The sequence below is a fragment of the Bradyrhizobium sp. SSBR45G genome (genome assembly GCF_030159255.1).
Taxonomy (GTDB): domain Bacteria; phylum Pseudomonadota; class Alphaproteobacteria; order Rhizobiales; family Xanthobacteraceae; genus Bradyrhizobium.
Genome location: NZ_BSCT01000017.1, coordinates 1 through 115,343 on the forward strand (window position 1 = coordinate 1; position 115,343 = coordinate 115,343).

The window sequence follows — 115,343 nt, forward strand, 5'->3', positions numbered from 1 at the left end:
CACTTTCATCGAGAATCGCCATCGAAAGATTCACAGCCTCGTAGGGTGGGCAAAGGCGTACACCCGTGTTGCCGCTAGCTCCTATCGCAATCGACGCGCCGTGCCCACCATCTCGATTGCGCGGGCGGATGGGCGGTGGGCACGCGCCGCCTTCGGCGCCGCTTTGCCCACCCTACGATTCCGAGGCCAGCCGCGCCGCCGCCAGCTTCACGCACGTCTCGAACGCCGTCAGATCGTGCCAGACATCGGCCGGCCGCTCGCGCGGGAGGACCAGCGGGACACCGTGCAGGTCGAGCGCGTGGATCATCATCAGATTGTCGGGCAGGCCGAAATCCTCGACCGTCAGGCCCTCGGCATCGACGAGGCGTCCATCCAGCTCTGTCACCGTTGTGAAGCGCCGGGCGCGATCGGCATAGAGCGCCGGATCGTTGCAATAGCCGAGGCACAGCTTGCCTGATCCGGCCATGTAGCCGAGCTCATAGACGGTGCCGGCATCGGCGCCAGGGCCGCGGAACGGCGTGAGATTGGCGATGATGGCACCAGCGTCGTCCATCATCGCCTCGTTGCCGTGGAAGATCTGGCGCGAGGCGTCGGAGGCGGCGAGATGGACGCTGTTGTCGAGCGGGTAGAGGCCAATGATGCCGTGGCGGTCGCAAATCGCGACCTTCCGCCGGCCGACCTCGATAGCGTCCGGCAGGAACACGTCGGGACCTGCCAGATAGATCTTCATGGATCACCCGCGAGGGCTCGCAAGCCCGCCTCAGGCGAGCTTGACCACCTCGGCGGTGTAGTCCTTGCCGAGCGCCTCGAACACCTTGCGGACGATGCCCTTGGCGTCGAGGCCGGCGCGAGCGTACATCGCCGCCGGCGTGTCGTGGTCCTGGAACTCGTCGGGCAGCACCATCGAGCGCATCTTCAGGCCGCCGTCGAGCATGCCCTGGTCGGCCAGGTACTGCATCACGTGCGAGCCGAAGCCGCCGATGGAGCCTTCCTCGATCGTGATCAGGATGTCGTGCTCGCGCGCCAGCTTCATCACCAACTCCTCGTCGAGCGGCTTCATGAAGCGCGCATCGGCGATCGAGGCGGAGAGGCCGTGAGCGGCGAGCTCATCGGCCGCCTTCTCGCATTCGGCGAGACGGGTGCCGAACGAGAGCAGGGCGACCTGCTTGCCCTGGCGGATCATGCGGCCCTTGCCGATCGGCAAGGGAACGCCGACTTCCGGCATCTCGACGCCGCGGCCTTCACCGCGCGGATAGCGCACCGCGCTGGGCTTGTCGTTGATCGCAACCTGGGTCGCAACCATGTGCACGAGCTCGGCCTCGTCGGAGGCCGCCATGATCACCATGTTCGGCAGGCAGCCGAGATAGGCGTTGTCGAACGAGCCGGCATGGGTGGCGCCGTCGGCGCCGACCAGGCCGGCGCGGTCGATCGCGAAGCGCACCGGCAGCGACTGGATCGCGACGTCATGCACGATCTGATCGTAGCCGCGCTGCAGGAAGGTCGAATAGATCGCGCAGAACGGCTTGTAACCTTCGCTGGCGAGGCCGGCGGCGAAGGTCACCGCATGCTGCTCGGCGATGCCGACATCGAAGGTGCGCTTCGGGAACGCCTTGGCGAAGATGTCGATGCCGGTGCCCGAGGGCATCGCGGCGGTGATGCCGACGATCTTGTCGTCCTTCTCGGCTTCCTTGACCAGGCTCTGGCCGAACACGTTCTGATAGGCCGGCGCATTTGGCTTGGACTTGGCCTGGGTGCCGGTGGCGATGTCGAACTTGGCCACCGCGTGATACTTGTCGGCCGCCGCTTCCGCCGGCGAGTAGCCCTTGCCCTTCTGGGTCACGACGTGGACCAGGATCGGGCCGGTCTCCATGTCGCGAACGTTCTTCAGGACGGGGAGCAGATGGTCGAGGTTGTGGCCGTCGATCGGGCCGACGTAATAGAAGCCGAGCTCCTCGAACAGCGTACCGCCGTCCATCATGAAGCCGCGGGAATATTCCTCGACGCGGCTGGCGCGGTTGGCAATGACCTTCGGCAGATGCTGGCCGAGCTGCTTGGCGGCATCGCGCAGGGTCCGGTAGGTTTTGCCCGAGTACAGGCGCGACAGATAGGCCGACATCGCGCCGACCGGAGGCGCAATCGACATGTCGTTGTCGTTGAGGATCACGATCAGGCGCGAGTTCATCGCGCCGGCATTGTTCATGGCCTCATAGGCCATGCCGGCGGACATCGCGCCGTCGCCGATCACCGCGATCACATTGTTCTTGCCGCCGGAGAGGTCGCGGGCCACGGCCATGCCGAGGCCGGCGGAGATCGAGGTGGAGGAGTGGGCGGCGCCGAACGGATCGTAGTCGCTCTCGGTGCGCTTGGTGAACCCGGAGAGGCCGCCGCCGGTGCGCAGTGTGCGGATGCGGTCGCGGCGACCGGTGAGGATCTTGTGCGGATAGGCCTGATGGCCGACGTCCCAGATCAGGCGGTCGCGCGGGGTGTCGAACACGTAATGGATGGCCGTGGTCAGCTCGACCACACCCAGACCCGCGCCGAAATGACCGCCGGTCACCGAGACCGCATCGATGGTCTCCTGGCGCAGTTCGTCGGCGACCTGCCGGACCTGCTCGACCTTCAGCCGGCGCAGATCTTCCGGAGTCTTGATGGTGTCGAGAAGCGGCGTTTTACTAAATGTGGTCACGGTGACATTCCAATTTTGCAGGTCGGGTTCAAGGGCCGACGTCTGAGAGGTTCATCGTAACGGGCGGCGAAACCTGGAGCCTTGAAGGTCACATCCGCGCGGATCGAAGCCGCAGTCCGGAACCTAGCCGGGTTTTGGATCGATCTATGTGATGTAAGTCACTCTTGGTGGCCTTGCCGTCCTCGTTAGTCGCCCAAGATCGCCAAGTCGTTCAGCGCAGTCAGTTTTACCAGCTTTTGCAAGCGCTTAGTTCCATCCTCATGAGACGGATGAGCACTTCCAAAAACCCGCAGTTCCGAGCAGCTTTACACCAAAGCGCGTCTTAAAGCCAACCCGGCGCAAGATGGCAAGCCCGTAGCGGGTACCATCACGCCAAACACTCAACCTCGGCGGCGGGCTCAAGGTTCCAGGGAGCTGCTCAAATCGGCGGCATCAGCAGACCCGGAATTAACCGGAGAGGTCAGCGCGGTCCAGGCCTTTTCCGGCAATGCAGACGTGCTCGCGCCGGCCATTGTGCGAGACGAGCCATGCGTTCGGGGAGGGGGATCGCTCTGTCGACGATCATGAAGATGTCATAGGCGTGCGACCTTTCGTTGGCCGTCGCGACCTGGAAATAAGACGCCCGAAGACTCTTCGGCAACACGCCCTGGAGTGATCCGCCGCACCAGCGTCGCGAGGAGGACTGGCACGATGGGAGCTCGCGGCACGTGCCGCTGCCGCGATGCGGTGCGCCGCGATCGGAGCAAACCGCAGGACGCTCATCACGTCATCTGCGTGCCGCGTAGCCGCTGCCGTCGGCCGCGGGCGCACGTGAGATGCGCAAGGCAAAGGGACGACGAGGCCGTTCTGGACGTGCAGGCGCGGGCCGAGCTCTCAGTCTGTTTCGATAAACAGCGTTAATGAACTCGCCGTCGTGACCCGCATGCCCGAGGGGATCGGTCAGGATTCCCGCCTGGGGTGCGGCGATGGCAGCCCTCGCGAGACGCCGATAACCATTGCATCGATTTTCGGCTGGATTGCACGATTGACAGGCGTCAGACAGGCCGCCGTGCTGCGCCGGACTCCGGCCAGGGCGGAGCGAAAATAAATCGCCGATGTTGCGCGAAAGCCGAGAAGGGGCGGTCCTGAGCTTCGCAGCCGCCCTCTTTGAGGGCGCCAGTTGCGACAGGCTCTCAGGATCAGCACCAATTGACTGATATTGGAGCTCCTGATGCCAGACAGGGGGATCCAACGCGCGTCGCTGGAGGATGCATCGCATCACCGAGGGCGGCCAGGCCAGACGGCTCTGTCAGCCAGCGCGAACTTCGCGGCTCGGCGACAGGCTACTGCACGTCGAGGGGGACGGTCCCGGTCGCCCGGCCGCTGGCGTCGGCGGTGATCTTCTCGACCCGGGCCTCGGCATGGCGCAGCAGCTCCTCGCAGCGCCGCTTCAGCGCCTCGCCGCGCTCATAGATCGCCACCGACTCCTCGAGCGGCACCTTGCCATCCTCGAGCCGCTTCACGATCGTCTCCAATTCCTCGATCGCGCGCTCGAAGGACAGCTTCTTGACGTCGGCTACGGTGTTGTCCGCCATACGGGTTCCCTGCAGATCACTCAACTCCGGGGCCGTGCTTTTACACCCCGCTCATGGCCCTGTCAGGCCCCGCGGGGATGGATCGGCCAGAACCTGGGGATTACGCCCCGGTCAGTGCCGCGACGTGGGCCGAAACAGATTCTTTAAGTCCCTGAAGGTCATAGCCGCCTTCCAGGACTGACACGACGCGGCCGCCGGCGGTTTTTTCGGCCAGTTCCATCAGTTTTCGCGTCACCCAGCCGAAGTCTTCGGCGCGCAGGTTCAGCGACGCCAGCGGGTCGCGGTAGTGGGCGTCGAACCCGGCGGAGATGATCACGAGCTCCGGGCTGAACTTGGTCAGCTGCGGCAGGATCAGGTTCTCGAACGCCGAGCGGAACTCCAGGCTGCCGTCCTCGGAGGCGAGCGGCGCGTTGACGATGGTGTCGTGCTCGCCGCGCTCACCGCGCGCGCCGGTGCCCGGGAATAGCGGCATCTGATGGGTCGAGCAGTACATCACGCTCTTGTCGGCCCAGAAGATGTCCTGGGTGCCGTTGCCGTGATGGACGTCGAAATCGATGATGGCCGCGCGCTCGATGCCGAAGGTGCGCTGGGCGTAGCGGGCGGCGATCGCGACATTGTCGAAGAAGCAGAAGCCCATCGGCTTGGCGATCTCGGCATGGTGCCCCGGCGGGCGCACCGCGACGAAGGCGTTCTTGTGCCGGCCGGACATCACGGCTTCGGTGGCCGCCACCGCGCCGCCGACGCCGCGCATCACGGCTTCCCAGGTGCCGGGCGACATCGAGGTGTCGCCATCGAGATAGACGATGCCGGAGGTCGGCGCCATCTGGCGCAGCTCGGTGACGTAGTGCTCGTTGTGGCAGAGCAGGGCCAGCTCGATGTCCGCCTCCGGGGCCTCGTCGCGTGTGAGCAGGGCGAAGCGTTCCTCGGTCAGGGCCTCCTCGACGGCCCGCAGGCGGTCGGCGCGCTCGGGATGTCCGGACGGCGTGGCGTGATCGAGGCAGGCTTCATGAGAGAGATACAGCGTCGACATCAGGGCTCTGCCACTCGCGCGTTGCGGGAGTGCTCAATCTATGCGCTGAACGCAGCCTCGGAAAGAGCCCTGACGGCGATATGACCGGTTTCCCAGCGCCCTTTGCCCCGATGTCACTTCGCCTTGTTGACGATGCGGCCGCGCGGCGGCGGGCTCAGCGGGCTGTTGGCCTTGAGGTAGGCGAACAGCGCCTCGTCGTCATAGGGGCCGACGATCGGATCGCGGCCGCTCTTGAATGTGGTGAAGCCGTCGCCGCCGAGCGCGAGATAGTTGTTGAGGGTGACGCGATAGGAAGCGGCCGGATCGATGGCCTTGCCGTCGAGCGACATCGAGGCCGCATCGATGCGGGCGCCCGCGGGCTGCCTGGCATCGAACGCATAGCTGAATCCGCGCGAGATCTGCAGGATGCGCGGCCGCGCCGGATCGAGCCATTGCTGCTCCAGTGCCGCCTTGATCTCGGCGCCCGTCAAGGTGACCGTCACCAGCTGGTTGCGGAATGGCTGGCTCGCGAACACGTCGCCATAGCTCACCGCGCCGTCGTCGCGGCGGGCGAGATCGGTGCGGATGCCGCCGGGATTGGTCATCGCGACAGCAGCGCCGCCCTTGGCCGGCGCTGATGTTGCCGCGAGCTGGGCGTCGGCGATGACATCGCCGAGCACGCTCTCGCCGGAGGCATCTGGAAGCCGCGACAGCACCTGCGTGATCACGCCGGCGGGCCGGTTGGCGATCGGCGCGGCGAGCTTCTCATAGGCCTCGATCAGCGCCGTCTGCGCCGCATCCTTCGGCAGCGTGGTGTCGACGACGATGTTGGTTGCTGCAGCGCTGATCACGCCGCGTGTCGTGCGGTCGAGCTTGACGTCGATGGCGGTGACCAGCGTGCCGAACTTGTCGGCCGAGGTGACGAGACGCTTGTCGATGGTGCAGACATAGGCCTGGTGCGTGTGTCCGGAGATGATGATGTCGACCGCGCTGTCGAGCTCCTTGACGATGTCCACGATCGGGCCCGAGAGGCCGGGACATTCGTTCATGCCGCCCGACGGCCAGCCGCCCTCGTGGATCAGCACCACGATCGCCTGCACGCCCTTGGCCTTCAGCTCCGGGATCAGCGCGTTGATGCTCTCGGCCTCGTTGCGGAAATCGAGCCCGGCCGCGCTTGCCGGCGAGATGATGCCCGCCGTCCCTTTCAGCGTCAGGCCGATGAAAGCGACCGGAATGTCCTCGAAGGTGCGGATTTCGTAAGGAGGAAAAACCGTCTTGTCGGTGCCCGCGAGAAAGGTCGATGCGGCGAGATAGTGAAACCCGGCACCGGTGAACGGCTGCGGCCCGCGGCAGCCGTCGGTCGGATGGCAGCCGCCATTCTGCATGCGCAAGAGCTCGTCCTTGCCCTCGTCGAACTCGTGATTGCCGACCGCCGACAGCGCGAGACCCATCCGCGACATCGATTCGATGGTCGGCTCGTCATGGAACATCGCCGACAGGAACGGGCTCGCGCCGATCAGGTCGCCCGCGGCGACGAAGATCGTGTTGGGCTGGCCGTCGGACAACAGCTTGATCAGGCTCGCCATCTGCGCGGCGCCGCCGGCCGGCACCACGCTGCTCCTGGTCGGGTCGTTCGGATCGGCCACACGGATGCCCGTCGGCGGCGGCTTCAGATTGCCGTGGAAGTCGTTGATGGCGAGGATGCGCAACGACACCGGTTCGTCCTCGGCATGGACGGGCAGGCCGGCGAGACTCGCAGCCGTGAGACCGGCGACGAGGCAGGCGATGGCGACGCGATGGAAACGGCTCATGGCTGGGTCACGTGTGATGCAGGACGTCACGGCGAAGCACGGATTGCCTCGTCGCGGTCACGATGACATAAGACGAATTCATAACAACAATAACGGGAATCGGGAGGTCGTGATGAAAAGAATGATGCTGTTCGCTGCCACGCTGACGCTTGCGGCCGGCTCCGCTGCGGCGCAATCGCTGCCGGACTTCATGAAGCAGATGATCGCGGCCTGGAATACCCCTACCGAGCCGTTCAAGGTGATCGACAACGTCTATTATGTCGGCACCAACGGGCTCGCCTCGTATCTGATCACGACGCCGCAGGGCCACATCCTGATCGACACCGTGATGCCGGAATCGACCGCACAGATCGAGACCAGTATCGGCAAGCTCGGCTTCAAGGTCGCCGACATCAAATACATCATCAACACCCACGCCCATATCGACCACACCGGCGGGCTCGCGCAGATCAAGCAGGAGACCGGCGCGCAGATGGTCGCCGGCGCCAGGGACGTGCCGCTGCTCGAAGGCGGCTTCTATCCGGGCCGCGAGGAGGAGACGCACCTGAACTTTCCGCCGGTGAAGGTCGACCGCGCGGTGCGCGAGGGCGATACCGTCACGCTCGGCGGCGTCACGTTGACGGCGCATGAGACGCCCGGTCATTCGCCGGGCTGCACCAGCTGGACCACCAGCGTGAAGGACGGCGAGGCGACGCGCAGCGCGATCTTCTTCTGCAGCGCCACCGTGGCGCTCAACCAGCTGGTCGGACGGCCGACCTATCCGGGCATCGTCGACGATTACAAGAAGACCTATGCCTGGGCCAAGACCGTGCATCCGGACATCCTGCTGGCGCCGCATCCGGAGATGTACGACATGGCCGGCAAGCGCGCGAAGATCGCCGACGGCGCGCCGAACCCGTTCGTGCAGCCGGGCGAGTTCAACGCCTATCTCGACAAGCTCGAGGCGCTGTTCAACGAAGGCCTCGCCAAGCAGACCGCCGCGTTGCAATCGGGCAAATGAAGCGGGCGCGCTAGGCTGGATCGGCCGCCAGCCGGTCCAGCGTGAAGCCGGAGAGATCGACGCGCGGCGTCTCGCCCAGCGCCATCGCCGCGAGCGCCTCGCCGACCGCCGGCGAATGCTTGAAGCCGTGGCCGGAGCAGGGCGAGGCATAGATCACGTTCGCATCGCCCGGATCACGGTCGATGATGAAGCGTCCGCCGGGCGCATTGGTGTAGAGGCAGACCGCGCTGCGCAGGCAGGTCGGCCCGAGATCCGGCATGAACGGCCGGACGTAGGTCTCGTAGGTCGCTTCGATCTCCTCCGCGGTGACCTCGCGCGCCACGGCATCCGGATCGGTCTCGCCGGTCAGTACCTCATTGGCGATCTTGACGCCGTTTGCAGGCGAGCCGAGCCAGGGGAAGCCGTAGATGTCGGACGCCGCGCGCTCGCGCCCGGTGACGTCCCAGATGAAGACCGGGTTGCCGGGACCGAGGCGCTCGGGACTGGACAGGATCTCGAACCAGTACAGCACCTGGCGGGTGACGCGCACACGCCGGCGCAGCGGCGCGATCAGCTCGGTGATCCAGGGCCCGGTGGTGACGATCAACGTCGTGGCCGTGGCGGTTGCGCCGTCGTCCATGGTGACGGTGTGCTCGCCGCCTGCGCGACGGAACGACGTCACGCGCCGGCCGGTCAGCAACGTGGCGCCGTGCCGCGCGGCGGCCGCGAGCTCGGTGCGCACGCAGTCCTCGACCATCAGGTAGCCGCCCTCACGATCGAGGAAGGCGCGATCGCCGGGCGCGGTCGCGAACGCCGGATAATCTCTCCGCAGCCGCTCCGATGAGATCGCCTCGCCGTCGACGCCGTGCAGGCGGGCGGCGGTCTCGATGTTGGCGAAGAACTGCGCGCTGCTGACGCCATGAACCTCGCCGCCGTCGCGGGCCGGAATGAACAGGCAGCCGCATTGTTCGAACAGATGCGCGCCGGTCTCGCGCTCCAAGTCACGCCACAGCAGATGCGAGCGCTGTGCCAGCGGCGTGTAGTCGACGCCTTCGCCGATCGCCGCGCGTGTGATGCGGGTCTCGCCATGGGTGGAGCCGAAGATATGCGGCGGCTGGAAGCGGTCGATGCCGAGCACGCGCTGGCCGGCCCTGGCGAGATGCAGCACCGCGGCGCTGCCGACCGCGCCGCAGCCGATCACGATCGCATCAAACTGCGGCATGCGCACGTCCCGCTCCGGAGCGGCTGCCCGTCATTTCTTCTTCTTGCGCGACAGGAATGCCTTGAACGCCGTGATCGCCTCCTCCGAGGTCATGCGCTCGGCGAACAGATAGGCCTCCTGGTCGATCCGGCGGGTCAGCTCGTCCGGCGCGTTGCGGATCAGCTTGCGGCCGATCGCGACCGCCTCGGCCGGCAGCCGGCAGATGTCGCGCGCCACCTTGTGCGCCTCGACTTCGGTATGGCCGGGCGCCACCACGGTGTTGACGAAGCCGGCGATCTGCGCGTCCGCTGCCGTCATGGTGCGGCCCATCACCAGCATCGCAAACGCCCGCTGATAGCCCATGGTCTGCGGCATCAGCAGACTCGAGGCCCCCTCCGGCACCAGGCCGAGATGGATGAAGGGCGTCGCGAAGGTCGCCGTCGTCGAGGCCAGCACGTAGTCGCAGTGGAACAGCATCGTGGTGCCGATGCCGATGGCGACGCCGTCGACCGCGGCGATGATCGGCTTGACGTTGTGCGCCAGCGAATACAGGAACTTGGTCGCGGCCGAGGTGCGCACGGCATCGTTTCCGGCGCTGCTCGCATGCAGGAAATCCTCAAGGTCGTTGCCGGCGGTGAACACGCCGGAGCCGCCGGTGATGATGATGCATCGCACCAGCGGATTGTTCTGCGCGGTGTCGATCGCGTCGCTCATGCCGAGATACATGGCTTGCGTGATCGCGTTCTTCTTCTCCGGACGCCTGAGCTTGATCGTCCGCGTCTCGCCCTCGTCGGTGACGATCAGATGCTCGGTCATAGGCCCCTCATGCGTGTGCGCCGGCCGCCGCGATGCTGCCGGTCCTCGTCGAGTCGCTGGCGTCGGCGTCAGCCTACATCATCCGCCGACCGCGCCAAAGGCTGAAGCGATGATCGTGCGGCGAGGCGCACGTGTGGTCGCGGGCGGCTGCGCGCAGTGGTTTACGATTGGTTTGCGACGGCATCGCGGCTAAATCTGTCGGCACGCCCAGCTGCGGTTCACCTGGAAGCTCGATCCCATGACGAAATTCTTTGCCGTGCTGCTGTCGCTGCTGCTGTGCAGCACCCTCATTGGCGGCGCCGAAGCCGCCGCCACCGATCGCGCGCTGCTGTCGCAGTTCTGTGCGCCCAAGGCGATTGCCGGGGCGACCTGCAAAGAGGCCAAATCCTATCCCGAGGCCGAGGGGCGTCGCTGCAACGTCACCCTCCAGCCGCACCGGCAGCAGGGGCGCTTCCTGGCCGGCGCCAAGCCGCTGCTGCTCGTGAGCTATGGCAGCGACTGCGAGGCGCATGTCAACAATTTCGGCGGCGTGGTCGCGTTCGAGCAGGTCGGCGGCAGCGCCAAGTTCCTCGGCTTCCTGCCGGGCATGGGGGTGAACGATTGCGTCATCGCCGCGAAGGACGGTGCGCAGGATGTGCTCGTCTGTCTCACCGGCGGCATGTTTCAGGGCGTCGTTGAAAGCGGCATCGCGCGGGTCCGCTTTCCCAGCGGCAGCGGCGGCTCCTTCAACATGTCCTACGATTTCCTGCTGCAGGCCGAGGACACCACGGGCGCCTACACGTCCTACGTCGTCACCTGCTCGGAGCAGTTCAAATATTTCGGACTGTCGAAGCTCGCTTTGGGTCCGAGGCCTGGTACCGTCATTGCAAAGGTCGACTACGCCGACCGCGCGACGATCGAAAAAGCCTGTGCCAAGGACTTTCCAATTCCGAAGGACGCCGAGGATCATAAGCTCTCGGAAGGCGAAGCCTACGTTCCCGCTCCCAACGCCAAGCGCGGCAGCGTTCTCATCGACATATCGACCCGCACAGTGACATTGCGCTGAGCCCGCGTCGGCTCCCTCAGCGCGCCCCGTCCGGGCGCGGCGGCGTGGCGGGAGCACGCGGCGCGCCCGCCGGTGCCTGCGGCCGCACGGCCTCGCGCCGCAGCGCCTGCTCGAGCACCGCGAGCCGCGTCGCCATGCGCGTCAGCTCGTCATGCATGGAGCCTTGCACCGCAGTCACCGCATGCTGCACCTCGCGCAGCGCGTCGCGCTGCGTCTCGGCCTTCAGCACCCTGAACTCGGCCTCGATCGAGGTCAGGCGGCTGTTCACCGCCCTGATCGCCTCGGCGATCTCCTTCTGGCCGTCCTGCAGTGCGCGGACGTGATCGACCAGCCGCAGATGATCGGTCAGCTCCTCGACCGTCTTGCCGATATTGCTGCGGCCCCACATCCTACTTCACCGACCTCAGCAGGTTCCTGATCGTCGCCAGATGATCTTCCGGCGTTCCGAGCCGTGCCGAGATCGCGCTCATCAGATCCTTGCGCAACTCCGACAACTCGTCCTCAGGCGTGATCCGTTCGATCGGCTCGTCCTGCAACGGCATCCGCCGCGGCTCGACCTCGACATGTCGCGGCTCGAATTGGCGCGGCTCAACTTGGCGCGGCTCAAGGTCGAAATAGGGCGGCCGCTCATAAACGGGGATGTGCGGAGCCTGACGCGATCGGGTCACCCGCCCCAGGCTCGGGAATCGCGACGGCTCTTTCCGCGGCGGCCGCTCGATCTGGTCGATCAGCGCCGCGAGCGCGACGTCCATGTTGCTGTCGTCGGGCTCCTCCTCGACGACATGATAGGACAGCTTCCGTTGTGTTGCCCCAATTGCGTGCGAGGATGTCGCGAGTGCCGATGCGTGGTCGCGGAGTCGCTCGATGACCCGGCGGACTCGCTCGCCGAGACCTGGCTTCTCCCTGGCCGGTGTTCGCATCAACATGTCACTCTCCAGCACAACAGCTTAGGCGAGCAGGGAAATCCTTAGCAAGAGGCAGTTGCTCGGCGGCCACAGGATGTCTGGCGGTAACCGGAGCGGATCGTGCCGCGCACCACGCTGATCACGCGCGCAGTGTGCATCAACGTGCATAACGATTCGCTCGCTCCAGGCGGATCAAGACGACGGATCTTCGCAAGGCTGGTGGCAAGCGAATTGCGCGTCAGCGCTCGGCTGCCGGGTTCCGTCGCGCTGCCAGTGCAGGCGGCCGGGCAGCAGCCGCTGTGTGATGTCAGTTGTCGCGTCGAAGTCATGCGGATCGTCCTCATCGCTGCAGACCTTGTCGAGTCTCGGGGCCGAAGCGTCCGCGATGGTTGGCGTTGCGGCCGCTGAAGATCGCGACCGGCCTGGTGCGCCGCGCCGGCGATGGCTTCGCGAAGCTGCGCTGCATCTTCTCGGGCGCGCGCAGCTTCGAGCGGGTCATGGCGATGACACCCGACAGCGATCGGCGGGACGCGCCCGAGAGCGATTACCGTGCGCGTCATGCATTGGTTCCTCCGTGGACGCTAGGAACAACCATGGGGGCGGCCCGTTCGGGACTCATCGCAATATTTCAACCTCCCGACTCCCGAGGCCTCCCCATGTATCACCACGTCAAGAAGCTGATGTTCACCGTCCGTGTCGACGAGCCGGATCCGCGCTTCGGCAACATGCTGCTGGAGCAGTTCGGTGGCGCCAATGGCGAGCTCGCCGCCGCCATGCAGTACTCGATCCAGGGTCTCAATTGCGAGGATCCCGATCGCAAGGATCTGCTGATGGACATCGGCACCGAGGAGCTCAGCCATCTCGAGGTCGTCGGCACGCTGGCGCGACTGCATCTGAAGCCGTCGAAGTTCGATCGCGAGGCCGCCGAGGCCGATCCGTTGATCGCGATCGCCGGTGGCGGCGGCGTGAACCTGTTCAACTCGCAGGGCAATGCCTGGACCGCCGACTATCTGAAGATCACCGGCGAGCTCGATGTCGACCTGCGCAGCAACATCGCCGCCGAGGCGCGCGCCAAGATCGTCTATGAGCGGCTGATCAATTTCACCGACGATGCCGGCACCAAGGACGCGCTGCAGTTCCTGATGACGCGCGAGATCACCCACATGAAGGCGTTCGCGCTGGCGCTGGAGAGCATGGGCAAGCCGGCCTTCAGCATCGGCCGCCTCGCGCCGACGCCGGGCCTCGTCGATCAGTTCTTCAACGATTCCACCGGCTCTGGCGATCATGGCGAGATCGACACCCGTGGCCCCTGGAACGAGGGCGGCGACTGGGTGTTCACGGAATCGCCCGCGATCCAGGCCGGCGAGCCCGGCGCGGCCTCGGCGATCGTGACCGAAAGCTCGCCGCCGGCCGACGAATCCGGCTTGAGCGATCTGCTCATGGACGAGCTGCGCGACATCCTGCACGCCGAGAAGCAGCTCACCAAGGCGCTGCCGGCCATGGCGGAGGCTGCGCGCTTCGATCAGCTGCGTGAACTGTTCGAGCAGCATCTGATGGAGACGGAGCAGCAGATCGAGCGCATCAACGAGTGTTTCGGCCTGCTCGGCAAGACCCCGCGTGCTAAGCCCTGCAAGGGCATGATGGGCCTGGTCGAGGAGGGGCAGGAGATCATGACCCAGAGCGAGGACAAGGAGGATGCCGCCGCCGACCTCGCACTGATCGGCGCCGCGCAGCGGGTCGAGCACTACGAGATCTCCGGCTACACCACCGCGCGCAACCTCGCCCAGCAGCTCCGCCACAGCGCCGTCGTCGCGCTGCTGTCGAAGTCGCTGGCCGAGGAGGAGAACGCCGACCAGCTCCTCAACCAGGTCGCTCGCTCGCTGATGTCGGTCGCCAAGATGCCGGCCGCGATCGAGCAGGCGTGAGGGGACGTAATCGTAGGGCGGATTAGCGCAGCGTAATCCGCCATCGTCCCACCCCAGATGGCGGGTTACGCCTTCGGCTAACCCGCCCTACGAGTCTCAAACTCTCTCCCAGTCGTCATTCCGGGGCATTCGCGCGCAAACGGTGCAGCCGTTTGACGCAGCGCGAATGAGCCCGGAATCCATCACCACAGGCCTCGGTTTGAGGCGAGCACGCGCCACTTCCCGGTAGCGCCTCATCACCATCGTGAGTATGGATTCCGGGTTCGCCCTGCGGGCGCCCCGGAATGACGGTGGAGGGAGCGATGGCAACAACGAGCAAGCCAATATGGCTGCCGGCTCACTCCGTATAGCTGTGCGACCGCTCTGCCCGGCGGAAGTGAACCGGCGACAGGCAGCGCCGGGCCCGGCTGATCTGGGCGTCGGTGGCACCGCGGCTGCGCGCATACATTTCGGCGACTTCTGCCGTGTACTTCTCCACGTAGTAGCGAACCTCCGAGCAGGAGATCCGGTCGCCCTGGTTCGGCTCGCCTGCTGCCTGCAGCTCCGAGCCCATCGCCAGCACCAGCAGTCCCGCGCCAATCACGCCCCGCAACATCGCCGTCCTCCCCCTTGTCGCAGCTGTCTGCCAACAGGGCAGACTCGGGCCGGCGGCGCAAATTAACAATGCTGCTGTCCACGACATCTAGCGCGAGCTGTTGCTTCGCGGCGTCACTGCTGGGTTCGCCGACGGCGCGGCGGGCGCGATGCCAAGGCCGCAGTGACGCAATGCCAGTTCCTGAAGCGGAACCGCGACGAGCTATGCGAGCACGTTGTCAACGTCGCGCTGAGCCGAAAGGATTGTCGCTCGGCTTTCGCGCGCCAGCCGTCGGAGGACGCCTCACTCCGTCATGCCTTGCTTGCCGCGCTGGCGCTTGCGCTGCTGCTCGCTGCGGTGCTGGTCGTGCCTTGCGCGTTGTAGGTCTGCGCGCCCTGGCTGCTGCCGTCCGAGGCGGCGGCGGTCTTGGTGACTTCGGTCGAGCCGTCGGAATAGGTGATGGTCGTGGTGGTGACGCCGTCGAGCGTGATCGAGACCTCGCTGACCACGGTCTTGCTGGACGATGCGCCGCCGCCGGAGGAACTGTCCGACGTGCTGCCGGCCGAGCTCGTGGCCGACGACGATGATGTCGCCGAGGTGGAGGAGGTGGCCGTGGTGGCCTGGGACGACGTGGTCGCGATGGGCGTCGTAACGGAACTGATCGACATGGGACTCTCGCATCAGGAAAGGGCAGGTGCCGCACGGGAGCGCGGCTCGCTTCTTCAACGCAGCTTCCGCGCGAAGCTGGCGCGACGAGTTGCGTCTGAATATGTCCGGATGCTGCGATCTACACGCGAGGCGGAATCCAAGACCACGCGCGGCAGTGATCAAGCGAGGGCCCGCCACGTCGCGCTCGCGCCTCATTCCCATCGCGGCAGTCCGGGCTCGCATGGGACGCCGACAGCTGCGCTGGCGTTCTGCGCGCCCGGGAATGACGGCGGAGAGCGGGGAGGGCGATTGCCAAGCGCCGGCGCCGCGCTCTAATCTCCCGTGCGTATGACCGTCACGCTCTCGCCCCAGCAAGCATCATTCGTCGCGGAAACCGGTGCGCTGCACATCAAGGCCGCGCTCGATGCATCCGCCTTGAGCGACCTCTTCGACGCGCTGTCCGGCCACGCACCGGAGCAGGCCGGCACCCGGTTGCACGGTCTTGCGCCGCTCAGGCCGTTCCTCGCCCATGACGGTCCGGTCGGTCGCGCCGCTGCCGCGGTCCTCGGCAACGCCGCGCGTCCGGTGCGCGCCGTCTATTTCGACAAGACCGCGCAAGCCAACTGGGCCGTGCCCTGGCATCAGGACCGCACCATCGTCGTCCGCGACGCATCGCGGTCACCGGCTTCGGTCCCTGGACCATCAAGGGCGGCCTGCAGCACGTCGCGCCGCCCTGCGAGGTGCTCGCGCGCATGGTGACCCTGCGCGTACATCTCGACGCGGTGCCCGGCGGCAACGCGCCGCTGCTGATCGCCCCCGGCTCGCATCGCCTCGGCCGCATCGCGGAAGCCGACGTTCCGGCTGTCGTCGCGCGCTGCGGGACCGCGGTCTGCTGCGCCGAGCCGGGCGACATCTGGCTCTATGCCACCCCGATCCTGCACGCCTCCGAGCCATCCGTACACCCCGGCCATCGCCGGGTGCTGCAGGTCGATTTTGCCGCGGATGAGCTGCCGGGCGGGCTGGCGTGGTTGGGGGTGTGAGGCCGGCATGGAGACAGCGAGCGGGCTGCGATGAGACGAATGTGTGCAGCGCTGCTCGGTGTGATCGCGGCGGCGTTGCTGGCCGGCTGTCGGACGACGGAGCAGGCCGAATTTCTTGGCCATAGCCGGAGCGGCAGGGCCGAGTTGCTCGCGAGCTATCCGCGCGAGCAGAAGTGGCGCATGTTCAAACTGATCCTGGCAAGCCTGGCGACGACGGACAACGATCTCGACTATCGCGACGCGCTGCAGGTCTTCGCGGAGATGGAGCGCAGTGGCACGTATCGCGTCTGCGCCGACGGCTCGGTTCTTGCGAAGATGGCGGGCTACCGCGACAGGATCAGAGATGCCGGCTGGCGTGAGGTCTATGGCGACATGCTGCGAGACATGTGCCGGGCCAAACCGGCGGGGCGGAGTGGAGCGGCGCAATCCGACGTCGACGAACGAGAGTTCAGCGGGTCAGGCTGATGCTGACCCGCTCTACGCTTCGTCAATGGATCAGTGGTCGCCGGCCTACTTGCCGAGGATCTTCTCGGCCGCCGTCACGATGCTGACCGTCGGATGCTCGGCGCAGTACGTGCCGAACTTCTTGGCGTTGGCGACGAACTCCTCGGTGTCGAACAGCGCTTCGTCCTGATCGCCCTTGTACCAGCCGTCCAGCCAGATCAGCACCATCTTGATGGTGTCGTCGCCGCTGTCGACGAACTGCTTGCAGCTCATGGTGGAGAGATCGAGCACGACGGCGGAGGCCGGCGCAGACGACAGCATCAGGGTAGCGCCGAACAGCGCGGCAATGATCGACTTCATAGTCTTTCTCCGAATGGATGTGATGAAAACAATGAACTATGCAGAGCGTTACGAAATCCTTCGCGCGCCGACAGACCGTGTCGGACCCGCAACGGTAGAACTGGCCGGATCGCGTGCAGATGTCAAGGACGGGGAGAGGCTATCCCATGCTGGTCATCACGCTTGCCCGGCGTCACGACGGGACCGCATCGGCGGGCGGGAATTGCCTGTCGGGCAAATCACGTAAATCCGAAAATACTTGTCAATGGCTTCCGAAAAACATAAATCGCTTTTCGCCGTCCCCAAATCAGCAGTATGGTCCGCGCATCCCGTTGCGCGGTAGGGGACGGTTCGCGGTCGTCACGGACGTTGGCAGCGGGATGCGGTGGACGCGGGCGGGCGGCGTGCTGTGAGCACGGACGAGCGCTCCGTTCGCGGACGGTGAAGGCGTGTGGTTCCGATACTCCGACGCTAGTATCAACGTTGCGACAAAGCTTCGCTTTGCGCAGCGGATGGTGGCCAGAAAGCCGGCGCACCAGGAAGAGCACGCGATAGTCCGTTAAAACCATCGCGCGGGGAAGGCCGGGCGTTCTCGGCCAGACCTGTGGTGACTGCCGCCTGCTTTTTTGTTGCAGGCGGGCCACGGGCGCGGCCAGCGCCCGGCCTTCCCTGCGCCCTCCATTCGGAGAGGGCGGGATTTCGGGCATAGCTCGGGCGCGAAATGCGTCGCGAGGACGCGGATGCTCATCTCGTCGCGATAGGTTGTTTCAAATTGCTGATCACGGAGTGCGGACAGGCGCGCGCCACGAACTCACCTGTCGTCCCGGCCTCGAGCCGGGACCCATAACCCCAGGGAGTGGTGCTGGGCACGATGGTCGACCAGCTTTGTCCATCACATCGGCCGGTGGCTATGGGTCCCGGGTCAAGCCCGGGACGACACCGAATGTGGAGTGACGCTCCCTCACGCCACCAGCACGGCGTCTGCGGCCAACACCGCGTCGGCGCCGTCGGTGACGGTCTTTTCCAGCGACGGCGCCTGCACGGCAAAGGTCTCGGCGAAGAACCGGGCCAGCGCCACGTGACGGGCGCCGACGGTCTCGCTCTCGCTGCGCGCGGCCAGCGCCTCGTTGGCCAGCATGCAGCCGCCGAGCGCCGAGCCGAAGAGGCGCAGATATGGCGTGGCGCCGGCGAGGGCGTCGTTCGGGGCTGTCGCCAGCTTCTCCAGCAGCCACCGGCTGGAGCGGTCGAGTGCGCCGAGCGCGTCGCGCAGCTTGGCGCCTGTGGTGCCGAAGGCCGGATCGTTCGAGGCCTCGACGCGGCGGACGATGTCGGTGAGCTCGTCGAGCAGCTTGAACACCGAGGCGCCGCCATTCGCACCCAGCTTGCGGGTGACGAGGTCGATCGCCTGGATGCCGTTGGTGCCCTCGTAGATCGCGGTGATGCGGGCGTCGCGATAATGCTGCGCGGCGCCGGTCTCCTCGATGAAGCCCATGCCGCCATGGATCTGGACGCCGAGATAGGCGACCTCGTTGCCGATGTCGGTGGAGAACGCCTTGGCGATCGGCGTCAGCAGCGCGCCGCGCGCGGCGGCCTCGGCGCGGACGGCCGGATCCTTGGCGCGCACGGACACGTCGAGCGCGACGGCGGTGGCGTAGCAGATCGAGCGCGCGGCGGCCGTGAGCGAGCGCATCTGCATCAGCATGCGCTTGACGTCGGGATGGGCGATGATCGCGTCAGAGCCGGTGCCTTTGCTGCCGACGGCGCGGCCTTGGCGGCGGTCCTGCGCATAGGCCAGCGCCTGCTGATAGGCGCGATCGGCGACGCCGACGCCTTCGAGGCCGACGCCGAGCCGGGCCTGGTTCATCATCGTGAACATGCAGCGCATGCCGGCATTCTCTTCGCCGATGAGGTAACCGATGGCGCCACCATTGTCGCCCATCGTCATGGTGCAGGTCGGCGAGGCGTGCATGCCGAGCTTGTGCTCCACGCCGGTGGCGTAGATGTCGTTGCGGGCGCCGAGCGAGCCGTCGGCATTGACGAGGAATTTGGGGATCAGGAACAGGGAAATCCCCTTGGTGCCGGCCGGCGCGTCCGGCAGCCGTGCGAGCACGAAATGCACGATGTTGTCGGTCATGTCGTGCTCGCCATAGGTGATGAAGATTTTTGCTCCGGTGATGCGGTAGCTGCCGTCGGCGGCGCGCTCGGCGCGGGTGCGCAGCGCGCCGACGTCGGAGCCGGCCTGCGGCTCGGTCAGCTGCATCGTGCCGGTCCACTCGCCGGAGATCAGCTTGCCGAGGTAGATGTCCTTCAGTTGCTCGCTGCCATGGGCGTCGAGCGCCTCGATAGCCGAGAGCGTGAGCAGCGGGCACAGGCCGAAGGCGACGTTGGCTGCGCTCCAGATCTCGGTGCAGGCGGCGTTGATGGCGAGCGGCAGGCCCTGGCCGCCATGCGCCTCGGGGCCGGACACCGCGTTCCAGCCGGCTTCGGTCCAGCGCTTGTAGGCATCGGGCCAGCCGGGGGCGGTGGTGACCTTCTTGTCGGCGAGCTTGATGCCGTGCCTGTCGCCGACCTGGTTGAGCGGCGCCAGCACGTCTGTGGCGAACTTGCCGGCTTCTTCCAGCACCGCGGTGGTGATGTCGGGGTCGAAATCGCCGTAATGGCCGGCCTCGACCGCCGCCTTCAGCCCGGCGCCATGGTTGAGGGCGAGCAGCATGTCGTTGAGCGGGGCGCGATAGGTCATGGCGTGTCCTCGGGGGCTCGATGTGGCCGGTTTGGCCGCCGTCATCCCATGAAACCGCCCGGGCCTCAACTTTTTCACGAACAGCTGCTCCGGGCGGCCAGGGAGATCCGGACGGGACGAGATAAGGGCTTGCCGCTATTGACGAATTGGCGTCGTTGCCGGATCACCAAGGGGCTCGGCAAAATTCCCGCGGCGCAGCGGTTGAAATGGACCGGCGCGGTCTGTAGACCACGGACGCCGATCTGGAATCGCACGGCGCTCGCGCGCCGGCCAGATCCGGCCGGCCTGATGGGGCGTAGCCAAGCGGTAAGGCAGCGGATTTTGATTCCGCCATTCGGAGGTTCGATCCCTCCCGCCCCAGCCAGACTACTTTCTGATATTGCTGCCGAAAATCGCACGCATGCGCTGGCTTCGTTGTCCGCCGGAGCGCGTCGGACCGAGGCCGCGCCGGCAGGCCCAGGCGCAACTGCGTGGGCGCGATCAGGCTGGCCGCCTCGACGCCATCGAGCTCACCTTCGCGAGAGCCGCCGCGGCGCTGGAACGGTGGGGATCTTCTGCGAAGCCGTTCGACCCGCCAGCGAACCACATTCGCAGGCCCTGCCGCCGCGCGTGCCACATCCTGTCGATCTTCCGTTTGATCCAATATGGGCGCGCTGCTCGACCTCGTCGGTGGAAGCCGCCCGTGGGCGGCTTCCACGCTGTTTCGGTGAATGCTGTTCTTCAACCCTTCGCCGCATACAGGTCGGCGAAGCGCTCGCGAAGCAGGTTCTTCTGCACCTTGCCCATGGTGTTGCGCGGCAGATCGTCGACGAAGATCACGCGCTTGGGCTGCTTGAACTTGGCGAGCCGTCCGGACAGCGCCGCGAGAATTGCGCGCTCATCCACCGCGGCACCGGGCGTGCGCACCACCGCGGCGGTGACGCCTTCGCCAAAATCGGCATGCGGCACGCCGACCACCGCGCTCTCCGCAACGCCAGGAATGGCGTCGATCTCGGTCTCGATCTCCTTGGGATAGACGTTGAAGCCGCCGGAGATGATGAGGTCCTTGCCGCGGCCGACGATCTGGACGGTGCCCTCGGGACTGATCTTGCCGAGATCGCCGGTGATGAAGAAGCCGTCGGGGCGGAATTCCGAAGCGGTCTTCTCCGGCATCTGCCAATAGCCGGTAAACACGTTCGGTCCCTTCACCTCGATCATGCCGACCTCGTCGGTGCCGAGAAGCGCCCCGGTCTCTGGATCGGCGATGCGCAGCTCCACGCCTGGCAGCGGCCGGCCGACCGAGCCCGGGATGCGCGGGCCCTCAAAAGGATTGGAGGTGATCATGCCGGTCTCGGTCATGCCGTAGCGTTCGAGGATCTCGTGGCCGGTCCGCTCGTTCCAGGCGCGATGGGTCTCCGCCAGCAGCGGCGCCGAGCCGGCGACGAACAGGCGCATGTTTGCGGTCGCAGCCGGGCTGAGCTTCGGGCTCTGCAGCAGCCGCACGTAGAAGGTCGGCACGCCCATCAGCACGGTCGCCCGCGCCATCGCGGCCAGGATGGCCTCGGCGTCGAACTTCTGCATGAAGATCATGCGCGCCCGTGCCGCGAAGGTGACGTTGCCGGCCACGAAGAGGCCGTGGATGTGGTAGATCGGCAGCGCATGGATCAGCACGTCGTCGGACGTGTAGCGCCACTGCTCGACCAGTGTGAGCGCGTTCGAGACCAGATTGCCATGCGTCAACATGGCGCCCTTCGATCGTCCGGTCGTGCCGGACGTATAGAGGATGGCGGCGAGATCGTCCTTGCCGCGGGGGACCGTCGCGAAGGCGCTGGCGCATGCGGCGGCCGCGTCGGCGAGCGAGCCCTTGCCGTTGGGGTCGAGCGTCTCGATCCGGCCGCCGGCCTTGTCGGTGATCGCGCGCAGCGCGGCCTGTTCCTTTGGATCGCACACGATCAGCGTCGGCTGGGCGTCGCGGATGAAGTACTCCGACTCGGCCGGCGTGTAGGCCGTGTTGAGCGGCAAATAGACGGCACCCGCGCGCAGCGTTGCCAGGTAGAGCGCGAGCGCCTCGACGGACTTCTCGACCTTGCAGGCGACGCGATGATCCGGGCCGATGCCGAGCCCCGCGAGGAAATTGGCGAACCGGCCGCTGAGCGCGGCGAGCTCGGCATAGCTCAGCTTGGTGCCGTCGTCCTTCTCGATGCAGATCGATGGATCGGTGCTGGCGGAGGCGAGCAGGCGGTCGAACAGGTTCCAGGTCATGAGGAGATCTTCCGTTGCGAATTGGCTTGCGGGCTTGGCACCAGGTCCTGCGACGCCAGCCGGGCGCGCAGCGACTTCTTCACCTGTTGCGAGGCGATGACGGTGCCGGCCTCGGCAAAGGCCTCGTGGTTGGTCTCGATATGCTCGAGTGCGTAGAGGTAGTTGACCATCAGTCCGTAGGATTGCTTGAGCCCCTTGGGCGACGCATCGCCCAGAAAGTTCAGCCGTTCGAGCCGCGCGCCGTTGCCGAGATGAAATCGCGCGACGGGATCGACCGGCTTGCCCGAGGGCAGCTTCGCCTTGAGGAAGTAGTAGGCGGCGAGCGCGGTGATCTGCTCCTTGGCCTGGGTGATGTCGCCGCCAGCCTCGATCGCCGCGAGCGCGCGTCTTGTATCGTCGTCGATCGCCGTCGACGCCTGGGCCTTGAGCTCGCGCCTGACCCAGCCGGCGAAGCCCGGGACCGGCGACAGCGTCACGAAGGTCGCCAGGTTCGGCAGCTCGCGCGTCAGATCCTGCACCACCTGCTTGATCAGGAAGTTGCCGAACGAGACGCCGGCCAACCCTTTCTGCGTGTTCGAAATCGAATAGAACACGGCCGTGGTCGCCTCGCGCGCATCGATGGCCTGGCGCTCCTTGTCCAGCAGCGGGCCGATCGCGCCGGGGATCTCCCGCGTCAGCGCGACTTCAACGAAGATCAGCGGCTCGTCGGCCAGCTGCGGGTGGAAGAAGGCGTAGCAGCGGCGGTCGGCCGGCTGCAGGCGGTTGCGCAGATCATCCCAGTCCTGGATGGCGTGCACCGCCTCGTATTTGATGATCTTCTCGAGAATGCTCGCCGATGTCGTCCAGTCGATCGGTCGCAGCACGAGAAAGCCCCGGTTGAACCACGACGAGAACAGATGCACGAAATCGTCGTCGACCGCCTGCAGCTCCGGATGTTTCGGCAGCAGGGTCAGCAGCACCTGGCGCATCCGCACCAGCGAGGCGGTGCCTCCGGGCGCCAGATTGAGGCGGCGGATCAGCTCCTGCCGCCGCGGCTCGGCCGCGGCGTGCAGAGACTCGATCTTCCTGCCGCCGCCGTCCTCGCTCCTGTACGCGGCGATCGCGAGCTCGACCGCGCGACGGTCGGGCCCGAACCGGTCGGCGAGCGACGACAGGAATTTCAGCCGCTCCGGCTCCTTGGCCCGCTCGAAGGCGGCGAGCAGCGACTGTGCGATCGCCACGCCCGAGGCTTCGCCCCGCCGCGACAGCAGCGCCTCGCCGAGCAGCTCGAGGTCCGGATCCTCGCCGATGTGGCGAGGCGGCTTGATGCCGAGCACCGACCGGCCACGCTGGGTCAGCGTGTCGATCAGGCCCTGGAGGAATTCCGGCGCCGACAGGCGTCCGGATCTCGTCTCGTTGATCATGGTTCGGAACTCCATGGGTTATCGGGACGGGGGACCCATCACCAGGTTCGGCAACCCGGTGGAGATCGACGGAACAAGGCAGAGCAGTACGACGGCGAGCGCCATCAGCAGCACGAAGGGCAGCGTTCCCCAGATCACGTCGCGGAGGGGGATGTCGGGCGCGATGTTGCGGATCACGAAGATGTTCAACCCCACCGGCGGATGGATCAGGCCCATTTCCATGACGATGGTCATCACGACGCCGAACCAGATCAGATCGAAGCCGGCGGCCTTGAGCGGCGGCAGGATGATCGGCGCGGTCATCAGGATGATCGAGACCGGCGGCAGGAAGAAGCCGAGCACGACCACCAGCACCAGGATCGCCGCCAGCAGCAGCCAGCGCGACAGCTGCAGTCCGACGATGGCCTGCGCGGCCGCCTGGCTGATGTGCAGATAGCTCATCACGTAGGAGTAGAGCAGGGACATGCCGATGATCAGCATCAGCATGGTCGATTCCTTCAGCGTCGATTCCAGGATCGGCGCAAGGTCCGTGGGCCGCCACACGCCATAGATCAGGGCGATCAAGGCCAGCGCCAGGATGCCGCCGAGGCCGGCGGTTTCCGATGGCGTGGCAAAGCCGCCGTAGAGCGCGATCATGACGCCGCTGAGCAGCACGATGAACGGCATCACGCGGGGCAGCGAGCCGAACCGCATGGCCATCGTGAAATGTTCCTTCGCCAGGATCGGATGCTCGGCCGGATTGGCGGCATAGGCGCGCTGCGCCGCGCGGTACTCGGCCTTGAACTTCATGACCGCGTAGGCCGCGAACAGCACCACCAGCAGCAGACCCGGGCCGATGCCGGCCAGGAACAGCCGCCCGAGCGACTGCTCGGCCGCGACGGCATAGAGGATCATCGTGATCGACGGCGGCAGCAGAATGCCGAGCGTGCCGCCGGCGGCGATCACGCCGGCCGCGAAGCCGCCGGAATAGCCGCGCTTGCGCATCTCCGGAATCCCGGCCGAGCCGATCGCCGAGCAGGTCGCGGGCGACGAGCCGGCCATCGCCGCGAACAGCGCGCACGCGAACACGTTGGCGATGCCGAGTCCGCCGGGGATGCGGCCCATCCAGACATGCATTGCGCTGTAGAGATCCTGGCCCGCCTTAGACTTGCCGATCGCCGCGCCTTTCAGGATGAACAGCGGAATCGCGAGCAGGGTAATCGAGGCCATTTCCTCATAGACGTTCTGCGTCACCGTATCGAGCGATGCGGCGGGCATGAAGAAGTACATGAAGACGACGGCGACAGCGCCGAGCGCGAGCGCGATCGGCATGCCCGAGGCCATGAAGGCAAGGGTCGCGCCGCCATACATCATTCCGACAGCAAGCGTGCTCATTTTCTCCTCCAACCATCGATCTGCGAGGCAAGCTGCAATGCGATCTGCAGTGTCATCAGGCTCATGCCGACAGCCATCAGGCTGTAGGGAATCCACAACGGCGGCGCCCAGGTCGAGCCGGAGACCTGCCCGTCGACCCAGGCCTCGTGCAGCAGCGTCCAGGATTTCCAGGAGAAGAAGCTGCAGAACGACAGGCTGATCAGGTCGACGATCAGGACGCGGACCGCGTTGCCGCGCCGCGTGAGGTAGCCGGTGAGCGCCTCGATCCCGATATGGCCGCGGCTCGACTGCACGAAGGCCGTCGACATGAAGGTGCTGCCGACCAGCAGGAACACCGCCGCCTCGTCCTGCCAATAGGTGGCGGCATTGAAGAAGTAGCGCGAGGCGACGCTGTAGCTCAGGATCGCGCTCGCCGCGATCAGCGCGATCGAGCAGAACACGATGATGGTGCGGTTGAGCAGCGCCATGGCCCTGACGAGGCGCGCCGTGAGCGAGCCGGGCCGCGCCGTTGGCGCGGCGGCGGCCTGGCCGAGATCGATGCCGTGCGCGCTCATGCCCCGGCCTCCATCGCGAGCTTGATCAGGCGCGCGCAGCTCTCGTTCTTGTTGGCGTAGTCCTTCCACGCCGTATCCCGCGCCAGCGCGCGCCACGCCTGCACGGCCTTGTCGTCGAGGTCGTAGACCGCCGCGCCCGCCGCCTCGTAGACCTTGGCGACGCGAATGTCGTCCTGCATCGCGTTGCTGCGGCCGAACTCTTCCAGCTCGGCGCCGACCGACATGATGATGTCGCGTTCCTCGGCCGACAGCCGGTCGAAGGACGCCTTCGACATCAGCAGCGGCTCGAGCATGAACCAGTAGCTCTTGGCGCGCCCGCTGGTGAGATGCCTGGCGAGCTCTTCGAGCCGGAACGAGGTCAGGCTGGTGGAGGAGGTGAGCGCAGCGTCGCAGGCGCCGGTCTGCATCGCCGCGTAGAGCTCGTTCGACGGCAGCGACAGCACCGAGGCGCCGGCCGCCTGCAGCACCAGATCCATCTCGCGCGAGCCGCCGCGCACCTTCAGCCCCTTGGCATCGGCGACCTCGACCAGCGGGCGCGAACGGCTGGCAACGCCGCCGGCCTGCCAGATCCAGGTGACGATGACGACGCCTTTGGCGGCGAGAAACTTCGTCAGCTCCTGGCCGATCGGCTTGTCCTTCCAGCCGAGGCCTTCCTCGTAGCTCGTCACCAGGCCGGGCATCAGGCCGATGTTGAGCTCGGGCAGGTCGCCGCCGGCGTAGGAGATCGGGATGAGGCTCATGTCGAGCGCGCCCTTCCGCATCGCGGAGAACTGCGCGTTGGTCTTCATCAGCGACGAGCCCGGATAGACCTCGGCGCCTAGCGCGCCCTTGCTGCGCGCGCTGAGCAGCTCGGCGAAGCGCCGGCACAGCCGGTCGCGGAAGTCGCCTTCGGTGGCAGTGCCGCCGGGAAACTGATGCGAGATCTTCAGCACCGTGGCGGCGTCAGCGCGTCCAGCCCGCAGCAGTGCGGGAACCGCGAGGCCGAGTGCCAGTACCCGGCGTCGAGACAGTCTCATTCCATACCTCCCCTTGCCATATTGCATGTTTATATTGTCTTATTGCATACAATTCATATATTGATTGCATGCTGTATCTTCTGTCAAGTGTGTGGTATGGAATTTGGCCAGAGAGTGCATGCAATGAGCCAAGCCTTTCGACTGAAGCAGGCGATCGAAGACGCTGTGATTGCAGGGGAATTCCTGCCTGGCGACCGGCTCGACGAGGCCTCGCTGGCGGAGAGATTCGGGGTGTCGCGCACGCCGATCCGTGAAGCGCTGCTTCAGCTCGGCTCGGAAGGCTTCATCGATGTCCGGCCGCGCCGCGGCGCGATCGTCAGCGTGCCCACGCCGACGCGGCTGTTCGAGATGTTCGAGACCATGGCCGAGATCGAGAGCGCCTGCGGCCGTCTCGCCGCGCGCCGGCTCACCCCCGAGAACGACGCGGCGATGTCAGCGGCCCACCGCGCCTGCGCGGTGGCCGCGCAGGCCGGCGACAGCGAGCAGTACTACGCCGACAACCGGATCTTTCACGAGGCGATCTATCGCGCCAGCTGCAACGGCTTTCTTGCCGATCAGGCCTTGGCGCTGCACAAGAGGCTGAGCGCCTATCGCCGCATTCAGCTGCGCGCGCGCAACCGCCTGCTGCAATCGCTGCAGGAGCATGCCGGCGTGCTCGAGGCGATCCGTGCCGGCGACGAGCAGCTCGCCGCGACCCGGCTGCACGACCACGTTCTGGCGCAGGGCGAGCGCTTCTCCGACATGGTGCTCGGCCTTGCCGAGCGGCAGCGCACGGCGGCTGCCGGTCGCGCGGCGGCGAAGTCGCGCGCGGCGGAGTAGGCCGATCATCAACGCGTTGAGAGCGCTGGAGGCCGGCCCTGTCCAAGACGACGAGGTCGTGCTGATCGGGAAGTGCTCACGGCGTCGGCTCGAACTGCGGCTGCCAGCGCAGCAGATAGGATTGCAGCGACTGCACCGCGAGCGCGAGCAGGATGCCGACGAACATCATGATGAAGATCGCCACCATCATCTCGCTGGCATTGGCCCGCGCTTCGGCCTCGATGATCAGCTTGCCGAGCCCGCGCTCGGCGCCGATGAACTCTCCCACGATGACGCCGACGAGCGCGAACGAGACCGCGGGAAGCAGCGAGGCGAACACCCAGGCCAGGGCCGACGGAACAACCACGGTGCGCAGCACGGTCAGCTCGTTCGCGCCCATCAGCCGGGCCGCAGCGATCTGGTCGCGGTCGACCGCGCGGGTTCCCTCGAAAGTGTTGAAGAACACCACGAAGAACACGACGAGCCACGCGGTCGCGATCTTGGAGAGATCGCCGAGGCCGAAGATGAGGATCACCAGCGGCACCAGCGCGATGCGCGGGATCGAGTTGAGCGCGATGATGTAGGGACCGAATACGCGGGCGAGAAAGTCCGAGCGCCCGAGCACCACGCCGGCGGCGATGCCGCTCAGCGCGCCTAACAGAAAGCCCCACCAGGTATTCTTGAGCGTGACGAGGGTCGCGGTCCACAGATTGTTGTCGGTGGCTCCGATGCAGGCGACCACGCCGGCGGGATCGCTGAAGCAGCCGAGGCGCAGAAAACTTTGCCAGATCAGAGAGGGCTTTGCGACGAAGTAGGGATCGAGGATCTTCGGCACATAGGCTTTCGGCAGCAGCGCCTTGCTCCACTCGAAGCCCCACTGCCAGACCACGAGCACGATGATCAGGATGGCGATCTGCCAGAACAGGATGGCGGCGCGGCGGGTCGACATGATCGGTCTGCCTTCTCAGTCAGCCTTGGTGCGGCGGAATTCTTCGCCCAGGGAATGCCAGATATGGGAATACAGCCGGCCGAACTCGGCGGTCTCGCGCAGGCTCACGGGATCGCGCGGCCTGGGGAATGACACTTCGAAATCGTCCTTGAGGCGGCCCGGCCGGGCCGACAGCAGGATGATGCGGCTGGCGAGCGTCAGCGCCTCGCCGAGATCGTGGGTCACGAACAGCACCGTCTGCCGCTCGCGCTCCCAGATCTCGAGCAGCGTCTTGTGCATCTCCAGCTTGGTGTGGGTATCGAGCGCGCCGAATGGCTCGTCCATCAGCAGGATCTCGGGTGCGAGGATGAGCGTGCGCATCAGGGCCACGCGCTGGCGCATGCCGCCCGACAGCATGCGCGGAAAGCTGCGGCCGAAGCCTTCCAGCCCGGCCTTGCCGATGGCCTCGGCGACGCGCTCCGTCCGCTCCGGCTTCGACACTCCGGCGATCTCGAGGCCGTAGCCGATGTTCTGCTCGACCGTTCGCCACGGAAACAGCGTGTCGCGCTGAAACACATAGCCGACGCGGGGATTCACCTTGCCCACCTCGACGCCGTCAGCGTCGATCAGGATGCGTCCACCTGAGCGCGGCAATAGCCCGGCCACCATGTTGAGAATCGTGCTCTTGCCGCAGCCGGACGGGCCCAGGAGGGCGACGAACTCGCCCTCTCGCACGTCGAATGAGACGTTGTCGACGGCGACGAACTCGCTGCCGCCGGTGCTGTACGTCTTCATCAGCCCCTGGACCCCAATTCGTGTTCGTCCCGCGGCGGGGTTCTCCGTGCCTCGCACCGCGGCAAGGCCTGGACCAGAAGGCGGCATCATTTGTATTTCGCCTTTGCTGCCGCGAGGAAACTGGAGTCGACGATGTCCTCATAGGCCATCTCGGGAATGTCGGTCCCCTTGCGGTACCACGGCTTGGCGCCACGCGCGTAGGCCGCCTTGTCGATGCTGCCATCATAGGCCCAGGTGGATATGTCGAAGCCGAGTTCGGCGCGGACTGCATCGGGATCGATGCCTGCAAAGTACTTCGGCGCCACCAGTCCCTGCACTTCGGCGAGCGGCGCGGCCTTGACCCAGGCCATCGTGCGGTAGATGGCATTGACGAACGCCTGCACCAGCGCCTTGTCCTGCTCGACCGTATCCTTCAGCGCGTAGAGGACGAGCACTGGGATCGTGCCGCCGAAATCCTTTTCGAACACGCCAGGCTTCGAGGTGTCGTAGATCGCCTTGCCAAAGCCCTTCTTCTCGATCTCGACGATCCAGCTCGGCGGCGCCATGATGGCGTCGAACTGCCTGGTCTGGAGCGACGGAAACATCGTGTTTGGTCCGCCGCCGGCGACCCAATTCACCTTGTCGCCGAGACCGCGCGACTCGAACACGTAGGTGCCGTAGACCCAGGTCCCCGAGCCGATTGCGGTGGCGGCAAGGACGGGCTTGGCGCCATCCGGGCGCTTGTAGGCGGCGAGCTGTTCGACCGAGGTGAGGCCGCTGTCGTAGAGATCCTGGCGCACCACGATGTTGGCGTAGGAGCAGACCATCTCGGTCGCGAGCAGGATCTTGCACGGCTTGCCGCGCGCCGTGAGCTGTAGCGGGTGGCTGGCATCGCCATGGGCGAACAGTGCCTGGTCGGCGGCGAGCGTCTGGCGGCCGAACGTGCCGGAATTGCCGGTCAGGAGCTTGGGATCGAGGCCCTCATCCTTGAAGTAGCCTTTCAGTTCCGCGATCATCGCGATCGCATAGACCGGCGAGACCGGGCCGAACGCGATCGTCGCGGGCTTGGTCTCGGCCAGCAGCCGTCCCGGCAGCAGCGAGCTGCCTGCGAGTGCCGCGCCGGACGCAAGCGCCCGGCGCCGTGTGATCGTCATGACATCCTCCCGCAGTCCTTATGTTTTTGACGACGTGCGACGTCGCTGCTACGCAGACGACTTCGCGGCCAGTATCGTGCCGTCCGCCTCCAGCGCCGCGACCTCCTCGGGCGCCAGCCCGATCTCGGCCAGCACGGCGTTTGTGTGCGCGCCGACATCGGGCGGATCGTAGCGGTTCGGCAGCCGCTGTCCGTCCAGCGAGATCGGCAGCACCGGCGTCTTGGTGTGGCGCCCGTCCGGCAGACGGATCTCGGTCAGGCCGCCGGACGCATTGAGGTGCGGATCGTCGAACAGGTCGCCGGGCTTGTTGACCGGCGCGTAAGGCAGCTCGAGCCGCTCGAGCACGGCGGCGAGATCGTCCTTGTTCAAGGTCTTGAAGATCGCGGCGATCTCGGGGATCAGCCAGCCGCGATGATCGACCCGGCCTTGCGCGGTGGCAAAGCGCGGATCGTCCAGCCATTCGGTGCGCGCGAAGGCGCGGCAGAACGCCACCCATTGCTCCTCACCGACGATGGTCACGAACAGCTTCGAGCCGTCCCTGGTGTCGAACAGGTCGTAGACCGGCCACGGGCTGTCCTTGATCGAATAGGGGATCGATGGCTGGCCGGTGACGATCTCGTACATCATGGCCTGCGCCATCAGGAACACGTTATTCTCATACAGCGCGCTCTGCACGTAGCGGCCGCGCCCGGTGCGTTGACGCTCGGCGAGCGCGGCCTGGATCGCGATCACCCCGAACATGCCGCCCATGATGTCGTTGACGGAGGCGCCGGCGCGCATCGGCCGGTCCGGCAGGCCGGTCATGTAGGCGAGCCCGCCCATCATCTGCACGACCTCGTCGAGCGCGAGGCGGTTCTCGTAGGGACCGGGCAGATAGCCTTTCAGCGAGCAGTAGATCAGCTGCGGTGCGAACGCGGCAACCTGTTCGTAGTCGAGCCCGATGCGCTTCATCAGCCCGGGCCGGAAATTCTCGATCAGCACGTCGCTGCGCGCGATCAGCTTGCGCGCGACGCTCTGGCCCTGCGGCGTCGAGGTGTCGAGCGCGATGCTGCGCTTGTTGCGGCAGTAGGTGGCGAAGAAGCCGGCCGCCGGCCCCTTGAAGAAGCGGGTGCGATCGCCCTTGAGCGGCTCAACCTTGATCACGTCGGCGCCGAGATCGGCGAGGATGAGCCCGCAGCTCGGCCCCATCACCATCTGGCTGAACTCGACGACGCGCACGCCCTCCAGCGGACGAAGCGGAGCGTCGTGATCTGCGGCGGTGCTGATCATGCCACCCACCGCAGCATCTTGGGGATGCCGGCCTCGTGCAGATGGCCGGTGAGGTGCCTCGGCGCGATGTGACGGGCCAGAATGTCGCGCGTCAGCATCAGCCGCTCGAGGTCGATCCCGGTCGACAGCCCCATGCGCTCCAGCATGAACACGAGGTCCTCGGTGACGATGTTGCCGCGTGCGCCCGGCGCAAACGGACAGCCGCCGAGGCCGGAGACCGCGGCATCGAAGCGGCGGATGCCGGCCTCGAGGCCGGCGACCGCGTTGGCGAGGCCTGCACCGAGAGTGTCGTGCAGATGCAGGCGGAGCGTCACATGCGGGCCGATCTCGCGCCGCACGGCTGTGACGATCTGCCGGACGAGCGTCGGCGTCGCATATCCGACGGTGTCGGCGAGACCGATCTCGTCGGCTCCCGCCTCGGCGAAACGGCGCGCCAGATCGCAGACCGCGGCCTCGCTGATGTCGCCTTCCAGCGAGCAGCCGAACGAGGTGGAGATCGCGCCCATCAGTTGCGGCCTGTCGGCCCCCGGCCGGGCGTCGATTGCCGCGCGGACGGCGCGGAAGGCCTCGACCTGCTCGGCGACGGTACGGCGGACATTGGCCCGATTGTGGGTCTCGCTGGCCGAGATCACGAAATAGATGCTGTTGACCCCGGCGGCGATGGCGCGCTCGGCGCCCTTGAAATTCGGCACCAGCGCGCCGATCCTCGTATCGCGATGAGACAGCGCATGAACCATCACGGCATCGACGTCGGCAAACTGCGGCACCACCTTCGGCGGCACGAAGGAGCCGGCATCGATCTCGCGCACGCCGGCAGCGACGATGGCGTCGATCAGCGCGCGCTTCGCGTCGGTCGGCACGAACACGTCGAGGTTTTGCAGGCCGTCGCGCGGCGCGACCTCGCAGATATGGACATCCGGCTCCCGGATCATCGGCGCTCCTTCCCCGCTCATATTGTAGATTTTACGGATAAAGAACAATCTATGTGGCGATCTGTCAAGGCAAAAGGGATCTCATTCGCGTCATGACCGCTCCGGACGCAGCGCCCCCCTCGGCGCGCACAGCCACCACCGACCGGGCCGAGCACGTGGCCGGCCTGATCCTGGCGTTCGCCCGCCGCGAAGGCATGAAGGAAGGGGACCGCCTGATCGAGCAGAAGCTTGCCGATGCGCTCGACGTGTCGCGCGCGCCGATCCGGCTTGGATTGAAGGCGCTGGAGGCCGCGGGGCTGGCGCGTGGCGAGCCCAATCGCGGCTTCGTTCTGACCCAGAGTCCGACGAGCGGCGCGGCGCGGCCTACGCTCGCCGCGGTTAGCCGCGGCGAGCAGGCCTATGCCGACATTGCAGCCGACGTTCTGGACCGGCGCATCGACTCCGACGTCACCGAGGCGGAGCTGATGCGCCGCTATGAGCTGAGCCGCACCGAGCTGCAGCGGCTGCTCGATCGCATCGCCGCCGAGGGCTGGATCGCACGGCTGCCTGGCTACGGCTGGCGCTTCGCCGACACGCTATCAAGCCCGGAGGCCCAGGCGCAGGCCGCGGCGTTCCGCGCCGTGATCGAGCCGGCGGCGATCCTGCAGCCCGGCTTCCGCCTCGACCGGGAGGTCACCGAACGACTGCGCCAGCATCAGCAGCGCGTGCTTGGCGGCGAGCTCGACAAGATGACGATCGGCGAGGTCTATCAGTCGGGCTGCGAGTTTCATGAGGAACTCGCGCGTGGCGCCGGCAACCCGTTTTTCGTCGACTCGCTGCGGCGGGTGAACTCGATCCGCCGCCTGTTCGCTTATCGCAGCTTCGCCGATCGCGATGGCATGCGCCGGCACGTCAAGGAGCATCTTCGCCTGCTCGATCTGCTCGAAGCGGGGTGCAATGTCGACGCGGCCGAGCTGATGCGCCGTCATCTCCAGCGGCCGCTATCCTCACGGCGGTCTTGAGAAGTTGAGGTCCGCGGGTGCGGCTTTGGCGCAGATTGAGCGGACCGTCTGGGAGTTAGATCTGTGTCCAGGAAGAAGAGTAGTGTTCGCGCCTGAAGCCGAGCAGCGGATCGCAGCTGGATCCAGGTGCCATTCTTGCTCATGCGTGAGGCGGACCGTCGTCGCTGCGCAACGAGCGGCGCCGGGCCTCTCATCGGGAGAACGAAGGCAAGCGCGAATTGTTGGGCATGATTGCAGCGAGCGGGGGTCTCACATTTCGAACTCAGCTCGGATGTAATCCAGTTGGTAGAAGCGCGTATAGCCGCATGTTGGTGAGCGCTGCGCGTTCGACGTTGCGCCGCTCACCCCTTCCAGACCACCGACTGCTCGTGACGCCGGATCAGCTCCGAAAGGCTCGCAAAGCCTTTCGCGACAGATTCGGCGAACGCTGCCACGGCCGGTGATTGCGGGCTGCCGGCAAGCCGGAGGATGCCGAGCGCGCGTTCGGGGTGAGGCACGCGCAGCGGCAGCGCGGTGATCTCGCGCTCCTTGCGATAGGCGAAGACGACGCCGTGCGGCAGGATCGTGAGCGCGTCGGTGCGCTTCAGATAGTTCATCGCGCTCGCCAGCGAGCCGCCGACATAGGGAACGTTGACGCCGGTCGATCCGAACGACAGCAGCAATGCGCGCATGTCAGCTTGCAGCGGGCTGTGCGGCGGCGGCGCGATCCAGGGATAATCGAGGATCTCGGGGCCCTTCAGTTTGCGCTTCAGCAGCAGTGGGTGGGTGACGCGGCAGGCCACGACGTTGCGGCCGGGCAGGATGCTCTGAAATTCGAGATCGGTGCCGTCGAGCACGTCGACCGGGCAGATCGCCAGGTCGATGCGGTCGGCGCGGATGGCCTCCTGCAGGTCGGGCATGTAGCCGTAGCTCTGGATCACGCGCACGTCGGGATGGGCATTGTGGAACTCGGCGATCAGGCCCGAGATCAGCCCGTCCATGAAGAACTGCGTGCCCGCGACCCGCACGGTGCCGGCGCGTCCCAGGCGGAAATTGTCGATGAGCTCCGACGCCTTGCGGGAGGCGAGCAGCATGGCCTGGCCGTGATCGGCCAGCGCGCGGCCGAACGGCGTGGGGCGCAGCGGCCGCCGGCCCTTCACGAACAGCGGCTCGCCCAGCCGCTTTTCCAGCGCGGCGAGCGTGCGGGACACCGCCGGCTGCGTCATGCCGAGCAGCGCAGCGCCTTCTGTGACCCCGCCGGCATTGATGACCGCCGCGAGCTGGACCAAATGGCGTTCGTCGATCTTCATAACGATCTGCTATATTATCTCGCGAAGAAATCATCAATGCTCCGGCCGGGCCCTGCTACCGTTCCTGAAAATGAGGAAACGCGTGCGGGGAGGGACGATGCGGCAGGAGCTGCCCATCGATCGTGATGGCGAGCGGTCGAGCGACGTCGTGACGGAGCGCATCGCGCGCGTCGGGAGCGGGCGGCTCGCAACCGGCATGATCGCCGTCGTCGACCACATCCATCAGCTCATCCGCGAACTGCGCCCGACCAGGGCCGAGTGGCGCGAGGCGATGGCCTATCTGGCCGCCGTCGGTGACGCGACGACCGACAATCGGCAGGAATGGGTGTTGCTGGCCGATCTGATCGGCGCGACAGCGCTGGTCGAGGACATCAACAGCCGCCGTCCTCCGGGCGCGACGCCGAACGCGCCGCGCGGGCCGTTCTATCGTGCAGACGCGCCGCGCCGGGCCAATGGCGCGAACATCTGTCTCGATGGCATCGGCGAGCCGCTGGTGGTCCAAGGCAGGGTGGTCGATCTCGACGGCCATCCGATTGCCGGCGCCGTCGTCGAGACCTGGCAGGCCAACGGGCAAGGCTTCTTCGAGAACCAGCAGCCGGACGAGCAGCCCGACTGCAATCTCCGCGGCGTCTTTACGACCGATGCCAATGGCTCGTTCAACTATGTCACCGTCAAGCCGGCGAGCTACGCAGTTCCGACAGACGGCCCAGCGGGCGCGCTGCTCGGCAGGCTCGGCTGCCCGTTGCGCCGGCCGGCCAACATCCACTTCATCGTTTCGGCCGATGGATTCGAGCAGATCACGACGCAGCTGTTCGACCGGGCCGAGGCTGCGGCGACCGAAGACGCGCTGCATTGCGTGAAGCCGGGTCTGCTCGCCGATTTCCAGCGCACCAGACGCAAGGACGTGCCCTGGAGCCTCTCTTTCAGCTTCGTGATGGCGCGCGCGCCCAAGACGAGGAGTATGACATGACCAGCACCCGCGCCTTCGTCTTTCCCGGCATCCGCTCGCGTGTCGTGTTCGGATCGGGCACGCTGGCGCAACTCGCCCCTGAGATGGATCGGCTGGGCCGCAAGCGCGCGCTGCTGCTCGCGACGCCGCAGCAGCGCAAGGACGTCGACGCGCTGGCCGATCGGCTCGGCAGCGCCACGGCCGGCGTTTTCGCCGGCGCGGTGATGCATACGCCGGTGGATGTCACGCGCGAGGCGATCGCCGCATTCGAGCAGAGCAGGGCCGACTGCGTCATCGCGCTCGGCGGCGGCTCGTCGATCGGCCTCGGCAAGGCGATTGCGTTGCGCACCGGCGCGGATCAGATCGCGGTTCCGACCACCTATGCCGGGTCAGAGATGACCGACATCCTCGGCGAGACCAAAGACGGCGAGAAGACCACGCGGCGCGATCCGGCGATCCTGCCGGAGACCGTGATCTACGACGTCGACCTGTCGCTGACGCTGCCGAAGGAGATGACGGTGTCGTCCGGCCTGAATGCGATCGCGCATGCGGCCGAGGCGCTCTATGCGGCCGATCGCAATCCGATCCTGTCGCTGATGGCCGCCGATGCGATCAGAGCGTTCGCCAGCGCGCTGCCGGCGGTCGTGGCAAACCCCTCGGACAAGCCCGCCCGTGCCGACGCGCTCTATGGCGCGTGGCTCTGCGGTGCCGTGCTCGGGGGCGCCTCGATGGCGCTGCATCACAAGCTCTGCCACACGCTCGGCGGCAGCTTCGATACGCCGCACGCGCAGACGCATGCGATCCTGCTGCCGCACACCGTCGGCTTCAACGCGGCCGCCGTCGGCGATCTGCTGAAGCCGATCTCCGACGCGCTCGGTGGTGCTGCGCCCGGCAAGGCGCTGCATCGCTTCGCGTCACAGCTCGGCGCGCCGACGAGGCTGCGCGATCTCGGACTGACCGAGCCGGATCTCGATCGCGCCGCTGCGATTGCGGTCCGCAGTCCCTACGCCAACCCGCGACCATTCGGCCAGGCAGAGATCCGCGCGCTGCTGCAGGACGCGTGGGCGGGGACAGAACCGCCGCTCTAGAACCAGCGTTACTTGCAAATAATAAAACGGAGGAAACGAACCATGATCACGCGACGAAGGCTCCTCGAGACGGCCGCCGTGGGCGGCCTGCTCTCCGCGACCGATACGCTCTTCAAGCCGGCGCTGGCGGCGGGCAAGGCGGCGAAGATCGGCTATGTCAGCCCGCAGAGCGGCCCGCTGGCGGCGTTCGCCGAGGCCGACAAGTTCATCATCGACGGCTTCCTCTCGGCAGCGAAAGCCGCCGGACTTCAGGTCCAGGTCGTCGTGAAGGACAGCCAGTCCAATCCGAACCGCGCCGCCGAGGTCGCCAAGGAGCTGATCGTCAGCGACAAGGTCAACCTGATGCTCGTCGCCTCGACGCCGGAGACGACCAATCCGGTGTCGACGACCTGCGAGTCCGAGGGCCTGCCGTGCATCTCAACGGTCGCGCCGTGGCAGCCCTGGTTCATCGGCCAGCAGGGCAATCCCGGCGATCCCGCGTCCTGGAAGCCGTTCAGCTCCAGCTATCATTTCTTCTGGGGCCTGGAGGATGTGATCGCCGTCTTCACCAACATGTGGGCGCAGCTCTCGACCAACAAGCAGGTCGGCGGTCTCTTCCCCAACGACGGCGACGGCAATGCCTGGGGCGACAGCAAGGTTGGCTTCCCGCCGGTGCTGACCGAGAAGGGCTACAAACTGATCGATCCCGGCCGCTACCAGAATCTGTCGGACGACTTCTCCGCGCAGATCAATGCGTTCAAGTCCGGCAATGTCGAGATCGTCACCGGCGTGATGATCCCGCCGGATTTCACCACCTTCTGGAATCAAGCGAAGCAGAAGGGCTTTGCGCCGAAGATCGCCTCGATCGGCAAGGCGTTGCTATTCCCGCAAGCGGTGGAAGCGTTGGGCAAGCAGGGTCACAATTTGTCCTCCGAAGTGTGGTGGACGCCGAGCCATCCGTTCAAGTCGTCGCTGACGGGCGCATCGGCCAAGGAGCTCGCCGACGGCTTCACGGCAGCGACGAAGCGGCCGTGGACGCAGCCGATCGGCTTCGTGCACGCGCTGTTCGAGATCGCGGCTGACGTACTCAAGCGCGTCGATGATCCGACCAATGCCGACAAGATGATTGCGGCGGTCGCAGCGACCAAGCTCGACACAATCGTCGGTCCGATCGCATGGAACGGCGCCAAGCTGCCGCCCTTCGCGGCGAAGAACGTCTGCAAGACGCCGCTGGTCGGCGGGCAGTGGCGCCTCAGGGACGGCGGCGGCTACGACCTCGTCATCACCGACAACAAGACCGCGCTGAACATTCCTGCGGGCGGGAAGATGGAGCCGATCGCCTGACGATCGAACGCGGAGCATCCGACGTGCCCATCCTCGAGCTCGATCATGTCGCCAAGCGCTTCGGCGCGCTGAAGGTCACGGACGACGTGACCTTCAGCGTCGCGCCGGGCGAGGCGCTGGGCATCATCGGGCCGAACGGCGCCGGCAAGTCGACGCTGTTCAACCTGATCACTGGCAATCTCCGCGTCGATGCCGGCCGCGTCTCCTTCGACGGGGCCGACGTCACGCGGATGCCGCCGATGGCGCGTTGTCACGCCGGCGTCGGACGCACCTTCCAGATCCCGCAGCCGTTCGAGAAGCTGACCGTGTTCGAGAACCTCGTGGTGGCAGCAAGCATGGGATCGCGCAAGGCGGAGTCGGAGGTGACCGACCCTTGCGCCGAGATCCTGGTCAAGACCGGACTGATCGATCGCGCCAATATGCTTGCCGGCGGATTAGGCCTCCTGCAGCGCAAGCGGCTGGAGCTTGCCCGCGCGCTCGCCACCGATCCGAAGCTGCTGCTGCTCGATGAGATCGCCGGTGGTCTGACCGAGGCCGAATGCCAGTCTCTCGTCGAGACGGTGCGCAGCATCCACGACACCGGGGTCACCATCGTCTGGATCGAGCATGTGCTGCATGCGCTGAACGCCGTGGTGCAACGGCTGCTGGTGCTCAATTTCGGCAAGGTCATCGGCATCGGCAAGCCGGAGGAGATCATGGCCTCCAGCGCGGTGCGCGAAATCTATCTGGGGATCGAGGTCTGATGGCGCTGCTCGCAACCCATGGGCTGACGGCCTTCTACCGCGACTTCCAGGCGCTGTTCGGCGTCGACCTGACGCTGGAAGCCGGTGAGACGATCGCCATCGTCGGCGCCAACGGGGCCGGCAAGTCGACCCTGATGCGCTCGATCTCCGGCGTGCTGCGCAATGGCGCGGATCAGATCCTGTTCGAGGGCCGTCCGATCGGCGCGATGAGCGCGCCGGAGGTGATGGGGCTCGGCATCGCCATGGTGCCGGAAGGACGCAAGCTGTTTCCGTCGCTCTCGGTAGAGGAGAACCTGCTGATCGGCCGTTACGGCCGCGCCACCGATGGGCCGTGGTCGCTCGAGACGATCTACCAGCTGTTTCCCGTGCTGAAGGAACGGCGCAATACGCCGGGCACCGCGCTGTCCGGCGGCCAGCAGCAGATGGTGGCGATCGGGCGGGCGCTGATGTCGAATCCGCGCGTGCTGCTCTGCGACGAGCTCAGCCTCGGGCTGGCGCCGATCATCATCAAGGACATCTACGCGGCATTTCCCGCGATCCGCAACAGCGGCGCATCGATCGCGATCGTCGAGCAGGATATCGGCCAGGCGATGAAGGTCGCCGACCGGCTGTATTGCATGATGGAGGGGCGGGTGACTCTGACCGGGCGCCCGGCGGAGCTGAGCCGCGACGCCATTCATGCCGCCTATTTCGGAGCGCATGCATGAACTGGGCGGATACCATCCTGCAGGGCGCGCTGCTCGGCGGCCTCTACGCGCTGTTCGCCGCCGGCCTGTCGCTGGTGTTCGGCATCATGCGGCTGGTCAATCTGGCGCATGGCGACCTGATCGTGCTCGCGGCCTATCTGATCCTCGTGCTGGTCAGCACGCTCGGCCTGCATCCGTTCCTTGCCGTGCTGATCGCGATGCCGGTGATGTTCGCCGCCGGCTGGCTGCTGCAGTCCTATGTCCTCAACCGCACCCTCGGTCCCGATATCCTGCCGCCGCTGCTGGTCACCTTCGGTCTCTCGGTCGTGCTTCAGAACGGGCTGCTGCAGGCCTCCTCGGCGGACAGCCGCCGCATTCCCTCCGGCGTTCTGGAGACTGCGTCGGTCGCCATCGGGCCGCTCACGATCGGTGTGATGCCGATGCTGACATTCGCGTCCGCCGTCGCCGTGATCCTGATCCTGAACCGCGTGCTCTACGGCACCGAGCTCGGCCGCGCCTTCCGTGCCACGTCGGATGACGCCGTCACGGCCGGGCTGATGGGAATCAAGCCGCATCGCACCTTCGCGGTCGCGACCGGCATCGCCATGGCGATCGTCGCCATCGCCGCGGTGTTTCTCGGCACCCGCGCCAATTTCGATCCGACGATCGGCCCGGCGCGCCTGATCTACGCGTTCGAGGCCGTCATCATGGGTGGTCTCGGCTCGCTGTGGGGCACCTTGGCGGGCGGCGTCGTCCTCGGCGTGGCGCAAACGATCGGCGGCGCGATCAATCCGGAATGGCAGATCCTCGCCGGACACGTCGCCTTCGTGCTGGTGCTGTTGGTCCGTCCGCGCGGCTTCTTCCCCCGCGCGGTCGATTAGGAGCACGACGATGCACGGACGGACCATCCCCTGGCGTGTCGAGACGAGGACCAAGGCCTCGACCGTGTTCGCCGTCATCGCAGCGCTGATCGTGATCGCCGGACTGGTGGCGCCGATCTATTTGCCGCGCGCCACCTTGCAGGACCTGTTCTTCATCCTGACCATGCTGGTGCTGGCGCAGAGCTGGAATCTGCTGGCCGGCTACGCGGGGCTGGTCTCGGTCGGTCAACAGGCCTTCGTCGGCCTCGGCGCCTACGCGATGTTCGCCGGCGTCGTTCTGCTCAAGCTCGATCCGCTGCTTGCGATGTTGCTGGGCGGCGTGGCGGCGGCGCTGCTCGCCATCCCCGCGGGCTTCTTTGCCTTTCGCCTGCAGGGCGCCTATTTCGCGATCGGCACCTGGGTGGTCGCAGAGATCGTGCGGCTGGTCGTGGCGCAGTGGAAGACGCTCGGCGGCGGCACCGGCACCTCGCTGCCGGGCACGGCCACGCGGGCCATGTTCGGCACCGATCTCGTGCAGCGCCTGCTGGGAGTCCGGCCAGCGCAGGCGGTGGACGTGATCTGCTACTGGCTGGCGCTGCTGCTGGCGGTCGCGACGATCTTCACCGTGTATCGTCTATTGCGCTCGCGCCATGGCCTCGCGCTGGCCTCCGTCCGCGACAATCAGGAGGCGGCGCGCGCCATCGGCGTCGATGCGCGACGGCTCAGGGCGATGGTCTATCTGACCAGCGCCTTCCTGACCGGACTGGTCGGCGCACTGATCTATGTGCAGAAGGCCAGGATCTCGCCGGACGCGGCGTTCTCGGTGATCGACTGGACGGCCTATGTCATCTTCATCGTCGTCATCGGCGGCATCGGCACCATCGAAGGCCCGATCGTCGGCGTGCTGATCTTCTTCGGCTTGCAGAAGCTGCTCGCCGATTTCGGCTCGATCTACCTGCTGGCGCTGGGGCTGATCGGCATCGTCATCATGCTGTTCGCGCCGCAAGGATTGTGGGGCCTGTTCGCAAGCCGGACCGGCATCCAACTGCTACCGGTTCGCCGCCTGCTGCGCGGCGGATCTCTCGAGACCTGACCATCAACAACAGACGACAGGGAGGGCCCGATGGCCGACATCACGACAGACGTTCTCATCATTGGCACCGGTCCGGCTGGCTCCGCCGCCGCGGCGCTGTTGTCCACCTACGGCGTCGAGAACATGGTGGTCAACCGCTACCGATGGCTGGCGAACACGCCGCGGGCCCACATCACCAATCAGCGCACCATGGAAGTTCTGCGCGATCTCGGCCGCGACGTCGAGGACGAGGCCTACATGTTCGCCTCCGAGCAGGACATCATGGGCGAGAACGTGTTCTGCACCTCGCTGGCCGGCGAGGAGATCGGCCGGCTGAAGACCTGGGGCACCCATCCGCTGTCGCGCGCCGAGCATCAGCTGTCCTCGCCGACTGAGATGAACGACCTGCCGCAGACCTATATGGAGCCGCTGCTGTTCAAGACCGCGTGCTCGCGCGGAACGCAGGCGCGGATGTCGACGGTGTACGAAAGCCATGTGCAGGATGCCGACGGCGTCACCACGACGCTGCTCGATCGCCTGACCGGCAAGACGCTCACGGTGCGCTCGAAATATCTGCTCGGTGCCGACGGCGGCAATTCGCTTGTGGCCCAGCACGCCGAGCTGCCGTTCGAGGGCAAGATGGGCGTCGGTGGGTCCATGAACATCCTGTTCAAGGCGGACCTGTCGCGCTATGTCGCGCATCGGCCATCGGTGCTGTATTGGGTGGTGCAGCCCGGCGCCGACGTCGGCGGCATCGGCATGGGGCTGGTGCGCATGGTCCGGCCCTGGAACGAGTGGCTGATCGTGTGGGGCTACGACATCAACCAGCCGGCGCCTGACGTCGACGAAGCCTTCGCGATCAAGGTGGCGCGCGACCTCGTCGGCGACCAGGAGCTTGAGATCGAGCTTCAATCCGTGTCGACCTGGACCGTCAACAACATGTACGCGACGCGCACCTCGAACGGCCGCGTGTTCTGCATGGGTGACGCCATCCATCGCCATCCGCCATCGAATGGACTAGGGTCGAACACCTCGATCCAGGACGCCTTCAATCTCGCCTGGAAGCTCGCTTATGTGATCAAGGATCGCGCCGGCCCGAAGCTGCTCGACAGCTACACGGTCGAGCGCGCGCCGATCGCCAAACAGATCGTCACCCGCGCCAACAAGTCGATCGAGGAGTTCGGCCCGATCTTCCAGGCGCTCGGCCTGCTGGACTCGATTGATCCCGTCAAAATGCAGCAGAACATGGACGCGCGCTGCGACCGCACCGAGGATGCCGAGCGGCAGCGCGCCCGGATCCGCGAGACCATCGCCAGCAAGGTCTACGAGTTCGATGCGCACGGCGTCGAGATGAATCACCGCTACGGCTCCGAGGCGATCGTGACCGACGGGCAGGCGGAGCCTGTGTTCACCAAGGACCCGGAGCTGCACTTCCAGCAGACCACGTGGCCGGGCGCACGGCTGCCGCACGCTTGGCTGTTCGGCAAGGATGGCGAGAAGATATCGACGCTGGACCTCGCCGGTCATGGCAAGTTTACCGTGCTCACGGGCATTGGTGGCGAAGCCTGGGCCGCGGCCGCAAAAAAGCTTGGCAAGGACCTCGGCATCGAGATCGACGCGCATGTGATCGGACCGCGCCAGACCTGGCAGGACCTCAACGGCGATTGGGTGCGGCTGCGCGAAGTCAGGGACGGCGGTGTCGTGCTGACGCGTCCGGATCAGCATGTGTGCTGGCGGCGGGAGACCTTGGCCGAGGACCCGGCCGCGGAGTTGCGCCGCGTCTTCAAGCAGATACTTTCGAACTGAGAGAGGAAGACCTCATGGATGATCATGAGCAGGGCTATTTCACCGAAGAAAACTCCGCCGAGGTCGTGATCGGCCGCAACAAGAACGCCGGGGATGCGCGGCTGAAGGAGGTGATGGCGGTCATCACCCGCAAGCTGCACGAGGCGGTGAAGGAAATCGAACCCACCCAGAAGGAGTGGTTCGAAGCGATCATGTTCCTGACCCGCACCGGGCAGATGTGCACCGACTGGCGGCAGGAGTTCATCCTGCTCTCCGACACGCTCGGCGTCTCGATGCTGGTCGACGCGATCAACCACCGCAAGCCGGCCGGCGCCTCGGAGAGTACGGTGCTTGGGCCCTTCTACGTGCATGATGCGCCGGAGTTGCCGCTCGGCAGCAACATCTGCCTCGACCACAAGGGCGAGGACATGGTGATCTCCGGCATCGTCCGCGACACGGCAGGGCGGCCCATCCCGAACGTGAAGCTCGACGTCTGGCAGACCAACGACGACGGCTTCTACGACGTGCAGCAGAAGGGCCTGCAGCCCGACTTCAATCTGCGCGGCGTGTTCCGCACCGACGAGGCTGGCCGCTACTGGTTCCGCGCGGTGAAACCGCGCTTCTATCCGATCCCCGACGATGGCCCGGTCGGCCAGCTGCTGGGCAAGCTCGGCCGGCATCCGTTCAGGCCCGCGCATCTCCACTTCATCATATCCGGGGATGGCTTCGAGACGCTGACGACCCATATCTTCGACCCCGACGATCGTTACATCGACTCCGATGCGGTGTTCGGCGTGAAGAAGAGTCTGCTCGCAAAGTTCGAGAAGATCGATGATCCAGAGCGGGCGCGGCAGTTCGCGTTTGCGAATCCGTTCTGGGAGACGAAGTTCGACTTCGTGCTTGCGCCCGAGAAGAAAGGCTAGGCGCCCGATCGTCGTAGGCGCCTCGCCTCGCCGGCGAGTCGCGCAGGTTCGGGCCACCAATGAGCAAATGTTCGCCCATGTTCCGTCCCGCTGCAGTCGACTGCCGAGGGGGCATTCAAGATTTCGCCCGACTCCAGTCACCGCGCCGCTCGGTTCGCTCGCGGGTCAGAGCGGCGAACGCCATATTTCGTGCGCTACCTTAAAGATATTCCAGCGGGGCGCGCGGCAAATTCGATTGCTGCCGCGCGCGATCCTCAGCATCATACCGACCATCAGATGTTTGGAGTGATGACGTCCTTGTCGTTTCGACAGCAGCGGGACTCGTCATTTTTCGGAACCGCCATTGATGCTTCAGAGGAGCAAGAGGTTCACGCACCAGTCGTGCGTGCTTCTCCGCTTGTCTGAATGTTTCCAGATTTGTCCATGTTGGGTCATGGAGCTCGACGCCGCTCGTAACCGCAGCGGTGCGGGCGGCCGAGTCCGATTCGAAAATGGCTCGCTGGCGCGATCGGCCGCGCCACGAGAGGGTGGTGAAGCAGGTAGGTTCGAGCGCAATGCGGCTGTGGGTACAAGTTCACACGTGGACGTCGCTGATCAGCATGGTCTTTCTGCTGATGCTGTGTCTGACCGGGCTCCCGCTGATCTTCCATCAGGAGATTGATCACTATCTCGAGGACGAGATCTCCGCGCCTGAGATGCCATCGGGCACGCCGCTTCTGCCGCTCGACCGCCTGATCGCATCCGCGCAGCAGCGGCTTCCTGAGCAGCATGTGTTGTTTGTTGCGCCGAAGGAGGCCGAATCGATCGCCGTGGTCACGATGTCGCCGACGGCCATACCCGTTCCCGGCCAGTTTCATCGCCTGACGGTGGACGCCCGGACTGGCGCCGTTCTCGGCGAGGAGGGGCCGCATCAGGATGTCATGGATGTCATCCTGCGGATCCACAGGGACATGTTCACCGGCCTCCCCGGTGAGCTGTTTCTCGGCCTGATGGGCCTGGTCTTCGCCGCGTCCATCATCTCGGGCGTCGTGATCTACTGGCCGTTCATGAAGCGGCTTCAATTCGGCACGGTCCGGAACCGCTCCGCACGCCTCAGATGGCTCGACCTGCACAATCTGCTCGGCATCGTCACCGTGAGCTGGGCTCTCGCGGTGGGGCTGACGGGCACCATCAACACGCTTGCCGTTCCGCTGTTCGATCTCTGGCGCGCCCAGACCATGCCGGCGCTGCTCGCGGCCTATCAGGGCAAGCCGCTCGCGGAGGCGAAGTCCGTCGGCGGCGCGGTCGATGCCGTACGCGCGGCGTTTCCGGATCGACTGGTGGCGTTCGTGACCATGCCGACAACGGCGCGGTTCGGCAGCCCGCAGCATCTGATCGTCTGGACCAAGGGCGGCACGCCGTTCACCGCACGCATGTTCCAGCCCGTTCTGGTCGATGCGAATGACAGCGCCAAGATGGTGGCGCCCGGGGTCTCTTGGTATCTGCGCGCGCTGCAAGTGTCGCGGCCGCTGCACTTCGGTGACTATGGCGGGCTGCCCCTGAAGATCATCTGGGCGTTGCTCGATGTTATCACGATCATCGTGCTGAGCAGCGGCCTTTATCTGTGGGTTGCAAAACGATGGGGCAGCAAGCGGCGGCTCGCGACAAGTGCGGCCGCAACGGTGGCGCCGGTGACGGTGTCGCCATGAGGCCGCCCACAGCATCGCCGACGCCGTCGGCGCGCATCGCGCAACTGTCGACATGGCAGGTGTTTCGCGCGCCGCTGCTGATCGGCCTGGTCGCGGCGGCCGGCTTGGCATTCGGGCTGCTTGGCGACGGTCTCTGGGATGGCCTGTGCTGGCTCGGATTATCGATCCCGATCCTGTTGTCGCTGATCTATGGCGCGGGATGGCGTGCCGGTTTCAAGTCCGTGGCGCAGGGCGCTCAGTCCGAAGCGCGCGACGCGCCTCACTGACGGATCCCTCTGCTCCCGCATCGGCAGCAGGCGTCTCTCTCCCTCTCTCGCGCGCGTCTCGAATCCTCGCGCCGCACGGGCCGTCGTCCTGCCGCATCACTTGCGGCCTCATTGCTGCCCGCGGCAGGGCCGCGACCGCTCTCCGTCGATTCTCTCATTCCCGCGCATGGGTCATGGCCGCGTCGTAGCGGCCGGTCTGTTCGTACGACCATCAGCGGTTGGGGGCGGCCAAGTTGCGTGCGGCATTATGCATCGAGAGCAGATCTCGTCGATCAGTCCAGCTCTGATCGCATCGACGAAAACATTCAGAAACACGCATCGCGTAGTCCGCCATGACGCGGGCCGCGGTCGCACGATTTCGTGACGTATTTGAAGCGAGATTGAATCAAGAATGGAAATACAGTTAGTTGTATCTCGTCGAGATCTCGGCGCGTTGGTTGGTCTGCTCTTCGTTTGAGTCATGCGACCAGAATGGCGCGTTGCGAAGCGATGCGCGCGAATCACAGCAGCGCATGCTCTTCTTTGGAAGGCTTCGAATTAGTCGCTCCGCAAAAAATCACTCTGAAAATCCAATCCGTTGAATCGCGCGAGCCGACGGAATTATCGCTCGTTAGATGAGTTCTACGCGGTACGACGCCATCCTCAAATACCTGTGTGTTAGGAGCGCCGGTGAACCAAGTTGGAGCTTGGGATGATCGGGGTGTCGGAATGGTTTGTCGTGTGAAGGATAGAGATTTCAGGTTGCCGATTTCGTTGGGGCTCGTGAGCTCGTTGGCTCTCACGTTGGGAGTCGGGGGCGTTCAGCAGGCATCTGCTCAGACCAAGCTGCCTGACGTGACGGTGGATGCACCGAAGCAGAAGCCACGGCAGACGGTTCAGCGGACGCAGGCGACGTCGACACGGAACGTGCAGCGTCGCGTCGCCGCCCGCAATCTGCCTCCAAGGGCGCCGGTTCCCTACGTGACACCCTCGACCGGCACTGTCGGCGCGCCACCGTCGCCCTATGCCGGCGGCCAGGTCGCGAGCGGCGGCGGGCTCGGACTGCTCGGCAATCGCGGCGTGATGGACACGCCCTTCAACCAGACGAGCTTCACGTCGCAGCTGATCCAGAACCAGCAGGCCCGCACGATCCGCGATGTGCTGATCAACGATCCCTCCGTGCGCGCGGTGCAGGCGGCCGGCGGTGGGTCAGACGGCCTGTTCATCCGCGGCTTCTACTACGACAGCGGCGACTATGGCTTGAACGGCCTCGCCGGAATCGCGCCCTATTACTCCACCGGCGCGAACTTCATTGAGCGCGTCGAACTGCTCAAGGGGCCGGCCGCTCTGCTCAACGGCATGACGATCGGCGGCACGGGTGCCTCGAGCGGCGGTGCCGTCGGCGGCAGCGTCAACCTCGTCACAAAGCACGCTCCGCTGGAGGACGTCACGCAGTTGACGACCACTTATGCCTCGAAGTCGCAGCTTGGTGAGCAGATCGATGTCAGCCGCCGCTATGGTGAGCACAAGGAATGGGGCGTGCGGCTGGACAGCACCTATGCGAACGGCGATACGGCCTGGAACCGTCAGCACGACGAGTTCGGCAATGCTCATCTCGCGGTCGATTATCACGGGGAAAACGTCCGGGTTGATGCCGATGTCGGCTATCAAGCCGACAAGCTGAACCCCCCGCTGCGCTTTTTCGGCGTCGGTCCTGCGGTCACCAGCATTCCGGCGCCGCCGTCAGCCGGCACAAATTTCCAGGTGCCGTGGGCCTATTATGCGCCGACGGATTTCTTCTCGACGGTGAAGGGGGAGGTCGACCTCAATGACAAAATCACGGCATATGCCGGCTTCGGCTATCATGACAGCAATATCAACTATCGGTATCCATCTCCGACTCTTTTGAGCAACGCGGGAGGGCTGTCCGGGACGCCGGGAACTGCAAGCGAAACCTACAAGACCTATGCTGGCGAAGCCGGCCTGCGCATGACCGCGGACACCGGCCCAATCAACCACGCCATCAATGTCGGCTATTCGATCACCGACCGGACGTATACCCAGCAGCTCGTGGTCGGGAAGGCCGCACCCTGGAGTCTCTACACCGAGCCGACAGATGTCGCGCTGCCGACATTCTCTACGACGCAGGCGAATCAGGTGGTCGGCGCAAACCTCTGGAGCATCGGTGTCTCGGACACGATGTCGCTGCTCAACAAGCGGATCCAGCTCACGGTCGGCGTCCGTCGTCAGACGGCGGGGACCGAGGTGACAAATCTTCTCGCTGCAGCGTCGAGCCGACCATTCGAGGACGTGTCGGTGTGGACGCCGGCCTACGCGCTGGTCGTGAAGCCGGGCGAGCATGTCTCACTCTATGCCAACTACATCGAGGGACTGCAGACTCCGACGGTTGTCGCCTCCGGCTACACCAACACCGGTCAGGTGCTTCCGATGGGGCAGACCAAGCAGGTCGAGACCGGAATCAAGGTGGACTTCGGCCGCATCACGACGACGCTGAGCGCGTTCGACATCTCGCGGCCGAGCGTCATCAATGTCGCTTCGACCTCCGGCGCTTTGACGCAGGTGTTGAATGGTGTTCAGCGTAACACCGGTGCGGAGTTCAACGTGTTCGGAGAGGTCATGCCGACGTTCCGGCTTCTGGGAGGCTTCGCCTACATTCATGGCGTGCAGGAGAAGACAGCAAGCGCCGCCACCGACGGCAAGCGCGCGATCGGTGTGCCCGAGCTGACGGTGAACCTCGGTGCCGAATGGGATACGCCGTTCGTGCGTGATCTCACGCTGACCGGACGAGTCGTCTATACGGGAGCACAGTATGTCGACACGGCTAACAAGCTCTCCTTGCCGGATTGGACGCGCGTCGACCTGGGTGCGCGCTACACGTTCAAGTCGCCGTGGAACGGCAAGCCGATCGTCGTACGCGGCAGCGTCGAGAACGTCTTCAATAAGGCGTATTGGGCGTCGGCCTACAGCGGCGTGATCACCCTGGGCGCGCCGCGAACCTATCTGGTCTCGACGACCTTCAACTTCTGAGACCGTAGATCGATTGTCGAGAAGCAGGCCGTCGCACGGCAAACGTGCGGCGGTCTGCTCGTCTTCAGGGCCACAGACCTGCTCTGCGACAATCAGATGAAAATTGTTAGTTTGTATTCTGACGCGATCGGCGTGATCTCGATCTGATCGACTGCATCCTTATGTTGAATTGCTGATCCGACGTTACCTTGGAGAGATTAAAAACTGTCATCGACGGTATCCTTTTGACTGTCATTCTCAACTGCATTACTCGTAGTTCACCGCCGCCGCTTGTTAGTAGGAGTATCCGGGCATGATGGTCTTCGACCGAGACGATGTCACCTTCACCGTCGTCGTGAATCACGAAGAACAATATTCCATTTGGCCGACGTTCAAGAGCATCCCCAATGGGTGGAACGCGGTCGGCGTGACCGGAAGCAAGAAGGAATGCCTGGACCATATCGAGCAGGTATGGACCGATATGCGGCCGCTCTCGCTTCGCAAGTTCATGCAGGACAATCCGGCGGGATCAGCGGAAGCCTGACGCGAAGGAGGGCGGCTGCAATGCGCCTCATCTGTTTGCCGTATGCGGGAGGCAGCGCGATGATCTATGCGCGCTGGAGGCGGCAGCTTCCGTCGTCGATCGATGTCGTTCCGTTGGAGTTGCCTGGGCGTGGGGTGCGGATGGACGAGCCGTTGCACACGGATCCGGCGGCATTGGCCGACCAGCTTGCGGTCGAGCTGGCCCGCGAGCCATTGGCAATGCCCTACGTTCTGTTTGGTCACAGCCTCGGCGGCTTGATCGCTTACGAGGTCGCGCAGAGGCTGTGCGCGCTGGGAGCGCCCAGGCCGAAGATGCTGCTTGTGTCCGGGACGGAAGCGCCGGCCATGCGCGACGGCAGCCGGTGGCTGGATCCGCTCAGCGACGATGCTCTGCGCGATGAGCTTCTGAGACTGAAAGGAACGCCACCGCAAGCTCTGGAAAATGCGGAGATCATGCGGGGCGCGCTGCCGGTCCTGCGCGCCGACTTCCTGATGTGCGGCAACTACGTCTATCGGACGCGGCCGCCGCTGCGCTGTCCAATCCATGTCTTCGGGGGAGATCAGGACGAGACACGCTTGGAGGCGCTGGATGCCTGGCGTGCCGAAACATCGCTGGCGTTCGGGCTCGATATGCTGCCGGGAGACCACTTCTTCATTCACACGCGGCAAGCCGAGCTGTTGCGGCGGATCGCCGCACTATTAGCGCCCGTGACGCGCTCGCAGGTCGCTGCCGTCGGCGCGGAACTCTGATCTGAACACAGAGCCAGCCGCGGCTGGCGCAGAAATGTTGATGCCCTAGTCGGGGCGGAGCTGAGGACAAGTGATGTTCGCAATGCAACCTAAGATAGACAATGATGCGTTGCCATTCCTGCTGCGGGCCGACGGCAAGCAGCCGCTCGCCGAGGCTGCGACCGAGTGTCGCGATATGATCGAGCGCCAGCTGTACGCGAGTGGCGGAATTCTCTTTCGCGACTTCCAGCTCGACGGCGCCGAAGCATTCCGGAGCTTCGCAGCCGGTTTCGGTCATCCGCTGCTGACTTACGAATTCGGCTCCACGCCGCGGACGCAAGTCAGCGCTGGTGTCTACACGTCGACGGAATATCCGCCGCATCAGAGCATCCCATTGCACAACGAGCAGGCCTATACGCGCGATTGGCCGATGAAGATCTGGTTCTACTGCCAGCAGCCGGCGCAGCAGGGTGGCGAGACGCCTGTTGCCGACAGCAGGCTCATCCACCGCGACATGCCCGCGGCGATTCGCAAGCGTTTTGCAGACAAGGGCGTCATGTATGTCCGCAACTATGGCAGCGGCCTCGATGTCGACTGGCGGCAGGTCTTCGGCACCGAGTCCAAGGCAGAGGTCGAGCGGTATTGCGCGACCCATTCGATCGTCTGCGAATGGAAGGATGGCGACGAGCTGCGGACGCGGCAGGTCTGCCAGGGCATTGCGGTGCATCCCGTCACCGGTGACACCGTGTGGTTCAACCAGGCGCATCTGTTCCATGTCTCCAGCCTCGCACCTGACGTGCGTGAGAGCCTGCTCGACATCGTCGGCGACCCGCTCGAGCTGCCACGCAACGCATTCTATGGCGACGGGTCGCCGATCGACGACGAGACGCTGACAACGGTGCGTGGCGTTCTCGAGCGGCACAAGATCGTCTTTCCCTGGCAGGCCGGCGACGTCGTGATGCTCGACAACATGCTGACGGCGCATGCGCGTGAGCCTTTCAAGGGCCCCCGCAGGGTGATCGTTGCGATGGCGCAAGCCCATCGGATTCACTGAGCCTGGACCCGTCGAGCCCCTCGATCGAACGTCACGCTGCTATCGGATATCTGGACATGCAGACAGAAACTCTCGTCGAACGGCTGCGTCAGCATGCAGCCCTGCGGGCCGACCGTCCTGCGCTGCGCTTCATCGAAGGCGAACGGGCTGTTGAAGAGCTGACGTTTGCGGCTCTCGATCGGCGCATTCGCGCGCTGGCCGCACATCTGCAGGCACTCGCCGGTCCGGGCGAACGCGCCGTCATCCTGCTGCCGAACAGTCTCGACTATGCCGTCGCCTTCTACGCATGTCTTTATGCCGGTGTGATCGCCGTTCCCGCCTATCCTCCGGAGACGGCGAAAGAGCGCTACAGCAGCCGGCTCGCCGGCATCCTGCACGATGCGCAGCCACGCCTCGTCCTGACCCGGACCAGTCTGTGCGAGACTGTCGCGGCCTCCCTCGGCCGGACCAGCGCGCATGTCGTGGCCGTCGACGCCATCGGTGACGAGTCCGCGGCGTCCTGGAGCGAACCGGATTTGAAGGCCGACGCGATCGCGTTTCTTCAATATACCTCGGGTTCGACGTCGCAGCCCAAGGGAGTATGCGTCACGCACGCAAATCTCGTCGCCAACGAGATTGCGATAGAGAGGGTCCTCGGCGGGACCCAGGACGATGTCTTCGTCAGCTGGCTGCCGCTCTATCACGACATGGGCCTGATGGGCGGATTGCTCAACCCGCTGTTCACCGGCTTCACCGCAGTGCTGATGTCGCCGCGCAATTTCCTCGAGCAGCCGCGCCGCTGGCTCGACGCGATCGATCGTCATGGCGGCACCTGCAGCGGTGGACCGGACTTTGCGTTCGCGCTGTGTGCTGACCGCGTTTCCGATGACGCCATCGCCCGCCTGGACCTCAGCAGATGGCGGTTCGCGTTTTCCGGATCGGAGTTCGTCCGCCGCGCGACGCTCGATCGATTTGCCGAGCGCTTCAGGCCGGCAGGCTTCGACGGCCGCGCGTTGACGCCCTGCTACGGTCTCGCCGAGGCGACGTTGCTGGTCACGGCAGGCGATCAGCGCAGCCACGCGGTCTGTCACAGGCTCGATCTGACGGAGCTGGCCAAGGGGCGCGCCGCCGATGCGCGCGAGGGCACGGACCTGATGTCGTGCGGCGTCGTCGCCGACGGTCATGCTGTGCGGATCATGAGCACGGATGCGTCGTGCGATGCCGCGTCCGGCGAGATCGGGGAGATCTGGGTCGCAGGCCCAAGTGTGGCGCAGGGCTACTGGAATAATCCCTTGGCCACGCAGCAGACGTTCGTGGAGCGGGATGGCGCGCGCTGGCTGCGGACCGGTGATCTCGGTTTCGTTCGCGACGGCGCGCTGGTCGTGACCGGACGGCTCAAGGATCTCTTGATCGTGCGCGGCCAGAACATCTATCCGTTCGACCTGGAGCAGGCGGTCGAGACGGAGGTGACGCAGGTCCGTAAGGGGCGGGTGGCTGCATTTCCGGTCGAGGTCAGCGGCCGCGAGGGCATCGGGATCGCGGCCGAGTTCAGCAGAACGGTGCTCCGTCGAACGCCTCCGGATGTGCTGATCAAGGCGATTGGCAACGCCGTCATGGGGCAGACGCAGGAGCATCCGGCCGTCATCGTCTTGCTGAATCCGCAAGCCATGCCGCTTACGACCAGCGGCAAGCTGCAGCGCTCGGCCTGCCGCGCCGGTTGGGCGCAGGGCACGCTCGACAGCTTCATGGTGTTCGAGCGAGGCCGTCAGCCGAGCGAGCCGTCGCCGGCCGCGGAGTTCGTGAGCGAAACCGAACGGCGCCTAGCGCTGATCTGGCAGCACGCGCTTGGCATCGCCGCCGCAGGCCGCGGCGACGATTTCTTCATGCTCGGCGGAAACTCGGTCGCGGCCGCGCAGGTCGTCGCGATGGTGCGCGAGCAGCTGAATGTCGCCCTCGATCTGCGCAGCTTCTTCGACGCGCCCACGCTTGACGCTCTGGCGGCTCGGGTCGATGCGGCGGGCACGGTCTCTGAAGCATTGCCGCCATTGCTGGCTGCGGTCGCCGGTACGCGGCAGTTGCTGTCGCCTGCGCAGGAGAGGCTCTGGTTTCTTTGGAGCATGGATCCGTCCAGCACGGCTTACACGATTGCCTGTCGGGTTACCTTCGAGGGAGAGCTCGATCAGGGGCGGCTGGTGCAGGCGCTGAGCGAGATCGTCGCCCGCCATGAGCCGCTGCGCACGACCTTCGCATCGCACGACGGTCAAGCGACGCAGGTGATCCATAAGGCGCAGGAATTTCTGGTCGCGATCGAGGACCTGCGTCGCTGTTCCCCCGCCGATCGCGCCGTGAGGCTCGAGGCGCGCATCAAGGAGGAGCTTGCGAAGCCGTTCGACCTCGTCAATGGACCGCTGCTGCGGGCGGTGCTGATGCCGCTCGCCAGCGAACGGAATGAACTGCTGCTGTCGGCCCATCATATCGTGGCAGACGGTCTGTCGCTGGACGTGCTGTTGGCCGAAATCTCAGCGCTCTACGACCGATTGGGGCGCAGCGAAGCAATGTTGCCGCCACCGTCCATTCAATATGCGGATTTCGCGGCATGGCAGCGCAACTGGCTCGCAAGTCCTGAGGCCGACCGGCAGCTCGCTTATTGGTGCCGAAGGCTGGGCGATACGCACCCGCCGCTGGCCTTGCCGTTCGACCGTCCGCGCCCACAGGTGCAGACCTATCGTGGCGACACGATTCATGTCGAAGTCCCGCCGGAACTGGTCTCGAAGTTGCGATCCCTGGCGCGGCAGCAGAACGTCAGCATGTTCATGCTGCTGCTCGCCACCTATCAACTGCTGCTGTTTCGCTATTCCGGACAGGCGGATCTGCGCATCGGCGTGCCGGTTGCGGGCCGTCGGCAGGCTGAGCTTGCAGCCCTGATCGGCTGCTTCGTCAACACCTTGGTGCTGCGTGCCGAGATCGCTGACGATATGAGCTTCGCCGATCTGGTGGCTCAGGCGCGCGAGGAGGTCATCACCGGCCTTGCACATCAGGATCTTCCGTTCGATCGGCTGGTCGATACGCTCAAGCCGGCCCGCTCGGGCGGCCACAATCCGCTGTTCCAGGTCAAGTTCAACTACATGACGGCGCCGCGCGGCTTCACCGCCTTGGACGGTCTGCGTGCCGACGCCCGGATCATGGACCTCGCCGGCTCGCATTTCGACCTCGCGCTCGATATCATCGACGGCGCGGCCGGCATCGACGCGAGCCTCAACTACGCGACCGACCTGTTCGACGCAGCGACGGTCGAACGGATGGCTGACCAATTCGTCGACTTCCTGCGGCAGATCGCCGACGGCGCCGAGCGCACACTGGCCGAGTTCGTCCTGGCGGCCGATGCGCGCCAAACGGTGACGCAGGACGTCCGGACCTTTCCGTCGTCCAGCATTCTCGACCTCATCGAGACCGCATCCGTCGGACGTGGTCATCAGGTCGCCCTGCGCCATGGAGCGGTGGACATCAGCGTCGCTGAACTCGGGCGATGGTCGGACCGGATCGCGCGCCGGCTGGCCGTTGGCGGCGTCGGACGCGAAGAGCCTGTCGCGCTGTGGATCGAACGGTCGCCGACCTTCGTCGCGGCGCTGCTCGGCGTGTTGAAGGCCGGAGCGGCCTATGTGCCGCTCGATCCGGCCTGGCCGGTCACCAGGGTCGATCGCATCCTCCGTGACGGCGGCATCACGTACCTCCTTGCGGCCGGCGATCAGCTGGCTGCTGCGTCGGCGCTGGATTGCCTCGTGCTCGATGCGAATAGCGACGACGATGACGGCGATGCCGTGGAGCGCTTCGCTCCGCGTGACGTCCATACGGCGCAGACGGCCTATGTCATCTACACCTCCGGATCGACCGGCGCCCCCAAGGGCGTCGCGGTCTCGCACGGCGCGCTGGCCAACTACGTGCAAGCGCTATTGTCGCGGCTGCAACCGAAGGCCGGCGCGAGCATGGCGATGGTCTCGACCGTCGCCGCGGACCTCGGTCACACCGTGCTGTTTGGCGCGCTTGCCAGCGGCGCGACGCTGAATTTGCTGTCCGCGGACGCGGCCTTCGATGCCGACGCCTTCGCACGGGCCATGCGTGAAGGCGCGGTCGATGTCCTGAAGATCGTACCGAGCCATCTGCGCGGACTTCTGCAGGCGCGGGGCACTGCCGATCTGCTTCCCCGTGACGTGCTGGTTCTCGGCGGCGAGCCGTGTGATCCGCGACTGATCGACGAGGTTCGCCGGTTGCGTCCGCAATGCCGGATCATCAATCATTACGGTCCGACCGAGACGACGGTGGGAATTGCGACCCACGAATTGACGGAGGCCTTGGGCGACGCGGCGGCTCCCATCGGCCTGCCGCTCGCAAACCTGCGCGCTTACGTGCTCGACGACGCGTTGAACGCGGTGCCGTGCGGCGTGACAGGCGAGCTCTATGTCGGCGGAGCGGGCGTCGCACGCGGCTATCGCAGCGCGCCGGGGCAGACGGCTGAGCGCTTCGTTCCCGATCCGTTTGGACCGGCGGGGGAGCGCCTCTATCGCACCGGCGACCGCGTGCGCTGCGACCGGCATGGCCGCCTCGTGTTTCTTGGCCGTTGCGACGACCAGGTCAAGCTGCGTGGCTATCGCGTCGAACCGTCCGAGATTGCGCGGGCCATCACGGCGCTGCGCAGCGTGGCCGATGCCGCGGTCGTCGCGCGGCCGATCGACGCGGATACGGAGCGTCTCGAGCTGGTGGCCTATTATGTTGCGGCGGCGGGCGCCACGCCACCGGCCGACTCGCTCCGGGAGCAACTGTCGGCGCTGCTGCCGGACTACATGGTGCCGTCGCGCTTCGTCATGATCGACCGCCTTCCGCTGACGGCGAATGGCAAGCTCGATCGCGCGGCGCTGCCTCAGCCAACCGATGGTGTCGTCGCGGCGCATGCCGATCCCGTCGGTGAGGTGGAGCAGACGATCGCCGCAGTCTGGCAGGACGTGCTCGGTCGCGAGCGGATCGGCCGCAACGACAATTTCTTCGAACTCGGCGGCGACTCCATTCTCAGCCTGCAGATCATTGCACGGCTGCGCAAGCGTGGCGTGAGGATGACGCCGAAGCAGATCTTTGCGCAGCAGACGATAGCGGCGCTGGCCGGTGTGGTTGCGACCACCTCCACACCGGCTGCTGCGCCGCTGGCAGCAGCACGCAGCGCCGTGAACGCCGGCGCTGCGGAGCTGCTGCCGATCCAATTGCGGTTCTTTGCCGAGCCGATTGCCAACCGCGATCACTTCAATCAGGCGGTGCTGCTGGTCCCGCGGGACCGCATGAGCTGGAGCGTGCTGCAGAAGGCCCTGGCGGCCATCGTCATGCATCACGAAGCGCTTCGCACGACGTATCGTCAGGTTGGAACGGAATGGCAGGCAACGCCGGCCGATGGGCTAGCGATGTCGGACCTGCTCTGGATCCGCAGCGGCGTCCGTTCGGACGATGTGGTCGCGCTGGCATCCGCGGCGCAGGCGAGCCTGTCGCTGACGTCGGGGCCCCTGATGCGCGCCGTCGGTATCGATCTGGTCGACGGCAGCCAGCGCCTGCTGATTGCGATCCATCACCTTGCCGTCGATGGCGTGTCCTGGCGAATCCTGCTCGAGGACCTCGCCGCGGCATGCGATCAGCTTTCAGGCGGCGCGGCTGCAGTCACGTTGCCGCCGCAGGGCGAGACGCCGTCATCCTGGGCGCGGCGGCTCCGCGCGCACGCGACCTCGGAACGTTTGACAGCCGAGATGCCGTTCTGGCTGGCTGCGTCAGCAGGCAGCGAGTGTCCGTGCGATGAAGATCATGGCGGGCTCGATGTCGAAGTCGATGCCGACGAGGTGGCGCTCAGCCTCGATGCCGAGCTGACGGCGCGGCTGCTGGAGACCGCGCCTGCGGCCTACCGCACCCAGATCAACGACCTGCTGCTCGCGGCGCTGGCCCGCGCGATCTGGGCCTGGAGCGGCCGCGACGACGTCGTCGTCGAGCTCGAGGGCCACGGCCGCGAGGATGTCAGTCCTGACGCCGACGTCACGCGCACGGTTGGCTGGTTCACCAGCGCGTTTCCGTTTCGTCTCCAGGGAGGCGCGGATCCCGACGCCGAGCGCATCAAGCGTGTGAAGGAGGCGCTGCGCGCTGTTCCCGATCATGGCCTCGGCTATGGCGTGCTGCGCTATCTCGGTGCTCCGGAGCACCGCCAGGCGCTGGCGCAAGCGCCGCGCCCGAAGATCGTCTTCAACTATCTCGGTCGCTTCGACGCCGATCTCGGCGGGAAGGCGGCCTACCGGATCGCCCAGGAGTCGCCGGGACCGATGCGCGCCGGCGATACGCCGCTGCTGGCGTGGCTGACCCTCACGGGAGAGGTGCGCGATGGCCAGTTGCGCTTCGCCTTCCGCTATGGCCGCCGGCGCTATCGGCGGCCGTCGATCGAGCGCCTTGCGGATCTCTATGCCGCAGCGTTGCGCGGCGTGGTCGATCATTGTCTTGCTGGCACGGGATGTCTTACGCCCTCGGACGTTCCGCTGTCGCGGCTCGATCAGGCCGCGCTCGATCGGCTCTGCACGACACGCGATGTCCGTCACGTGGAGGACATCTATCCGCTGTCGCCGATGCAGCAGGGCATGCTGTTTCACGCCATTCGTGATGGTGGCGACGATGCCTATGTCAACCAGCTCGCCATCGAACTGCGTGGCGTCACGCCGGCGCAGCTGCGGTCAGCCTGGCAGGCCGCGAGTGCGCAGCATGCGGTGCTGCGGACCGGATTTGTCTGGCAGCATGTCTCCGACGTGGCCCAGCAGATCGTGTACCGCGCGGTCGATGTCCCCGTGGTCGAGGAGGACTGGCGCAGCCGAATGGCGAATCTGGCCGATGGTGCCGATCTGGATGCGGCGCTTGCCCAGGCTGGACAGAACGAGCGCGCCCTTGGTTTCGACGTCACGCGGCCGCCGCTGCAACGGCTGCGGCTGATCCGGCTCGATGACGACAGGCTGTGGCTGATCTGGACGCACCATCATATCGTGCTCGACGGCTGGAGCTCGGCGCGACTGCTCGCCGATGTGCTGCGGCGGGTCGGCGGACATCTGCCGTCCGTCCCGCAAGGTCGCTATCGCGACTACATCGCCTGGCTTCAAACCCGCGATCAGGTCGGAGCGACCGAATTCTGGCGCCGGACGCTGGTCGACGTCACCGAGCCGACGCTGCTCGCCGATGCGTTCCGTGCCAAAGGCGCGATCGCATCGGAAGCCGGGCATGGCCGGGTTACGCTGGTTCTGGACGCTGAGCTTGCCGTGCGCCTCCGCCGGTTCGCGACGATGCAACGCGTGACGATGAATACGCTGCTGCAGGCCGCCTGGGTCCAACTGCTGCGGCATGAGTGCGGGCAGGACACGGTCTGCTTCGGCGTCGCCGTCGCCGGGCGTCCGGCCGAGCTTGCCGGCGCCGAGGACATGATCGGCCTGTTCATCAATACGTTGCCGTTGGTCGACGGACCACACCCGCAGGCCGTCGTCGGCGATTGGCTGCGCGACCTGCAGACGCGCAACCTGATCGCCCGCGACTATGAATGGATGCCGTTGCACGAGATCCAGCGCGCCGCCGGAGCCGCTGGCCGGCCATTGTTCGATAGCATCATGGTGTTCGAGAACTATCCGATCGATCGATCGTTGATCGACCGCGGCGACACCGGGCCCCGGATCGGTCGCGTCGAGCACGTGACTCCCACGAGCTATGCGATGGCCGTCGCCGTGTTCGACGGCCCCGACGGTCTGCGGCTCGACTTCAACTACGACCGGGCCCAACTGGCTGAGGCCGCAGTTCGGCTGGTCAGCGCGGCCATGCGACGGTGGCTGGACCAGATCTCGGCTGACGCCGCCGCTGCGACCGGCGACCTGCAGGCGATCACCGGTGATATGCGCGGGCGCCTGCTGCGATGGGGCATGGCAGCAGCTGACCAGATCGCGCCCGGGCGATCCTCGAACCTGGTCACGCAGATCGAGGCGCACGCGGCCAGAGCGCCCGACGCAGTCGCGATCATCAGCGGCGAGCACCGCATCAGCTATGGCGAGCTGAATGCGCGATCGAACCGGCTGGCGCAACGGCTCAGAGCGCACGGAATTGGTCCGGACGTGGTGGTCGGGCTCGCGCTGGAGCGTGGGCTGACGATGATGGTCGCGTTGCTTGCCGTGCTGAAGGCGGGCGGGGCCTATCTGCCGCTCGACCCGGACTATCCGGCCGATCGTCTCGCCCACATGCTGCAGGACAGCGATGCCAAACTGCTGCTCACGCAAGCGTCGCTGCGCGATCGGCTCGCGCCGGCACTGGCCGACGCGGCGGTGGAGGCGTGGCTGCTGGACGATGCCACGGGTCAAGGGAGCGGCCACGCCGAGGACCCCGGCATCTTCCTTCATCCGGAGAATATCGCCTACGTCATCTACACGTCGGGCTCGACCGGTGTGCCGAAGGGGGTGATAGTACGCCATGGCGCGGTGACCAACTTCCTGGCGACGATGGCACAGCGGCCGGGGATCAATGCGGCCGACCGCGTGCTCGGTCTGACCTCGCTGTCGTTTGATATCGCGGTGCTGGAGCTGTGGCTGCCGCTGGCGAATGGCGCCCGGATCGTGCTGGCCGATCGCGCCGCGGCGCATGATCCGGCGCTCTTGAGGGCGATCGTTGCCGAGCATGGCGTCACCATGATCCAGGCGACGCCGTCGAGCTGGCGCATGCTGCTCGATTTCGGCGGCACGCAAGCGTGGCTGCCGCCGCAATGTCGTGTGCTGAGCGGCGGTGAAGCGTTGGCGCCGGATCTGGCGAAGCGTCTGACGGAGCTGAGCAGCGAGGTCTGGAACCTCTACGGCCCGACCGAGACCACGGTGTGGTCCGCGCGCCGTCGGCTGGGCGCCGACGATCCGACGCCGGTGCTCGGCGAGCCGATCGCAAACACGACGTTCTACGTGCTCGATGCCAATTTCAACCTCGTGACGGCGGGCGTGGCTGGCGAGCTTTTCATAGGTGGAGAAGGACTTGCGCGCGGCTATTGGCGGCGTGCTGGGCTGAGCGCCGAGCGCTTCGTCCCGGATCCGTTCGGGGCTGCCGGTGCGCGGCTGTACCGGACGGGCGACCTCGTGCGCTGGCGCTCCGACGGCGTGCTCGATTATGTCGGCCGCGCCGATCACCAGGTGAAGATCCGCGGCCATCGGATCGAGCTGGGCGAGATCGAGGCACGGCTGCGCGCGCTGCCTGGTGTTCGCGACAGTGTCGTTGTCGCGCAGGAGGTCGACGCGGTCGCGCAACTGGTCGGCTACGTCAGTGGCGATGACGTGCTCGATGGCGCGGATCTGCGCAGCGCGCTGAAATCGGATCTGCCTGACTACATGGTGCCATCGCGGGTGGTGGTGCTGCCGACCCTGCCGCTGACGCCGAACGGCAAGATCGATCGGCGCAGCCTGCCGCAATCGTCTCGGGCCGCGAGGGCGAACGACTACGTGGCGCCCGATGGTGAGATCGAAACGACGGTGGCGCGCATCTGGACGGAGCTGCTGGGCGTCGACCGCGTGGGCCGCGGTGACCGCTTCTTTGAGATCGGTGGACATTCTCTGCTCGCCGTGCGGCTGATCAGCCGGATCTCGCAGGAGTTTGGCATCTCGATGCCGTTGTCCCAGCTGTTCGCCCATCAAGAGCTGGCGGATTTCGCGCGCGTCGTCGCGATCCGTCTGATCGAGGAGCAATTTGAGGGGCGCGAGCTCCAGGACCTGATCGAGGCGGAAGCGTGATGAGCAGACCATCAGTCAAGCCGGGCCTGCGCGATCTCGATGCCGATACGTTGCAGCGCCTGGCGCTGGCGGCCAGGGAGCGCAGTCGCAATTCCGCGACGCGCGAGGCCAATACGATCCCGATCGTCGATCGCAAGGGCAGGCTGCCGCTGTCCTATGCGCAGCAGCAGCTGTGGCTGCTGGCCGAACTCGACGGGACGAGTACGAACTACCATATCGACGCCGTGCTGAGGCTCCGCGGGCGACTGGACGTCGCCGCATGGCGTCGCAGCCTGGATCATCTGCTCGCCCGCCATGAGGCGTTGCGGACCGTCTTCGTCGCCGAGCAGGGCGAGCCGCAGGTGCGGCTGCTGCCGCCGGATACTGTGGTTCCGTTCGGGACGCACGATCTCCGTGATCGGCCGGATCGCGAGCAGCGCATGGGCGACCTGCTCGATGCCTGCAGGCGGAGGCCGTTCGATCTTGCCCGGGGACCGCTGATCCGCAGCGAGCTGTTTCGGCTTGGAGACGACGAGCATGTCGTGCTGCTCAGCCTGCACCATATCGTCTCGGACGGATGGTCGATGGGCGTGATCGTGCGCGAATTGTCCGCGCTATACGATGCGTTCGTCACCGGTGCAGCCGATCCCTTGCCGCCGCTTGCGATTCAGTATCCCGACTATGCCGCGTGGCAGCGCCAGTCGTCGGGGCAGGGCCGGCTGAAGCACCTGCTCGACTATTGGAAGGCTGCGCTGGCCGGCGTCCCGCCACTGCTGACTCTTCCGACCGATCGGCCGCGCACAGCACCCAGGTCGTTCGCCGGTGCCGCCGTGGCCGTCGAGATCGACGAGCCGCTGTCGCAGGCGGTCAGGCAACTCAGCCTGACGCTCGGCGTGACGCCGTTCGTGATCGTGCTGTCGGCCTGGGCGGTCGTGCTGTCACGGCTCGCTGGCCAGCAGGATCTCGTGATCGGTACGCCGACCGCAAACCGGATGGTGCCCCAGGTCGAGGGGCTGGTCGGGTTCTTCGCCAACATGCTGCCGCTCCGGTTTGACCTTTCGCAGGCGCCGAGCGTGACGGAGCTGATCGAACGTGTGAAGCGGACGGTTCTCGCCGCACAAGACCATCAGGATCTGCCGTTCGAGCAGATCGTCGACGCGCTCCAGCCGCCGCGGGATCCGGCATATACGCCGATTTTCCAGGTGGTGTTCGCGTGGCAGAGCAGTGACATCGACCAGCTCGCGCTGACCGGGCTCGAGGTCGAGCGCCTCGCGGCCGAGCAACGGGAGATCAAGTTCGATCTCGAGCTGGATCTCAGCGAGTCCGGCGGACGCATCTCCGGCAAGCTGAACTATGCAACCGCGCTGTTCGACGCCGACACCGTGCTGCGCATCCGCTTTTACTTGCTGGCGGCGCTGCGGGCCATGGTCACCGACATCGGCCAGCCGGTACGCCGGATCGATCTGCTTTCATTGGACGAGCGGTTACTGCTTCTGGAGGACTGGAACCGGACGGATCTGTTCACTCCCCCCGACCGCTGCGTCCAGGAGTTGATTGCCGATCAGACACGCGAGCGTCCATCCGCCATCGCAGTGGCTGATGGCGACAAACGACTGACCTATCGCGAGCTAGAGGCCGCAGCGAACCGGCTTGCGCACCATCTCATTGCGTGTGGGGCAGGTCCGGATCGCCTGGTGGCAATCTGCCAGCAGCGCGGCATCAATGCCATCGTCAGCCTGCTCGCTGTGTTCAAGGCGGGAGCCGCCTATCTGCCGCTCGATCCGCTGTATCCCGCGCAGCGGCTGCAAGAGATCATGGCCGATGCGGAGCCCGTGCTGCTGCTCGGTGACGAGGCGAGCGTCGGCGTGCTCGGTGCCGTCGCATGTGCTGTCATCGACGTGGCGCGCGATGCCGCGGCCTGGCGGGACTTGCCGGACACAGCGCCCGACATCGCCGCTCTGCGCCTGACGCCGCGCCATCTCGCCTACGTCATCTACACGTCCGGTTCCACAGGCAAGCCGAAGGGCGTGATGATCGAGCATCGCGGCCTGGTCAATCTCGCACTGGCCCAGATCGCGCTGTTCGGGACCGGGCCGCACAGTCGGATCGTGCAATTCGCCTCCCTCAGTTTCGACGCGAGCGCGTGGGAGATCGTCATGGCGCTGTGCTCCGGCGCCGAGCTGCATCTGCTCGGCAATGGCGAGCACCGCGATGCGTCGGCGCTGCTCGGCTACCTGGCCGATCACCGCATCACTCATGCAACGCTGCCCCCGGCGCTGCTGCAGGGCCGGGCGGATCTGGCGCGCCTCGCGAGCCTGGAGGTTCTCGTGCTCGCCGGCGAATTGCCGCGGGCGGATCTCTTCGAGGCGTTGCCCCAGAGCGTCGCTGTCTTCAATGCCTATGGTCCCACCGAAGCGACGGTCTGCGCCACCGCATGGCGGCGCCCCGACGGCTTTGCCGGTGCGGTCGTTCCGATTGGGCGTCCGATCGCCAATGCGCGCATCTATCTGCTCGACGATGAAGGCCTGCCGGTGCCACGCGGGGCGGTGGGTGAGATCTGGATCGGAGGAGCCGGAATTGCGCGCGGTTACCTGAACCGCATCGATCTCACGGCGGAACGTTTTGCCGCCGATCCGTTCGGTCCACGTTCCAATGGCAGAATGTACCGGACCGGCGATCTCGGGCGTTATCTTCCGGATGGGGAGATCGAGTTCCTCGGCCGCAACGATCACCAGGTCAAGCTCCGCGGCTTCCGGATCGAGCTCGGCGAGATCGAGGCCCGCTTGAGTGCGCTGCCTGATGTGCGCGATTCCGCCGTGCTGGCGCAGCGCAATGCGCAAGGGGACACGATGCTCGTCGCCTATGCCGTGCCGGCCGAGGCGCCCAGCGATGTCGCCCAATGGATCGCCGAGCTGCGGGCGCATCTGCAAGCCGGTCTCCCGGACTACATGGTGCCGTCCGCCATCGTCCATCTCGATGCGCTTCCGCTGACACCGAACGGCAAGGTCGACCGTCGCGCATTGCCGGCCCCCGATGATGATGCATTCTCGCGCCGTGCCTATGAGGCCCCGAGGGGCGAAGTCGAGCTGGCAATCGCCGCGATCTGGAGCGAGCTGCTGGGCCTGGAGCGGGTCGGGCGGAACGATCATTTCTTCGAGCTCGGCGGCCAGTCGCTGTTGATCGTCCGCTTGCTCGACCGCCTGAAGCGGCGCGGCTTCGCGACGGACGCGCAGACCGTGTTCGTGAAGCCTGTGCTCAGCGAGCTTGCGGCGAGCCTTCGCCGCGCAGATGAGGTCGAGATCCCGGCCAATCTGATTCCGATGCAAGCGACGGCGATCACGCCCGAGATGCTGCCGCTGATTGCGCTGAGCCAGCCCGAGATCGATCAAATCGTCGCTCACGTGCCCGGGGGCATCGCCAACGTGCAGGACATCTACGCACTTTCGCCGCTGCAGGAAGGCATCCTGTTTCATCATCTTCTGGCGGCCGATGACGATCCCTATGTCCTCGTCGCGCAGATGGCGTTCCCGGATCGCGATCTGCTCGATCGCTATCTCGCTGCCGTTCAGACCGTCATCGACCGGCACGATGTGTTGCGCACATCGATCGTCTGGGATGGCCTGTCCGTTCCGGCGCAAATCGTCTGGCGGCAGGCGAGCCTCGATGTCATTGAGCTCGTGCTCGACGCGGATGAGCCGGTGGATCTGCGGTTCGAGTCGGGATCGCGCCGGCTCGATCTCACCAAGGCACCACTGCTGCGGTTCGTAGTGGCCGGCGATCCCCGGCATGGCCGCGTGGTGCTGCAGGTGATGCTGCATCACATGATCGGTGATCATTCGACCTTGCAGGCGATCCACCGAGAGGTGGAGGTGATTCTGGCGGGGCAGGGACATACGCTGCCGGCTCCGACTCCATTCCGCAACCTCGTGGCGCGAACCCGCGATGCCGCCGGGCAGGAAGCGCAGCAGCGCTTCTTTCGCGCCATGCTCGGCGACATCGATGCGCCGACCGCGCCCTTCGGGCTGATGGCAATCCGCAGCGACGGCGAGGGCGTTCGCGAGGCGAAGCTCGCAATCCCGGCTTCGCTCGACAGCACGCTCCGGGCCCAGGCGCGCCGTGTCGGTGTCAGTCTCGCCAGCCTCTGCCACCTCGCATGGGGACAGGTGCTCGCGCGCAGCAGCGGACGCCGGCAGGTCGTGTTTGGCACCGTGCTGTTTGGTCGCATGCACGCCGGCACCGAGGTCGATCGCAGCCTCGGGCTGTTCATCAATACGCTGCCCGTGCGGCTCGATCTCGACAGCACCTCGGTCGAGGACAGCGTGCGCGCGGCACATGCGCGGCTCGCCGAGCTGACGACGCATGAGCACGCATCCCTGGCGATGGCGCAGCGCTGCAGCACAGTTGCTCCGCCGGCGCCGTTGTTCACCGCGATTCTGAACTATCGCCATAGTCAGAAGCAGGAGACCGACGCAGCACTTGGCAGCCCATTGCAGCGGGTCGAATGGCTCGGCGCGGAGGAGCGCACCAACTACCCGGTGATGCTGGCGGTGGATGACGATGGCGACGCGCTGCGTCTCACGGCCCAGACCGTCGCTCCGGTGACGGCGGATCGGATCTGCGCCATGATGGAGGCGTGTCTCAGCCAATTGGCGTCGGCGCTGGAAGCCAATCCGCTCATGCCGGTGCATCGCCTCGGTGTCGTTCCCGCTGATGATCTCGCATTGCTGACCGGCGTCTGGAATGCACCGGCAGCAGCTGTGGTCCCGGATTCGCTGCAGCAGCAGTTCGAGGCACAGGCCGCACATCAACCGGATGCGGTCGCGGTGGTGCATGGCGATGACAGCGTCAGCTACGGCGTCCTGAACGCGCGGGCGAACCGTCTGGCGCGGCGGCTCAGGGCACGCGGCATCGGGCCTGATGTGGTCGTCGGGATCGCGCTGGAGCGCGGGATCACGATGATGGTGGCGCTGCTCGCGGTGCTCAAGGCGGGCGGGGCGTATCTGCCGCTCGATCCCGACTATCCGGCGGAGCGTCTGTCGCACATGCTGAACGACAGCGGCGCGAAGCTGCTGCTGACGCAGGCGTCGCTGCAGGAGGAGCTCGCTCCGGCGCTGGCGCACAGCGGCGCCGAGGTCTGGCTGCTCGACGAGGTGGCGGGAGCAGGGGACGACGACGCCTCCGATCTCGACGTTGCCGTGCATGCCGAGAACCTCGCTTACGTGATCTACACCTCGGGCTCGACCGGGCTGCCCAAGGGCGTGATGGTGCGCCATGGCGCGGTGACGAACTTTTTGGCGACGATGGCCGGGCAGCCGGGCATTATCCGCGAGGATCGCGTGCTTGGATTGACGTCGCTGTCGTTCGACATCGCGGTGCTGGAGCTGTGGCTGCCGCTGACGCAGGGCGCGCAGGTGGTGCTGGCCGATCGCGCCGCGGCGCATGATCCGGCGGTGCTGAAGGCCATCGTGATGCGGCACGGCGTGACCATCATCCAGGCGACGCCGTCGAGCTGGCGCATGCTGCTCGATCATGAGGACAGCGCGAACTGGTGGCCGGCAGGCTGCCGCGTGCTGAGCGGCGGCGAGGCCTTGCCGCCGGACCTGGCGCGCCGGCTGACGGCGCTGAGCCGCGAGGTGTGGAATCTCTACGGGCCGACCGAGACCACGGTGTGGTCGGCGCGTCATCGAATCAATCCGGACGATCCGATCCCGATGGTCGGACGACCGATCGGCAACACGACGCTGCATGTGCTCGATGCCGATCTCAACCTTGCGCCGGTCGGCGTGATCGGCGAGTTGTTCATCGGCGGCGAGGGGCTTGCGCGCGGCTATTGGCGTCGTGCCGGCCTCAGCGCGGAGCGTTTCATTCCCGATCCATTTGGGACGGCCGGCGCCCGGCTGTACCGGACCGGCGATCTCGCACGCTGGCGCGGGGATGGCGTGCTCGAGCATGTCGGCCGCGCCGACCACCAGGTGAAGATCCGCGGCCACCGCATCGAGCTCGGCGAGATCGAGGCGCGGCTGCGGGCCGAGGCGGGCGTGCGCGACAGCGTCGTGGTGGCGCAGGAGCTCGGCGGCAGCCGGCAACTGGTCGGCTATGTCAGCGGCGATGCGGCGCTCAATGGAAAGGCGTTGCGCGCGGCGCTGATATCAGCGCTGCCAGACTACATGGTGCCGTCACGGGTGATGGTGCTGCCGCGCCTGCCGCTGACGCCGAACGGCAAGATCGACCGCAAGGCGCTGCCGTTGCCGGACGCGCGTCCCGAGAAGACGCAGCGGGTCGCGCCGCGCAATCCGACCGAGGCCGCGCTGGCCGCGATCTGGGCGGAACTGCTGCGGCACGACAAGGTCGGCGTCACCGACAATTTCTTCGAGCTCGGTGGTGACTCCTTGATCGCGGTTCAACTCGTCGGTCGGATCAAGCGCGATCTCGCACGTGATCTGCCGCTGAAGCGGCTGTTCGAGCTGACGACGGTCGAGACAATGGCATCTGCCCTGGCGGCGGAAGCGCATATGGACACGCGTAGCGACGACATCGCCGCGATGTTCGATCTGCTGAAGGAAGTCGAGTTCGCCAATGAATGATCAATCCGGACTTCAAAATCAGCAGCTCAGCGAGATCTCCCGGCGCCTGGCGAGGCTCGATCCCGAGAAGCAGCATGTGTTTCTGACACAGCTGACTGCGAAGGGCATCGATCTGTCGATCCTGCCGATCACGCGGCAGAACCTGGAGCGCGCGCCGCTGTCGTCCGCTCAGTCCCGTCTCTGGTTCCTGTGGCGCATGGATCCTGGCAGTTCGGCCTACAACATGCCGATCTCGATCCGCCTGCGTGGCAGGCTCGATGTCGATGCTTTGCAGCGTGCTCTGGACGCATTGGTCGCCCGCCATGCTGCGCTCCGCACGGTGTTTCAGCAGCAAAACGGCGAGCCCGAGCAGATTGTGCGTTCGCCGCAGCCTGTCGAGCTGCACCGGATCATCTTTGGCGGCGACGATCGCGAGCTGCAGGCCGCACGGGTGCGGCGCGAGCAGACGGCATTGCCGTTCGATCTCGAAGCCGGCCCGCTGCTGCGTGCGGCGCTGCTGGCGCTGGGCGAGCAGGACCACATTCTGACCGTCACGCTGCACCACATCGTGGCCGATGGCTGGTCGCTGCAGGTGCTGACCGATGAATTCTGGCAGCTCTATCAGTCCGAAGCGACCGGCGAGGCGGCATCACTGCCGGCGCTTGATATCGACTATACCGATTTCGCTGCTCGGCAGCAGCTGTGGATCGGCTCCCTGGAGGGGGAGCGGCAGCTGAGCTATTGGACTGCCCGCCTTCAAAATGCGGCGACGCTACAGCTGCCGTTCGACCGCGCCCGCACGGCTCAGGCCGCAACGTCCGGTGATGGCGTCCGTCTTTCACTAGGAGAGTCTCTCTCCGATCGCGTGCGCGCCTTGGCACGTCGGCACGAGACGACGCTGTTCGTCGTTCTGCTCGCCGCGCTGAAGCTCGTTCTGTACCGCTACAGTGGACAGACCGATATCAGCATCGGCGTTCCCTTTGCCAATCGCGATCGCGCGGAAGCGCGCCGGCTGATCGGTCTTCTGGTCAACACGCAGGTGCTGCGTTCGCAGATCGACAGCCTGGGCACGATCGCCGACTTCATCGCATCGGTGCGCCAGACCACGCTGGAAGCCCAGGACAACCAGGACCTTCCATTCGAACGGTTGCTGGAGGTGCTGCAGCCGCAGCGAAGCCTCAGTCAAAATCCGCTGTTTCAGGTGCTCTACAATCATCAGCGCCGTCGCGATATGACGAACGCGACCGCAGCGGCCGATCTGCAGGTCGAAACGATCGGGCCTGACAGCGACACGATCAAGCTCGATCTTGCGATCGACACCGAGGAGACCCCGTCGGGGGACGTCTCGGCGCTGTTTTCATTTGCGACAGCGCTGTTCGACCGGACGACGATCGAGCGGCTTGCGGCGCATTGGTGCGCGATCCTGGAGGCCATGGTCGCCGATCCGGCGCGCTCGATCGCAACGCTCGATCTGCTCTCGGCGCAGCAACGTGAAGAGGTCGTCCGGTGGAATGCATGCGTCCGCACCGATACGCCGTTCCGTCCGGTGCAGCGGAGGTTTGCGCAGCACGTGCAGGACGCGCCTGACGCTCCGGCGCTCGTGTTTCGCGGCGAGACGCTGAGCTATCGACAGCTCGATGGCCGCGCCAATGCAATCGCTCGGCGTCTCCAGGCGAATGGCGTCCGTCCTGGCGAACTCGTCGCCGTCGCGATGCCGCGCTCGCCGGATCTCGTGGCCGCCTTCCTTGCGGTGCTGAAGATCGGCGCGGCCTATCTGCCGCTCGACTCCGACCATCCGCCGGCGCGGCTGTCGGCGATCATCCGCGATGCGGGCGCGCGGTGCGTGCTGATCGACGCCGGCCTGACGCAATGGTCATCGATGACTGACGTCAGCATCATCGATGTAGGCCTGATATCGGCGGGCGGGGAGACCGATCCTGCGGTCGAGGTCCATCCGCAGAGCCTCGCTTATGTCATCTATACATCCGGTTCGACGGGTGTACCGAAGGGCGTCGCCGTCGCCCACGGCCCCTTTGCGATGCATTGCCAGGCCACGGCCGAACTATACGAGATGGATCGCCAGTCGCGCGAACTCCATTTCCTCTCGTTCACCTTCGATGGCGCGCATGAGCGGTTGTGGACGGCGCTGAGTTGCGGCGCGGCGCTGGTGCTGCGCGACGCCGATCTCTGGTCGGCCGAGCAGACGCTCGATGTGATGGGCGCGCAGCAGGTGACGAATGCCGGCTTTCCGCCCGCCTACCTGCAGCAACTCGCCGACTTCGCGGCATGGCGCGGCAATCCGCCGCCGGTCTCGCTGTACTCGTTCGGTGGCGAGGCGATGCCGAAGGCGGGCTTCGACAAGGTCAGGCGCGCGCTGCGCCCGAGAAAGCTGATCAACGGCTACGGGCCCACGGAAACCGTGGTCACGCCGCTGGTCTGGAAGGTCGATGCCGATACGGAGATCGACTGCGCCTATGCGCCGATCGGCCGGCCGGTCGGTCAGCGTTCGGCATACATTCTCGACGGCGATCTCAACATCGTGCCGGTCGGGGTGACCGGCGAGCTGCATATCGGCGGCGAGGGGCTGGCGACCGGCTATTGGAATCGACCGGGGCTCACGGCGGAACGCTTCATCCCTGATCCCGAAGGCGCGCCCGGCGCACGCCTGTATCGGACGGGTGATCTGGCGCGCTGGCGCTCCGACGGCGTGATCGACTATGTCGGACGCGCGGACCATCAGCTCAAGATCCGCGGCTTCCGCGTCGAGCCCGGAGAGATTGAATCACGGCTGAGACAGCAGGACGGTGTCCAGTCGGCCGTGGTGGTCGCGCGCGAGCTTGCCGGACGGCAGCAACTGATCGGCTATGTCTGCGGCGACAGCGCGCTTGACGAAACAAGGTTGCGAACGGCACTGCTGGAGGAACTGCCGGACTACATGGTCCCGGCTCGGATCGTGTCGTTGCTGCGCATGCCGCTGACGGCCCATGGCAAGGTCGATCGTGATGCCTTGCCGCTTCCCGAGCAGCCTGCGGCTGCAACTGACCATGTCGCCCCGCAAACGGCGGCGGAGCTGACGCTCGCGGCGATCTGGGGCGAGCTGCTGGGTCATTCGCGCGTCGGACTGACCGACAATTTCTTCGAGCTCGGCGGCGACTCCATCATCTCTCTCCAGGTGGTCGGACGTGCGCGCCAGCACGGGCTCATGATCGAGCCGCGCGATCTGTTCCGGCACCAGACCCTTCAGGAGCTGGCGCGGATCGCACGCAGCCAGGAGGCTGCAACTGAGCAGGCTGCGGCCGACACCGGTCCGCTGCCGCTGTTGCCGATTCAGCGCCGCTTCTTTGCCGAGGACGTAGGCGAGCGGCATCATTGGAACCAGGCCGTGCTGCTCAGGCCTGGGGCGCAGCTGGATTGGCAGGCGCTGGACCGGGCGATCGCCGCGATCGTCTCGCATCATGACGCCTTGCGGATACGCTTTGCGGAGGTCGATGGTGCATGGTGTGCCGAACAGGGAGAGGCGCCGCCATCTGCCGATCTGCTGTGGACGCGCGCGGTCGCCGATGCCGCGGAGATTCTCTCGGTTGCGACGGCGGCGCAGGCAAGCTTGTCCTTGCAGGGGCCGTTGCTGCGTGTCGTCGGCATGGACGTGGCGGACGGCAGTCAGCGACTTCTGATCATCGTGCATCACCTCGTCGTCGACGGCGTGTCCTGGCGCATTCTGCTGGAGGATATCGCCTCGGCATATGAGCAGGCCGTGCAGGGCGCTCCGGCGATCGTGCTGCCGCCGAAGAGCCAGTCTGTGGCATCCTGGGGCAGGCGTCTCGAAGCCTATGCGGTGTCCGCGGAACTCGCCGGCGAGCTGGACTATTGGCGGACACGGACCGCTGCCGCCGATCTGCCATGCGACGAGGACCATGGCGATATCGATCGGGTCGCCGATGGCGAGGACGTCGTCGTGGCCTTCGACGCGGATCTGACGACGAAGCTGCTGAAGCAGGCGCCGGCCGCCTATCGCACGCAAGTCAATGACCTTCTGCTCGCAGCCGTGGCTCGCGCAGTCGGACGCTGGAGCGGTCGGGACGAGGTGCTCGTCGAGCTCGAGGGGCATGGTCGCGAAGCCATCTTCGACGATGTCGACCTGTCGCGGACGGTGGGCTGGTTTACGACCGCATTCCCCGTCCGGCTGTCCCATTGCGCCAGCGACGATGCGACGTTGATCAAGTCGACCAAGGAGGAACTGCGCGCCATTCCATCCCGCGGGCTCGGCTACGGCTTGCTGCGGCATTGCGGCAGCCCCGAGCAGCGCGAGGCGCTGGCTGGCGCGACGGAGCCGCGCATCGTCTTCAACTATCTCGGCCAGTTCGGCGCGAGCCTCGGTGCGGACAGTGCGTTCACCGTGGCGCCGGAAGGTGCCGGTCCGTCCCGCAGCGCTAGCGCGCCGCTCGGCCGCTGGCTCAGCATCAACGGTCAGGTGCTCGACCGTGAGCTGCGGCTGACGTTCAGCTTTGGCCGCAAGCGCTATCGCCGCGCCACCATCGAGCGGCTCGCGGCGTGTTATTCGGATGCCTTGCGAGAGCTCGTCGCACACTGCACCAGCGGTGTTCAGGGTCTCACGCCATCGGACGTTCCGCTGTCCGGGCTGACCCAGTCCGAACTCGATTTGCTGGGAGCGTCGTGGGACTGGCGCGGGATCGAGGATATCTATCCGCTGTCGCCGATGCAGCAGGGCATGCTGTTCCATGCGCTGCGCGATGCCGACAGCGGCAACTATATCAGCCAGATCGCGGTGGACATCAGTGGTGTCGATGCGCCGGCGCTGCGCGCGGCCTGGCAGGCGGTGACCGCGCGACACGCCGTGTTGCGCACCGCCTTGGCTTGGCGCGAGTTGTCGGGCGCGCCGCAGCAGGTGGTGCATCGCCATGTCACCATTCCGTTCGTCGTCGAGGATTGGCGCGAGCGGCTCGCGCCGATGGACGCAGATGCGCGCGCTGCTGTTCTCGCCAAGGCCGCAACGGCCGAGCGCGAGGCCGGCTTCGATCTGGCGCGACCACCCCTGCAGCGGGTCCGTCTCATCGATGTCGGCGGTGGCCTTCACCGTCTGATCTGGACCCATCACCACATCCTGCTCGATGGCTGGAGCGCGGCGCGGCTGATTGCCGAGATCATGCAGCATGTCCGTGGTGGCGTGCTGCCGGCTGCCCCCGGCAGCTATCGCGACTACGTCGATTGGCTGGCGCGCCAGGATCGGGACGTGGCAGGCGCGTTCTGGGCGCGGCTGCTCGCTCGGCTCGACGAACCCTGCCTGCTGGCGGATGCGCTGGGCGGACCCGCCGAGCCTGGGCCCGGCCATGCCTCCGTCGACCTCGTCATCGATGCCGCAGCGACCGAGCGGCTGCAGGCGCTGGCCCGGCGCGAGCGGGTGACGTTGAACACGGTGCTGCAGGGCGCGTGGTCGCAGCTGCTGCGGCGATTGACCGGCCAGCAGGCTGTCTGCTTTGGCGCGACGATGTCGGGCCGGCCGCCGGAGATCGCGGCTGTGGAGCAGATCGTCGGCCTGTTCATCAACACCGTGCCGGTGCTGGATGATGCCGGCCCGCAGGCGATCGTCGGCGATTGGCTGCGCAGCCTGCAGGATCGCAATGTCGATCTGCGCGATCACGGCTGGATGCCGCTCTCCGACATTCAGCGCCTTGCCGGCCACGCCGGCCGTCCGCTGTTCGACACCATCTTCGTGTTCGAGAACTATCCGGTCGATGACGTCCTGCGCGATCAGCCGGGCGACGGCCCGCGCGCCAGCCAGGCCGCGCAGATCTCGATCACCAACTATCCGTTGACGATTGCCGTGTTCGTCACGGAGACCGGCATCAGGCTTGGCTTTCGCTATGATCGCAGCCGGTTCGATCACGATCAGATCGCGCAGATGCAGGCGGGCTTTGCGCGTCTCTTGGCGCGCATGGCCGAGGCGAGCGCCCGGCCGCTCGCCGAGCTGCACGGGCTGGACGACGCGATGGCCCGGCGGGTCCTCGCGTGGAGCGGGGGCGCGGGCGCAGACACCGCAACTGGCGCCTTTGTTGATGTTGCAGCCCAGATCGAGCGGCAGGCCGCAAGCACGCCGTCCGCGATCGCCTTGATCTGCGAGGGCGAGCGGATCAGCTATGCGGAGCTGAATGCGCGCGCGAACCGGCTCGCGCGGCGGATTCGCGCGCATGGAGATGTTCTGGACGCGCCGGTCGGGCTCGCGTTCGAGCGCAGCGTCGAGATGATCGTCGCCGTGCTTGCTGTGCTCAAGGCGGGAGGTGGCTGGCTGCCGCTCGATCCGGACTATCCCGGCAAGCGTCTCCTCGCGATGCTGCGCGACAGCGGCGCGCGACTGGTCCTGACGCAGGCGCAACTGCGCGATAGTCTCGCGACAATCTGCATGGAAGCGGGCGCCGGCTTGATCGGAATCGATAGGGCCGACGGCAGCCCATTGCTGCGGGATGAGCGCGACAACGCCGACCTCGGTCTGTCCTCGCATCCCGAGGGCCTTGCCTATGTGATCTACACCTCGGGCTCCACCGGCACGCCCAAGGGCGTTGCGTGCACGCGCGGTGCGCTGGCGGCGCGGCTGGGGTGGATGCAGGCCGAATATCGGCTCGCGCCGAATGAGACGCTGCTGCAGAAGACACCGTTCAGCTTCGACGTCTCCGTCTGGGAAATGCTGTGGCCTCTCACGGTCGGCGCGCGGCTTGCGATCGCGCCGCCCGGCGCGCATCGCGAGCCCAGGCGGCTGATCGAGGCGGTCAGGACCCACGCGGTGACGACCTTGCATTTCGTGCCGCAAATGCTCGCGCAGTTCATCGCCGAGCCGGAGGCCGCGCGATGCACGAGCCTGAAGCGCCTGTTCTCCGGCGGCGAGGCGCTGCCGGTCAAGCTGATGCAGCAGGTCTACGCGGCCTTCCCGACGATCCGCTTCGACAACCGCTACGGGCCGACCGAGACGCTGATCAATGCGAGCTTCTGGAATTGCCGGGATACGAGCGGGGCGCGGGTGCCGATCGGCACGCCGATTCCGGGCACGGTGCTGCGCATCCTCGACGCCGATTTGAATCTGGTGGGCCAGGGCACGACGGGCGAGCTGTATATCGGCGGCGACGGGCTCGCCCGCGGCTATCTCGGGCGTGCCGGGCTGACGGCGGAGCGCTTCATCGCCGACCCGTACGGCGGACCAGGCGCGCGGCTCTATCGCAGTGGCGATCTGGCGCGCTGGCGCAGCGACGGCGCCGTCGACTATGTCGGGCGCGCCGATCACCAGGTGAAGATCCGCGGCTTCCGCATCGAGCTGGGGGAGATCGAGGCGCGACTGCTGCGGCAGCCGCAGGTCGGTGCTGCCGTCGTGATCGCGCGCGCCGTCGGCGCCGGCCGGCAGCTCGTCGGCTATGTCAGCGGCGACCTCGGACTCGATGGCGTGGCGCTGCGCGCGGCGCTGTCGGCCGAGCTGCCGGACTACATGGTGCCGTCGCGCATCGTCGTGCTCGACCGCCTGCCGCTGATGGTGAACGGCAAGGTCGACCGCAGCGCCTTGCCTGCGCCGGAGCTGGCCGATACGGCCTCGCGGGTCGCGCCGCGAACGCCGAACGAGCGTACGCTCGGGGCGATCTGGGCGGACCTGCTGCGTCAGCCCGACGTCGGGATCACCGACAACTTCTTCGAGCTCGGCGGTGATTCCATCATCTCGCTGCAGCTGGTCAGCCGCGCGCGCCGCGCCGGTCTCGTGATCGAGCCGCGCGATGTCTTCACGTACCAGACACTGGAATCACTTGCGCGCCATGCACGCTTGGACGAGCGGCCCGCGGCACAAGCGGAGCAGGGCCTCGTCGCCGGATCGCACCTGCTGCTGCCGATTCAGCTCAGGTTCTTCGCGCAGGAGCTGCAGGCCCCGGACCATTGGAACCAGGCCCTGCTGTTGCGGCCGCGTCAGCGGCTCGACTGGGAGATGGCGCGCCGCGCGGTTACCGCTGTGGTGGATCACCACGATGCGCTGCGGCTGCGCTTTGCGCGCACCGTTGGCGCCTGGTCCGCCGAGCACGCGCCGGCTCCCGACGTCTCCGAGCTGTTTCGAACCACGGAGCTCGCCGATGCCGCGGCCGTGACGGCGTACGCCGGTGAGGTTCAGGCGAGCCTGTCGCTGACGCATGGTCCGCTGCTCCGCGTGGTCGGCATGAATCTGCCGGACGGCGAGCAGCGGCTGCTGATCGTGATCCATCACCTCGTGGTCGATGGCGTGTCGTGGCGCGTGCTGCTCGAGGACATCGCAGCCGCTTATGGCCAGCTCGCCGGCGGGAGCGCAGCGGTGACGCTGCCGCCGAAGACCAGCGCCTATGCGCAATGGGGGGCGGCGCTGCATGCCTACGCGTCGTCGGCGGAGCTTGCGGCGGAGCTGGATCATTGGAGCAGCCTTCGGGGGGCGTCCGACCAGCCCGGGGATGAGGACCACTGCGCTGACACAATCGCCGATGCGGACGAGGTGCAGCTCGCGATCGATCCGGAGGTGACGTCTCGGCTGTTGGGACCGGCGCATGGGGCCTATCGAACCCAGGTCAATGATCTCCTGCTCGCGGCCCTGGCACGCGCGCTCTGGCAGTGGTCGCACCTAGAGCATGTCGTCATCGAGCTCGAAGGCCACGGCCGCGAGGACATCGGCGCCGAGCTTGACCTGTCGCGCACCGTCGGCTGGTTCACGTCGGCGTTTCCGGTCCGGCTCGCCGCCGGATCACAGCAGGCGGCCACGCTGATCAAGGCGACCAAGGAGATGTTGCGGTCGATTCCGCATCGCGGCCTCGGCTACGGCATCCTGCGCCATCTCGGCTCCGATGCGCAGCGCGCCGTGCTCGCAGAAACAGACGAGCCGCGCATCGGCTTCAACTATCTCGGCCAGGTCGACGATCCCGCCGGCGAGGATGCGCTGTTTGCCATCGCTCTCGAGAGCGCCGGCGCGTCACGCGCCGCCTCGAGCCCGTTGCGTCATCGCCTGGCCATCAATGCCTTGGTGCAGGGCGGGCGTCTGCAGCTGTCGTTCGGCTTCAGCCGGAAGCGCGATCGCGTAACCACGGTAGAACGTCTGGCAGCGTGCTTCGAAGCGGCGCTGAGCGAGCTGGTCGCCCACTGCATTGGTGATACTCACGGGCTGACGCCGTCCGATGTACCGCTCTCGAAGCTGACGCAAGCCGAGCTCGATGCGCTCGGGCTGGATTGGCGCGAGGTCGAGGACATCTATCCGCTGTCGCCGATGCAGCAGGGCATGCTGTTCCATGCGCTGCATGACGACGGCACCGGGGTCTATGTCAACCAGCTCACGGCCGAGATCCGTGGCCTCGATCCGGACCGGTTGCGGGCGGCCTGGCAGGCCGTCAGCGATCGCCATGCGGTGTTGCGCACCGGCTTTCTCTGGCGCGAAGTGTCGGGAGCGCCGCAGCAGGTCGTCTACCGCCGCACGGAGATACGTTTCGCCGAAGAGGATTGGCGCGCCCATGTCGCAGCGCTCGCGCCCGCAGCGCTCGACGATGCGTTGGACGCGGTCGCCCAGCGCGATCGCGCGGCGGGTTTCGATCTGGCCCGTCCGCCGCTGCAGCGGCTCACGCTGGTCAGGCTCGATGATCAGCGTCATTGGCTGGTCTGGACGCATCATCACATCCTGATGGATGGCTGGAGCTCGGCCCGCTTCATGGCCGAGGTGATGCAGCTGATGGACCACGGCTCACTGCCGGCACAGAACCTGCACTATCGCGACTACATCGCCTGGCTCGCGGCCCGGGACCGCGATGCTGCCGCCGAGTTCTGGCGCACAGCCCTCGCTGAGCTCGACGAGCCGAGCCTGCTCGCGCCTGCCGGCGGGACGGGAGCCATGGATCACGGCTCCCTCGTGACGGCTGTGGAGAGCGACCTCAGCGACAGGCTGCAACTATTCGCCACGCGCGAGCGGGTTACGCTGAACACGGTCGTTCAGGCCGCTTGGGCGCAATTGCTGCGCCGCTACACCGGACAGAACACGGTCTGCTTCGGCGTGACCGTCTCGGACCGCCCCGCCGATCTCGTCGGGGCGGAAGAGATGGTTGGCCTGTTCATCAATACATTGCCGATCGTCGACCGCGAAGATCCGCAGCGCAGTGTCGGCGCATGGCTGCGCGACCTGCAGGATCGCAATCTCGCTCTGCGCGAACATGGCTGGATGCCGCTCGCGGAGATCCAGCGCCTCGCCGGGCGCGCCGGCCATCCGCTGTTCGACAGCATCCTGGTGTTCGAGAACTATCCGGTTGACCAGGCCTTGAAGACCACGCACGGGCAGCTCCGCGCAAGCCGGACGAAGATCCTGGAGACCAGCAACTATCCGCTGTTCGTCAGCGTAGGGCTCGACGGCCAGCTGCGGCTGGTGTTCAACTATCAGCAACGCCATTTCGCCGAGGGGCAGATCCGGCGGCTTCAGGCCGCTTTCGTGCAGCTGCTCGAGGCGATCAGCCGCAATGCCCAGCGTTCGGTCGGCGGCATCGCGACTGAAAATGCCGACGACCTCGCGATGCTGGCGCGCGTCAACGAGACATCAAGCCCGGTAGCGAGCGACAGCATCTCGGCTCAGTTCGAGGCCCAGGCCGCGCATCAGCCGGATGCGGTCGCAGTGGTGCATGGCGACGACGTCGTCAGCTACGGCGTCCTGAACGCACGGGCGAACCGTCTGGCGCGGCAGCTCAGGGCACGAGGCATCGGGCCTGATGTGGTCGTCGGGATCGCGTTGGAGCGCGGGATCACGATGATGGTGGCGCTGCTCGCGGTGCTCAAGGCGGGCGGGGCCTATCTGCCGCTCGATCCGGATTATCCGGCCGAGCGTCTGTCGCACATGCTGAACGACAGCGGCGCGAAGCTGCTGCTGACGCAGGTGTCGCTGCAGACGGAGCTCGCCCCGGCGCTGGCGCACAGCGGCGCCGAGCCCTGGCTGCTCGACGAGGCAGCGGGAGCAGGGGACGGCGACGCCTCCGATCTCGACGTTGCCGTGCACGCCGAGAACCTCGCTTACGTGATCTACACCTCGGGCTCGACCGGGCTGCCCAAGGGCGTGATGGTGCGCCATGGCGCGGTGACGAACTTCCTGGCGACGATGGCCGGGCAGCCGGGCATCGTCCGCGAGGATCGCGTGCTTGGATTGACGTCGCTGTCGTTCGACATCGCGGTGCTGGAGCTGTGGCTGCCGCTGACGCAGGGCGCGCAGGTGGTGCTGGCCGATCGCGCCGCGGCGCATGATCCGGCGGTGCTGAAGGCCATCGTGATGCGGCACCGCGTGACCATGATCCAGGCGACGCCGTCGAGCTGGCGCATGCTGCTCGATCATGAGGACAGCGCGAACTGGTGGCCGGCAGGCTGCCGCGTGCTGAGCGGCGGCGAAGCACTGCCGCCGGACCTGGCGCGCCGGCTGACGGCGCTGAGCCGCGAGGTGTGGAATCTCTACGGGCCGACCGAGACCACGGTGTGGTCGGCGCGTCATCGAATCAATCCGGACGATCCGATCCCGATGGTCGGACGACCGATCGGCAACACGACGCTGCATGTGCTCGATGCCGATCTCAACCTTGCGCCGGTCGGCGTGATCGGTGAGCTGTTCATCGGCGGCGAAGGGCTTGCGCGCGGCTATTGGCGTCGTGCCGGCCTCAGCGCGGAGCGTTTCATTCCCGATCCATTTGGGACGGCCGGCGCGCGGCTGTACCGGACCGGCGATCTCGCGCGCTGGCGCGAGGATGGCGTGCTCGAGCATGTCGGCCGCGCCGACCACCAGGTGAAAATCCGCGGCCACCGCATCGAGCTCGGCGAGATCGAGGCGCGGCTGCGGGCCGAGGCGGGCGTGCGCGACAGCGTCGTGGTGGCGCAGGAGCTCGGTGGCAGCCGGCAACTGGTCGGCTATGTCAGCGGCGATGCGGCGCTCGATGGTGGGGCGCTGCGCGCGGCGCTGACCACGGTGCTGCCGGACTACATGGTGCCGTCGCGGGTGATGGTGCTGCCGCGCCTGCCGCTGACGCCGAACGGCAAGATCGACCGCAAGGCGCTGCCGTTGCCGGACGCCCGTCCAGCGGATGCGCAGCGGGTCGCGCCGCGCAATCCGACCGAGGCCGCGCTGGCCGCGATCTGGGCCGAACTGCTGCAGCATGACGAGGTCGGCGTCACCGACAATTTCTTCGAGCTCGGGGGCGATTCCATCATCTCGTTGCAGGTGGTCAGCCGCGCGCGCCGTGCGGGCCTGGCGTTGGAGCCCAGAGACGTGTTCCGGCACCAGACGATCGAGCTGCTCGCGCCGCTCTGCCGTGCTGCGCAGCAAGAGCAACCGAAGATCGCAGGACGGCGCGGTGAGCTGTCCGGCATGACCGATGACGAGCTCGCGCGGCTCAATCTCGACTGGGACCGCATCGAGGACATCTATCCGCTGTCGCCGATGCAGCAGGGCATGCTGTTCCACAGCCTGCGCGATGCCGGGAGCGGTGTCTACGTCAACCAGATTAGCGTCGAGATCCGCGGACTCGACGTCGGGCGCCTGCGCGGCGCCTGGCAGGACGTCTCTGCGCGTCACCCGATGCTGCGGACGGGCTTCCTCTGGCGTGAGCTGTCGGGCTCACCGCTGCAGGCGGTCTATCGTCAGGTGCCTGTCCCGTTCGACATCGAGGATCGGCGCGGGCAGCCGGTCGACGAGGCCGCGCTGTCGGCGGAACTCGCCAGCGAACGCGACGCCGAGTTCGATCTCTCACGGCCGCCCTTGCAGCGTGTCCGCTTGTTGCGCGTCGCCGACGATTGCCATCGTTTGATCTGGACCTATCATCACATCCTGATGGATGGCTGGAGCTCGGCGCGCTTCATCGGCGAGATCATGCAGCTCTATTCGGGGCGCACGCTGACGTCGCCAGCGGCGCATGTTCGCGATTATGTCGGTTGGCTCGTGGCCCAGGACGCCAAGGCGGCCGAGCGGTTCTGGCGCGGACAGCTGGCTGCCTTCGATCAGCCGACGCAACTGGCCGACGCCTTCGGCGCGCGCCGCCACGAGGCGACGGGCCATCAGCGTTGCTACACGCGGCTCGACGAGGACGCGACGACGAAATTGAAGGCGTTCGCCCGCCGCGAGCGCATTACCCTGAATACGCTGATCCAGGGCGTCTGGGCGCTGCTCCTGCAACGCTTCACCGGCCAGCAGGCCGTCACCTTCGGCGTCACGGTGGCCGGCCGTCCCGCCGGCCTCGACGGCGCCGATCAGATGATCGGCCTGTTCATCAACACGCTGCCGATGATCGCAACCCTTTCGCACGCCGCCACGATTGGCGACTGGCTGCGAGCGATCCAGAGCCGCAATGCTGCGATCCGCAATCATGAGCAGACGCCGCTCTACGATATCCAGAGCTGGGCCGGGCGCGCCGGCGAGACGATGTTCGACAGCATCATCGTGTTCGAGAACTACCCGGTCGACCGCGGCCTGCTGCAAGGCGATGGCTCGCTCAAGTTCGGCGGTCTGCGCAATGTCGACGTGACCAACTATCCGATGGACCTGTCGGTTCTGGTCGAGGAGACGCTCCAGGTCGAATTCACCTATATGCCGAGCCATTTCACGTCCGTCGAAGCCTTGCAGATCAGGGCCCAGTTCGAACATTTGCTGACGGCGCTGACCCGGGATTCCACGGTGCTGCTTGGGGCGCTCGATGCGGCCACGACCGACGACACGGCGCGGGCGCAAGTCTGCAACGCCCATGCCGTGCCTGCCGCGTCGCGTCCATTGGTCCACGAGGCGATCAGTGCACAGGCGGCGGCCGATCCGGAGCGGATCGCGCTGACGATTGGCGGCAGCAGCCTGTCCTATGGCGGGCTCGATCGTCGCGCCAACCGTCTCGCGCATCACCTGATCGGACTCGGGCTGAGGCCGGACCAGCGCGTCGGCGTCGTGGTCGAGCGCACCGAGGCGACCGTCGTGGCTCTGCTGGCGGTGCTGAAGGCAGGCGGAGCCTATGTACCGCTTGATCCCGAGCTCCCGCCGGAGCGGATCGCCTATGTGATGCGCGACAGCGGCGCCGCCTTCCTGTTGTCGGGCGCAATAGACGTTTCGGCGCCTGATGGCGTGATCCGGATCGATCTTGGCGAATTCGATGTCGCGACGGGGCAGGATCATCCGCCGCGGCCACCGCTGCATGCCGAGAATCTCGCTTATGTGATCTACACGTCGGGCTCGACCGGACAGCCGAAGGGCGTTGCGGTCGCGCATGGACCGCTCGCCATGCATTGCCGCGCCACCGCCTCGCTCTACGAGATCGATGCGCAATCCTGCGAGCTGCACTTTCTGTCGCTCGCCTTCGACGGCGCGCATGAGCGCTGGCTCACGGTGCTCTCGCATGGGGCGCGGCTCGTCATGCGCGATGCGGAGCTGTGGACGCCGGAGCAGACCGTCGCGATGCTACATGCGCAGCGCGTCACGCATATCGGTCTGCCGCCGGCCTATCTGCAGCAGGTTGCGGAATGGGTGGAGCAGACCGGCCATCCGCCGCCGGTGAAGCTCTATTCGTTCGGTGGCGAGGCCATGCCGAAGGCCGGCTTCGACAAGGTGAAGCGGATGCTGCAGCCGCAGCTCCTGATCAACGGATACGGTCCGACCGAGACGGTGGTAACGCCGCTGGTCTGGAAGGTCGACGGCGACGCATCGTGCGACAAGGCCTATGCGCCGATCGGCGTGCCCGTCGGCAGCCGCTCGGCCTACATCCTCGATGGTCAGCTCAACATCGTTCCAGCCGGAGCGGTGGGAGAACTCTATATCGGTGGCGTTGGCCATGCGCGTGGCTATCACGCCAAGCCCGGTCTGACGGCCGAGCGCTTCGTGCCCGATCCGTTTGCGTCTGATGCAGGCGCGCGGCTGTACCGCACCGGTGACCTCGCCCGCTGGGACGCCGACGGCACGATCGAGTATCTCGGGCGCAGCGACGATCAGGTCAAGGTGAGCGGCTTCCGGATCGAGCTCGGCGAGATCCAGTCGGCGCTCCTGCTGGAGCCGAGCGTCGCCCAGGCCGCCGTGCTTGCCGTCCCCGGCGCCGGAGGCAACCAGCTCGTCGCCTATGTCGAGCCTAGCGATGCGCGCAGTTCGGCTGGCGCTGCGGCAGAGCAATTGTCCGCGCATCTCGTCGCATCTCTGCGTCGAACGCTGCCGGCCTACATGGTGCCCGCGCGGATCATCGTGCTCGAGCGCCTGCCCACGCTGTCGAGCGGCAAGATCGATCGCAAGGCGCTGCCGGCGCCTGATCAGGCGGTTGCGCGCACGTTCATCGCACCCGAAAGCCCGGCCGAGATCGCCATGGCCCGGCTCTGGTCGGACATCCTCGGCATTGCCGAGGTCGGTGTCACCGACAACTTCTTCGAGCTCGGCGGCAATTCGATCCTGAGCCTGAAGGTGATCGCCCGTCTCCGCCGCGAGCCGATCCTGGACGGCGAGATCAAGCTGCGCGACCTGCTGCAGAAGCCGACGATTCGCGCCTTGCTCGGCACGCCGTCTCGGTCCGAACGACCGTCCGCCTTGCTGCCGCTGAATGCGCCGGTGCCGGGCGCGCCGCCGCTGTTCTGCCTGCATGGCGGCTTCGGCACCGTGTTCGACTATGCGCCGTTGGCTCGGCGCATGGAGGGACGGCGTCAGCTGATCGGCCTGCAATGCCGCAGCCTGATCGCGCCGTCCTTTGCCGATGAATCGCTGGCCGCCATGGCTGCTGACTATGCCGACGAGATCGTCCGCGCTCAGGGCAGGGGTCCCTATCACCTGATCGGCTGGTCATTGGGCGGGTTACTGGCATGTCTGGTGGCGGCCGAGCTGGAGCGCCGTGGCGAAGCTGTCGAGCAGCTGGCGCTGATCGACAGCTTCGTGCCGGATACTGATCGCACCGAGCAGCGCATCACCGAGCGGCACTGGACGGACGATTTGCGCAGCCTGCTGCGCGTCGCCGTACCTGGTGTCGAGCTCGCCGCCATGCGATCGCAGGCCGCAGCCGACGAGAGCTTTTCGGATGCGGCGGTCAGGCGCCTGATCGCGGCGGTCATCGCGACGGTGCCAGCCGCATCGCGCGAACACCTGCTCGACGTCGACGACCTCGCTGGCGCGTTCAGGACAGGCCGACACCTCAAGCGGCTCGCTGAGGATGCCGATTGGCCCACAGCTCTCGTTGCCGAATCCGCCTGCTGGTGGACCTCCGGGCGGCTCGCGCAGCGTGATCGGCTGGAGGCACGGCTGACGGGGGCGGTGGATCTCGGCGTGATCGGCTGCGACCACTTCTCGATCCTGAGCAACGAGACGTTCCTCGCGGCGATCTGCCCATGGCTGGCGCCGCGCGATGCAGCGCAGACGATGCAGGCGCAACAATCCGAACCGGCAGAGTGAGGTCAACGTGAGCCTTCATCCCGACATCGCGGCATTGCTCGACATGATCGAGCTGGGAACGGAGTCCGGCGCCCGGATCCCGTTCCCGCAGCTGACGCCCGCGCAGGCACGTGCCGATTTCGACGCCTCTTCACCGCTGCTGGACGTTGATCCGCCGCCGCTCGCCTTCGAGCAGCAGCTGGCGTTGCCGATGCGTGACGGCGCCGAGATCGCGGCCCGTCTCTATGCAGCACGAAAGCCGGATTGTGCTGATCCGCTTCCGGTGCTGCTCTACATGCATGGCGGCGGCTTCGTCGTGGGCAGCCTCGACTCGCATCAGCCGCTGTGCCGCGGGCTTGCGTGCGACAGCGGCGCGGCCGTGCTGTCGATCGGCTACCGGCTCGCGCCGGAGCACCGGTTTCCGACGGCGTTCGAGGATTGCGTCGATGCGCTTGCCTGGATCGGCCGTGACGGGCCTGCCGCTGGACTGGATCCACGGCGCGTCGCCGTCGGCGGCGACAGTGCTGGCGGCACGTTGGCCGCGGCGCTCGCGATCGCGGCCCGTGACGACCGAGCCTTGCCTCAGCCGCTGCTCCAGGTGCTCGCCTATCCCGGCCTCAGCCCGCAGCAGGTCTCGGACTCGTATTCCAAGTTCGGCTCCGGCTATCTGCTCGAACGCGAGACGGTGGACTGGTTCTTCAACCACTATCTGCGCGACGCCGCCGATCGCCACGATTGGCGGTTCGCACCGCTGGCCGCGCCGGACCTCGCCGGCGTCGCGCCGGCCCTGATGTTGCTGCCCGAGTTCGACCCGCTCGTCGCCGAGGGGCGGGACTATGCCGAGCGGCTGCGGATCGCCGGTGTCGCAGTCGATCTCAGGATCTATCCAGGCATGATCCACGAGTTCCTCCGCATGGGCAATGTGGTGCCGGACGCGCTTCAGGCGCGCGCCGAGATCGGCGCCAAGCTCGCCGAAACCTTCGCGCAATTACATGGAGCGGGACGCTGATGATGACGTCGTCCAATCCCGGCATCATCCATGTCGGAGGCCTGCTGCGGCCGTACTGGAAGCTGGTTCTGACCGGCATCCTGCTCGGCCTCGTCGGCGGCGCCAGCGTCGCGAGCCTGCTCGCGGTGGTGAACAGGGGTCTCTACGCCGGCTCTGGCGATGTCAGCAGCCTGGTCGCGTCGTTCGCGGGCCTCTGCATCCTGATCGTGCTCGGCTCGGTCGGCTCGGACATCAGCGCCAACGTCGTCGGACAGCGGATCATCGCCTCGCTGCGCAAGTCGCTGGCGGCCAAGATCCTGATGGCGCCGATCGATCAGCTGGAATCCTACCGGGCTCACCGGCTCATCCCCGTGCTGACCAAGGACGTCGACGCGATCAGCGACTTCGCCTTCTTCTTCCCTGCGTTTCTCGTCTCCGGCGTGGTCGTCGCCGGCTGCCTGGTCTATCTCGCCGTGTTGTCGTGGCCGCTGTTTCTGGTCACGGCGGCGCTGATCGCGCTCGGATCGTTCGCGCATTTTCGGGCACGGCAGCGCGGGATGTCCGGGTTCAATCTGGCTCGCCAGTATGAGGACGATCTGCAGAAGCACTACCGGACGATCGCCGAAGGGGCGAAGGAGCTGCGCCTGCATCGGCCGCGCCGACAGCACGTGCATGTCGACCTGATCCAGCGCACCGTCGACCGGATCAGCGACGTGCAGATCAGTGCCATCAATCTCCTGGTCACCGCGCGTGCGCTCGGGACCGTGCTGTTGTTCCTGGTGATCGGAACCGCGCTGGTGCTGCGGCCGCTGCTGTGGCCGGACAGCCCGCCGTCGGTCTCCAGCGGCTTCGTCCTGGTGCTGCTGTTCATGCGCGGCCCGATCGACCAGCTGATCGGCATGCTGCCGTCGCTCGGCCGCGCCCAGGTCGCGATGCGCCGGATTGCCGAACTGTCGGACCGGTTCGCAACCGCGGAGCCGGATCTGCTCGACGATCTCGCCAACCACGACGCCGAACGGATCGAATCGATCGAGCTGCGCGGCGTCTCCTATGCGTTCCAGGCGGCAGCCGACGGCCCGTCCTTCATGCTGGGTCCGATCGATCTGCGCATCCGCCGTGGCGAGATCCTCTTCATCGTCGGCGACAATGGCAGCGGCAAGACGACGATGATCAAGCTGCTGCTGGGGCTCTACGTGCCCGATCGGGGCATGCTGCTGCGTGACGGCATTCCAGTCACCGGCGAGACGCGCGACGACTATCGGCAGCTCTTCACCACGGTGTTCTCGGACTACTATCTGTTCGACACGCTGCTGCAGCCCGACGGTCCGGCGCCCGAATTTGCGCAGCGCTACCTGGATCGTCTCGAGCTGGCTCACAAGGTCTCGGTGACGAACGGTGCATTCTCGACTACGGACCTGTCGACCGGCCAACGCAAGCGGCTCGCTCTGGTCAATGCCTGGATCGAAGGTCGTCCCGTGCTTGTGTTCGACGAATGGGCGGCCGACCAGGATCCGGCGTTCCGTCATATCTTCTACACCGAGCTGCTCGCCGATCTGAGGCGGCTCGGCAAGACGATCATCGTGATCTCGCATGACGACCGCTACTTTCATTGCGCCGACAGGATCGTAAGGCTCAGCAACGGACAGCTCGCGGAGCTTGAGGCGGCGCAGCAGCGCGAGCCTGCGCGGCCGAAGCCTTCACCGAAAACGTCGCTGCAGGATGAGGGCGCGGCGCATGCGACGTCGAGAGCATGAGCGGCGGCTTGGCGCGATGTCGGACTTACATCCCGGGCGCGGGCGCGCGGCGAGCGCAAGACAACAGGGGAAAACGCGCATGAACGCAGACGTGGGATCGGCCGTCGCAGCCGAGAGATTCCTGGCCGGGACGGACCCCGCGCTGTCGGTCTGCCGGAGCCGTGACGAGCTGCACGTCGTCGCCGATGGCGCTGTCCTGCTCTCGCTCACGCTCGATATCGCTCAGGAGCGGCTGATCGTACGCGGCGGCGTCGATGATCCGGATCTGATGCTGCGCGGAGTGTCTGTTGCTACGGAAGCGGTGTTCGGCTGGCATCCGGCGGTGGAACGGCTGGTGCTGGAATGTGCAGAGAGGCCGTCCGCGGCATCGATGCTGGCCCGCGAGGGTCTCGCGGTGATCGAGGATGACCGCGCAGTGCTGCTGCCGGACATGGTGATGCAGCGGCGCGAGAGCTGGCTGGTGGATGCCGCACGCCCGGCATTTCCGCTCTCTCATGTGATGAGCGACGGCCGACGTCATCCGCGCCGGCCGCCGAAGCCGGCCGGCCGCGTCTATGCGCGCTTCATCCCCTGGCTGTCCGATGTCGTCAGCTTCCGCGTCGTCGACGTCGACCAGGATCTTCCGCTGGTTCACCGCTGGCTCAACGATCCGCGGGTGGATGCGTTCTGGAACGAGGCCGGCGACCTCGACAAGCACCGGACCTATCTGTCCAAGATCCTGTCCGATCCGCACATGCTGCCGCTGATCGGCTGCTTCGGTGAGCGTCCCTTCGGCTATTTCGAGCTGTACTGGGCCAAGGAGAACCGCATCGCGCCGTTCTACGACGCGGCCGACTACGATCGCGGCTGGCATGTGATCGTCGGCGAGGACGATTTTCGCGGCCGCGACTACATCACCGCGTGGCTGCCCTCGCTCATGCACTACATGTTCCTCGACGATTGCCGCACGATGCGCATCGTCGGCGAGCCGGCTGCGGCCCATGTCCAGCAGCTGCGCAATCTCGATCGCGCCGGATTTGCCCGGATCAAGAATTTCGACTTCCCGCACAAGCGAGCAACCCTGGTCATGTTGCTTCGCGAGCGTTTCTTCGCGGACCGGCTGTGGCAGCCGGCTGCGAAGGACGCAACCAAAGAGACCCAACGCTGACGGAGCATCACCTCATGTCTCATCCCATCGCGCCGGACTATGATGTCATCGGTGTCGGCTTCGGGCCGTCGAATCTGGCGCTCGCCATTGCGCTGGAGGACTGTGCCAGACAGCAGCGGCTGAGTTGCCGTTCCCTGTTCGTGGAGCGGCAGCCGAGCTTCAAATGGCACGGCGGCATGCTGCTGCCCGGCAGCAACATGCAGATCTCGTTCCTCAAGGACCTGGTGTCGCTGCGCGACCCGACCAGTCCCTTCACCTTCGTCAACTATCTGCACAAATCCGGTCGCCTGCTTGATTTTTCCAACTGCAGGACGTTCTATCCGAGCCGGATCGAGTTCAACGACTATCTGCGCTGGGTCGCCGACCAGTTCAGCGCGCAGGTCGACTATGGCGAGACGGTCACGTCCGTAGAGCCGGTCAGTGCGGGCCAGTCGGTGGTCGCGTTGCGCGTGCTGACGCGAACGGCACGTGGCGAGGAGCAGGCCCGCATCGCGCGCCATCTCGTGGTCGCCGTCGGTGGCGTCCCGCATGTCCCCGCCGAGCTGCATCCGATCGCCGGGGATCGTCGGGTTGTGCACACCAGCGCCTATCTCGACTCGCCGCTCACCGCGGAGCTGCGCGGCCGTCCGGTCCGCGTCGCCGTCATCGGCGGCGGGCAGAGTGCCGCGGAGGTCACGCTCGATTTGAGTGACCGGCTTCCGGAGGCTCATATCGATCTCGTCTTCCGCGGACATGCGCTCAAGCCGTCCGACAGCAGCCCGTTCGTGAACGAGATCTTCAATCCGGACTACACCGATTATTTCCATTCGCGCGAGGCGGCCCAGCGCGCCGCCATCATCCGCAGTTTCCGCAACACGAACTATGCCGTCGTCGACCCGGAGCTGCTGGACCAGCTCTACCGCAAGACCTATCAGCAGCGCGTCTCCGGAGAACGCACACTCGCGCTGCATCCCCGCAGCGAGATCGTCAGCGCCGAAGCAGGTCCGGACGGCATCACGCTCGAGCTCCTGAACAAGGACGAGGCGGTCCGTCACCGGGCGGCCTATGACGCCGTCATTGTCGCCACGGGCTATGAGCGATCGCCGGTTCCGGCCTTCCTCGATCCGATCCGGCGCTACATCGAGCCGGGCGGGCTGGACCGCGATTATCGGCTCCAGACCCGTCCGGGCTTTCGTCCGCAGATCCATCTGCAGGGCTGCTCCGAGTCCTCGCACGGGCTGAGCGACACATTGCTGTCGGTGCTGCCGATGCGCGCCCAGGAGATCACGGCGTCGCTGGTGGCGACGGCAGCCGGACCGCGCGCGCCAGAGCACGACCCGCATCTGGCCGAAGCCATGTACTCGTGAGGCAGGGACGCAGGCCGCGGAGCCGCTGAGTTGGCGAGGAACCCGTCGTGCTGCCGGTGGAGCGGCACGGTCGGATGAACATCGGTGTTCGCCGTGATTGCGATTGTTGTAGGGCCGGCATCTCGCGGCCAGCAGCCACGGCGCAGTTTGGGAATGGGAAATGGCTGAGCCGCATCTGCCTGAGCGGGTCGTGACTTTATTGATATCCAGTGATTACGCGCGGCTCGTCGGGAGCACCATGTCGGAGCGGTTCGACTATATCGTGGACATTGCCTCCCTGCATACCCGCGACGAGCTGCTGCGGCGTCATCAGCTCGACCGCGTGCTGGTGCGTCAGGTCGAGAAGTGGCTCGCCTTCCATGGACGCCGTCTGCGGCGTCCGGCCGAAAGTATCGACATCGCGATGTGCAGCCTGGAATTCCGCAAGCGGCGCATCCGGCGGTCGCGCCTCGGGGCGCGGCGGCGTCGGCTGGATCCGAAGGCATCCCCCAAGGAGCCGGGCTGACCGTCCATCCAACTCGGCCGTCCACTGATCCCGGCGTTCGAAGCATCGTCGCGCCCGGTGCCGGGCGGATCGATCCGCTGTCCGACTTTTCGGGCGGCCATGGCTGCCACTTTCCGAAAGTTCAGACGGGCCACCGGCCGTCCACCGGGCCGGCGCCGATGATGGTTTGCAAACGGTAGAAAATTGAACGACATGCGGCCTCCCTTTGGAGTATCCTGCCGCTGGCACGAATGCTGCTTGAAGAGCCGCCAAACGAGCGCCAGCTCCAGAACAACAGACGCGAGGGGGACGTCCATGCCAGCCCACAGCCCACCTTTGATCTGACATCCTGCGAGCAGGCGATCGCGCCTGCGCGGCTTCGCGCGCGCCTGAACGGTCGGCGCGTGTGTGGACCTGTGACCTCGGCTCGGAATGCAGTGGAGACCAAGATGACAATTGCGGACGCGAACGACCTGGATCCGCAGGAAACCCGCGAATGGCTGGAGGCCCTGGCGGCGGTGCGTGGCCATCGCGGCGATGCGCGCGCCCGCTTCATCGTCAAGGCGGTGCTCGACGCCGCCCGCCGCGACGGCCTTCCGGTCGCCCAGTCGCTGACCACGCCGTACTGCAACACGATCCCCGTCAATCAGCAGCCGGCGCTGCCCGGCGACCGCGCCCTGGAGCACAAGCTCCGCTCGATCATCCGCTGGAATGCGCTGGCGATCGTGCTGCGCGCCAACAAGGAGAGCTCGGAGCTCGGTGGCCACATCGCGAGCTTCCAGTCGGCGGCGACGCTCTACGACATCGGCTTCGGCCATTTCTGGCATGCGCCGACCGAGACCCATGGCGGTGACCTGATCTTCGTGCAGGGCCACTCCTCGCCCGGCATCTACGCGCGCGCCTTCCTCGAAGGGCGCCTGAGCGAGGACCAGCTGCTCGGCTTCCGCCAGGAGACCGGCGGCAAGGGCCTGTCGAGCTATCCGCACCCCTGGCTGATGCCTGACTTCTGGCAGTTTCCGACGGTGTCGATGGGGCTCGGGCCGCTGGTCGCGATCTACCAGGCGCGCTTCCTGAAATATCTCGAGAACCATAAGCTCGCCGAGACCGCCAAACGCAAGGTCTGGGCGTTCATGGGCGACGGCGAGACCGACGAGCCGGAATCGCTCGGCGCCATCTCGCTCGCCGGGCGCGAGAAGCTCGACAACCTGATCTTCGTCATCAACTGCAATCTGCAGCGGCTCGATGGCCCGGTGCGTGGCAACGGCAAGATCGTCCAGGAGCTGGAGAGCGTGTTCCGCGGTGCCGGTTGGAACGTCATCAAGGTTCTCTGGGGCTCGGGCTGGGACCGGTTGCTGGAGAAGGACAAGAGCGGGCGGCTGCTCCAACTCATGGAAGAGTGTGTCGACGGCGAGTACCAGGATTTCAAGAGCAAGAGTGGCGCTTACATTCGCGAGCGCTTCTTCGGCAAGTATGATGAAACCAAGCAACTCGTCGCTGACATGAGCGACGACGAGATCTGGAGCCTCACCCGTGGCGGTCATGATCCCGAGAAGGTGTTCGCGGCCTATGCGGCGGCGGTCAATCACAAGGGCCAGCCGACCGTCATCCTGCCGAAGACCGTCAAGGGCTATGGCATGGGTGAATCGGGCGAAGGCCAGATGATCGCGCACCAGGCCAAGAAGATGACCCAGGATGCGCTACGCGGTTTCCGCGACCGTTTCCAGGTGCCGGTGGCCGACGAGGATCTCGCCAAGGTGCCGTTCATCCGGCCCTCGGACGACAGCCCGGAGATGCAATACTTCCACGCTCAGCGCGCGCGGCTCGGCGGCAGCCTGCCGCAGCGCCGGCGCAAATCGGCGTCGTTGCCGATCCCGCCGCTGTCCACGTTCCAGCGCCTGCTGGACGCGACCGGCGAGCGCGAGATCTCGACCACCATGGCGTTCGTGCAGATGCTCGGCACGCTGGTGCGCGACAAGGCGATCGGCAAGCACATCGTGCCGATCGTGCCGGACGAATCCCGCACCTTCGGCATGGAGGGCATGTTCCGCCAGCTCGGCATCTATTCCTCGGTCGGCCAGCTCTACCGGCCGCAGGACGCCGACCAGCTGATGTATTACCGCGAGGACAAGACCGGGCAGGTGCTGCAGGAGGGCATCAACGAAGGCGGTGCGATGTCGAGCTGGATCGTGGCGGCGACGTCCTACAGCACCAACAACGTGCCGATGATCCCGTTCTACATCTACTACTCGATGTTCGGCCTGCAGCGCGTCGGCGATCTCGCCTGGCTCGCCGGCGACATGCGCGCGCGCGGCTTCCTGCTCGGCGGCACCGCCGGGCGCACCACCCTGAACGGCGAGGGCCTGCAGCACGAGGACGGCCACAGCCACATCCTGGCAGCGACCGTTCCGAACTGCGTGTCCTACGACCCGACCTTCGCCTATGAGGTCATCACCATCGTCCGCGAAGGCATGCGCCGCATGTACGAGGCGCAGGAGGATGTCTACTACTACATCACCTTGATGAACGAGAACTACTCGCATCCCGCCCTGGCCGAGGCTGGCGAGAAGGCGGAGGAGGGCATTCTCAAGGGCTTGTATCTGCTCAAGAGCGGCGGCGAGGCCAAGGACGACGGGCTTCGCGTCCAGCTGATGGGTTCCGGCACCATCCTGCGCGAGGTGATCGCGGCCGCCGAGCTGCTGAAGACCGACTTCGGCGTCACCGCCGACGTCTGGAGCGCGACCAGCTTCAACGAGCTGCGCCGCGACGGCATGGCGACGGAACGCTGGAACCTGCTGCACCCGACCGAGTCGCGCCGCAAGAGCTGGGTCGAGGCGCAGCTCGACGGCCATGCGGGCCCGGTGGTCGCCTCGACCGACTACATGCGCAACTATCCGGACCAGATCCGCGAATACGTCCACGCGGCAGGCCGCCGCTATGTCGTGCTCGGCACCGACGGCTTCGGCCGCAGCGACTACCGCGTCAAGCTGCGGCGGTTCTTCGAGGTCGATCGCCACTACGTCGCGGTGGCCGCGCTCAAGGCGCTGGCCGACGACGGCCGCATCGGGCCGGACGTCGTCGCGCAGGCGATCGCGAAGTATCAGATCGATACTGGGTGCGCTGCGCCCTGGACCCTGTGACGCAGCCAGCCGAGGACATAGCGATGACTGACATCAAAGTACCCGATATCGGCGACTTCAAGGACGTCCCGGTGATCGAGATCTTCGTCAAGCCCGGCGACAGCGTGAAGGCGGAGGATCCGCTGATCGCGCTGGAGTCCGACAAGGCGACGATGGAGGTGCCGTCGCCGCGTGACGGCACCGTGAAGGCTGTGGTCGTCAAGGTCGGCGACAAGGTCAGCGAAGGCACCGTCGTCGTGCAGTTCGAGGACGCAGGCGCCGCGCAGGCCGAGGCGCGTCCGGTCGTCAGCGCGCCGCCGTCGCCGGTCAGCGCGCCCGCCGGCGTCGCCGAGGTGCGGGTGCCCGACATCGGCGACTTCAAGGAAGTTCCGGTCATCGAGATCTTCGTCAAGCCGGGCGACAGCGTGAAGGCGGAGGATCCGCTCGTCGCGCTGGAATCCGACAAGGCGACCATGGAGGTGCCGGCGCCGCTGTCAGGCACGGTGCGCGAGCTCAAGGTCAAGATCGGAGACAAGGTCAGCGAGGGCGCGATCATTCTGGTGCTGGCGACAGGCGAAGTCGCTGTTGCAGCAAGCGCGCCGCCGGCCGCGGCTGCACCTGTTGCCGTGTCTCCGGCTCCGGCCGCAGCTGACGATAGTTCTTTCGCGCTCGCCTATGCCGGCCCTGCGGTGCGCAAGCTCGCCCGCGAGATGGCTGTTGACCTTGGCAAGGTGAAGGGCACCGGCAATCACGGCCGTATCCTGCGCGAGGACGTCGAGGCCTTCGCCAAGGGCGAGACGAAGGGCGGCGCCGCCCCGGCCAAGTCGCAAGCGGCGGCCGCAAGCACGGGTGGAGGCGCGGGTCTCGATCTGCTGCCTTGGCCGAAGGTCGATTTCGCCAAATACGGTCCCGTCGAGCGCAAGGAACTCGGCCGCATCAAGAAGATCTCGGCGGCCAATCTGCATCGCAACTGGGTGGTCATCCCGCACGTCACCACCCATGACGAGGCCGATATTACCGAGCTCGAGCAGTTCCGCGTCAAGATGAACAAGGAGCTCGAGAAGAGCGGCGTCAAGCTGTCGCTGCTGCCGTTCATGGTGAAGGCCGCGGTGGCCGCCTTGAAGAAATTCCCCGAGTTCAACGCCAGCCTCGACGGCGATACGCTGGTCTATAAGAACTATTGGCACATCGGCTTTGCCGCCGACACGCCGAACGGCCTGATGGTGCCGGTGATCCGGGATGCCGACAAGAAGTCGATCCCCGAGATCGCCAGGGAGATGAATGACCTCGCCAAGCTCGCGCGCGAGGGCAAGATCAAGCCCGACCAGATGCAGGGGGGCACCTTCTCGATCTCCTCGCTCGGCGGCATCGGCGGCATCTACTTCACGCCGATCATCAATGCGCCCGAGGTCGCGATCATGGGCGTCTGCAAGGGCTACTGGAAGCAGCATTCGGCTGACGGCAAGACCTGGACGTCGCAGCTCACACTGCCGCTGTCGCTGTCCTGGGACCACCGCGTCATCGACGGCGCCGCCGCCGCCCGCTTCAACGTCCATTTCGCCAACGTGCTCGCCGATCTCCGGCGCGTGCTGTTCTGAGATGTAAGGAGGGAACGGCATGGCTCAGCTGATCGACGTGAAGGTGCCGGACATCGGCGACTTCAAGGATGTCGCAATCATCGAGGTGCTGGTGAAGCCGGGCGAAACGGTCGCCGTCGACACCAGCCTGATCATCGTCGAGTCCGACAAGGCCTCGATGGAAATTCCGTCCTCGCACGCCGGCACCGTCAAGGAGATCCGCATCAAGACCGGCGACAAGGTCAGCGAGGGCTCGGTCATTCTCGCGCTTGAGGCCACGGATGCTGCGGCCAGTGCGGCGCCCGCCGCGGTCTCGCCGCCGCCCGCCGCTGCCCCGGCTGCTGCGCCCGCGCCCGCCGCCGCGTCCTATTCCGGCAAGGCCGATATCGACTGCGAGATGCTGGTGCTCGGCGCCGGTCCCGGCGGCTACTCCGCCGCGTTCCGTGCCGCAGATCTCGGTATGAAGACCGTGCTGGTCGAGCGCTACAGTACGCTCGGCGGGGTCTGTCTCAACGTCGGCTGCATCCCGAGCAAGGCGCTGCTGCACACCGCGTCCGTGATCGACGAGGTCAGGCATCTGCCTGATCACGGCATCTCGTTCGGCGCGCCGCAGATCGATCTCGACAAGCTGCGCGGTTTCAAGGACGGCGTCATCAAGAAGCTGACTGGCGGCCTCGCCGGCATGGCCAAGGCGCGCAAGGTCGAGGTGGTGACGGGCGTCGGCAGCTTCGTCGATCCCAATCACCTGGAGGTCGCGACCGCGAGCGGCAAGACGACGATCCGCTTCGCCAAGGCGATCATCGCCGCCGGCAGCCAGGCCGTGAAGCTGCCGTTCCTGCCCGACGATCCGCGGATCGTCGATTCCACCGGCGCGCTGCTGCTGAAGTCGATCCCGAAGCGGATGCTGGTGATCGGCGGCGGCATCATCGGGCTTGAAATGGCGACGGTCTATTCGACGCTCGGTTCCCGCATCGACGTCGTCGAGATGCTCGACGGCCTGATGCAGGGTGCGGATCGCGACCTCGTCAAGGTCTGGGAGAAGATCAACGCGCACCGTTTCGACAAGGTGATGCTGAAGACCAAGACCGTCGGCGCCAAGGCGACCGAGGCCGGCATCGAGGTGAGCTTCGAGGGCGCGCAGGCGCCGGCCGGGCCGCAGCTTTATGATCTCGTGCTGGTGGCGGTCGGCCGCAGCCCGAACGGCAAGGCGATATCAGCCGGCAAGGCCGGCGTCGCCGTCACCGACCGAGGCTTCATCAACGTCGACAAGCAGATGCGCACCAACGTGCCGCACATCTTCGCCATCGGTGACGTCGTGGGACAGCCGATGCTGGCGCATAAGGCCGTGCACGAGGGCCATGTCGCGGCCGAGGCAGCGCATGGCGAGAAGTCCTATTTCGACGCGCGGCAGATTCCGTCGGTCGCCTACACCGATCCGGAGGTCGCCTGGGCGGGCAAGACCGAGGAGCAGTGCAAGGCCGAAGGCATCAAGTTCGGCAAGTCCGTGTTCCCATGGGCGGCTTCGGGACGCGCCATCGCGAACGGTCGTGACGAGGGCTTCACCAAATTGCTGTTCGACGCCACGACCCACCGCATCATCGGCGGCGGCATCGTCGGCACCCATGCCGGCGACCTCATCAGCGAGATCTGTCTCGCCATCGAGATGGGCTGCGAGCCCGCCGATATCGGTAAGACCATTCATCCGCATCCGACGCTCGGCGAATCCATTGGCATGGCAGCCGAGGTATTCGAGGGGCACTGCACCGATCTGCCGCCGCAGAAGCGGAAATAGGCGATTGGGACGAAACGTACACCGAGTGAGACCAGGGAGAGAAGGTTCGATGTCTGCAACCACCACAGCGGCCGCGGCGCCGAAAAAGCCGTTCTACCGGGTCCTCTATGTGCAGGTCCTGGTCGCGATCGTGCTCGGCGTCATCGTCGGCTGGCTCTGGCCGGAGTTCGGCAAGAACGACTGGATCAAGGCGCTCGGCGACGGCTTCGTCAAGCTGATCAAGATGGTGATCGCGCCAGTCATCTTCTGCACTGTCGTGTCCGGCATCGCGCACATTTCCGAGGTGAAGAAGGTCGGTCGCGTCGCGGTCAAGGCGTTGATCTATTTCGAGATCGTCTCGACCTTTGCACTGGCGCTGGGCCTGATCGTCGCGAACGTGCTGCGTCCCGGCGCGGGCTTCCAGGGCCAGACCAATGCCGCCGCAGTCGCCAGCTATGCCAAGCAGGCGAGCGAGATGAAGTCGGTCGACTTCGTCCTTCACATCATTCCGGACACTGTGGTCGGGGCGTTCGCCCAGGGCGAGATCCTGCAGGTGCTGCTGTTCTCGATCCTGTTCGGCTTCGCCTTGATGAGCCTCGGTGAACGCGGCCATACGATGCGCGCGTTCATCGACGACGCGGCGCATGCCGTCTTCGGCGTTATCGCGATCGTGGTGAAGGCTGCCCCGATCGGTGCTTTCGGCGCGATGGCTTTCACCATCGGGCGCTACGGCCCGCAGGCGCTTGGCAACCTCGCGGGTCTCATCGCGACCTTCTATCTGACCGCGCTCGTCTTCGTCTTCGTCGTGCTCGGTATCATCGCGCGCATCGCGGGATTCTCGATCTTCAAGTTTCTCGTATACATCAAGGACGAGTTGCTGATCGTGCTCGGCACGTCGTCATCGGAGAGCGCGCTGCCGCAGATGATGGAAAAGCTGGAGCGTCTCGGCTGCTCCAAGCCGGTGGTGGGACTCGTCGTTCCAACCGGCTATTCCTTCAATCTCGATGGCACCAACATCTACATGACGCTGGCCACATTGTTCATCGCTCAGGCCATGAACGTCGATCTCAGCTTCGGGGAGCAGATCACGATTCTGCTCGTCGCGATGCTGACCTCGAAGGGCGCCTCTGGCATCACTGGCGCCGGCTTCATTACGCTTGCCGGCACGCTCGCGGCTGTCAGGCCTGAGCTCGTGCCGGGCATGGCGATCGTGCTTGGCATCGACAAGTTCATGAGCGAATGCCGCGCGCTCACCAATCTCTGCGGCAACGGCGTCGCCTGCGTGATCGTCGCCTGGTGGGAGGGTGAGCTCGACCGCGACAAGCTGCGCGCCGCGCTCGACCGCGACATCGATCCTTCCGATGTCGAAGTTGCCGTCACCACTGGTTGATGCCGGACGAACCGGGACTGGCAGGACCAGTCCCGGTTCTCCCCCTTGATGCAGATGAGTTCGAGGATCGCGATGGATCGGGACCTGAAGGAAGCCGCACTCGAATATCATCGCCTGCCGACGCCCGGGAAGATCTCCGTGGTGCCGACCAAGGCGATGGCGACGCAGCGCGACCTGGCGCTGGCCTATTCACCTGGGGTGGCCGAGCCATGCCTGGTCATCGCGGCGGATCCATCGCAGGCCGATGAGCTGACGGCGCGCAGCAATCTCGTGGCCGTCGTCACGAATGGCACCGCCGTGCTCGGCCTCGGCAATATCGGTCCGCTGGCCGGCAAGCCCGTCATGGAGGGTAAGGCCTGCCTGTTCAAGAAATTCGCCGGCATCGACGTGTTCGACATCGAGCTCGCCGAGACCGATCCGGACGCGCTGATCGACACCATCGCGCGGATGGAGCCGACCTTCGGCGGCATCAATCTCGAGGACATCAAGGCGCCGGAGTGCTTCTACATCGAGCAGAAGCTGCGCGAGCGGATGAAGATTCCGGTGTTCCACGATGATCAGCACGGCACCGCGATCATCGTGGCGGCGGCGATCCTGAATGGGCTCAAGCTCGTCAAGAAGAACATCAAGGACGTCCGGCTGGTGTGCTCGGGCGCCGGCGCCGCGGCGCTCGCCTGTCTCGATCTGATCGTTAGCCTCGGGCTGCCGCGCGAGCAGATCATCGTCAGCGACGTGTTCGGCGTGGTCTATGCCGGCCGCGCCGAGGGCATGGACGACAACAAGGCCCGCTATGCGGTCAAGACCTCGGCGCGGACGCTCGGCGACATCATCGAGGGCGCAGACATCTTTCTCGGCCTGTCCGCCGGCAACGTGCTGAAGCCGGACATGGTCAAGCAGATGGCGCGCGATCCCCTGATCTTCGCGATGGCCAATCCGACGCCCGAGATCATGCCGGAGGATGCGCTGGCGGTGCGGCCCGATGCGATCATCGGCACCGGGCGGTCGGACTTCCCCAACCAGATCAACAATGTCCTGTGCTTTCCCTTCATCTTCCGGGGCGCGCTGGACTGCGGCGCCACCACCATCAACGATGCGATGAAGCTGGCCACGGTACATGCGCTCGCCGATCTCGCGATGACCGAGGTGCCCGAGGTGGTGGCCGCGGCATACAAGGGCGAAGGCCTGCGCTTCGGCCGCGACTATCTCATTCCAAAACCGTTCGACCCGCGCCTGATCGAGGTCATTGCGCCAGCGGTCGCCAAGGCTGCGGCCGACACCGGGGTCGCCCGGCGTCCGATCGCGGACATGGCGGACTACCGCGCGAAGCTGGCGCGGTTCGTCTACCGCTCCGGCAATGCCATGCAGCCGGTGTTCGCGGTCGCCAAGAGCGCCGCCAAATCGCTGCTGCTGGCGGAGGGCGAGGAGGAGCGCGTGCTGCGCGCCGCGCAGATCGTCGTCGACGAGGGGCTCGCGCTGCCGAAGCTGGTCGGCCGCCCCGCCATCATCGCGGAGCAGATCAAGGCCTTCGGTCTCCGCCTCAAGCCGGGACATGATTGCGAGATCATCGATCCGCAGGACGAGCGCGTCCATGCCGAATGCGCCGAGATGTACCACGCCAGCCGCAAGCGCGATGGCGTCTCTGCGGGACTGGCGCTGTCGGAGACCCGCAACAACGCGACGGTGCTCGCCTCGCTGCTGCTCGCGCGCGGTGTCGGCGATGCGATGCTGTGCGGCGTGGTCGGCCGGACCTCCGACCATCTCGCCACGATCCGCAACGTGATCGGCCTCCGCGACGACGTCGCCACGCTCGCGGTGATGCAGATGCTGATGCTCGACCGCCACCAGCTGTTCATCTGCGACACCCACTGCAATGCCGATCCGACCGCCGAGCAGGTCGCCGACATCGCGCTGCTGGCGGCGGCGGCCGTCCAGCGCTTCGGCATCACGCCGCGGGTGGCGCTGCTGTCGCATTCGAGCTTCGGCAGTTCGTCTGCGCCGGAGGCGTTGAAGATGCGCCAGGCGCGCGCCATCATCCATGCGCGTTCACCCGCGCTGGTTGTGGAAGGAGAGATGCGGGGCGATGCGGCGCTCTCGCAATCCATCCTCGATCACGAGTTTCCGGACTCCGGTTTCGAGGGACCAGCGAACGTGCTGGTCATGCCCAATCGTGATGCAGCCAACATCTCGTATAATCTGCTAAGGATGGCGGCGGGGCAGGGGCTCACCGTGGGAGGCATCCTGCTCGGTGCCGCCAGGCCGGCGCATATACTGACGCCATCGTCGACGGTGCGGCGCATCGTGAACATGGCGGCGGTTGCGGTGGCCGGGGCGGCGGTGCCGAAGACATGATGCAGACGGAGTGACGCGGGAGTCGCTCCGCCGCGCCATGGCCACGCTTGGGGAGGTTGGACGATGGCCGTTGCGCAGTCGGGAGTTCCGCGTGTCGTAATCGTCGGCGGTGGTGCCGGCGGATTGGAACTGGCCACGCGCCTCGGCGACAAATATGGCCGCAAGGGCCGGATCGACGTCACCCTGGTCGAGCGCAACCGCACCCATGTGTGGAAGCCGAAGCTGCACGAGATCGCTGCCGGCAGCATGGACATCTCGGCCCACGAGGTCGACTATCTCGCGCAGGCGTATTGGCACGGCTTCCACTACCGCATCGGCGACATGATCGGCCTCGACCGCGACAAGCGCGAGGTGCTGGTGGCGCCCTATCTCGATGCCGAGGGGCGCGAGGTCACCCCCAAGCGCACCATTCCCTATGACGTGCTCGTCCTCGCCATCGGCAGCCAGAACAATGATTTCGGCACGCCGGGTGTCGCCGACCACGCCATCAAGCTGGAATCGCAGCGCGAAGCCCGGCGCTTCCACGAGCGCATGATCAACGCCTGCATCCGCGTCCATTCGCAATCGTCGCCGATCGCCGCGCACCAGTTGAAGGTCGCGATCATCGGCGCCGGCGCCACCGGCGTCGAGCTGGCCGCCGAGCTGCACCGCACGACGCGCGAGGTTGTGGCCTATGGCCTCGACCAGGTCGATGCCGAGAAGGACATCAAGATCACGCTGATCGAAGCCGCGGGCCGCGTGCTGCCCGCGCTGCCGGAGCGGGTCTCGCGGGAGACCGAAAAGCTGCTCGCGCGACTGGGAGTCGAGGTGCTGGTCGGCGCCAAGGTCGCCGAGGTCGGCGCCGACAGGGTCAGCCTTTCAGATGGCCGCATCATCCCGGCCGAGCTGATCGTCTGGGCCGCCGGGGTGAAAGCGCCGGATTTCCTCAAGGACATCGCCGGGCTCGAAACCAACCGCATCAACCAGCTCGTCGTCAAGCAGACGCTGCAGACGACGCGCGACGAGCGTGTCTTCGCGATCGGCGACTGCTCGGCCTGTTCCTGGGGCGAGCGCGGCAACGTGCCGCCGCGGGCGCAGGCGGCGCATCAGCAGGCCTCGCATCTCTACAAGCAGATCCCGCGCTTCATCCGGGGCGAGCCGCTGGCGGACTACCGCTATCACGATTTCGGCTCGCTGGTGTCGCTCGGCGAGTTCTCGACGGTCGGCTCGATGATGGGCGCGCTGGTCGGCGGCAATCTGGTGTTCGAGGGCCTGTTCGCGCGGATGATGTATCTGTCGCTCTACAAGATGCACGAATACGCGCTGCACGGCTTGGCCAAGGTGAGCCTGGACACGCTGGCGCGCCTGATCACCCGCCGCACCGAGCCGCACGTCAAGCTGCACTGATGGGCGCAGGCCTCGCGGCCGCCTCGGTCGGGCAGGGCGGTCGCGCTGCATTGCGGCATCGCCGCCGGCCGATTTTGCTGTCGCCTATTCCACCGCAAGTCTCTAGAGTTGCTGGCGAAAAGCGGGCGCGGCGGGCGCAGTCCGCCAAGTCACGGATTGGCCTGGCTCAGGAGATGACGGACCTCCCCATCCGGATCGGCCTCGACGGACATCCCGACGTCGCCGCGGGGGTCCGGAGGCGCGCGGGCTGGCTCGTGCGCGGACTTCTGGCGCTTGCGCTGGTCGGCGCGGCGGCCTGGCTTGGCTATGCCATCGCCTTCTCCCGCGGGCTCGACCAGCGCCATGCCGCGGCCCAGCAGCGGCTGGCGGTCGAAGCCGCGCAGCTCGACGGCTATCTCTCCCGCTTCGAATATCTGCCGTCGCTGCTGGAGACCTCGCCGGACGTCTACCGGCTGCTCGGCACGCCGGATGACCGTTCGCTGCAGCAGAGCGTCAGCCTGTATCTCAAATCGATCAATCTGCTGGCCGGCGCCGACAACCTCTATGTGCTGAACGTCGCCGGCGATGCGATTGCGGCCGCCGACTTCGATCAGCCGGGCACGCCGGTCGGCAGCAATCTCTCCTACCGGCCGTATATGCGCCAGGCGCTGGCGACCGGCCGCGGCGCCTTCTTCGGCATCGGCATCACCAGCGCGCGCGCCGGCTATTATTTGTCCTATGCGGTCAAGCGCGAGGGGCGCACGATCGGCGTCGCCGTGGTCAAGGTCAATCTCGATGCCTTCGAGCGCGAATGGCGCAACCGCGGCAGCGACATGGTTCTGGTCGACGCCCGCGGCGTGACCATTCTCGCCTCGCGCGACGAATGGCGTCTTCGTCCATTGACGTCGCTCTCGGTGGATGCGCTGGAGGAGATCGCGACCTCGAAGCCCTATGGCAGCTCGACCCTCGCGCCGCTCGGCTGGACCTTCACGGAGACCACCGATCGCGGCGGCCAGGTCGTGACCGAGCGCGGCGCGGTCTACAGCGTCGACGAGCGTCCGCTCAACGAGCGGCAATGGCAGCTGCTGCTGCTCGACGACGAGACGCCGATCCGGCGCACGGCCCTGGTCATCGGCACGCTCTCGGGCCTCGCCAGCATCGTCGCGCTGCTCGCCTTCGGCCTGCTGGCGCAGCGACGCAACGAGATCCGCCAACGGCTCGCAAGCCAGGCCGCGCTGCAGGCCGCCAATGACCGGCTGGAGATCCGCGTGCAGGAGCGCACCGCCGAACTGCGCGCCGCGCAGGACGAGCTCGTGCATGCCGGCAAGCTCGCCGTCCTCGGCCAGATGTCGGCCGGCATGGTGCACGAGATCAACCAGCCGCTGGCGGCGCTGCAGACCGCGTCCGACAACGCCGTCCAGTTCGTCGATCGCGGCATGATCGGCGAGGCGCGGGGCAATCTCATCCGCATCGGCGAGCTGGTCCGCCGTCTCGGCCGCCTGACCGGCCAGCTGCGCGTCTTCGCCTACAAATCGAACGCGCCGCTCGATGCCGTTGCGGTCGAGCACGCGCTGGCCGAAACGCTGAAGATCCTCAGTGCGCGGGTGAAGGACGGCAGCGTCGACGTGTCGATCGATCTCGCGCCGGAGCTGCATGTCCGGGCCGATCAGACCCGGCTCGAGCAATTGCTCTGCAACATCATCGCGAACGCGCTCGACGCCGTCGAAGGCGCCGCCGACAAATCCATCTCCATCCGCGCTGTGCGCGAGGAAGGCCAGTGCCGCATCGCCATCGGCAACAGCGGTCCCGCCATCGCCACCGACGTCCTGCAGCGGATGTTCGAGCCGTTCGTGACGACCAAGCCCGCCGGCAAGGGGCTTGGCCTCGGCCTCGTGATCGCCAACCACATCGCGCGCTCGTTCGGCGGCGAGCTGCGGGCGCGCAATCTCGAGACAGGCGGCGCCGAGTTCGTCGTGCTGCTGCCGCTGGCCGAGTGACGAGGTCTTCGCATGACACATGAGCAACCGATCGGCGTGATCTATGTCGAGGACGACGAGGATGTCCGCATCGGCGCCGTCCAGGCGCTGCAGCTTGCCGGCCTCGCGGTCACGCCGTTCGGCTCGGTCGAAGCCGCAGGCGGAATCGTCCGCGCCGGCATGCCGTTCGTGGTGGTCTCCGACGTGCGCCTGCGCGGCAAGAGCGGCACCGAATGGCTGTCCGAGCTGCACCGGCTCGATCCCGACCTGCCGGTCATCCTGGTCACCGGCCACGGCGACATCTCGATGGCCGTCGAAGCGATGCGCAACGGCGCCTATGACTTCATCGAGAAGCCGTGCTCGTCGGAGCAACTCGTCTCCGTGGTGCGCCGGGCGCTCGACAAGCGGCGCCTGACGCTGGAAGTGCTCACGCTGCGCTCTGCGCTGGCCGACCGCCAGGGCATCGAGGCGAGCCTGCTCGGCCGCTCGCCGCAGATCCAGGAGGTCCGCCGGCTCGTCGCCAATCTCGCCTCGACCAATGTCGACGTGACGATCTACGGCGAGACCGGCACCGGCAAGGACGTCGTCGCCCGCTGCCTGCACGCTCACAGCGTCCGGCGCGGCGGCAACTACGTCGCGGTGAATTGCGGCGGCCTGCCGGAATCGCTGGTCGAGAGCGAATTGTTCGGCCACGAGGCCGGCGCCTTCACCGGCGCCACCAAACAGCGCATCGGCAAGATCGAATATGCCCATGGCGGCACCTTGTTCCTCGACGAGATCGAGAGCATGCCGCTCAGCGTGCAGGTGAAGCTGCTGCGGGCGCTGCAGGATCGCTTGATCGAGCGCGTCGGCTCCAACAAGCCGGTCGCGGTGGACTGCCGCGTCGTCGCCGCCAGCAAGGCGAATCTCTATGAGCTCAGCGAACGCAAGCAGTTCCGCGCCGATCTCTATTATCGCCTCGGCGTGGCCTTCATCGAGCTGCCGCCCTTGCGCGAGCGACGCGAGGACATCCCGATCCTGTTCGAGCACTTCACGCTGGAGGCCGCCAAACGCTTCGAGCGTGACGCGCCGATCGTGGACGAGCAGACCATGTCGCTGCTGCTGAGCTATGCCTGGCCCGGCAATGTGCGCGAGCTGCGCAACGTCGCCGACCGCTTCGTGCTCGGCGTGCTCGACCGCAAGGTCCTGGATCGGTCCGGGGCTGCAGCCTCGGAGCTGTCGCTGCCGCGGCAATTGGAAAACATCGAGCGCTCGATCATCGAGGATGCGCTGCGCCGCAAGCTCGGCGACGTCCAGGCCACCGCGGCCCTCCTGAGCATCCCGAAGCAGACGCTGTACGACAAGATCAAGCGGCTCGCCGTGAAGGTCGACAGCGTCAAGGAGAAGCATTGATGGAGCCGGCTCGCGTTGCACCTCGCGAGGAACGAACGCTGCGGCGGCGCCGTTGAAGGCCCATGACAGGCAGAGACACCCGCGACCTGCGCTCCGGCGCCTATGACCCCGTCAGCAAGGCCGGCTTGCCGCAGCCGCATCAGGTCAAGGACGAGACGACGCCGCGCCAGCGCGAGCAGTGGGGCGCCGATTTGCGCGCCGAGCCGCTGCCGGGCACCGAGCCGGTTCTGCCGGAAGGGCTCACGCGTGAGCGTCGCGCGCCGCTCAATCCCCGCACTGGCCGCCGCGACACGGTGTGAGGTGCCGCGGCTGCCTCATCGGCTTACTTGGCCGCGATCACCATGATCTCGACCGTGTATTGCGGCGCCGCAAGCCCGGCTTCGACGGTGGCGCGGGCGGGCGTGTTGCCGGCCGACACCCAGCCGTCCCACACCGCGTTCATCTCGCCGAAGGTCTTGATGTCGGTGAGATAGATCGTCGCGGACAAGAGCTTCGACTTGTCGGTGCCGGCCTTGGCGAGGTGACCGTCGATGATCGAAAGAATTTCCTCGGTCTGCTTGGTCACGCTCTCGCCGGCGGTCTTCTGCGCCACCACGCCCGCGAGATAGACGGTATTGCCGTGCACGACGACCTGGCTCATGCGCGGGCCGACTTCGAAACGCTGGATGGACATCGACAGAACTCCTCAAAAGGTCAAATGGGGCCTCTCCCTAGCGCGTGCGGCGCGGCGGCGCCAGTCGGCTGAGACAGGGCAGAGGCTGCAAATGAGCCGTTGTCCAGCGTGGATATTTGCAGCTTGGCAGCAGCGTGCCCTCCACCGTCCTTCGAGACGCCCGCCTGCGGCGGGCTCCTCAGGACGAGGTCCGATTTCGCGGTGACACTCACCCCTCATGGTGAGGAGCGCCGCTGGCGGCGCGTCTCGAACCATGAGGCCAGGGTTCACCGGAGGACGCGACCTTGCGTTGAGGCAGCCCACGAGACACACGGCCAGCGGCATTTCCGGATCGCGCCGCCTCGCCGCGCTGCGAAGCGCGCCTTGCCCATGGCTGAGGCAAGGGTGGGGCGTTTTCCGCGCTTGCACGGTTATTTGAGACATGAAACATTCTCCGCCAAGGTCCTGTTTTAAATTCCTGTTTTGACGAGGCGGAGGGGCACGATGCGGACGAAATTGATGCTGGCGGCATGGGCTGCGATCGCGTTGGGGTCGAGCGCAGCGCCGGCGCTGGCGCAGCAGACCATCCGCGTCGGCTGGACCATTCCGGCTGAAGAATCCAAATACTGGATGATGAAGCGGCCGACCGAGTTTCCGGATCTCGGCAAGACCTACAACATTGAGTGGACCCAGTTCCAGGGCACGGCACCGATGACCCAGGCGCTGGCCGCCGGCGCGCTCGATTGCGCGACGCAGGCGCCGCTGTCGCTGTCGAACGGCGTCGTCGGCGGCGGGCTCAAGGCCTATATCGTCGCCCAGCACGTCTATGAGAAGCCGGGCGGGTTCTCGGTCTATTGGGCGGTCAAGGACGATTCGCCAATCAAGACCATCGCGGACCTCAAGGGCAAGACGGTCGGCATCTCCGTGATCGGCGGCGGCACCCAGGGGCCGTTCAACATGCTCTTGAAGCAGGCCGGGCTCGATCCCGCCAAGGACATCAAGCTGGTCGAGGTCGGCTTCGCGGTGTCGGAGGATGCGCTGCGCCAGGGCCGCGTCGACGCCGTCAACATGAACCAGCCGTTCGCCGCGCGCGCCGAGGCCAAGGGCGGCACCCGCAAGCTGTTCCAGCTGTCCGAGGCGATGCCGAACATCGTCCACATCCTCGAGGCCTGCCGCGCCGACTTCGTCGACAAGAATCCGGAACTGGTGAAGGCCTATGTCCGCGACATCACCGCCGGCATGAAGAAGGCGCTGGCGAACCGAGACGAGACGCTGAAGGTCGTCTCGGAGGTGATGAAGGCGCCGGTTGCCGTCATCGACACCTATCTGTTGAAGGACAATGATTTCGGCCGCGATCCGGTCGCAGCACCCAACTTCCCGGCGATCCAGAAGATGCTCGACATCTACGCCGAGACCGGCATGCTGCCGAAGCTCGACGTCGCCCAGTTCAAGCATCCCACGATCGTCGCGCCGATCCAATAAGCGCCTTCGCGCGGAGTTCATTGTCGATGAGGAAGCTGCGCTCGCGCGTGACGGTGGATGGGCTCGATCGCGCCCCCCACCGCGCCTTCATGCGTGCGATGGGACTGGATGATTCCGACATCGCCAAGCCGATGGTCGGTGTCGTCAGCCAGAAGGGCGAGCAGACGCCCTGCAACATGACGCACGACTTCCAGGTCGACGCCGCCAAGACGGGGATCTCCGAAGCCGGCGGCACGCCGCGCGAATTCGCCACCATCTCCGTCTCCGACGGCATCAGCATGAACCATGAGGGAATGAAGTTCTCTCTGTTCTCGCGCGAACTGATCGCCGATTCCATCGAGGCCGTCGTCCACGGCCTTGCCTATGACGCGCTGATCGGCTTCGCCGGCTGCGACAAGACCTTGCCCGGCGTGATGATGGGCATGGTCCGCTGCAACGTGCCGTCGATCTTCATCTATGGCGGCAGCGCGCTGCCCGGCAGGTATCAGGGCAAGACGCTGACGGTGCTCGACTCGTATGAAGCCGTCGGCAGCTACATGACCGGCGAGATCGACGAGCAGACCTTGCGCGGCATCGAGCTGTCCTGCCTGCCGACGATCGGCGCCTGCGCCGGACAGTTCACCGCCAACACGATAGGCATGCTGTCGGAAGCGATGGGCCTGTCGATGCCCAACGTCTCGATGATTCCCGGCGTCTATGCCGAGCGCGCCCATGTCGCGCGTCAGGCCGGACGGCTGATCATGCAGATGCTCGCGAACGGCGGCCCGCTGCCGCGCGACATCGTCACGCGCAAATCCCTGGAGAACGGTGCCGCCATTGTCGCGGCCACCGGCGGCTCGACCAACGCCGCGCTGCATCTGCCGGCGATCGCCAACGAGGCCGGCATCCGTTTCACGCTCGACGATGTCGGCGAGGTGTTTGCGCGCACGCCGCTGATCGGCAATCTCAGGCCGGGCGGCAAATACACCGCCAAGGATGTCTACGACATTGGCGGCGCGGCCGTCGTCATCCGCGCGCTGATCGAGAGCGGGCATATCGACGGCTCCTGCATCACCGTCACCGGGCGCACGCTGGCCGAGGACTATGGCTCGGCCAATCCACCCGACGGCGAGATCGTCTTCAGCCCCGCCGAGCCGATGATGGCCGATGGGGGCGTGGCGGTGCTCAAGGGCAATCTCGCCCCCGATGGCGCGGTCATCAAGGTCGCCGGCCTCAAGAGCCTGGTGTTCGAGGGCCGGGCACGGGTGTTCGAGGATGAGGAAGCCTGCGTCGCTGCGGTCCGCGCGCGCAACTATCAGGCCGGCGAGGTGCTGATCATCCGCAACGAAGGGCCCGTGGGCGGTCCCGGCATGCCCGAGATGCTCGGCGTGACCGCGCTGATCTATGGCCAGGGCATGGGCGAGAAGGTCGCGCTGATCACCGATGGCCGCTTCTCCGGCGCCACCCGCGGCATGTGCATCGGCTATGTCTCACCGGAGGCGTTCGTGGGCGGTCCGCTGGCGCTGCTGCGCGACGGCGACCCGATCCGCATCGATGGCAAGGCGCGCACGCTCGACGTGCTGCTCGACGAGTCCGAGCTCGCGGGGCGCCGTGCCGCCTGGTCGCCGCGGCCGCCGCGGCATCGCGCGGGCGCGCTCGCGAAATACGCGAGGCTCGTCGGTCAGGCACCGCTCGGCGCGGTCACCCACGAGGGGCCGGCCGAATGGCCCTGGTTCGATCAGGAGCAGGAATGAGCAGCGAGGGGCGACGATTGGCAGGCTTCTTGCTAATCTGCGGTCGTTCATCCTGCTGTCCCGACGGAGCGTCTCGAGCGTGCTGCATCTGAAAGAGAAGTCGACATGGGCGTGACCCCGATCCGGCCTGGCCAACTCGCGGGCGTTCCGCTCGGCCGCCGTCCGGCTGAGCCGATCATCGAGATCGATCACGTCTCGCAGGTGTTCAAGACCTCGTCGCGTCGTGACCATACTGCGCTGTCGGACATTTCGCTGTCGGTCGAGGAGGGCGCTTTCGTCTCCATCCTCGGTCCGTCCGGCTGCGGCAAGTCCACCTTGCTCTACATCGTCGGCGGCTTCGTCAGTCCGACCGGCGGCACGGCAAAGATGAAGGGCAAGCCGATCACCGGGCCCGGGACCGACCGCGGCCCGGTGTTCCAGGAGTTCGCGCTGTTTCCCTGGAAGAGCGTGCTCGGCAACGTCATGTACGGCCCGCTGCAGCAGGGCATCAAGCCTTCGAAAGCCGAGGCCCGCGCCCGGGCGCTGATCGCCATGGTCGGCCTGACCGGATTCGAAAAATTCTATCCGAAGGAGCTGTCCGGCGGCATGAAGCAGCGAGTCGCGCTGGCGCGCACGCTGGCCTATGGCCCCGAGGTGCTGCTGATGGACGAGCCGTTCGGTGCGCTCGATGCGCATACGCGCACGCGGCTGCAGAACGATCTGCTCGAGATCTGGGAGCGCGACCGCAAGACCGTGCTGTTCGTGACGCACTCCGTCGAGGAGGCCGTGTTTCTGTCGGACAAGGTGGTGATGATGTCGCGCTCGCCGGGCCGCATCCGCGAGGTCATCGACATCGACCTGCCGCGGCCGCGCCGCCGCGAGGAGCTGCTGCTCGATCCGCGCTACCAGAAATACATCGTCGAGATCGAGCGCATGTTCGATGCCTCCGGCGACAACGAGCTGCCGTCATGAACGCGCTCCTGAAGCCGCTCGCGCCGGTGCTGGCCTGCTGCGGCCTGCTCGCGGCCTGGCAGCTCGCCTCGCTCGGGCTGAAGAACGACAGCTTCCCGACCGCGCTGGACTCGCTGCGCGCGATCCCGCCGATCCTCACCGACAAGGAATCGCTGATCAACATCCTGGCGTCGCTGCGGCGGATGGCGATCGGCTTCGCGCTGGCGCTGTCGTTCGCGATTCCCCTGGGGCTCTTGATGGGGCGCAGCCGGTCGATGGCGGCCTTCTTCAATCCATTGCTGATGCTGATCTACCCGGTGCCGAAGGCGGCGTTGATGCCGATCATCATGCTCTGGCTCGGCGTCGGCGACATCTCCAAGACGCTGGTGATCTTCCTCGGCGTCAGCCTGCCCGTGATCTATCACAGCTTCGAGGGCGCCAAGGCGGTCGAGGAGAAGATGCTGTGGTCCGGTGCGGCGATGGGGCTTTCTCCCGGTGAGCGTCTGCTGCGCATCGTCCTGCCCGCGGCATTGCCGGAAATCCTGACCGGCTGCCGCACTGGAATCGTGCTGGCGCTGATCACGATGGTGACCAGCGAGATGATCGCGCGGCAGTCCGGCGCCGGCAACATCCTGTTCAACGCGCTCGACATGGGCCAGTACGACACGGTGTTCGCGATGATCATCATCATCGGTGCGATGGGCATCTGCCTCGATGCAGCCTTCGAGGTCATCAGGCGCTGGCTGGTGCGCTGGTCCGAGCCGCAGTTCGACATGCCCCTGAGCTTCTCATGACGCCGCGCACGAGCAACGACATCCTCCTCGGCGCTGCGCCGATCGTGCTGGTCCTGCTGCTGTGGCAGGGGCTGGTGTCGTTCGGCTATGCGCCCGCCACGCTGCTGCCGCCGCCGGGCCATGTGTTCCTGCGCATGAGCCAGCAACTCTCCAACATCACGTTCCAGAAGGACATCGCGGCGACCTTGTTCCGGCTGTTCGCCGGCTTTGCGATTGCGGTCGTGCTTGGCGTGTCCCTCGGCATTGCCGCGGCGGTGAGCCCGCCGGTCAACGCAGCCGTCAAGCCGATCGTGCGCGTGCTGGCGCCGCTGCCGAAGGTCGCACTCTATCCGGCCTTCCTGCTGCTGCTCGGCTTCGGCCACGAATCCAAGATCATGCTGGTGGCCGCGGACGCGCTGTTTCCGATCCTGCTGTCGACCTATTACGGCGCGACGATCGTCGAGCAGAAGCTGATCTGGTCGGCGCTCGCCGCCGGCACACCGCCGCGCGACGTGCTGTGGAAGGTGGTGCTGCCGGCCGCGATGCCCTCGATCCTGACCGGTTGCCGCATCGGCCTCGTCATCTCATGCATCGTGGTGTTCCTGGCCGAGATGATCACCTCGACCGACGGGCTCGGCCATGTGCTGGTCACTGCTGCGCGCACGTTCCAGGCCGTCGACATGTTCGTGCCGCTGATCACGATCTCGCTTTTGGGCCTCATTCTCAATGCCCTGTTGCAGGGCCTGCGCGCTTATCTGCTGCGCGGCTTCCCCTCAGTCTGATAAAAAGCGCGAACAAGAATCGGGAGGACGGACCATGTTGGCGGATCGCATCGAGGCGAAATGGATCGACGCATTCTGCGAGATCTTCGAGCGTTGTGCCGTGAAGGCGGGTGATACCGCCGCGATCCTGTCCGAGACGCAGTCGCGCGCGCTTAACGTCCATCTGGCGGAATTGGCGCTGCTGCGCATGGGCGCGCGGCCGTTCCATGTGGTGGTGCCGACCCCGCGCAACCCTCATCCCGTTCCGGTGCGCTCGACCGGTGCGTCCGAAGCCATTGGCAAGCTCGGCCCCGTCGTGACCGCGCTCCAGCAGGCCGGCTTCGTCGTCGACTGCACCATCGAAGGCCTGATGCACGCGGTGGAGACGCCGGAGATCCTCAATGCCGGCGCGCGCATTCTCGTGATCTCCAATGAGCATCCCGAGGCGCTGGAGCGCATGCGGCCTGATTCCGCGCTGGAGAAGCGCGTCCGCGCCGCCGCCAAGATGCTGCGCGGCACCAAGCGCATGCGCGTGACCTCCAAGGCCGGCACCGATCTCGACGTGATCATGGAGGGCGCCTCCACCGTCGGCGTCTGGGGCTGGACCGACCGTCCCGGCACCTTGGCGCATTGGCCGGGCGGCATCGTCGTCAGCTTCCCCAAGAGCGGCTCCGTCAACGGCACCATCGTGATGGCGCCCGGCGACATCAACCTCACCTTCAAGCGCTATCTGAGCTCGCCTGTGACGATGACGATGCGCGACGACTACATCACCGCCTTGGAAGGCGAGGGCGCCGACGCCGCGATGATGCGCGCCTATCTCGCCTCCTGGGGCGACCGCGAGGCCTATGCCGTGTCGCATGTCGGCTGGGGCATGAACCCCGGCGCGCGCTACGAAGCGCTGACCATGTACGACCAGCGCGACACCAACGGCACCGAACTGCGCGCCGTCCCCGGCAACTTCCTGTTCTCCACCGGCGCCAACGAATTCGCCGGCCGCTACACGGCGGGGCACTTCGACCTGCCGATGATGGGCACCACGATCGAGCTAGATGGCACAGCCGTCATCAAGGACGGCGTGCTGCAGGACGTGTTCGGGTAGTTCTCGCGTCCGTATTTCACGCATATCTGTTCCACAGGCGGTGCGCCCCCCCTCCCTCTTGCGGGGAGGGGTCGGGGGTGGGGGTCCCCGAACTTCGCTTTCCGCCACGAAAGCTGAGCTAAAATCCTCGGGCTCGCTGTTAGTTTAAGTTGACGACCTCACCGCGTCATTGCGAGCCCAGCGAAGCAATCCAGAGCCACGCCCACCACCCTGGATTGCTTCGCTGCGCTCGCAATGACGGCTCGTGTTTCCGAGCAGCGGTGATATCCGCATGGTCCGTTGAAGCGCCTGCGCAATCAACGCCGCTCGGTGCCCCGGGGACCCCCGCCCCCGACCCCTCCCCGCAAGGGGGAGGGGAGCGCACCGTGATCGCAGGCGGCAGGTCGCTTCAAACGACGAGGTGCGCTCGCGTCCCGTTGCGCTCCAATGTGTTCCGAAAAAAATAAATTACTTGCCATTTTTCGGAATTCATGGTTCTCTCTCGCCATCCCGCCTCACTGCGGAGCAACTGTGCTTTTGAGGTAGGCCGGCGAACGACCGGCCTCAAGGCTGGCGCGAGACGCGCCCCCGCCTTCGGCGGCTGAAGGCCTTGACCCCGTCCGCTCGCCGTCCTGTTGGCTTGGCATGCACTCGGTCGTGGACCGAGCGCAGTGTGGCGCTCGATCAGTTCATTACAACGCGCGGCTGCTTGGGATTCCATTTTTCGCCGCGGGCGATCATCGTATTGAGGATGATGATCAGCTTGCGCATACAGGCGATGAGGGCAACTTTCGGCTCTTTGCCCTTGGCGATGAGGCGTTCATAGTAGGTCTTGAGCACCGGATTATGCTGCGTCGCTGCCCCGAGGCAGGGAAGGAACAGGCCGTTTCTCACCCAGCGCCGACCTCCCTTGATGTAGCGCTCGCCTCGGCGCTTGCCGCTGTCGTCGTCGTAAGGGGCAACACCGATCAGGGCAGCGGCGATCCTGTCACTCACCTTGCCGAGCTCCGGCGCTCCTGCGATGAGGAGCGCGGAGGTCATGGCGGCAAGCCCCGGCACACTTTCAATGATCTCGGCGCGCTCGGCAAATTCCGGCGTCGCCTTGACCCTGGCGAAGATCGCAGCCTCGAGCTTCGCAAGCTGAGCCGCGAGCGTCTTCAACACCTGGGAATGGGCCTTCTGCGCCAATCCCGGCACAACATGCTCGGTCTGGTTCTGCAAACGGGTTTTCAGATCCATCAGATTCTTGCGCGCTTTCACCAGCCCCGCCAGTTCCTCGCGTGCAGCATCGTAGGTCTGGCTCGGTGCCTCGTCGAACGTCCCAGCGAACCAGGCGATCATCTCTGCGTCGATCGTGTCGTTCTTCGCCAGTCGACCCGCCGACAGGGCGAAGCTGCGAACCCGTTTGGGATCAACGATCCGCACCTCTATCCCGGCCTCGCGCAGCGCCTTGGCCCATTCGCGCTCATAGCCGCCGCTGGCCTCCATGACGGCCTTGGTCACCTTGTGCTTGCGAAGCAAGGCCACCAACTGGCGATGCCCAAGCGAACTGCTCGGAAATGTCTGCCGTACTCCGAGTTTCCGAATGCAGCCGTCCACCTTGTCCTTGGCCACATCGATGCCAGCGACACCATTTGCGATCTGTGTCATCGTCCACTCCCTTCCTTGCCTTGTATGGGCTCGAAGCCCTTGCAACTGTTCGGGTTGAGGAAGATCACCGGAGCTGTCCCTCGCTCTGATACAGGCTCTGCCGCGTTTGGGGCGTTACGGGCTCAGATCCAGCGACGGGCGGTTTTGCGAGAACCGCCCGTTCGCGCATTCTGGCAGATCTGGCGTACACAAGGGGCGTTGCGCGCGATCGTCACGACACGCGGGGCGGGGAGCGATGGCCGCGAGAGATCGCAGCGTCTTCTTGCGAGGGCGCGGACGAACGATCTGACGCGGACGGTCAAGTCGCGTGGTCCTGGCCTCCCGACGCTGAGGTCAAGTTCGCGCTGGTGCTGAGGCATCACGTGGATGACGGTGGCCAACGAGCCGGCGCACCGGGGAGATCGCGAAGCAGCCGTAAGCCCATCGCGCAGGGAAGGCCGGGCGTTTCCGGCTGCACCTGTGGTACCTGCCGCCTGCATTCTTGTTAGCAGGCGGGCCGCAGGCGTCAGCCGACGCCTGGCCTTCCCTGCGCCCTCTGCATTGCAAGAGGGACGATCAGATCGCAGGCCTCGGGCGCAACACGCCGCGAGAACGAGACATCGTGCCAGCCGCTGTTTGAACCGTGTATCCGACCCACCCACGACTGTCGTCCCGGACAAGCCATGACGCGCGCCAGCGCGTCGCGGCGCCGATCCGGGACCCATACGCCGCAGCAGAGGTTGTCTTGCGAGACGTCAACGACCAGCCTGCCTCAAACCACTCCCTGGGGGTATGGGTCCCGTCGTTCGCCGGGACGACGGCGGTGCTTGTTGATGCAGTCGCGATCAACATTTGCGAGAAGCTACAACCCCGCTGCCGTAGGGTGGGCAAAGCAGCCGCCCGCAGGGCGGTTGCGTGCCCACCGTGCATCCGCGGATGTTGAGCGAGGTGGTGGGCACGGCGCGCGCGAGAGCTTAGCTTACGACGCGCAGCGTGCCGCGCCTTTGCCCACCCTACGGTCCCCGACGATACGCGTCGCCTCAATCCACCACCGGCGGACGGGCCAGCTTGAAATGCCGGAGCATCTCGACCAGCGCGCCGAGCCGCTGCTCGCGATACGCGGCGACATCCATCCCGGAATAGTCGAGGAATCCCGCGCCCGTGCGCAGGCCGATGCGGCCTTCGGCCATGTTGCGCTCGATCACGTCAGGCGCGCGATAGCGATCGCTGCCCAGCGCGCCTTCGAGATAACGGCTGGCGTAGTAGAGGATGTCGCCGCCGCCCCAGTCGATGAACTCGAGCAGGCCGAGCACGGCGTAGCGGAAGCCAAAACCGTAGCGGATCGCCTTGTCGATCTCCTCGGCGCTGGCGACACCTTCGCCGACCATGCGCGCCGCCTCGTTCATGGCGAGCGCCTGGATGCGCGGCACGATGAAGCCCGGCGTCGCCGCGCAGACCACCGGCACCTTGCCGATGCCTTCGAGCAGCGCCTTCAACCGCGCCGTCACGTCGGGATCGGTGGCCTTGCCCGGCGAGATCTCGACCAGCGGAATCAGATAGGCCGGATTGAGCCAGTGCGCATTGAGGAAGCGCGCTGGGTTCTCGATCGCACTGGAGAGATCATCAACCAGAATCGTCGACGTCGTCGAGGCGATGATCACCTCGGGCGCGACCGCGCGCGACGCCGCACCGAGCACCTCGCGCTTGAGGTCCACGATCTCCGGCACGCCCTCGAACACCAGCGTGGTCCCGCCAAGC

The 115,343-nt window shown here is 66.2% G+C and carries 76 protein-coding genes and 1 tRNA gene (1 of these 77 running past the window's edge); 49 read left to right on the plus strand and 28 right to left on the minus strand.

Translation table 11 applies throughout. The features are described 5' to 3' along the window. Window positions 1-172 precede the first annotated feature (172 nt). From QQL87_RS19725 to QQL87_RS19745, 5 genes are all read right to left on the minus strand, one after another. On the minus strand, window positions 173-730 hold the full coding sequence (locus tag QQL87_RS19725; RefSeq protein ID WP_284420505.1) for a nucleoside 2-deoxyribosyltransferase: 558 nt from the start codon (window positions 728-730) through the stop codon (window positions 173-175). A 30-nt stretch (window positions 731-760) separates the two neighbouring features. Further along, a complete protein-coding gene (gene dxs, locus QQL87_RS19730; RefSeq protein ID WP_284420504.1) occupies window positions 761-2,686 on the minus strand; it encodes a 1-deoxy-D-xylulose-5-phosphate synthase in 1,926 nt (641 codons plus the stop codon). 1,322 nt (window positions 2,687-4,008) lie between these two features. Beyond that, window positions 4,009-4,260, minus strand: a complete 252-nt coding sequence (locus tag QQL87_RS19735) for an exodeoxyribonuclease VII small subunit (RefSeq protein WP_284420503.1) — start codon at window positions 4,258-4,260, stop codon at window positions 4,009-4,011. Between the two features lie 100 nt (window positions 4,261-4,360). Continuing rightward, on the minus strand, window positions 4,361-5,290 hold the full coding sequence (locus QQL87_RS19740; protein WP_284420501.1) for a histone deacetylase family protein: 930 nt from the start codon (window positions 5,288-5,290) through the stop codon (window positions 4,361-4,363). Window positions 5,291-5,403: 113 nt separating this feature from the next. Beyond that, window positions 5,404-7,080, minus strand: coding sequence for a bifunctional metallophosphatase/5'-nucleotidase (locus tag QQL87_RS19745; RefSeq protein ID WP_284420500.1), 1,677 nt, complete (start codon window positions 7,078-7,080; stop codon window positions 5,404-5,406). A 112-nt stretch (window positions 7,081-7,192) separates the two neighbouring features. Between QQL87_RS19745 and bla the strand changes: the two genes are divergently transcribed. Further along, window positions 7,193-8,080 carry a subclass B3 metallo-beta-lactamase gene (gene bla / locus QQL87_RS19750; protein WP_284420499.1) on the plus strand — a complete coding sequence of 296 codons (888 nt, stop codon included), beginning with the start codon at window positions 7,193-7,195 and terminating at the stop codon, window positions 8,078-8,080. A gap of 10 nt (window positions 8,081-8,090) precedes the next feature. On the opposite strand, the gene solA is transcribed toward bla, so the two are convergent. After that, window positions 8,091-9,281 carry an N-methyl-L-tryptophan oxidase gene (gene solA, locus QQL87_RS19755; protein WP_284420497.1) on the minus strand — a complete coding sequence of 397 codons (1,191 nt, stop codon included), beginning with the start codon at window positions 9,279-9,281 and terminating at the stop codon, window positions 8,091-8,093. A gap of 30 nt (window positions 9,282-9,311) precedes the next feature. Next, on the minus strand, window positions 9,312-10,076 hold the full coding sequence (locus QQL87_RS19760; RefSeq protein WP_284420496.1) for a crotonase/enoyl-CoA hydratase family protein: 765 nt from the start codon (window positions 10,074-10,076) through the stop codon (window positions 9,312-9,314). A 238-nt stretch (window positions 10,077-10,314) separates the two neighbouring features. Here QQL87_RS19760 and QQL87_RS19765 point away from each other — a divergent pair, with 238 nt between their 5' ends. Beyond that, window positions 10,315-11,121, plus strand: coding sequence for a hypothetical protein (locus tag QQL87_RS19765; protein ID WP_284420495.1), 807 nt, complete (start codon window positions 10,315-10,317; stop codon window positions 11,119-11,121). Between the two features lie 16 nt (window positions 11,122-11,137). Here the strand turns inward: QQL87_RS19765 and QQL87_RS19770 are convergent, their stop codons facing one another. The 3 genes from QQL87_RS19770 to QQL87_RS19780 form a co-directional block, all read right to left on the minus strand. Beyond that, on the minus strand, window positions 11,138-11,509 hold the full coding sequence (locus QQL87_RS19770) for a hypothetical protein (RefSeq protein WP_284420494.1): 372 nt from the start codon (window positions 11,507-11,509) through the stop codon (window positions 11,138-11,140). A gap of 1 nt (window position 11,510) precedes the next feature. After that, the gene (locus QQL87_RS19775; protein WP_284420492.1) at window positions 11,511-12,047 is read right to left on the minus strand and encodes a hypothetical protein; all 537 of its coding nucleotides are present in this window, start codon (window positions 12,045-12,047) and stop codon (window positions 11,511-11,513) included. Window positions 12,048-12,366: 319 nt separating this feature from the next. Beyond that, window positions 12,367-12,525, minus strand: a complete 159-nt coding sequence (locus QQL87_RS19780; protein WP_284420490.1) for a hypothetical protein — start codon at window positions 12,523-12,525, stop codon at window positions 12,367-12,369. Between the two features lie 157 nt (window positions 12,526-12,682). Here QQL87_RS19780 and QQL87_RS19785 point away from each other — a divergent pair, with 157 nt between their 5' ends. Next, window positions 12,683-13,951: a DUF892 family protein gene (locus QQL87_RS19785; RefSeq protein ID WP_284420488.1), complete on the plus strand. Its 1,269-nt coding sequence runs from the start codon at window positions 12,683-12,685 to the stop codon at window positions 13,949-13,951. Window positions 13,952-14,288: 337 nt separating this feature from the next. Here QQL87_RS19785 and QQL87_RS19790 read toward each other — a convergent pair whose 3' ends face one another. Both QQL87_RS19790 and QQL87_RS19795 read right to left on the minus strand, forming a co-directional pair. Beyond that, window positions 14,289-14,546: a hypothetical protein gene (locus QQL87_RS19790; protein ID WP_284420486.1), complete on the minus strand. Its 258-nt coding sequence runs from the start codon at window positions 14,544-14,546 to the stop codon at window positions 14,289-14,291. A 290-nt stretch (window positions 14,547-14,836) separates the two neighbouring features. Then, complete coding sequence (locus QQL87_RS19795) at window positions 14,837-15,034, minus strand: hypothetical protein (protein ID WP_284420484.1); 198 nt, start codon at window positions 15,032-15,034, stop codon at window positions 14,837-14,839. On the opposite strand from QQL87_RS19795, the gene QQL87_RS19800 reads away from it, so the two are divergent. From QQL87_RS19800 to QQL87_RS19815, 4 genes are read left to right on the plus strand one after another with little or no spacing between them, the layout of a single operon-like run. Then, a complete protein-coding gene (locus tag QQL87_RS19800; protein ID WP_284420483.1) occupies window positions 15,012-15,509 on the plus strand; it encodes a hypothetical protein in 498 nt (165 codons plus the stop codon). The genes QQL87_RS19795 and QQL87_RS19800 overlap by 23 nt on opposite strands. A 6-nt stretch (window positions 15,510-15,515) precedes the next feature. After that, a complete protein-coding gene (locus tag QQL87_RS19805) occupies window positions 15,516-15,932 on the plus strand; it encodes a hypothetical protein (RefSeq protein WP_284420481.1) in 417 nt (138 codons plus the stop codon). Then, window positions 15,926-16,213 carry a phytanoyl-CoA dioxygenase family protein gene (locus QQL87_RS19810; protein WP_284420480.1) on the plus strand — a complete coding sequence of 96 codons (288 nt, stop codon included), beginning with the start codon at window positions 15,926-15,928 and terminating at the stop codon, window positions 16,211-16,213. The genes QQL87_RS19805 and QQL87_RS19810 overlap by 7 nt, the downstream gene beginning before the upstream one ends. 30 nt (window positions 16,214-16,243) lie before the next feature. After that, complete coding sequence (locus QQL87_RS19815; RefSeq protein WP_284420478.1) at window positions 16,244-16,678, plus strand: hypothetical protein; 435 nt, start codon at window positions 16,244-16,246, stop codon at window positions 16,676-16,678. Window positions 16,679-16,723: 45 nt separating this feature from the next. Here the strand turns inward: QQL87_RS19815 and QQL87_RS19820 are convergent, their stop codons facing one another. Next, complete coding sequence (locus tag QQL87_RS19820) at window positions 16,724-17,017, minus strand: HdeA/HdeB family chaperone (RefSeq protein ID WP_284420477.1); 294 nt, start codon at window positions 17,015-17,017, stop codon at window positions 16,724-16,726. Between the two features lie 146 nt (window positions 17,018-17,163). Here QQL87_RS19820 and QQL87_RS19825 point away from each other — a divergent pair, with 146 nt between their 5' ends. Further along, on the plus strand, window positions 17,164-17,409 hold the full coding sequence (locus QQL87_RS19825; RefSeq protein WP_284420476.1) for a hypothetical protein: 246 nt from the start codon (window positions 17,164-17,166) through the stop codon (window positions 17,407-17,409). Window positions 17,410-17,957: 548 nt separating this feature from the next. Here the strand turns inward: QQL87_RS19825 and QQL87_RS19830 are convergent. Continuing rightward, window positions 17,958-19,736 (minus strand): acyl-CoA dehydrogenase family protein, encoded by a 1,779-nt coding sequence (locus tag QQL87_RS19830; protein ID WP_284420475.1) that lies wholly within the window; start codon window positions 19,734-19,736, stop codon window positions 17,958-17,960. Window positions 19,737-20,025: 289 nt separating this feature from the next. Here QQL87_RS19830 and QQL87_RS19835 point away from each other — a divergent pair. Next, window positions 20,026-20,100: transfer RNA gene (locus tag QQL87_RS19835), tRNA-Gln, on the plus strand. Window positions 20,101-20,456: 356 nt separating this feature from the next. On the opposite strand, the gene QQL87_RS19840 is transcribed toward QQL87_RS19835, so the two are convergent. From QQL87_RS19840 to dctP, 5 genes are read right to left on the minus strand one after another with little or no spacing between them, the layout of a single operon-like run. Further along, window positions 20,457-21,977, minus strand: a complete 1,521-nt coding sequence (locus QQL87_RS19840; protein ID WP_284420473.1) for a malonate--CoA ligase — start codon at window positions 21,975-21,977, stop codon at window positions 20,457-20,459. Then, window positions 21,974-23,380, minus strand: coding sequence for a malonyl-CoA decarboxylase (locus QQL87_RS19845; RefSeq protein ID WP_284420471.1), 1,407 nt, complete (start codon window positions 23,378-23,380; stop codon window positions 21,974-21,976). The genes QQL87_RS19840 and QQL87_RS19845 overlap by 4 nt, the downstream gene beginning before the upstream one ends. 18 nt (window positions 23,381-23,398) lie before the next feature. Further along, a complete protein-coding gene (locus QQL87_RS19850) occupies window positions 23,399-24,754 on the minus strand; it encodes a TRAP transporter large permease (RefSeq protein WP_284420470.1) in 1,356 nt (451 codons plus the stop codon). Further along, window positions 24,751-25,308 (minus strand): TRAP transporter small permease, encoded by a 558-nt coding sequence (locus QQL87_RS19855; RefSeq protein ID WP_284420469.1) that lies wholly within the window; start codon window positions 25,306-25,308, stop codon window positions 24,751-24,753. Before QQL87_RS19855 ends, QQL87_RS19850 begins: the two co-directional genes overlap by 4 nt. After that, window positions 25,305-26,324 carry a TRAP transporter substrate-binding protein DctP gene (gene dctP, locus QQL87_RS19860; RefSeq protein ID WP_284420467.1) on the minus strand — a complete coding sequence of 340 codons (1,020 nt, stop codon included), beginning with the start codon at window positions 26,322-26,324 and terminating at the stop codon, window positions 25,305-25,307. The genes QQL87_RS19855 and dctP overlap by 4 nt, the downstream gene beginning before the upstream one ends. Before the next feature lie 123 nt (window positions 26,325-26,447). On the opposite strand from dctP, the gene QQL87_RS19865 reads away from it, so the two are divergent. Beyond that, entirely contained in the window at window positions 26,448-27,143 is a 696-nt protein-coding gene (locus QQL87_RS19865; protein ID WP_284420465.1) for a GntR family transcriptional regulator, read from the plus strand. 76 nt (window positions 27,144-27,219) lie between these two features. Here QQL87_RS19865 and QQL87_RS19870 read toward each other — a convergent pair whose 3' ends face one another. The 5 genes from QQL87_RS19870 to QQL87_RS19890 form a co-directional block, all read right to left on the minus strand. Next, on the minus strand, window positions 27,220-28,071 hold the full coding sequence (locus QQL87_RS19870) for an ABC transporter permease (RefSeq protein WP_284420464.1): 852 nt from the start codon (window positions 28,069-28,071) through the stop codon (window positions 27,220-27,222). Window positions 28,072-28,086: 15 nt separating this feature from the next. Further along, complete coding sequence (locus QQL87_RS19875) at window positions 28,087-28,845, minus strand: ABC transporter ATP-binding protein (RefSeq protein WP_349817286.1); 759 nt, start codon at window positions 28,843-28,845, stop codon at window positions 28,087-28,089. 86 nt (window positions 28,846-28,931) lie between these two features. Beyond that, window positions 28,932-29,978, minus strand: coding sequence for an ABC transporter substrate-binding protein (locus QQL87_RS19880; RefSeq protein WP_284420462.1), 1,047 nt, complete (start codon window positions 29,976-29,978; stop codon window positions 28,932-28,934). Window positions 29,979-30,026: 48 nt separating this feature from the next. Further along, window positions 30,027-31,247 (minus strand): CaiB/BaiF CoA transferase family protein, encoded by a 1,221-nt coding sequence (locus QQL87_RS19885; RefSeq protein WP_284420461.1) that lies wholly within the window; start codon window positions 31,245-31,247, stop codon window positions 30,027-30,029. Then, entirely contained in the window at window positions 31,244-32,179 is a 936-nt protein-coding gene (locus QQL87_RS19890; protein WP_284420460.1) for a hydroxymethylglutaryl-CoA lyase, read from the minus strand. Before QQL87_RS19890 ends, QQL87_RS19885 begins: the two co-directional genes overlap by 4 nt. 92 nt (window positions 32,180-32,271) lie before the next feature. Here QQL87_RS19890 and QQL87_RS19895 point away from each other — a divergent pair, with 92 nt between their 5' ends. Then, window positions 32,272-33,180: a GntR family transcriptional regulator gene (locus tag QQL87_RS19895; RefSeq protein ID WP_284420459.1), complete on the plus strand. Its 909-nt coding sequence runs from the start codon at window positions 32,272-32,274 to the stop codon at window positions 33,178-33,180. Between the two features lie 341 nt (window positions 33,181-33,521). On the opposite strand, the gene QQL87_RS19900 is transcribed toward QQL87_RS19895, so the two are convergent. After that, window positions 33,522-34,469 carry a LysR family transcriptional regulator gene (locus tag QQL87_RS19900; RefSeq protein ID WP_284420458.1) on the minus strand — a complete coding sequence of 316 codons (948 nt, stop codon included), beginning with the start codon at window positions 34,467-34,469 and terminating at the stop codon, window positions 33,522-33,524. Between the two features lie 97 nt (window positions 34,470-34,566). Here QQL87_RS19900 and QQL87_RS19905 point away from each other — a divergent pair, with 97 nt between their 5' ends. From QQL87_RS19905 to QQL87_RS20060, 32 genes are all read left to right on the plus strand, one after another. Next, window positions 34,567-35,439, plus strand: coding sequence for a dioxygenase family protein (locus QQL87_RS19905; protein ID WP_284420457.1), 873 nt, complete (start codon window positions 34,567-34,569; stop codon window positions 35,437-35,439). Next, window positions 35,436-36,506, plus strand: coding sequence for a maleylacetate reductase (locus QQL87_RS19910; RefSeq protein WP_284420456.1), 1,071 nt, complete (start codon window positions 35,436-35,438; stop codon window positions 36,504-36,506). The genes QQL87_RS19905 and QQL87_RS19910 overlap by 4 nt, the downstream gene beginning before the upstream one ends. Window positions 36,507-36,548: 42 nt before the next feature. Beyond that, complete coding sequence (locus QQL87_RS19915) at window positions 36,549-37,829, plus strand: ABC transporter substrate-binding protein (protein ID WP_284420455.1); 1,281 nt, start codon at window positions 36,549-36,551, stop codon at window positions 37,827-37,829. Between the two features lie 23 nt (window positions 37,830-37,852). Continuing rightward, window positions 37,853-38,572: an ABC transporter ATP-binding protein gene (locus QQL87_RS19920; protein ID WP_284420454.1), complete on the plus strand. Its 720-nt coding sequence runs from the start codon at window positions 37,853-37,855 to the stop codon at window positions 38,570-38,572. Then, the gene (locus QQL87_RS19925; RefSeq protein ID WP_284420453.1) at window positions 38,572-39,279 is read left to right on the plus strand and encodes an ABC transporter ATP-binding protein; all 708 of its coding nucleotides are present in this window, start codon (window positions 38,572-38,574) and stop codon (window positions 39,277-39,279) included. The genes QQL87_RS19920 and QQL87_RS19925 overlap by 1 nt, the downstream gene beginning before the upstream one ends. Then, entirely contained in the window at window positions 39,276-40,139 is an 864-nt protein-coding gene (locus QQL87_RS19930) for a branched-chain amino acid ABC transporter permease (protein WP_284420452.1), read from the plus strand. Before QQL87_RS19925 ends, QQL87_RS19930 begins: the two co-directional genes overlap by 4 nt. A gap of 10 nt (window positions 40,140-40,149) precedes the next feature. Beyond that, window positions 40,150-41,211, plus strand: a complete 1,062-nt coding sequence (locus tag QQL87_RS19935) for a branched-chain amino acid ABC transporter permease (RefSeq protein WP_284420451.1) — start codon at window positions 40,150-40,152, stop codon at window positions 41,209-41,211. 30 nt (window positions 41,212-41,241) lie between these two features. Next, a complete protein-coding gene (locus QQL87_RS19940; protein ID WP_284420449.1) occupies window positions 41,242-42,996 on the plus strand; it encodes an FAD-dependent oxidoreductase in 1,755 nt (584 codons plus the stop codon). Window positions 42,997-43,010: 14 nt separating this feature from the next. Continuing rightward, the gene (locus QQL87_RS19945) at window positions 43,011-43,898 is read left to right on the plus strand and encodes an intradiol ring-cleavage dioxygenase (protein ID WP_284420448.1); all 888 of its coding nucleotides are present in this window, start codon (window positions 43,011-43,013) and stop codon (window positions 43,896-43,898) included. A gap of 554 nt (window positions 43,899-44,452) precedes the next feature. Continuing rightward, a complete protein-coding gene (locus QQL87_RS19950; RefSeq protein ID WP_284420511.1) occupies window positions 44,453-45,586 on the plus strand; it encodes a PepSY-associated TM helix domain-containing protein in 1,134 nt (377 codons plus the stop codon). Continuing rightward, a complete protein-coding gene (locus tag QQL87_RS19955) occupies window positions 45,583-45,852 on the plus strand; it encodes a hypothetical protein (protein ID WP_284420446.1) in 270 nt (89 codons plus the stop codon). The genes QQL87_RS19950 and QQL87_RS19955 overlap by 4 nt, the downstream gene beginning before the upstream one ends. Before the next feature lie 708 nt (window positions 45,853-46,560). Next, window positions 46,561-48,879, plus strand: a complete 2,319-nt coding sequence (locus QQL87_RS19960; RefSeq protein WP_284420445.1) for a TonB-dependent receptor — start codon at window positions 46,561-46,563, stop codon at window positions 48,877-48,879. Window positions 48,880-49,171: 292 nt separating this feature from the next. Then, entirely contained in the window at window positions 49,172-49,402 is a 231-nt protein-coding gene (locus QQL87_RS19965) for an MbtH family protein (protein WP_284420444.1), read from the plus strand. A 20-nt stretch (window positions 49,403-49,422) separates the two neighbouring features. Beyond that, window positions 49,423-50,151 carry a thioesterase II family protein gene (locus QQL87_RS19970; protein ID WP_284420442.1) on the plus strand — a complete coding sequence of 243 codons (729 nt, stop codon included), beginning with the start codon at window positions 49,423-49,425 and terminating at the stop codon, window positions 50,149-50,151. A gap of 82 nt (window positions 50,152-50,233) precedes the next feature. Next, window positions 50,234-51,184 (plus strand): TauD/TfdA family dioxygenase, encoded by a 951-nt coding sequence (locus QQL87_RS19975; protein WP_284420440.1) that lies wholly within the window; start codon window positions 50,234-50,236, stop codon window positions 51,182-51,184. A 56-nt stretch (window positions 51,185-51,240) separates the two neighbouring features. Continuing rightward, window positions 51,241-60,963 carry a non-ribosomal peptide synthetase gene (locus QQL87_RS19980; RefSeq protein WP_284420439.1) on the plus strand — a complete coding sequence of 3,241 codons (9,723 nt, stop codon included), beginning with the start codon at window positions 51,241-51,243 and terminating at the stop codon, window positions 60,961-60,963. Beyond that, on the plus strand, window positions 60,963-67,526 hold the full coding sequence (locus QQL87_RS19985) for a non-ribosomal peptide synthetase (RefSeq protein ID WP_284420438.1): 6,564 nt from the start codon (window positions 60,963-60,965) through the stop codon (window positions 67,524-67,526). Before QQL87_RS19980 ends, QQL87_RS19985 begins: the two co-directional genes overlap by 1 nt. After that, the gene (locus QQL87_RS19990) at window positions 67,519-83,910 is read left to right on the plus strand and encodes a non-ribosomal peptide synthase/polyketide synthase (RefSeq protein WP_284420437.1); all 16,392 of its coding nucleotides are present in this window, start codon (window positions 67,519-67,521) and stop codon (window positions 83,908-83,910) included. Before QQL87_RS19985 ends, QQL87_RS19990 begins: the two co-directional genes overlap by 8 nt. Window positions 83,911-83,917: 7 nt before the next feature. After that, complete coding sequence (locus QQL87_RS19995; protein WP_284420436.1) at window positions 83,918-84,898, plus strand: alpha/beta hydrolase; 981 nt, start codon at window positions 83,918-83,920, stop codon at window positions 84,896-84,898. Further along, on the plus strand, window positions 84,898-86,631 hold the full coding sequence (locus QQL87_RS20000) for a cyclic peptide export ABC transporter (protein ID WP_284420435.1): 1,734 nt from the start codon (window positions 84,898-84,900) through the stop codon (window positions 86,629-86,631). Before QQL87_RS19995 ends, QQL87_RS20000 begins: the two co-directional genes overlap by 1 nt. A gap of 79 nt (window positions 86,632-86,710) precedes the next feature. Further along, entirely contained in the window at window positions 86,711-87,778 is a 1,068-nt protein-coding gene (locus QQL87_RS20005) for a GNAT family N-acetyltransferase (RefSeq protein WP_284420510.1), read from the plus strand. A 14-nt stretch (window positions 87,779-87,792) separates the two neighbouring features. Further along, window positions 87,793-89,124, plus strand: a complete 1,332-nt coding sequence (locus tag QQL87_RS20010) for a lysine N(6)-hydroxylase/L-ornithine N(5)-oxygenase family protein (protein ID WP_284420434.1) — start codon at window positions 87,793-87,795, stop codon at window positions 89,122-89,124. 160 nt (window positions 89,125-89,284) lie between these two features. Beyond that, window positions 89,285-89,629: a hypothetical protein gene (locus QQL87_RS20015; protein ID WP_284420433.1), complete on the plus strand. Its 345-nt coding sequence runs from the start codon at window positions 89,285-89,287 to the stop codon at window positions 89,627-89,629. A gap of 428 nt (window positions 89,630-90,057) precedes the next feature. After that, window positions 90,058-92,745 (plus strand): pyruvate dehydrogenase (acetyl-transferring), homodimeric type, encoded by a 2,688-nt coding sequence (aceE, locus tag QQL87_RS20020; RefSeq protein ID WP_284420432.1) that lies wholly within the window; start codon window positions 90,058-90,060, stop codon window positions 92,743-92,745. A gap of 23 nt (window positions 92,746-92,768) precedes the next feature. Beyond that, entirely contained in the window at window positions 92,769-94,322 is a 1,554-nt protein-coding gene (locus tag QQL87_RS20025; protein WP_284420431.1) for a dihydrolipoyllysine-residue acetyltransferase, read from the plus strand. Between the two features lie 19 nt (window positions 94,323-94,341). Continuing rightward, window positions 94,342-96,093: a dihydrolipoyl dehydrogenase gene (gene lpdA / locus QQL87_RS20030; protein ID WP_284420430.1), complete on the plus strand. Its 1,752-nt coding sequence runs from the start codon at window positions 94,342-94,344 to the stop codon at window positions 96,091-96,093. A gap of 49 nt (window positions 96,094-96,142) precedes the next feature. After that, window positions 96,143-97,462 (plus strand): dicarboxylate/amino acid:cation symporter, encoded by a 1,320-nt coding sequence (locus QQL87_RS20035; RefSeq protein ID WP_284420429.1) that lies wholly within the window; start codon window positions 96,143-96,145, stop codon window positions 97,460-97,462. Between the two features lie 72 nt (window positions 97,463-97,534). Continuing rightward, window positions 97,535-99,811 (plus strand): NADP-dependent malic enzyme, encoded by a 2,277-nt coding sequence (locus QQL87_RS20040; protein ID WP_284420428.1) that lies wholly within the window; start codon window positions 97,535-97,537, stop codon window positions 99,809-99,811. Between the two features lie 63 nt (window positions 99,812-99,874). Continuing rightward, the gene (locus tag QQL87_RS20045) at window positions 99,875-101,197 is read left to right on the plus strand and encodes an NAD(P)/FAD-dependent oxidoreductase (protein ID WP_284420427.1); all 1,323 of its coding nucleotides are present in this window, start codon (window positions 99,875-99,877) and stop codon (window positions 101,195-101,197) included. 173 nt (window positions 101,198-101,370) lie between these two features. Next, window positions 101,371-103,173 (plus strand): sensor histidine kinase, encoded by a 1,803-nt coding sequence (locus QQL87_RS20050; protein WP_284420509.1) that lies wholly within the window; start codon window positions 101,371-101,373, stop codon window positions 103,171-103,173. 12 nt (window positions 103,174-103,185) lie between these two features. Then, entirely contained in the window at window positions 103,186-104,544 is a 1,359-nt protein-coding gene (locus QQL87_RS20055) for a sigma-54-dependent transcriptional regulator (RefSeq protein ID WP_284420426.1), read from the plus strand. Between the two features lie 62 nt (window positions 104,545-104,606). Continuing rightward, entirely contained in the window at window positions 104,607-104,843 is a 237-nt protein-coding gene (locus QQL87_RS20060; RefSeq protein ID WP_284420425.1) for a hypothetical protein, read from the plus strand. A gap of 23 nt (window positions 104,844-104,866) precedes the next feature. Here the strand turns inward: QQL87_RS20060 and QQL87_RS20065 are convergent, their stop codons facing one another. Further along, on the minus strand, window positions 104,867-105,217 hold the full coding sequence (locus QQL87_RS20065) for a RidA family protein (RefSeq protein ID WP_284420424.1): 351 nt from the start codon (window positions 105,215-105,217) through the stop codon (window positions 104,867-104,869). Window positions 105,218-105,700: 483 nt separating this feature from the next. Here QQL87_RS20065 and QQL87_RS20070 point away from each other — a divergent pair, with 483 nt between their 5' ends. From QQL87_RS20070 to QQL87_RS20095, 6 genes are all read left to right on the plus strand, one after another. Next, entirely contained in the window at window positions 105,701-106,678 is a 978-nt protein-coding gene (locus tag QQL87_RS20070) for an ABC transporter substrate-binding protein (RefSeq protein ID WP_284420423.1), read from the plus strand. A gap of 26 nt (window positions 106,679-106,704) precedes the next feature. Further along, window positions 106,705-108,411, plus strand: coding sequence for a dihydroxy-acid dehydratase (gene ilvD / locus QQL87_RS20075; protein WP_284420421.1), 1,707 nt, complete (start codon window positions 106,705-106,707; stop codon window positions 108,409-108,411). 105 nt (window positions 108,412-108,516) lie between these two features. Next, window positions 108,517-109,362 (plus strand): ABC transporter ATP-binding protein, encoded by an 846-nt coding sequence (locus tag QQL87_RS20080; RefSeq protein ID WP_284420420.1) that lies wholly within the window; start codon window positions 108,517-108,519, stop codon window positions 109,360-109,362. Further along, window positions 109,359-110,135 (plus strand): ABC transporter permease, encoded by a 777-nt coding sequence (locus QQL87_RS20085; protein ID WP_284420419.1) that lies wholly within the window; start codon window positions 109,359-109,361, stop codon window positions 110,133-110,135. The genes QQL87_RS20080 and QQL87_RS20085 overlap by 4 nt, the downstream gene beginning before the upstream one ends. Continuing rightward, a complete protein-coding gene (locus QQL87_RS20090) occupies window positions 110,132-110,896 on the plus strand; it encodes an ABC transporter permease (RefSeq protein ID WP_284420418.1) in 765 nt (254 codons plus the stop codon). The genes QQL87_RS20085 and QQL87_RS20090 overlap by 4 nt, the downstream gene beginning before the upstream one ends. A 34-nt stretch (window positions 110,897-110,930) precedes the next feature. After that, window positions 110,931-111,977 carry a 2,5-dihydroxypyridine 5,6-dioxygenase NicX family protein gene (locus QQL87_RS20095; protein WP_284420417.1) on the plus strand — a complete coding sequence of 349 codons (1,047 nt, stop codon included), beginning with the start codon at window positions 110,931-110,933 and terminating at the stop codon, window positions 111,975-111,977. A gap of 663 nt (window positions 111,978-112,640) precedes the next feature. Here QQL87_RS20095 and QQL87_RS20100 read toward each other — a convergent pair. Both QQL87_RS20100 and QQL87_RS20105 read right to left on the minus strand, forming a co-directional pair. Then, the gene (locus QQL87_RS20100; protein WP_284420416.1) at window positions 112,641-113,606 is read right to left on the minus strand and encodes an IS110 family RNA-guided transposase; all 966 of its coding nucleotides are present in this window, start codon (window positions 113,604-113,606) and stop codon (window positions 112,641-112,643) included. Between the two features lie 1,019 nt (window positions 113,607-114,625). Then, on the minus strand, window positions 114,626-115,343 hold the 3' portion of the coding sequence (locus tag QQL87_RS20105) for a 3-hydroxybutyryl-CoA dehydrogenase (RefSeq protein ID WP_284420415.1). It continues 269 nt past the right edge of the window; the window shows 718 of its 987 coding nt (coding positions 270-987); its start codon lies off the right edge, out of view — the gene reads right to left on this strand; the stop codon is at window positions 114,626-114,628.

Excerpts from the sequence above, each read along its gene's own strand:
- QQL87_RS19810 (WP_284420480.1), top strand. The coding sequence starts at position 15,926 with ATGGTGACCCTGCGCGTACATCTCGACGCGGTGCCCGGCGGCAACGCG.
- QQL87_RS19955 (WP_284420446.1), top strand. The coding sequence starts at position 45,583 with ATGAGGCCGCCCACAGCATCGCCGACGCCGTCGGCGCGCATCGCGCAA.
- ilvD (WP_284420421.1), top strand. The coding sequence starts at position 106,705 with ATGAGGAAGCTGCGCTCGCGCGTGACGGTGGATGGGCTCGATCGCGCC.
- QQL87_RS20045 (WP_284420427.1), top strand. The coding sequence starts at position 99,875 with ATGGCCGTTGCGCAGTCGGGAGTTCCGCGTGTCGTAATCGTCGGCGGT.
- QQL87_RS20010 (WP_284420434.1), top strand. The coding sequence starts at position 87,793 with ATGTCTCATCCCATCGCGCCGGACTATGATGTCATCGGTGTCGGCTTC.
- QQL87_RS19865 (WP_284420465.1), top strand. The coding sequence starts at position 26,448 with ATGAGCCAAGCCTTTCGACTGAAGCAGGCGATCGAAGACGCTGTGATT.
- QQL87_RS19875 (WP_349817286.1), bottom strand. The coding sequence starts at position 28,845 with ATGAAGACGTACAGCACCGGCGGCAGCGAGTTCGTCGCCGTCGACAAC.
- QQL87_RS20080 (WP_284420420.1), top strand. The coding sequence starts at position 108,517 with ATGGGCGTGACCCCGATCCGGCCTGGCCAACTCGCGGGCGTTCCGCTC.
- QQL87_RS19985 (WP_284420438.1), top strand. The coding sequence starts at position 60,963 with ATGAGCAGACCATCAGTCAAGCCGGGCCTGCGCGATCTCGATGCCGAT.
- QQL87_RS20015 (WP_284420433.1), top strand. The coding sequence starts at position 89,285 with ATGGCTGAGCCGCATCTGCCTGAGCGGGTCGTGACTTTATTGATATCC.
- aceE (WP_284420432.1), top strand. The coding sequence starts at position 90,058 with ATGACAATTGCGGACGCGAACGACCTGGATCCGCAGGAAACCCGCGAA.
- QQL87_RS20065 (WP_284420424.1), bottom strand. The coding sequence starts at position 105,217 with ATGTCCATCCAGCGTTTCGAAGTCGGCCCGCGCATGAGCCAGGTCGTC.
- QQL87_RS19945 (WP_284420448.1), top strand. The coding sequence starts at position 43,011 with ATGGATGATCATGAGCAGGGCTATTTCACCGAAGAAAACTCCGCCGAG.
- QQL87_RS20095 (WP_284420417.1), top strand. The coding sequence starts at position 110,931 with ATGTTGGCGGATCGCATCGAGGCGAAATGGATCGACGCATTCTGCGAG.
- QQL87_RS19990 (WP_284420437.1), top strand. The coding sequence starts at position 67,519 with ATGAATGATCAATCCGGACTTCAAAATCAGCAGCTCAGCGAGATCTCC.
- QQL87_RS19890 (WP_284420460.1), bottom strand. The coding sequence starts at position 32,179 with ATGATCCGGGAGCCGGATGTCCATATCTGCGAGGTCGCGCCGCGCGAC.
- QQL87_RS19880 (WP_284420462.1), bottom strand. The coding sequence starts at position 29,978 with ATGACGATCACACGGCGCCGGGCGCTTGCGTCCGGCGCGGCACTCGCA.
- QQL87_RS19895 (WP_284420459.1), top strand. The coding sequence starts at position 32,272 with ATGACCGCTCCGGACGCAGCGCCCCCCTCGGCGCGCACAGCCACCACC.
- QQL87_RS19815 (WP_284420478.1), top strand. The coding sequence starts at position 16,244 with ATGAGACGAATGTGTGCAGCGCTGCTCGGTGTGATCGCGGCGGCGTTG.
- QQL87_RS19765 (WP_284420495.1), top strand. The coding sequence starts at position 10,315 with ATGACGAAATTCTTTGCCGTGCTGCTGTCGCTGCTGCTGTGCAGCACC.
- QQL87_RS19885 (WP_284420461.1), bottom strand. The coding sequence starts at position 31,247 with ATGATCAGCACCGCCGCAGATCACGACGCTCCGCTTCGTCCGCTGGAG.
- QQL87_RS19775 (WP_284420492.1), bottom strand. The coding sequence starts at position 12,047 with ATGTTGATGCGAACACCGGCCAGGGAGAAGCCAGGTCTCGGCGAGCGA.
- QQL87_RS19980 (WP_284420439.1), top strand. The coding sequence starts at position 51,241 with ATGCAGACAGAAACTCTCGTCGAACGGCTGCGTCAGCATGCAGCCCTG.
- QQL87_RS20050 (WP_284420509.1), top strand. The coding sequence starts at position 101,371 with ATGACGGACCTCCCCATCCGGATCGGCCTCGACGGACATCCCGACGTC.
- QQL87_RS19735 (WP_284420503.1), bottom strand. The coding sequence starts at position 4,260 with ATGGCGGACAACACCGTAGCCGACGTCAAGAAGCTGTCCTTCGAGCGC.
- QQL87_RS19855 (WP_284420469.1), bottom strand. The coding sequence starts at position 25,308 with ATGAGCGCGCACGGCATCGATCTCGGCCAGGCCGCCGCCGCGCCAACG.
- QQL87_RS19925 (WP_284420453.1), top strand. The coding sequence starts at position 38,572 with ATGGCGCTGCTCGCAACCCATGGGCTGACGGCCTTCTACCGCGACTTC.
- QQL87_RS19760 (WP_284420496.1), bottom strand. The coding sequence starts at position 10,076 with ATGACCGAGCATCTGATCGTCACCGACGAGGGCGAGACGCGGACGATC.
- QQL87_RS19960 (WP_284420445.1), top strand. The coding sequence starts at position 46,561 with ATGGTTTGTCGTGTGAAGGATAGAGATTTCAGGTTGCCGATTTCGTTG.
- QQL87_RS19825 (WP_284420476.1), top strand. The coding sequence starts at position 17,164 with ATGCTGGTCATCACGCTTGCCCGGCGTCACGACGGGACCGCATCGGCG.
- QQL87_RS20060 (WP_284420425.1), top strand. The coding sequence starts at position 104,607 with ATGACAGGCAGAGACACCCGCGACCTGCGCTCCGGCGCCTATGACCCC.
- QQL87_RS19905 (WP_284420457.1), top strand. The coding sequence starts at position 34,567 with ATGCGGCAGGAGCTGCCCATCGATCGTGATGGCGAGCGGTCGAGCGAC.
- QQL87_RS20035 (WP_284420429.1), top strand. The coding sequence starts at position 96,143 with ATGTCTGCAACCACCACAGCGGCCGCGGCGCCGAAAAAGCCGTTCTAC.
- QQL87_RS19930 (WP_284420452.1), top strand. The coding sequence starts at position 39,276 with ATGAACTGGGCGGATACCATCCTGCAGGGCGCGCTGCTCGGCGGCCTC.
- QQL87_RS19970 (WP_284420442.1), top strand. The coding sequence starts at position 49,423 with ATGCGCCTCATCTGTTTGCCGTATGCGGGAGGCAGCGCGATGATCTAT.
- QQL87_RS19790 (WP_284420486.1), bottom strand. The coding sequence starts at position 14,546 with ATGTTGCGGGGCGTGATTGGCGCGGGACTGCTGGTGCTGGCGATGGGC.
- QQL87_RS19915 (WP_284420455.1), top strand. The coding sequence starts at position 36,549 with ATGATCACGCGACGAAGGCTCCTCGAGACGGCCGCCGTGGGCGGCCTG.
- QQL87_RS20055 (WP_284420426.1), top strand. The coding sequence starts at position 103,186 with ATGACACATGAGCAACCGATCGGCGTGATCTATGTCGAGGACGACGAG.
- QQL87_RS19740 (WP_284420501.1), bottom strand. The coding sequence starts at position 5,290 with ATGTCGACGCTGTATCTCTCTCATGAAGCCTGCCTCGATCACGCCACG.
- QQL87_RS20040 (WP_284420428.1), top strand. The coding sequence starts at position 97,535 with ATGGATCGGGACCTGAAGGAAGCCGCACTCGAATATCATCGCCTGCCG.
- QQL87_RS19850 (WP_284420470.1), bottom strand. The coding sequence starts at position 24,754 with ATGAGCACGCTTGCTGTCGGAATGATGTATGGCGGCGCGACCCTTGCC.
- QQL87_RS19910 (WP_284420456.1), top strand. The coding sequence starts at position 35,436 with ATGACCAGCACCCGCGCCTTCGTCTTTCCCGGCATCCGCTCGCGTGTC.
- QQL87_RS20070 (WP_284420423.1), top strand. The coding sequence starts at position 105,701 with ATGCGGACGAAATTGATGCTGGCGGCATGGGCTGCGATCGCGTTGGGG.
- QQL87_RS19725 (WP_284420505.1), bottom strand. The coding sequence starts at position 730 with ATGAAGATCTATCTGGCAGGTCCCGACGTGTTCCTGCCGGACGCTATC.
- QQL87_RS20000 (WP_284420435.1), top strand. The coding sequence starts at position 84,898 with ATGATGACGTCGTCCAATCCCGGCATCATCCATGTCGGAGGCCTGCTG.
- QQL87_RS20100 (WP_284420416.1), bottom strand. The coding sequence starts at position 113,606 with ATGACACAGATCGCAAATGGTGTCGCTGGCATCGATGTGGCCAAGGAC.
- QQL87_RS19780 (WP_284420490.1), bottom strand. The coding sequence starts at position 12,525 with ATGACCCGCTCGAAGCTGCGCGCGCCCGAGAAGATGCAGCGCAGCTTC.
- QQL87_RS19830 (WP_284420475.1), bottom strand. The coding sequence starts at position 19,736 with ATGACCTATCGCGCCCCGCTCAACGACATGCTGCTCGCCCTCAACCAT.
- QQL87_RS19935 (WP_284420451.1), top strand. The coding sequence starts at position 40,150 with ATGCACGGACGGACCATCCCCTGGCGTGTCGAGACGAGGACCAAGGCC.
- QQL87_RS19845 (WP_284420471.1), bottom strand. The coding sequence starts at position 23,380 with ATGATCAACGAGACGAGATCCGGACGCCTGTCGGCGCCGGAATTCCTC.
- QQL87_RS20090 (WP_284420418.1), top strand. The coding sequence starts at position 110,132 with ATGACGCCGCGCACGAGCAACGACATCCTCCTCGGCGCTGCGCCGATC.
- QQL87_RS20025 (WP_284420431.1), top strand. The coding sequence starts at position 92,769 with ATGACTGACATCAAAGTACCCGATATCGGCGACTTCAAGGACGTCCCG.
- QQL87_RS20005 (WP_284420510.1), top strand. The coding sequence starts at position 86,711 with ATGAACGCAGACGTGGGATCGGCCGTCGCAGCCGAGAGATTCCTGGCC.
- QQL87_RS19745 (WP_284420500.1), bottom strand. The coding sequence starts at position 7,080 with ATGAGCCGTTTCCATCGCGTCGCCATCGCCTGCCTCGTCGCCGGTCTC.
- solA (WP_284420497.1), bottom strand. The coding sequence starts at position 9,281 with ATGCCGCAGTTTGATGCGATCGTGATCGGCTGCGGCGCGGTCGGCAGC.
- QQL87_RS19975 (WP_284420440.1), top strand. The coding sequence starts at position 50,234 with ATGCAACCTAAGATAGACAATGATGCGTTGCCATTCCTGCTGCGGGCC.
- QQL87_RS19770 (WP_284420494.1), bottom strand. The coding sequence starts at position 11,509 with ATGTGGGGCCGCAGCAATATCGGCAAGACGGTCGAGGAGCTGACCGAT.
- QQL87_RS19950 (WP_284420511.1), top strand. The coding sequence starts at position 44,453 with ATGCGGCTGTGGGTACAAGTTCACACGTGGACGTCGCTGATCAGCATG.
- QQL87_RS19940 (WP_284420449.1), top strand. The coding sequence starts at position 41,242 with ATGGCCGACATCACGACAGACGTTCTCATCATTGGCACCGGTCCGGCT.
- lpdA (WP_284420430.1), top strand. The coding sequence starts at position 94,342 with ATGGCTCAGCTGATCGACGTGAAGGTGCCGGACATCGGCGACTTCAAG.
- QQL87_RS20085 (WP_284420419.1), top strand. The coding sequence starts at position 109,359 with ATGAACGCGCTCCTGAAGCCGCTCGCGCCGGTGCTGGCCTGCTGCGGC.
- QQL87_RS19820 (WP_284420477.1), bottom strand. The coding sequence starts at position 17,017 with ATGAAGTCGATCATTGCCGCGCTGTTCGGCGCTACCCTGATGCTGTCG.
- QQL87_RS19965 (WP_284420444.1), top strand. The coding sequence starts at position 49,172 with ATGATGGTCTTCGACCGAGACGATGTCACCTTCACCGTCGTCGTGAAT.
- QQL87_RS19870 (WP_284420464.1), bottom strand. The coding sequence starts at position 28,071 with ATGTCGACCCGCCGCGCCGCCATCCTGTTCTGGCAGATCGCCATCCTG.
- QQL87_RS19785 (WP_284420488.1), top strand. The coding sequence starts at position 12,683 with ATGTATCACCACGTCAAGAAGCTGATGTTCACCGTCCGTGTCGACGAG.
- bla (WP_284420499.1), top strand. The coding sequence starts at position 7,193 with ATGAAAAGAATGATGCTGTTCGCTGCCACGCTGACGCTTGCGGCCGGC.
- QQL87_RS19900 (WP_284420458.1), bottom strand. The coding sequence starts at position 34,469 with ATGAAGATCGACGAACGCCATTTGGTCCAGCTCGCGGCGGTCATCAAT.
- dctP (WP_284420467.1), bottom strand. The coding sequence starts at position 26,324 with ATGAGACTGTCTCGACGCCGGGTACTGGCACTCGGCCTCGCGGTTCCC.
- QQL87_RS19840 (WP_284420473.1), bottom strand. The coding sequence starts at position 21,977 with ATGACCTGGAACCTGTTCGACCGCCTGCTCGCCTCCGCCAGCACCGAT.